Genomic DNA, 112,661 nt, shown 5'->3' with positions numbered 1-112,661 from the left:
CGTCGAAGTCACGGCGGATCGGAATCAACAAACCCCAGAGCGAAACGTGGTCCGGCACGCCCGGCCAGCCGACGGCGCCGAGGAAGATGCTCTCGAATGCCTTGAGCTGCTCCATGCCGTCATCCGGCATCATCTTGCCGGTCTGCAGCAGCCGATCGCATGACCAATCGAAGTCGGTGAACTCGAGCTGGAAGTTGAAACGCCGCGCCGCAGCTTCGAGGACACGCACGCCCTCCGGCAGGACTTCCTTGCCGATTCCGTCACCCGGAATGAGTGCGATCTTATGTTTGGCCATTCAAACCTCCCGAAATTCGCGCGGACCCTAGCAGCGCGACCTTGCCATGCAAGCACGGCATTGCCCCTGCAGAAGACCCACGCCAGTATGAACAACCGTTTACCCCGGAGTGGCCATGACGTACGACCTCAAGATTACCGGCGGCACCATTGTCGACGGCACCGGCAAGCCCGGCTTCGTTGGCGACCTCGGCATCAAGGATGGCAAGGTCGTCGCTCTCGGCAAGGCCGATGGGCCCGCCACCCAAACGATCGACGCCAAAGGCAAGGTCGTCTCGCCAGGCTTCGTCGACGTGCACACGCACTACGATGCCCAGATCCTGTGGGATCGCATGCTCACCATCTCGCCCTGGCACGGCGTCACCACGACGGTGATCGGCAATTGCGGCTTCGGCGTAGCGCCGACCCGGGAAATCCATCGCAAGATCATCATGCAGACGCTCGAGAAGGTCGAAGGCATGAGCCTCGAGGCGCTGGAAGCCGGCCTCGGTACCGCCTGGCCGTTCGAGACCTTCCCGCAATATCTCGACACGCTGGAGAAGGGCGGCTCGGCGATCAACATCGCCGCCCTGTTCGGCCACACTCCACTGCGCCTCTACGTCATGGGCGAGGAATCGACTGAGCGCGCCGCCACGGCCGACGAGATCGGCGCGATGAAGAAGCTGGTCCACGAGGCGATGGAAGCCGGCGCGATCGGCTTCGGCACCTCGGTCTCCGTCAGCCACAGCGGCTATGGCGGCAAGCCGGTGCCCAGCCGCCAGGCCACCGTTGAAGAGATGGATTCGCTGGTCTCGGTCATGGGCGAGATGAAGCGCGGCCTGATGCAGATCACGATCGGCCGCGATTTCTCGACCCGGCACATGGCCGAGGTCAGCCGCAAGTACAACATCCCCGTCACCTGGACCGCCCTGCTCTCCCACCTCTACGGCCCGGGCGGCCATCGCAAGCAGCTCGACCTCGCCGCCGAGCAGCGCAAGTCGGGCGCCATGGTGATCCCGCAGGTGAGTTGCCGGCCGCTGAACTTCGAGGTCACTTTCGCCGAGCCGTTCATCTTCGACGTGATGCCGTTCATGAACGAGCTGGCGAAAGCCGACGCCAAGGAACCCGGCGCCCGCCGCCGCGCCTATGCCGACCCGGCGTGGCGCGAGAAACTCCGCAGCGAGGTGACGCCGCTGTTCCGCAACTGGTGGGACCGCGTCGTCATCGCCTGGTCGCAGTCGCATCGCGAGCTGGAGGAGATGCCGCTCGCCGTGGCCGCCGCCAAGCTCGGCAAGGATCCGGTCGATCTCGCTCTCGACATCTCGCTGGCCGACGACCTGCTGACCCGCTTCCGCATGGCCGTCATGAACTTCGACGAGAAGGAAGTGGCGGAGCTGATCACCGATCCGAACACGATCATCGCGCTCTCGGACGCCGGCGCCCATGCCAGCCAGCTCTGCGACGCCTGCTACTCGACCCACCTGCTCGGCCACTGGGTGCGCGACCGCAAGGTCTTCACGCTCGAGGAAGCCGTGCACAATCTCACGCAGCGCCCGGCCGAGATGTTCGGCATCACCGATCGCGGCGTGCTGGCCGAGGGCCGTCCCGCCGACGTCGTCGTCTTCGATCCGAAGACCGTCAACCCCGGCCCGCTGAAGCGCGTTTACGACATGCCGGCCGGCGCCGACCGCCTCGTATCCGAAGCGAGCGGTATCGAGGCCGTCGTCGTCAACGGCAAGCTCATCCGCCAGAATAACAAGGATACGATCGTTGCCAACGACAAGCTGCCTGGGCGCTTGCTGCGCCATGGTCGCGCGGCTTAAGAGTACATTTCCAGAAAGAGAGACCAATGATCCACGTCATCGCCATCATCACCGCCAAGCCCGGCAAGCGCGCCGAGATCCTGAAGAACTTCAAGGACAACGTCCCGGCCGTGCATGCCGAGAAGGGCTGCATCGAGTACGGCGCGACCGTCGATGTCGAAGGCGGCCCCTTCGCCAAGTTCGGCCCCGACACCTTCGTCGTGGTCGAGAAGTGGGAGACGATGGAAGACCTCAAGGCCCATGGCGCGTCCGAGCACATGAAGGCCTATGGCGCCAAGAACAAGGACCTCGTCGCGAACCGCGCCGTCCACGTTCTTTCGCCCGCTTGATCACCGTCACAGACTCCGACGTCGCCGCGTACGAACGCGACGGCGTCGTTTGCCTGCGGGGTGCCTTCGACGCCGTATGGGTCGGGATCCTGAGCGAGGCCGTCGAACGCGACCTCGCAAAGCCGGGCCCGAACGCGACCAACTTCGCCGAAGGCAGCACCGCCGGAAAGTTCTTCGGCGACATGTTCATGTGGCAGCAGGATAACGACTTCCGGCTGGCCGCTCTCACCTCGCCCGCTGCCGAGATCGCCTCGTGCCTGATGGGCTCGCAGAACGTCGATTTCTTCTACGACCAGCTCTTCGTGAAGGAGCCCGGCACCGCGCACCCCACGCCCTGGCATCAGGACCAACCCTATTGGCCGGTGATCGGCTGGCAAATCACCTCGGTCTGGATTGCGCTCGATGACATCGACCTAAGCAATGGCGCCGTCGAGTTCATCGCGGGCTCGCACCGCTGGGGCATCAATTATCGGCCGACGCCTTTCCGCAAGGGCCACCAAGCTAAATTCACGTCGAGTGACCTTGCCCAGATTCCCGACATCGATGCCGATCGCAGCAAGTATGACATCAGGTCGTGGACCATGGAGCCGGGCGACTGCTTGGTGTTTCACGCCATGATCGTCCACGGCGCACCCGGCAACGACACGCCCGGCAATCGCCGCCGCGGACTGTCGCTGCGCTATACAGGCGACGACGCGCGCTACGATCCGCGGCCCGGCACATTCCAGTTTCCCCACAAGCCCGACCTTCAGACAGGCGCGCCGATGACCTGTGACCTCTTCCCGCGAGTCTGGCCGAGGCGCTAATCTCGGCCGCCCAACGGAGAGCAGTGCATGGCTGGAGAAGACCGCGTCGACCAGGTGACCGACGTCACCACCACGTCGTGGCTCAGTCGCCTGGGTCAGGCGATCGTCGGCGTTCTGGTCGGCATCGCAGTCGTGATCGGATCTGGCGTACTGCTGTTCTGGAACGAAGGCCATGCCATCAAGACGGCGCAGGGCCTCACCGAAGGCGCTGGCATCGTACGCAGCGTCTCAGCCGATCGCGTTGACCCTGGCAACGACCAGCGACTGATCCATGTCAGCGGCATGCTGACTGCTGGCGGCCCGGTCGGTGATGGCGACTTCGCCCTGCGTATCCAGAGCCTCCGCCTCCTGCGTCATGTCGAAATGTATCAATGGCAGGAAGAGACACACACCGAGACCCGGACCAAGTTCGGCGGCGGAGAGGAACGCACGACGACCTACAAGTATGTCCGAGGCTGGGCCGACAAGCCCATCGACTCGACCCGCTTTCGCGAGGTACGCGGCCACACCAATCCCGTAATGACCTATCAATCGCGTGAGGCGGTGGCGTCCGGCACCCACCTTGGCGCGTTTGCGGTGCCTGAATCTCTCGTGAGTGGCTTCGGCGAGCCCAAGCCGCTCGAGGCCACCGAGGCACAGGCCAATGCCCTGCAGATCCGCATCGACAAGCCAGTCAAGGTAATCGACGGCGTCCTGTATGTCGGCCGCGACCCTTCGCAGCCTGCCGTCGGCGACATGCGGATTACCTTTTCCCAGGTGCCGCTTCAGACCGCCAGCGTTGTAGCCCTGCAGGCCGGGGCGGGCCTTGCTCCCTTCACCACCCATACCGGCACGACAGTCGAGCTCATCACAGCGGGAACCGTACCCGCCGCCGCAATGTTCAAGGCGGCCCAGGAAGAAAACGTTACGTTCACCTGGATCCTGCGCGCTGTCGGCGCCTTCGTGATGTTCATCGGCTTCGCTCTGATCCTGCGGCCACTCAGCGTTGCAGCCGATGTCATACCGATCCTGGGCAACATCGTCGGCGCCGGCGCAGGTCTGGTGGCGATGGTCTGCACTGCCGCCTTGGCGCCTTTGGTGATCGCGCTTGGCTGGCTGTGGTACCGCCCGCTGATCGGCATCGCTGTATTGATCGCAGGCGCTGGTGCGACTTACGGACTGATGAAGCTCGCGCGCCAACGCGTTGCCCGGAAGGCGGCAGTGGCCGCAACCTGAGGCGTCAGGTGTCGCGGATGATGCCTTTCAGCACCATGTCGAGCATGCCGTTGATCAGCAGATCGCGATTGGACCAGGGGAACTCCGGCTTCAGGATGAGCGCCGAGGCAAGGCCGTGCATCCCCATCCAGCAAAGCTCGGCGCAGGTGTCGGCCGGGTAATTCAGCTTGAGGCCGGCGGCTTCGGCCTCGACGAGAACCGCAATCAAGCGCTGGAAGACGAGCGAGCCGCCCACTCCCGGCCGCGTCGGATCATCGGTCGGCATGCGATGGCCGACCTTACGCATCGATTCCGGGATATTGCTGCCGAGGAAGATCAGCCGGTACTCGTCGGGATGCTTCAACCCGAACCGAAGATAGGCCTCGCCGAACTGGCGTATCCGCTCGCGTGGGTCTGAGACACTTTTCTCGATCTCGCTGATGCTTTCGAGCAGATGCCCGAAGGTCTGGTCGCAAAGCGCCAGCATCATCTGCTCTTTGTCCTGGAAATAGAGATAGAGCGCGGGCGCCGAGACGCCGACCCGGTCGGCAATCCTGCGGATTGTCGTCGAGTCGTAGCCCTGCTCCAGGAACAGCTCCTTGGCGGCCTGCAGGATCTCCTCACGGCGGGTATGGCCCTCGCCGCGTTTCTTGCGGCCTCCGGTCACGGGGGATGAAAAATCGCTCAAGCGGGTTCTCCTGCCCTTGACTTCTATATTAACGCAGATAACTTATCAATGTTAAGTTAACGGCGTTTAGCGTCTCTTACCCGCATTGTAAACGTCCGAAAGAAGGCCCGCCATGCGTCTCCCGACCTTTCGCTCGCCGAGCAAGTTCGCAACCAGGGTGGTCGCTTTCGCAGCGGCAGGCATTGCGCTGGCAGGCGGCGGCTTCGCCGTCTTTTCCTTCACTGCAAACGCATCGCGAGTCGCCGCCGCCGAACCCACGGTGCGGCCGGCGCGCGTTGCCGAGATCGCCTATCGGCGTCAGGCGCAGTCGCTGACCTTGGCGGGCACCGTGGTGCCGCGCATTGAGAGCACCCTGGGCTTCCGGGTGGCTGGCAAGATCGTCCGGCGCTCTGTCGACGTCGGCGCTGCCGTGAAGCCCGGCGACGTCATCGCCGAACTCGATCCCACCGATTATCGCCTGGCCGTGGACAACGCCCGCGCCGCCTTGGTTTCCGCCGAAGCCGATTATGCGCGCGCTAAGGCCGATCATGAGCGCTATCTCAATCTGCGCGGAAGCTCGGCCTTCATGTTGCAGACGCTCGACCAGCGCCAGTCACTCGCCTCGACCACGCTCGCCCGTGTCGATCAGGCCAAGAGCCAACTCGCAACGGCGGAGAACAATCTCGACTACACAGTGCTGCGCGCTGACGCCGCCGGCGTCGTGACCGCCGTCCAGGCCGAGGTTGGCCAGGTGATGGCGCAAGGACAGGGCGTTGTCCGCGTGGCGCGCCTCGACGAGCTCGAGATTCTGGTTGGTGTGCCGGAGCATCGCCTCAAGACCGTGCGCGAAGCGTCCGTGGCGAGCTTCGAGCTGTGGTCTGATCCCGGCAAGCGTCATGCAGCCCGGTTGCGCGAGCTGTCTCCCAGCGCCGATCCCGTGACCCGTACCTATCCGGCTCGTTTCAGCGTGTTGCAGCCGCCGGAGTTCATCGGCCTCGGCATGACGGCGACGCTTGTTTTCGAACGGCGCGACTCGGTGGCGGTCGCCGAGGTTCCGCTCTCCGCCATCTTCCAGCGCGGCACACAGCCTGCGGTCTGGGTGGTCGACCGCACCGCCGGCACCGTCGAACTGCGGCCGGTAACGATCGCGCGCTGGCGTGACGATACCGCTGCCATTGGCTCCGGCGTCAAGGATGGCGAGCTGATCGCCACGGCCGGCGTGCACAAGCTCGAGCATGGCCAGAAGGTCAGGCTGCTACCGCAGCAACAGGCCGGCCGCTAACCAACCCCGCCCAGCGCCCGCAACCCTCCGCGGAGAGATGGCCATGACCACGCGCACCAACCTGTCGGCGCTGGCGCTGAAGTACAGCACGTTAACGGTCTTCTTCATGATCGCGCTGACGGCGGCCGGCTTCTACGCCTTCTTCAATCTCGGCCGCGGCGAGGATCCGCCCTTCACCATCAAGCAGATGGTCGTGTCGGCCGCCTGGCCGGGCGCCACGTCGCGCGAGGTCGAGCAGCAGGTCACCGAAAAGATCGAGACCAAGCTGCAGGAACTGCCCTACTTCTTCAACGTGACGAGCTACACCAAGCCTGGCGAGACTGTGATCTACGTCTCGCTGCGCGACGATACTCCGCCGTCCAAGGTCTCCGACCTCTGGTACCAGGTGCGCAAGAAGGTCGGCGACATCAGGGCATCCCTGCCACAGGGTGTGATCGGCCCCTTCTTCAATGACGAATACGGCGACACCTACAGCCTGATCTGGGCCTTCGAGTCCGATGGCTTCTCGCCGGCCGAAGTTAAGGAGATCGTAAAAGCCGTACGCCAGCGGCTGCTGCGCGTTCCCGACGTCACCAAGGCCGACCTGATCGGCCTGCAGGACGAAAAGATCTACATCGAGTTCAGTCATGCGCGGCTCGCCATGCTGGGCGTGCCGGTGGACCAGATCCTCGACGTCGTGCGGCGCCAGAACGCGATCGTTGCCAGTGGTACGGTCGAGACCCGCGGCGAAAGGGTCGCCGTACGCGTCGATGGCGCCCCAACCTCGGCCGAGCAGATCCTGGCGCTGCCCTTCACGGCCAACGGCCAAACACTGACATTGGGTGATGTCGCGGAGATCAAGCGCGGCTACCAGGATCCACGGCAGATCGAGATGCGCTTCAAGAGCAAGCCGGTGATCGGGCTCGGCGTGGTGATGGCGCAGGGCGGTAACGTCCAGACCCTGGGTAAGACCCTCGAAAAGACCATGAAGGAGATCGAGGCAACCCTGCCGATCGGCATCACCGTCCATCGCGTTGCCAACCAGCCCGAGGTGGTCGAGAAGTCCTTCGACGAATTCATCTTCTCCCTGCTCGAGGCCCTCGCCATCGTGCTTGTCGTGTCGTTCATCAGCCTCGGCGTGCGCACCGGTGTGATCGTAGCGCTCTCGGTGCCGCTGGTGCTGGCCATCACCTTCGTCGCCATGCTGTTGCTCGGCATCGACTTTCAGCGCATCTCGCTCGGCGCCTTGATCATCGCGCTGGGTCTTCTGGTTGACGACGCCATCATCGCCGTCGAGATGATGATGGTGAAGCTGGAACAAGGTGCGAGCCGACTGGAGGCCGCGACCTTCGCCTATACCTCGACCGCCTTCCCCATGCTGACCGGCACGCTGGTGACGGCGATCGGCTTCGTGCCAGTGGGCTTCGCGCGCTCGAGCGCCGGTGAATACACCAACTCGATCTTCTGGGTCGTCGGCCTTTCGCTCATCATTTCGTGGTTCGTGGCCGTCCTGTTCACGCCCTGGATGGGTTACCACCTGCTGCCGCAGCCCAAGGTGCAACACCACAATCCCTATGGCAGCCGGCTCTATACGATGTTCCGCAAGCTGGTCGTGTGGTGCGTCACCTGGCGCAAGACCACGATTGCCATCACCGCGCTCGCCTTTGTGGCAGCCATGGCGGCGTTCGGTCTGGTCCAGAAGCAGTTCTTCCCCACGGCCAACCGGCCAGAGCTGATCGTCGACATGAAGCTGGCGCAGGGCGCGTCCTGGGCTGCTACCGACAAGGAAGTGCGCAAGCTCGAGAAGTGGCTGGGTGAGGATCCCGACGTCGCCTTCTACACGTCCTATGTCGGTGCCGGCAGCCCGCGCTTCTACCTGCCGACGGTACCGGAACTCGCCAACGCGAATTTCGGCCAGATCATCGTGATGACCAAGAGCCTCGAGGCCCGAGAGCGTGTGGTCGTTGCACTGGACAAGCTCTTTGCCCAGGATTTCGAGGCCGTCCGCGCCCGTGTGCAGCGCCTGCAGAACGGTCCACCCGTCAGCTATCCGGTAATGTTCCGTGTGCTGGGCGACGATCCGCAGCAGGTCCGGTCAGTCGCCGAGCGCGTGCGCCAGGTCTTCAAGGCCGATCCGGCGACGCGCGACATCAACTTCGACTGGAACGAGCTGGCCAAGTCCGTGCGGCTGGAGGTCGACCAGGCCAAGGCGCGCGCGCTGGGTGTCGACTCGCAGGCGCTGGGTAATGCCCTGCAGACGCTGCTGACAGGTGTGACCGTCACACAGTATCGCGACCGTACCGAGTCGATCGACGTGATCGCTCGTGCCGTCGCGCCCGAGCGACTGAGTATCGAGGGACTGGAGGCGATCAACCTGCGCACCGCCAATGGCGGTGTGGTTTCGCTGGCCCAGCTCGCGACGCTGAAGTTCGAGCTCGAAGAGCCGATCCTGTGGCGGCGCAACAAGGAGCTGCTGATGACCGTGCGGGCCGGTGTGGTCGACGGCGTGCAGGGTCCTGACGTTGCCGCCCGCATCGACAAGGCCCTGGCGCCGCTGCGCGCCGACCTGCCGGCCGGCTACCGCGTTGAAGTAGGCGGCGATTCGGAAGAGTCGGCCAAGAGCCAGGGCTCGATCTTCAAGATGATGCCCGTCATGGCCTTCCTGATGGTGCTGGTCCTGATGCTGCAACTCCAGAGCTTCTCCAAGCTCGCCCTGGTCATGCTGACTGCACCGCTGGGCCTGATCGGCGTGTCGCTGTTCCTGCTGCTGTTCAACCAGCCCTTCGGGTTCGTCTCCCTGCTGGGCGTGATCGCGCTTGCCGGCATGATCATGCGCAACTCGGTGATCCTGGTGGACCAGATCGACCAGGATATCCGCGCTGGCCATAGCGACTGGGATGCCGTGATCGACGCCACGGTGCGCCGCGCCCGGCCGATCCTACTGACCGCCGGCACGGCGATCTTCGCCATGATCCCGCTGTCCAGAAGCGTGTTCTGGGGCCCGATGGCCGTCGCCCTGATGGGCGGCCTGCTGGTGGCAACCGCCCTCACCTTGCTCTTCCTGCCTGCGCTCTACGCAGCGTGGTTCAGGGTGAAGAAGCCGTCTGCAACGGAGACGGCTCCGGCGCACCATTCGCCGTCAACACTCGCGATCGCGGCCGAATAGCTCCCGGGATCAGGAGATACGACCCTCTGCCGTATGGAGATCGCTCTCCCGGCTGGCGCTAACTTCGAGGATGATTTCGATACCTCGCACGATGTCACTGACCGACATGGACGGCGCACCGCCGAGCCGAGCCGCCTGCTCCGGCACGTAGGGTATGTGCAGGAAACCACCACGCATCGGGGCAGGATGCGACGCGGCAATGTCCATCAACGCGTAGAAGATGTGGTTGCAGACGAAGGTGCCAGCAGTGTTCGACACCGCAGCCGGTAGGCCAGCCTTGCGCATCGCCGCCACGCAGGCCTTGATCGGCAAGGTCGTGAAATGGGCCGCAGGACCGTCGGCCACCACCGGCTTGTCGATCGGCTGCTTGCCGTCATTGTCGCGGATGCGGGCATCCTGGATGTTGATCGCGACCCGCTCCAGGCAGAGTTCGGTGCGCCCGCCTGCCTGACCGACACAGAGAACGATATCGGGCTTGGCCTTGGCGATCGCCGCGCGCAGCACTTCGGCAGAACGGGCATACGAAGTCGGCAATTCGACCGTATGCACTGCGAGGCTGCCGATACGTTTCTTCAGCTTGCCGACGGCCAGCGACGACGGGTTGACCTCGTCGCCACCGAAGGGGTCGAAGCCTGTGACCAACGCCTTCATGCTGCACTCATCATAGATGCCATTCTAAAACAATAAGGGCGCCCGGTGAGGGCGCCCCTACGCTAGTCCTCCGGCAGAGGGACGACTACTTGTTGGCCGCGTCGACGGCGCGACGAGCCATCACGCCTACGAGATGGGCACGGTACTCCGCACTGCCGTGGATATCGCTGTTGAGATCATCGGCCGGGACCTTGATGTCCTTGATCGCCGCCGAGGTGAAGTTCTTGGCGAGCGCATCTTCCATCGCCTTGACGCGGAACACGCACGGGCCGGCACCCGTCACCGCTACGCGCACGCCGCCGGCCGTCTTGGCGACGAATACGCCCACCATCGCGTAGCGCGACGCCGGGTTGGGGAACTTGATGTAGGCCGCCTTCTCCACCTTCGGAAAGCTGATCGAGGTGATCAGCTCGCCTTCGCTCAGTGCCGTCTCGAACAGGCCCTTGAAGAAGTCGTCGGCCGTATGCTTGCCGGTGTTGGTGGTGATCGTGGCATTGAGCGCCACGACCGCCGCCGGATAGTCGGCTGCCGGATCGTTGTTGGCCACTGAGCCGCCCATGGTGCCACGGTTGCGGACCGCCGGATCACCGATATGACCGGCCAGCGAGGCCAGCGCGGGGATGTTGGCTTTCACGTCGGCCGAGGTCGCGACGTCACCGTGCTTGGTCATGCCGCCGATCACGACGTTGTTGCCCTCGACCTTGATGCCGGCCAGCTCCTTGATGGCGCCGAGATCGACAATGTCGCTCGGCCGGGCCAGGCGCTGCTTCAGCGTCGGGATCAGGGTCATGCCGCCCGACATCGGACGGGCTTCTTCCTTGCCCTTCAGCAGGGCAACGGCATCGGCAACCGACTTCGGACGATGGTAAGCAAAATCGTACATCTCAATCCTCCCGTTACTCGGCCGCTTTGCGCTGCGCACCCTGGATGGTCTGCCAAACGCTGAGCGGCGTGGCAGGCATCGGGACGTGCGTGACGCCGAGTGGCGCCAGTGCGTCGTGGACGGCATTCATCACGGCGGCAGGTGCGGCAATCGCACCGGCCTCGCCGCATCCCTTCACGCCCAGCGGGTTGTGTGGGCAGGGCGTGATCTTGTTGCCGAGCTTGAACGACGGCACGTCGTCGGCGCGCGGCATGGTGTAGTCCATGTAGGAGCCGCTGAGCAGCTGGCCCGTTTCCTTGTCGTAGACGGCGTTCTCCAGCAGCGCCTGGCCGACACCCTGGACGATGCCGCCGTGAACCTGGCCCTCGACGACCATAGGATTAATGATGTTGCCAAAATCGTCGACCGCAGTGTGGTTGACGACCTCGACGACGCCGGTATCGGGGTCGATCTCGACCTCGCAGATCTGCGTGCCGGCCGGATAGACGAAGTTCGACGGATCGTAGAACGCGTTCTCGTCCATACCGGGCTCGAGTTCCTCGAGCGGGTAGTTGTGCGGCACGTAGGCAGCGAACACCGCAGCTCCGAGCGGCACATTCTTGTCGGTGCCGGCGACCTTGAAGTTGCCGTTCTCGAAGACGACGTCGGCGACCGACGCCTCCATGAGATGGGCCGCGATCTTCTTGCCCTTGGCGATGATCTTGTCGGCCGCCTTCATGATTGCCGAACCGCCGACCGCGAGGGAACGCGAACCGTAGCTCCCCATGCCAAACGGCGTCGTCGCCGTGTCACCATGGACGACCTCGACGGTTTCGATCGGAATACCGAGCTTGTCCGACACGAGCTGGGCGAAGGTCGTCTCATGACTCTGGCCGTGGCTGTGCGCACCGGTCAGGACCTGGACATTGCCCGTCGGGTTGAACTTGATCTGGGCCGACTCCCACTGGCCGACACCGCCACCCAACTGACCGATGACCCGTGAGGGGCCAAGGCCGCAGGCTTCGATGTAGGACGAGAAGCCGATGCCGCGCAGCTTGCCACGCGACTTAGCCTCGGCACGACGACCCTCGAAGCCCTTGTAGTCGGCGATCTTGATCGCCTCGTCGATGATCGGCGGGTAGTTGCCCGAATCGTACTGCAGAGCCACCGGCGTCTGGTACGGGAAAGCCTCTGTCGGAATGAAGTTCTTGCGGCGCAGCTCCGCCGTATCGACCTTCAGCTCCGCCGCCGCCTTGCTGACGATCGTCTCAATCACGAAGGTCGCCTCGGGACGGCCGGCGCCGCGATAGGCATCGACCGGCGCGGTATGCGTGAGCGCCGCCTTCACGTTGGCGTAGATAAGCGGCGTCGTGTACTGACCGGCCAGCAGCGTGGCGTAAAGATAAGTCGGCACGGCCGTCGAGAAGGTCGAGAGATAGGCGCCCATGTTGGCGATGGTCTCGACCTTGAGCGCCAGGAACTTGTGGTCCTTGTCGAGGGCGAGCTCGGCATGGGTGACATGGTCGCGCCCGTGCGCATCGGTCATGAACGATTCGGCACGCTCCGCCGTCCATTTGATCGGCCGGCCGACACGGCTGGACGCCCAGCACACCATCGTCTCTTCGTTGTAGCAGAAGATCTTGCTGCCGAAGCCGCCGCCTACGTCGGGGGCAATGACACGCAGCTTGTGCTCGGGGATACCCAGCACAAAGGCCGACAGGATCAGGCGCAGCACATGCGGGTTCTGCGAGGTCGACCAGAGCGTGTAGTTGCCCGTGCCCTTGTCGTATTCGGCCGCCGCTGCGCGTGGCTCCATCGCGTTGGGGATCAGCCGGTTGTTGACGATGTCCATCTTGGTGACGTGCGCCGCCTTGGCGAACGCAGCCTCGACATCGGCCTTCACGCCGATCTCCCAGTCATAGATCAGATTGCCCGGCGCCTCGGCCGCGTGAACCTCCGGCACACCCTTGTCGAATGCGCGCGCAAGATCGACGTTCGCCGGCTTCACGTCGTAGTCGACATGGATTGCTTCGGCGGCGTCCTTGGCCTCGTCGTGGCTGTTGGCCACGACCATCGCCACCGTATCGCCGACATAGCGCACGGTATCGAGCGCCATCACCGGGTGCGGCGGTGACTTGTGCGGCTCGCCGTGCTTGTCCTTGACCACCCAGCCGCAGATCAGTCCGCCGACCTTCGCATCGGCAATGTCCTTGCCGGTGAAGATCTCGACCACGCCGGGCATGGATTTCGCCGCCGAAACGTCGATGCTCTTGATCTTCGCATGGGCATGCGGCGAACGCAGGAAATACGCGTAAGTCGCCCGTGCGAGGGGCAGATCGTCGACATAGCGACCGGTGCCGGTAAGGAAGCGCTGGTCTTCCTTCCGCTTCACCCGGGCGCCGATTCCGGTTTCGGCGGTCATGGCTCTACACCCCTGCTGACTTCATGGCCGGCGCAGCGGCCAGAATTGCCTTCACGATGTTGTGGTAGCCTGTGCAGCGGCAAAGGTTGCCCTCGAGTTCGCGACGCACCGTCGCCTCGTCGAGCTGGTAATTGTGGCGCTTCACCATGTCGATCGCGCTCATCACCATGCCCGGCGTGCAGAAACCGCACTGCAGGGCGTGATTTTCGCGGAAGGCTTCCTGCATCGGATGCAGCTTGTCGGCACTTTCCGCCAGGCCTTCGATCGTGATGACCTTGGCGCCTTCGGCCTGGACGGCCAGCATGGTGCAGGACTTCACCGACTTGCCATCGACATCGACGACGCAGGCGCCGCACTGGCTGGTGTCACAACCGACGTGAGTGCCGGTCATGCCGAGATGCTCGCGCAGGAATTGAACCAATAGCGTGCGCGCCTCGACCTTGCCCGAGACGGCCTTGCCGTTGACGGTCATGGCGACGGAAATGGTCATTACTCTTCTCCCTCAACGTATTGGTTCGCGCGAGCCGCGCCAGAGCAGGCCCGCCGGGCATTGGATGAACTCTCGCAAGCCCGTCACATTGTGGTCAAGTGAATTGGCGGTTTCGCCGGCGAGTCGCAGCCTAAGGCTGCTAACGACTCGCAATAAAGACGAGAATCAGCACAACTGCGCCCGCGCCGATGATCAGCCAGTGCTTGTAGCCGCGCTGCGCTGCAGCGGAAGACGCTGGAGCCGCGACAGGAGCTGGAGCTGCCGTCTCGGCAGGTGCAGCAGCAGCTTCGGCTGGCGGCGGGCTGCCGACCATGGTGGCAAACTTGCTGAAGAATTCGTCAGCCAGTTTCTTCGCTGTGCCGTCGATCAGGCGGGCGCCGACCTGGGCGATCTTGCCGCCGACCTGGGCGTCGACGTTGTAGTTCAGGATGGTATCGCCGCCGTCCTCTTTCAGCGCCACGACGGCGCCCCCCTTGGCGAAACCGGCCGCTCCACCCTGCCCTTCGCCGGAAATCCGGTAGCCATTGGGCGGGTCGAGGTCCGACAAGGTCACCTTGCCCGAGAAGGCCGCACTGACCGGCCCGATGCGCATGCGCACCTTGGCCTTCATTTCGGTGTCGGAGGTCTTTTCCAGCGATTCGCAGCCCGGAATGCAGGCCTGCAGAATGGCCGGATCGTTCAGCGCCGCGAAAACCTTCTCGCGCGGGGCCGCGATCCTGTACTCACCCTTGATTTCCATTCGGTAACTCCCGGCAAAGCGCCTACCACTTGCTGGTATAGGAGTCCGGCGGCGGTTCTGCCAGTGGTTCGCGTATGGAGACGTAGATGGTCGCCAGGTAGGGCACGGCCATGAGCAGTGCCAGGAAGGCAAACCAGTTGGCCTGGGTGTTCCAGAACAGGGTCCGGATCACCCAACGCCCGCCATCCGCCGAGACGAAACCACCGGAGCCGCCATCGTGCAGCTTGATTGCGCCCTCCGTCACCACCATCACGATGGCCCAGAAGATCAGCATGCCCGCCAGGAAGATCTCGGGCAGAACCGGCTCGAAGCGGCTGAACCGACGGTCCATGCGGACGAACCCACGGCTGCCGTCGTAGCCCAGCAGTCGGCCAAACGAGAGGGCCTTGGCGATGCGATGGTCGCGCGACACTGGCTCGCTGCGCAAGATGGTGATGGTCTTCCAGACCATGAGCACGACGCTCGGGATTACGAAGCTCCAGATCGGGAAATCGCGGTAGCGGCCATCGATGGCGATCTGGCGGAACCAGTCGCCGATCCGGATCACCCCGTCGTACCAATCGATGCTGATCACGATCAGGTAGAAGATGCAGAGTACCGTGAGCACGAGATAGAGCATCTGCGCCAGCAGATCGGCGCGTTGCAGGATCCGGTAGCGCGGTAGCTCCCGCCAGCTATGCCAGGCCTCACGCACGCGCGCGCCATAGAGCGACGGGTCGGCCATTTTTCCGGTCAGGCTGTCGGCAATGCCACGCAGCAACGCATAGCTGAACAGGGCCAACAAAAGGGCCCAGAAAACGACCCCGACCGAGCGCTCGAAATAGAAGGCGCGCGACAGGTCGATCCATGTCGCCTGGACGTAACAGGTCGCCACGATCTGAGCAAAAGCGGCGAAAATTATGATGCCTTTCCAGGCCGACGACCGGCGCAGGCTGACATAGGCCAGCAGCAGCAAGGCCCCGACGATCGTCGATACCGCGAACAGGAGCTGCCACTTCGGCTCGGCGCTCACTGGCTTGCCGAGCTCGAATTTGTCATCGCGCTGGGCATCGAGCAGGCCCCAGGCGGCGCCGACCGTGCCCTCCTGCCGCGCTTTCCAATATTGGTCGAAGGCTTCGATGACGTTGTAGTCGAACTTCTCCCGCTCTGCCGCTGACCGGAAGATCGAGAAGAACTTCACCTGCTCGACCCTGCCTGGCCGGGCATCGGACCGCATACGGCCGTCGCTCGGCCAGCCGGTTTCGCCGATCACGATCTTCTTGTCGGGAAAGCGCGCCTGCACCTTTTTGTAGATGTCGACCAGGTGCTTCTCGATGGCGAGCTTGCCGTCGGCTTCCTTACGCTCAAGGCCGATCGGCTCGTCTTCCCAGTAAGGCAGGATATGAATGGTGATGAAGTCGACTTCGTCGGCGAGCTGCGGGTTGCGCAGCCAGAACTCCCAGACATCGGCATAGGTCACCGGCTGGGAGACGCGCTGCTTCACCTGGCGGATGTAGCGCCGGAGCTGGTTGGCGGTCAGGTCCTTGCGCAGCAGGACCTCGTTGCCGACGATCACCCGCTCGACCGTATCTTTGTATTTGTTGGCGTGGTCGATCAGCAGGTTGATCTGCTCGAGATTCTCTTTCTCGTTATTGTTCAACCAGGCGCCGTGCCAGACCTTGAGGCCGTACTTGCCGGCCCGCTGTGGCACTGTCTCCAGATTCTCACCCGCAGAATAGGTCCGGACCGCCCCAACCTTGCCCTGGAGACGCTTCAGGTCACTCTCAATCTGGTCAGGTGTCGGGAAGGTGCGCGTCAGCGGGCTCTGGCCCGGCCGATAAGGCGCGAAGGAAACACTTTGCAGGGGCGCTGTGGTCCAACCGGCGATCTCGACCGGCTTGTTGGGGTACCACCACCAGAGATAATTCAGCGCTGCAACGACCACGAAGGCGAGGAGCGCCACAAGGGCACGCATGAAGAGGCTTTTAGCAGGATCGCCGCCCGGGCGTATGGCTTTTCCGGGGCTTGTCCCCAATAGCTAGAGCGCGCCCCGCTGCAGCCCGGCAATGGCCTGTCGGACGACCTGATGGCCGCGGAACAGCACCGCTTCCTTCCAGTCATCGGTCTCCGGGTAGAATTGCCGGCGCATCGCGGCGCGCACCGCCCCGGCCTCCTTCCCCCACGGGTCGCCATATTTGTGCAACCAGTGATCCGCCCGGAAAGCCCTCTGACCGCTTTCGCGGTCGAAGGTTCCGTATTCCAGTGTGCACATAGTGAGACGGGTCTTAGGCTCCTGCAGCACGCGGTTCAGCCCGTAATGGCCCAGGCCATCGCGCGCCTGGGACGCTGTCTGGCCGCGCTTGGACTCCGTCACCGACTCGCCCCAGAAGGCGCGCACACGGCGCGAGGCCGGCGTGTCGATATCGAAGTGCGTGATCGGTTCGCCATAGCCGTAAGGGCCAAGGCCGGTATGGAAGTCGATGACCGCTACGTCACTGCGGTCCTTGAGGTACTGCTCGACGATGGCATGCAGGGTCCGATTGGACCACGCGGGCCCGCCGCCGCCGAAGAACATGCCGTCGGGATGGCTGTACTGGCCGCCCGAGACTGCACGGAAGAATTCGATATCACCGACCTTCTTGCGATAGGCCGCGAGCCGTGCATCCGCCGCCGCCTTGCCCTGTTCGCTAAAATCCTCCGGCACGAGATCGTCGGCGATCTCAAGATAGCCCTTGTTCACGGGATAGGGCTTGCTGTGGTCGACATAGTTACGGTTGAGGTCGTTGCCCTCCTCCGTCACCCGGCGTGTCCAGGCAAAGCCATAGGGGTTGATGGCGTGGACAAACAGTGCCGCCGTTCCGTCCGGTAGGCCCGCCGCACCCGTCGACGCCAGCCAATCGACCTGAAAGCCGGAGCCACAATAGCCCTCGACGCCATGAGTGGACGAGATGGTGACGACGACCTTCGACGCATCCTGCGGCCCGAGCCAGGCGAGATCGGTCGACAGCGCCTCGCCCTTGGGGCCCTTGGTCGGATTGTCATAGCGATGAGTCCAGGCATCGGCGATGCGCGCCGCCGCCAGAAACTTGTCGCGGGCCTCGTCGTAGCTGGTCGCAAAGGAATGGACGCCGGACATGGGCTCCTCCTCAGGTGCGCAGGGTCAGGCCACCATCGACCACAAGTTCATGGCCGGTAATGAAATCGGCTTCGTCCGAGGCCAGCAACAGGGCACCCCGGGCGATGTCGATGGGCTGGCCGAGCCGGCGCAGCGCCGCCTTCTTCTCCCAGACCTCGCGGATTTCCTGCTTGTCGAAGTTGGTCTGCGTCATGCCGGTATAGATCGCACCGGGACAGACGTAGTTGGCGGTGATGTTGAACTTGCCGAGTTCAAGCGCGAGCGTCCGGGTCAGGCCGCCGACGCCGGCCTTCGATGCGCAATAGGCAGCGAGGCCATAATCGGTGTCGAACGCCATCACCGAGGCGGTGTTGACGATACGCGCTCTGCCCTTTTCCCTGGCCCGCAGCTTCAGGGCCGGGATGGCTTCACGACAGAGCCGGAACATCGCGCGCACGTTGACATTGTTCACGCGATCCCACTGCTCGTCGGTCATTTCCTCGACGAAGGCCCGCCCGCTGACGCCGGCGTTGTTGAACAGGATGTCGATGGCGCCGAACTCGGCAAGGGCCGCCGCCACGATCTTCTTCGGTGCATCGTCGCCCGTGATATCGGCGGCGAAGGCCAAGATCGCATTGCTGCCGGCATGCGCCGTCGCAATGGCCGATTCCGGCCGGTCGACCGCCAGCACCTGGGCGCCTTCGTCGGCGAAGAGCTTGGCGGACGCCGCGCCAATACCCGACGCAGCGCCTGTCACGATAGCGATCTTACCGGCGAGCCTGCCCATCGATTCCTCCCGGTTCAGGCGATGTTGATGATGACCTTGCCAGTCGCCTTGCGCGACAGCAGGGCATTCATGGCCTCGGCGGCCTTCTCCAACGGGAAACGCATGGAGATATGGGGCTTGAGCTTGCCCTCGCCGTACCACTTCAACATCTCATCGAAGTTCTTGCGGGCCTCGGCCGGCTCGCGACCACGCCAGGCACCATAGAACACGCCGCGCACATCGCAGCTCTTCAGCAGGGCCAGATTGGCCGGCAGCGATGGAATGCGACCCGCTGCGAAGCCCACCACCAGCAGGCGCCCGTACCAGGCGATGCAGCGCACCGACTCGTCGAACGCATCGCCACCGACCGCGTCATAGATGATGTCCGCGCCGTTGCCGCCGGTCAGCTCCTTGACCTTGTCGCGCATCTTCTCCTTGGCGTAGTTCACGAACATCGTGGCGCCGTACTTGCGGCAGATCTCCATCTTCTCGTCGGAGCCGACCGCCGCGATCACCTTCAGGCCCATCAATGCGCCCAGCTCGACGGCGGTGAGGCCGACGCCACCCGACGCGCCTGTGACCAGGAGCGTCTCGCCTGGCTTGTAGCTGCTGCGCTGCTTCAATGCGTAGTACGAGGTGCCGTAGGTCATCGTGAAGGCGGCGCCGTCTTCGTAGCTCATGTTCTGTGGCATCGGCAGGAGGCTGCCCTGGTCCACCACGGCCTCGGTGGCATAGCCACCATGGCCGATCATGCCGATGACGCGATCGCCAACTTTGTACCCCGTGATGCCCTCACCCACTTCGGTGATGTCGCCCGCGATCTCGTGGCCCGGCGCGAAGGGGCGCGGCGGCTTGAACTGATACTTGTCGGCGATGATCAGCGTGTCGGGAAAGTTGACGCCCGCCGCCTTGACCGCCACGCGAACCTGGCCCTTGCCCAATGGCTTGGACGGAATCTCGACCAGCTTCAGGCTCTCCGGTCCGCCCGCCGTTTCGCTCAGCATTGCGCGCATCAATTCGCTCCCGTCATCGCTGTTCCGTCCTATGGCGACATTGATACGATGGCGAACCGGGCAGCGTCCATCCATGCTATGACGCAGCACTTTCGCGGGGAGGAAAATGGCAGGTCTGTATTACGAAGAATTCACGGTCGGGCACGTGTTCGAACACGCATGGACACGCACGGTCACTGAAATGGACAATGTCTTGTTCAGCTCGCTCACCATGAACGTGCAGCCACTGCATATCGACGAAGAGTTCGCCTCCAAGACCGAGTTCGGCCAGCGCATCGTCAACAGCCTGTTCACGCTGGGCCTTATGATCGGCATCACCGTCAACGACACGACACTCGGCACGACTGTGGCCAACCTCGGCATGACCGACGTGCGCTTTCCTAAACCCGTATTCCACGGTGACACACTGCGTGTCCGCACGAAGGTGATGAGCCTGCGCGAGAGCAAGTCCCGTCCGGATGCCGGCATCGTCGAATTCTCGCATGAAGCCATCAATCAGCGCGGCGAAATCGTCGCGGAGTGCACCCGCCAGGCGCTGATGCGCAAGAAACCGAAGGGCTGAGAGAAGATGCGTTCATTCCTGTTCGTTCCCGCCGATTCCGAGCGCAAGCTCGCCAAAGGTCCGGCCTCGGGTCCCGATGGATTGATCCTGGACCTGGAGGATTCGGTCGCGACGGATCGCAAGAAGGTCGCGCGCGACATGGCGCTCGCCTATCTGAAGTCGGCCAATCGCACTGGCCCCAAGCTCTATGTCCGCGTCAATGCGCTCGATACCGGCCTGACTTTGGGAGATCTTGCCATCGTCATGCAGGGCAAGCCCGATGGCATCGTGTTCCCGAAATGCGTCGGACAGGCCAATCTCGATCTGCTGGCCACCTACCTCGACGCGTTCGAAGCGCGCGAGGGCATCGAAGCCGGGTCGACTCGAATCCTGACCATCGCCACGGAGAGCGCCGCGGCGATCCTGGCGCTGACGGCGGCGCCTGCGAAACATGCGCGCCTCATGGGCCATTCCTGGGGTGGCGAGGATCTGATGGCCGACCTCGGCGCATTGGCCAAAGGCCCCTCGCCCGGCGTCTACGACGACACATTCCTCATGGCGCGCACGGTCAACCTGATGGCCTCGGTTGCCGCCGGCGTCACCGCCTACGACACGGTCTATCCCGACATCAAGAACATCGAGGGACTGCGCGCCGAAGCGCAGGTCGCGCGGCGTATGGGCTATGGTGGCAAGATCGCCATCCATCCGGACCAGGTTGCTGTCATCCATGAGGTCTTCACGCCTACCGCGAGTGAGATCGACTGGGCCAAGCGTGTCGTGGCGACCTTCGAGAGCAACCCCAATGCAGGCGTCCTGACGATGGATGGCAAGATGCTCGACAAGCCGCACCTCGTGCTGGCCCGCCGCCTGCTGGCGCGAGCGGGCTAAAGCAGCCGACTTGGGGGCCGGATGAAGGACAATTTCGGTCTCTACACGACGCTCGACCGGCTGTTCGGTGGAGACCCGGCGTCTGTCCTGACGCTCGACGAGTTCCTGAAAGGTCTCGAAGGCCGCTCCTATGCCTTCGCGATCATGGCCCTCAACATGCCGAACATCGTGCCGTCGGGTATTCCCTGGCTGTCGACTGTAACCGGCGTGCCCATACTGATCCTGCTCGCGCAGTTCTTCTCCGGCCGCCTCGTGCCGTCGCTGCCGCGCGCGATAGGCTGCCGCGGCCTGTCGCGCGGCAAGCTGCAGACTTTCCTCAAGCGTGCGCATCGCTACATCGACTGGCTCGAGAATGCGGTGCACGCCCGCTACGAATGGTGGGTGAACGGCATGCCGCGGCGCCTGCTGCTGGCGGCCTGGGTGATCAACGCGGTGATCCTCGCCCTGCCGATTCCCTTCGACAACCTCTTCCCGTCGATCGCCATCCTGTTCTTCTGCTTCGCTTTGATCGAGGATGATGGACTGATGGCCATGCTGGGCTGGCTGTTCACGGCGATCACCGCGGTCTGGACGGTTTTTCTCCTGATGGTCGGCCATGCCGCCGTGATTGCTGCCCTCGGAGTGCTTCGCGACTTTATCTTCGGTTGATGCCACATGACTCAGGGCAATGAGACCGCCTCGAACCTGCTTGCCGCCCTCGATCGTGGGGAATCGCTGCCTGCCCGTTGGTACACCGATCCGTCGATCACCGAGCGGGAGGTCGCCCAGGTCTTTCGCAAGAGCTGGAACTACGTCGGCCCGCTGTCGCAACTTGCTGCAATCGGCGATTACGTGACCGGCTATGCCGGCGGCGTACCGGTGGTGGTCGTCCGCAACGAGCACGGATTGGCCGGCTTCGTGAACGTCTGCCGGCATCGCCGGCACGAGGTCATGAAGGGGCGCGGCAACGCCAAGTTAATGCAATGCGGCTACCACGCCTGGACATATGATCTTGCCGGCGGCCTGCGGCAGGTGCCGCGTTCGGCCGCCGAACCGAACTTTCGGGTCGAGGATTATCCGCTGCTGCCGATTCGTGTCGAAGCACTCGGCCCTTTCGTGTTCGTCCATCTCGATGCCAATGCCCGACCAGTCCATGACTACTACGGACCGATCCTCGACATCATCGCCGGCAGCGGTGTCGTCCTCGACACGCTTCAGCCCTACAGCTGCGAGGAATGGCAGTCGCACGCCAACTGGAAGACGATGCTGGAGAATTACCTGGAGTGCTACCATTGCGCGGTCGCTCATCCGGGTTTCAATGCGGCGATTGACGTTCGGCCGGACGCCTATACTCTGACCGCCCATGGATGGTTTTCAAGCCAGAGCGGCCAGGTGCGCCCGTCGGCCCTGCAAGGCAAAAGCAAGATCAAGCTCTACGATGTAGCGGGCGACGTCACCCAGTCGCAGTATCATTTCCTGTGGCCCAACGTGACCATCAACATCAATCCGGGCTTTCCCAACTTGTCGATCGACGTCTGGATACCCGACGGACCCAATGCGACCAAGGGTTTCTCCGAGCAATTCTTCGGTCCTGGGGTCAGCGCGGAGTTTGCCCAATCGCTGGTGGCCTTCAACAAGCAGGTCGCCAAGGAAGACGACACGCTGACCGATTCAGTACAGCGTGGCCTCTTAGGCGGCCTTCCCGATCGCGGCCGTTTCCTCACGAACAGCGAACACCTCGTCATCCATTTCCAGAAGATGGTGGCGAACGCCATCTTCGGCCAGTCGACGGAAGCTCCCTAGCTCCTGCTATCCGGCCTCTCGATCAGTACGAGCGTGGCAGTCCCAGCACGTGCTCGGCCACAAAGTTCAGGATCATGTTGGTCGAGATCGGCGCCACCGTGTAGAGGCGCGCTTCGCGGAACTTGCGCTCGACGTCGTACTCCTCGGCAAAGCCGAAGCCGCCATGCGTCTGGACGCACATCTCGGCCGCCGCCCACGAGGCTTCCGACGCCAGCATCTTGGCCATGTTGGCCTCGGCGCCGGCATTGATGCCCGCCTCGTACATCGCCGCCGCCTTGCGCACCATCAGGTCGGCTGCCTCGATCTGTGTATAGGCGCGCGCGATGGGATACTGGACGCCCTGGTTCTGGCCGATCGCGCGACCGAACAGCTTGCGCTCCTTGGCGTAGTTCACCGCCTTCTCGATGAACCACTTGCCGTCGCCGATGCACTCCGAGGCGATCAGCACGCGCTCGGCGTTCATGCCGGAGAGGATGTAGCGGAAGCCCTGCCCCTCCTCGCCGATCAGGTTTTCGGCGGACACTTCCATGTTGTCGAAGAACACTTCGGTGCTGTTGTGGTTCATCATCGTGCGGATCGGCCGGATGGTGAGGCCCTTGCCCAGTGCCGAGCGCATGTCGACCAGGAACACCGACAGGCCTTCCGTCTTCTTCTTGGTCTGGTCGCGCGGCATGGTGCGGGCGAGCAGAAGCATCAGGTCGGAATGCTCAGCGCGGCTGGTCCACACCTTCTGTCCGTTCACGACGTAGGTGCTGTTGTCCCTCTTCACCGCCGTGGTGCGCAGGCTCAGCGTATCGGTGCCGCTCGACGGCTCGGTGACGCCGAACGCCTGCAAGCGCAGTTCGCCAGTGGCGATCTTCGGCAGGTAGCGCTCCTTCTGCTCCTTGCTGCCGTGCCGTAGCACTGTGCCCATGATGTACATCTGGGCGTGGCAGGCCGCGGCGTTGCAGCCGGCCTTGTGGATCTCCTCCAGCACCGCGCTCGCCGCCGAGATGCCGAGCCCCGCGCCGCCATATTCCTCGGGGATCAGGATCGACAGCCAGCCCGCCTCCGTCAGCGCCTTCACGAAGGCCGTCGGATAGCCGCGCTCGCGGTCCAGCTCCCGCCAGTAGCTGCCGTCAAACTTGAGGCAAAGTTGGCGAACGGCGTCGCGGATCTCGGGGTGCGTCGGGGCGTAAGGATTATCCATGGCGGCGCAAACTAGTCCGCTGCCTGCCCCCAGGCAATGCGACCAAGCTCGTCGACCAGCGGACCATGAACATCGGGGCCAAAGCCGTCCACGGTAGGTTCGCGCAGCGCCGTGACGCCGTCGACAGCACCGGCTTTGTCGACGACAGCGCGCGTGACAGCCAGGTCGCGTTCTGCTGTCAGGAATTTCGCAATCGTCGGCTGCCAGTCAGGTCGCAACACCGCCAGCGCCGCCATCAACCCATAGGCACCCCAGTTCGACACGCCGGCGACGGTCAGGTGATCGCACGAGGTGACGCAGGCGATCTCGGCACCATTGGGAACAGTGCGCGCGATCAGCCCGGCCGGCAGCTGGCCCATGCCGACTTCGTTGCCGCCGTCGCCGACCGCGAGCTTCTTCCAGGGCCCGCCCAGGAAGAGGTCATCCAGTGGCGCCGTCCAGGGCGAGACGTCGACCCCGCGCATGTTGCGCGGCTTGCCGTCGACGGAGCGCCCGCACCGCTCGATGGCAATCGCATGACTGAGCGAGGCAGCCCGCCAGTCGCCGACCAGCCTGTCGAGGGCAGCCCGATCCGAAACGGCAACCTCATCGACCGCGATGGCCACACCGGTCGCGGCAACCGCCGCGCGCACCGCGTCGGCGCACGGTGTGTCCGTCGCGATGCGGGCGGGAACGCCACACGCTGCCAACGCCGCCGCCAGCAAGGCCGTCCCGACGGGACCATCGGTTTCGGGGGCGGCAACATCGCCACGGGGCACGAAGAAACCGGTGATCAGCCCGACGGACGTCGCCTGCGCCAAATCCCGCACTGCGTCGCCGAGCCCGCCGGCATTCGCGGCAATCAGATCTGCCGTCTTGCGGCCGACATCGCGACACACCAAAGCTTCGATGGCGGCGAGGCGCCTCGTCTGCTCACTTAACTTTGTCGACATAAACCTACACGCCCCCTCGCGAACTTCACTTTACGAAAGGATGCGGCGCGAGCCAAATAGCGCACCTTGTCAAATGTTCCCGCGCCGTCGCCGCTGCACGGCATCTACTTCAAGCTGAGCGCACTCGTGTTGTTCTGCACCATGGACGCCATGGTGAAGGCGCTGGGCGGCACCTACGGATCGTTCCAGATGATGCTGTTCCGCAGCGGCATCGCCTTGCTTCCTGTCGCCGTGATGATCTGGCATGCCGGCGGCCTCCGGGCCGTTCGTAGCACCCGGCCGGGCCTGCAAGCGGTTCGCGTCTGCATCGGCATCTGCAGCATGTTCGGTTTCTTCTACGTCTTCCCGCGCATGCCGCTGGTTGACGCCTACGCTATTTCCTTCGCGTCGCCGCTCTTCATGGTTGCGCTCTCCGTGCCGATACTGGGCGAACCGGTCGGCTGGCGGCGCTGGACGGCGGTCGCCGTGGGCTTCATCGGCGTGCTGATCATGCTCGATCCCTGGGGCATCCAGTTCCACGCCATCTCGCTGATCGTCCTGGCGGCAACCTTTTGTTACGCCCTGTCGACGGTGATGGTCCGGCTGCTCAGCCGGCACGACAAGGACGTCGTTACCCTCTTCTGGTTCGCGTTCTGCGCCAGCCTCGTGTCCCTGGTCGGCGCGATCCCCGAGTGGAAATGGCCGCCTTTCCTCGACTGGGTGTGGCTGATCACCCTGGGCCTGCTGGGCGGGTTCGCGCAGATCCTCATCACCCGCGCCTGGCGGTTGGCGCCGGCTGCGGTGCTGGCTCCTTTCGATTACGCCTCGATCGTGCTGGCCGTCGCCTTCGGCTACCTCTGGTTCAGAGAGGAGCCGTCCTGGACGGTCTGGTACGGCCTGCCACTGGTCATCGGCTCCGGCCTGTACATCCTGTACCGCGAGCGCGTGCGGGCCCGGGAACGGGCAAAGGCCGTTTCGTCCTGACCGTTTGGCCCTTTCCCCTAGCCACTCTAAGGGTATGGCTGGGTTCCAATGCGCAGCATTGACGAACCGGCCCGCCAACCACATCTTGTAGGCATGATCGACACCTCTTTCTCTGTGACCCCGAATGCGGCCAAGCGGATCGCCTTCCTGGCCTCCAAGGAAGCCAAGCCCGTGATGATGCGGGTGGCGGTGCTGGGCGGCGGCTGCTCGGGCTTCCAGTACAACTTCTCGTTCGAGGAACAGCGCAACGACGACGATCTCGTCATCGAGCGCGACGGCGCGGCGGTGTTGGTCGACAGCACTTCGCTGGAACTGCTTCAGGGCAGCGAGCTCGACTACGTCGAGGAAATGGTCGGTGCGTCGTTCCAGGTGAAGAACCCGAACGCCACGTCGTCCTGCGGCTGCGGCAACTCCTTCAGCGTGTGATCCTGCCGCGATGAAGATCGCGACTTGTAGAATTGGACACAGATTTAGACTGCCGCTTGCAGGCTCACGAACGACCCGCCCTTCAAGTCAACCGTAGTCGAAGAACTATGGCAGGTCGGATCCATAAGTTAGGGCCATGCAATGCCGTAACTACAGCGTTGCAGATTGTTGCAAAAAGTTTGGTGCTTCTCTTTGAGGTCAACCTTCGTGAGAACTTCACGATAGAGGTTTTCGGCTATTATCTGGATAAGCTTAACGTTGTTTTCCAGTGCCGACCTGTTGCCCGAATGTACGAGTGATGATCTGATATTGTAAAGGCGCTTTAGAACAGAGGCAAATTCAAGGCGCTGCGTGTTGTCAGAAGTCCAAATAGCAGCGGCGTGACGGGCTATCGTTTGAACGACCGGAGCAGATTTATCGTCTGTAGACAATAAAGCCTCAATTGCTGTGAAATGGTGTAGTAGCCGCTCAGACTTGTCGAGAGATTGGCGTCCCCGGGTAAGCCAGCCTAAGCCACGACTTGTCCGCTCCGCGACACTTCCGCTGGGTGGATTGCACAACAAATCCGCTTTGGCCTTGAACGCACTTGCGTTCGCCATCGTTACCGTAGCTGAGTCAATCTCGTACGCAGCAGGCGTATATAGCCCGCCGAATTGTACGCTGTTCCCAGTATACTTGACCCCAATCCTTTGCCCTGAGTCCCAATACCAAGGATGAGGCTCAACGTCGCCCGTGTTGGGATAACGGTGTCCATTTCCTTGATAACTAAGTCTAAGCAAGCCAACCATTACGTCAGCTAACCATTTGGCCTCTTCCTCTGCGAAACCAAGCGCTGCTTCAACTTTTACCACCCAGCAGACGGCTGGCAGATCGACTATCATAGGCGACCCATTCGTAACAGTGAACGCTTGCCCCGCCCGCATTACAACCCTTGGATTGCGGGGGTTGTAAGTGGCAACAACGTCGGCGGTAAACGCTGCCTCTACCACTCCGAGCTGAATTGACCGAACGCCACCCGAGAACAAGGTCAGATAGTTTGGTAGTATGAATTCAAGCGGAACTCCCACATCAGACAAAATCCGCTGTCTTACGTTGAGTGCCGCAGCACTAGGGGCCAGCTTGTTACGTGCTGACATATGTGCGGAGTCGAATGCCACATCTTGAATCGTCTTCGAGTGAGCTGCTTTCGGACCGAGGAGCCGAGAGGCGCGCTCAACTAGTTTTTGCAACGCGTCCCGCAGGGGGGCGGTCAGCTCTACCGTACTTCCGTCGAAGTAGATCCGCCCTCCTCGGCTGATCATTGTTCCGAGGTCAACCGACGCTGTGGTCCAAGATTTGTTATACTCGTCGATGAAATCACTAGCAGCCAGCTCGAAGTCTTTGTCAGAGATTTGGTTTATGTTCTTTGCCAAGTGCAGGCTCGCTCTAGTATCCAAGGACGCATACCATGCAATATTTTGAGCACCATGCACCATCGTCATTACGACGTTGTGGTTAAATTGTGTAGCCGCCGTCGCTGCAGGATTGGGCTGCTCAACAGTAAAAAGCATAGCTGGACGAGTGACTCGGCGGATTGGTTAGTGAATAGAGCTTTAAGAAAGCTAGGACTTTTGCCCAATGAAGATCGCGACCTGGAACGTCAATTCCGTCCGCAAGCGGACCGGAAATCTGGTTTCGTGGCTGGAGCGCGCCAAGCCGGACGTCGTCGTGCTGCAGGAAATCAAGGCACAGGAACCGCAGTTCCCCGTCCTCGAGGTCGAGGCTGCCGGCTACAAGGTGGCGATCGTGGGCCAGAAGGGCTTCAACGGCGTCGCCCTTCTCTCCTTGCATCCGTTCGATGTCACCGCCCGCGCCCTGCCCGGCCATGTCGATGACGAGCCGGCGCGCTATGTCGAGGGACGCATTCATACGCCCCGCGGACCGCTCACCGTAGGCGGTATCTACCTGCCCAACGGCAATCCGATCGGCACCGAGAAATTCACCTACAAGCTCGCCTGGATGGAGCGGCTGTTCAGCCACGCCCGCGAGCTGCTGGCACGCGAGGAGATGTTCGTGCTGGGCGGCGACTACAATGTCTGCCCGACCGAGGTCGACGTCTTCAATCCCATTGCCTTCTCTGGCGACGCTCTCTGCCAGCCGGAGTCGCGCGCGGCGTTGCGCAAGCTGCTCAATCTCGGCCTGACCGATGCCGTCCGCGCCTTCCACCCCGAGGATGCGCACTACACCTTCTGGGATTACCAGGCCGGCGCCTGGCAGAAGGACAATGGCCTCCGGATCGACCATCTGCTGCTCTCGCCGCAGGCGGCCGACCGGCTGACTGCTGTCGGCATCGACAAGGCCGAGCGCGGCATGACCGAACCATCGGACCACGTGCCCGTCTGGTGCGAGCTCGACGCCGCGGCCTGAGGGCCGGCTTTCCAACATGCTGCTGAAGCGCCGCTTTCTCGACGGGATCGTGGACGGATCGATCTCGCTCATCTTCCGGCGTTGGCGCAAGCCGACGGTGAAGGCAGGCGGTACCCTGAAAACGGCGATCGGCGTCCTAGCGATCGAAGAGGTCGACGTCGTGCCCTTGACGACGATCACCGCCCTGAACGCCAAACGAGCTGGCTATTCCTCGCTCGACGAGTTGAAGGCCGAGCTTTCCAAACGTGGCGAGGGCGATGTCTACCGGATCAAGGTCCGGCATGTTGGTGCCGACCCGCGGATAGCCCTGCGGAGCAAGTCGCGGATCGGTAGTGTCGAGTTCGTCGCCCTGCTCGCACGCCTTCAACGATTGGATGGCACCACGCCTTGGGTGAAGCGCACGCTCGCCCTGATCGCACGCCATCCCGGCCGGCGTGCAGCCGAGCTGGCAGCCGAACTCAAGCAGCAGACAGCACCCTTCAAGCTCAATGTCCGTAAGCTGAAGGCGTTTGGTCTGACGGAAAGCCTGGAGGTCGGCTATCGCCTGTCGCCGCGTGGCCGGACCGTGCTGGCCCGGCTCGGCAAATAGCCTACTCGGCGCCGGCGCCGATCACGCCGCCGTCAGCGATGATGCACTGGCCGCAGACGAAATTGCCGGCCTTGGAGGCAAGGAACACGGCCACGCCGCCGATATCGTCGGGCTGGCCGATGCGCTTCAGGGCGGCCTTGTTCTCCTGCGCGGCGCGGATCTGCGGATTGTCCCACAGCGCCTTGGCGAAGTCGGTCTGGATCAGGCCGGGAGCGATCGCGTTGACCCGGATGTTGTGCTTTCCCCACTCCATGGCCAGCGACTTCACCAGCGACAGGTCGGCGGCCTTGCTCATGTTGTAGGCCGCAATATGCGCCGACCCGACCAGCGCGCCGATCGACGAAACGATGATGAAGGCGCCGTCCTTCCGCTCCGCCATCTCCGGTCCGACCATGTTCATCAGCCAGAGATTCGACATCACGTTGTTCTGCATGATCTTCTGGAACACATCCTCCTTCAGGCCGGTCAGCGGGCCGAAGTAAGGATTGGACGCGGCATTGCAGACCATGATGTCGATCTTGCCGTAGGCCTTGCGCGCCGCAGCGACCAGATTCTCGAGCTGGGCCTTGTCGGAGATGCTGGCGGCCACCGCAGTCGCCTCGCCACCCTTTTCCTTGATGCCCTTCACGACCTCCTCGCAGGCCGGCAGCTTGCGGCTGGAAACGACGACCTTGGCACCGTGCGCTGCCATCTGCTCGCAGATCGAGCGGCCAATGCCGCGGCTGCCGCCGGTCACAACGGCCACCTTGCCGGAAAGGTCGAACATCATCGGTCGTCTCCTGAATTCATTTGGTCAGCAGGGCTACGAGCTCAACATGCGCCGACCAGAGGAACTGGTCGATAGGCATGAGTTTCTCCAGTCGGTATCCGGCTTCCTGCAAAGTGCGGACATCACGGGCGAAGCTGCCCGGATCACAGGATCCGTAGACGATCCTTCGCACCTTCGAGCGCGCAAGCTCAGCGCACTGCGCGGCCGCCCCTGCACGCGGCGGATCGAGGATGATGGCGTCGAACCTGTCGAGTTCAGCCGTCGTTAGCGGATTGCGAAAGAGATCGCGCCGCTCGGCCACGACGCGATTGCCGCCGAGCTTGCGTGCCGCCGCGCCGACGGCCGCGACCGCGGGCTTGTCGCTTTCGAACAGGGAGAGCTTACCCGGGCGGCCCAACGACAAGGCACCGATGCCGGTAAACAGGTCAGCGACCCGCGCCGCGTCGCCGATCCAGGCATTGACTGCGGCCCGCATCGTAAGCTCTGCCAGCTTGGTCGCCTGCAGGAAGGCGCCGGGCGGCGGTTCGACCATCGCATCGCCCAGGATCAGCAACGGCATCCGGCGCGTCACCACCGGCTCGGCTGTCGCACGATCGCCCCAACTCAGACGCGCAAAGTCGGCGCGCTCCGCCAGGGTGACCAGCGTCTCACGCATCTGCAGCGAGAGGGTGAGCCGCTTGTGCGGCCGGATCAGTACATCGAGGCCGCTGTCGGTTTCGTTGACGATCGCGTCGGCCGCAGCGCCGTCCGGCAGGATGCTCGCCATGCCTGCTCGCAACGCGTCGAGGGCCGAGCCGATCGCCGGCCGTGCCACGACGCAAGTGCCGACATCGACAATCTTCTGGCTGGCGCGTTCGTGAAACCCCGCCAATACCCGCCGGCCTTGCCGACGCAATACGATATCGGCACGCCGGCGTTCACCCGGTTCACAGGCAAGAGGCCGTTCGAATGCCGGCGCTTTGACGCCGTGCTGGCTGAGCGCCCGGGTGATGAGCTCGACCTTCCAGCCCATGTAGATGTCGCCGCGCCAATGCTGCAGGGCGCAGCCACCGCAGACGCCGAAATGCTGGCACGGCGGCGTCTCGCGGTGGCGCGATGGTGCCAGGATCTCGAGAAGGTCGCAGGCAATGCCCTCGCCCCTCTTGTCACGCGGCTCCGCCTCGACGGTCTCGGCCGGCAACGTGAATGGCACAAAATAGCGCTGACCGCCGACCTCGGCGATGCCGTCGCCCCGTCCGCCGATCTCCAGAATGTCGAGCGTGATGCTCACCGGCTGGGCTCTCAGCCCAGCCAGCTCTTCGCTGGCCTCATCTCGCCGACCAGCAGGCCGACGACGTTCTTCACCGGCGGGTGCAGGATTTCCTCGCGCTGGTTCGCCGGCAGCACGCCGAGATGGTGCAACAGCGCGGCCATCGCGATTTCCGAGGCCCGGCCGGCGCCATCCCACATCTTGATCGCCACGCCCAAGCCCAGGGTCGGCAGCATGCCGCAAAACACGCCCTCGGCACCCGTCTTCACCTGGATGACGCCGGGTGCGGCCTCGTTGATGCGCGTGCAGAAGCGACCACTGCCCGCAACCATGAACGGCTCGGCGTTCATCGCGGCACGGATACGCTGAGCGGCATCGGCGCGCTTGCTCGAAAGTCGTGATGGATCGGCCATGGATGCCATCGCCTGGGCCAGCCGCTTGAGCGGCGTCGCCAGGGTGGGAATGCCACAGCCGTCGGTGCCGTGCGGGAAGGCATTGGCGTCGAGGCCGCAGAGGTCGCTCATCACCTCGCGCAGGCGCTGCTGCACCGGATGGTCGTATTTGATGTAGTCCTTGGTCGGCTCGCCATAGGTCACGGCGGTCGTCAGGAAGCCACTGTGCTTGCCCGAGCAGTTGTTGAAGGCAGCGGTCGGCAACACACCCTCGCGTGCCAGTGCCTCGATGCTCGTCTGCAGGCGCGGCGCATGCGTGCCGCATTCGAGGTCGGCTTCGCTCAGGCCGACCTCCTTCAGCCAGGCCCGCACCGTCTCGACATGCCGCGTCTCACCACTGTGCGAAGCGCAGGAGAGCGCGATATGCTCGTTGCCGAGGCCGAAGCGCTCCACGGCGCCGCTTTCGACGAAGGCCATGGCCTGGATCGGCTTGTTGGCCGAGCGCGGCAGGATCGCCGCATCGATATCGCCCCAGGAGTCCACGATCGTGCCGTCCGCTTTCACGACGGCAGCGATGCCCTCGTGCCGGCTCTCGACGACAGGCCCGCGCGTGACTTCGATGATGACTGGTCCCTTACTCATCGCGCCCGCTCCAGCTTCACGACCGTCACATTGTCCTGATGTTCCTTGGCCGCGGCCAGGACGGCCTCGATGATACCGCCGACCGGACGTCCGATCTGCGCCAGGATCTGCTCCATCTTGAGGCTTTGGATACCATCGCTGCACACCAGCAGGCGCGCATCGGGGCCGAGCCGGCGGCTGCCATTGTCGACCAGGGTCAATGGATCGCCCATCACCGCCTCACGCAATGTATGGCGTCCGGGATGATGCTCGGCTTCCTCTTCCGTCAGCAGGCCGCGCGCCACCATCGCGTCGATCTGCGGCGCCATGGAATGGTCGGCGTTCAGTCGCTCGATCCGGCCCATCTCGACAAGGAAGAATGGCGAATCGCCGACACTGATCCAGCGCACCTCGTCGCCGCGCAAGTGTACCGCCACCAGGGTTGCGCCCATGCCGGCAAGCTGCGGCTTGCCGACCGTGCCCCTGCCCACGGCTGCGTTGGCGCCCTTCAACCCATCGGCCAGACCGCCGCCCTGCTCCACGGCGTTGACGAAAGCGTCGACCGCGAGCTTGCTCGCGATCGCGCCGCCCGCATGACCACCCATGCCGTCAGCCACGACCGCCAGCAGCGAGCCGTCACCTAGCGTCACCTGACGCCAACTATCTTCTTGGTAAGGGCGGGCGCCTTGATGTTGGCCACCCTCGCCCCGCCAGCGCGCCGCCATGTCTAGTGCCACACCGCCGGAAGTTTGCTGAGCCCACGCAGGGTAAAGCTACGCCGCCAGGCGGGTGTATCCCTCTCCGGCAGTTCGAGGGTCGGCATCCGTTCGATCAGTGCGGCGAAGACGAGTTCCGCTTCGAGACGCGCGAGCTGTGCACCCAGGCAGAAATGGATGCCGCCACCAAACGACAGCGGCCGGATATTCGGCCGGCCGACATCGAGCCGATCGGGATCCTGGTATTGCGCTGGATCGCGGTTGGCCGCGCCGAGAAGCATGACCACACTTTCCTGCGGCCCCAGGGTCACGCCACCGACCTCGACCTCGGCATGGGTCACCCGACCGGTGAGCTGCACCGAGGAGTCGAAGCGCAACAGCTCCTCGACGGCGTTGGGGATCAGCGAAGGATCGGCCTTCAGCCGCTCCCACTGATCACGCTGGCGATGGAGCGCCAGCAGGCCGTTGCCGATCAGGTTGGTCGTGGTCTCGTGGCCAGCGCCGAACAGCAGGCCCATGTTGGCCTCAAGCTCCTCGGCCGACAGCTTGTCGCCGGCTTCCTCCGCCCTCACCAACTCAGTCGTCAGATCGTCCTGCGGATCGCGGCGACGCAGGTCGCAGAGCTGCTTGAAATAGAGGCCGGACAATTGGGTGTTGCGATTGGCCTGGTCGAGTTCCTCGCGAGTCATCGGCACCGGTTCGAGGATGCGGCCGTTGACGTTGCTGCCGGCCAGGAACGGCGCGCGATGCTCCTCAGGGATGCCCAGCATGTCACAGATCACGATCACCGGCAGGCGATGCGCCAGGTCGCGCATGACGTCCATCTCGCCCTTGTCGGCCACGCGATCGAGCTGCGCGTCGACCAGCGCTTTGATGCGCGGCCGCATGTCGGCAACACGCCGTGCCGTGAAGGCCTTAGTGACGAGGCTGCGCAACCGCGTATGGTCAGGCGGATCCTGTACCAGCATGGTCCGCGCCAGGCTGGCGACCGCCGGCTCCTCCATGCGGTTCGTGCCGTAGCGGCGCTGCATATTGCCGGCGAAGTCCTTGCCGAAGTGCTTGTCGCGCAGTGCAAAAGCGACATCTTCGTAGCGCGTGAGCAGCCAGAAGCCCTGCTGCGCCTTGAACACCGGCGCCGTTTCGCGCAGATGCCGATAGAACGGGTACGGATCGGCGATGAAAGCTGGATCGAGCGGGTTGAACTCGATCGGTGCGCCCTGTCCGGCTGGCGGGGTCATGTCGTTCATGCCCCTTTCCTTAGCACGAACCCACTTGCGGCGCGAACGAGCAGGCCACTAGCATCGTGGGATGTTTGCACTCACTCAAGGGCTGCGCCGCGCCGCCCAGACACGGCCGGACGGCATCGCCACCAGCTTCGCCGGCCGGCGGCGGACATGGCGGGAGAGCGTAGATCGCGTGAGCAGGGTCGCCGGCGCGCTTTCCGCACTAGGTGTGCGCGGCGGCGACAGGATCGCCATCCTGGCTTTGAACTCCGATCGTTATCTCGAACTGATGTACGCCATCCCCTGGCTGGGGGCAGCGATGGTGCCGCTCAACACACGCCTCGCCACCCCCGAGATCGAGTACATCCTGAATGATTCCGGTGCCGTTGCTCTGTTCATCGATACCGGCATGGCGCATCACCTGCCCGCGCTCGATGGCAAGACGCCGGCACTGCGCGAAGTCCTCTGGCTCGACGACCTGCCGGGCCCCGAAGGCATGCTGCACTACGAGGATCTGACCAACTACGAGGCGATCGACGACGCGGGCGCCTGCAACGACGACCTGGCCGGCCTCTTCTACACCGGCGGCACCACGGGGCGCTCCAAGGGCGTCATGCTCACCCACACGAACCTGGTCGTGAATGCGCTGAACGGTGTGGCCGGCATGGGTTTCACCGCCGACACGACCTACCTCCACTCTGGCGCCATGTTTCACCTGGCCGACGGCGCTTCCACGTTCGGCGTCACCATGTCGGGCGGCCGCCACGCCTTCGTACCGCGCTTCGAGCCGATGGAAGTCCTGCAGACCATCCAGATGGAGAAGGTGACGCACGCGCAGTTCGTGCCGACCATGATCAACATGCTCGTCAACCATCCGAGTTTTTCGGAGTTCGACATCAGGACGCTATCCTTCATTCTCTACGGTGCATCGCCGATGCCCGAGGGCGTCCTGCGCAAGGCCATGCAGGTGATGCCGCATGTCCGCCTGATGCATGGCTATGGCATGACCGAGGCCTCGCCGATCGTCACCCTGCTCGACCCTCGCTACACGGTACTCGATGGCCCTTTTGCCGGCCGGCTGAAGTCGTGCGGCCAGACCGTGCTGGCCTGTGAGGTCAAGGTCGTCGATGCTGAGCGGAAGGAAGTGCCGACTGGCACCGCGGGCGAGCTGGCGATCCGCGGCGCCAACATCATGAAGGGCTATTGGAACAAGCCGGCCGAGACCGCCGCGGTGCTCGAGGATGGCTGGTACTATTCGGGCGATGGCGCCTACATGGACGAGGAAGGCTTCGTCTTCATCGTCGACCGCCTCAAGGACATGATCATCTCTGGCGGCGAGAACGTATATTCGGCGGAAGTCGAGAACGCGATCTCGCTGATGCCGGGCGTCGCCGAGGTCGCCGTAATCGGTGTTCCCGACGAGCGCTGGGGCGAGCGAGTTCACGCCATCGTCGTGGCGAAACCCGGCGTAATGCTTGCTGTCGACGAGATCATGGAGCATTGCCGTGAGCGAATCGCCGGCTACAAATGCCCACGCAGTGTCGATTTTCGTGATCATCCGCTGCCTCTCTCCGGAGCCGGCAAGGTGCTGAAGCGTGAGTTGCGCGAGCCCTACTGGCGGGACTTTACCAAGGCGGTGAACTGACATGCCCACCATCCCCTACTACGACTGGATTACCCATCACGCCGGGCGGCGGCCGAACACGCTTGCCATCCACGACCTGCAGACCGGGCGCAAGCTCACCTATGCCGATCTTGACCGGCGCACGAACCGGCTCGTGGCTGCGCTGGCGGCGTTGGGCATCGCGAAGGGCGACCGAGTGGCGCTGCTCGCGCCCAACTGTCCCGAGTATTTCGAGCTTCAGTTCGCCTGCGGCCGCCTCGGCGCGATCATGCTGCCGCTCAACTGGCGCCTCACCGTGCCGGAGTTGGAGTACATCCTGGGCGACTCGACGCCGAAGCTTCTGGTGCACGATCGCAGTTTCGCCGAGCAAGCCAAGGCACTTTCGAAGAACCGGCTCGAGATCGATCCCGAGCGGCCCGACAGCGACTACGAGCGCGCTCTTGCCGGAGCTGGCGACACGCCTGCGCCCCAAGAACTCACGCACGACGACATCGCTATGGTGATGTACACCTCGGGCACCACGGGGCATCCCAAGGGCGCGATCATCACCCACGGGATGGTCTTCTGGAACTGCGTGAACCTCGGCATCCCTGCCCTGATCACGCCGGAGACTGTCCAGCTCGTGGTCCTGCCGCTGTTCCACACCGGCGGCCTCAACTGTTACGCCAATCCGGTCCTGCACGCCGGCGGCACGATCCTGGTGATGCGAACCTTCGATCCCGGTCAGGCGCTCGACGCCATCTCCGATCCTTCGCTCGGCATCACGCATTTTTTCGCCGTACCTGCGCCCTACCAGTTCATGATGCAGCATCCGAAGTTCCAGAGCGCCGATCTCACGCGGCTCCGGATTGCCGGTGTCGGCGGCGCGCCCTGCGCCCTCTCGATCCTCGAGACCTGGACCGCCCGCGGTGTGCCGCTTGTTCAGGGTTGGGGCATGACCGAGACCAGCCCCGCCGGCACGATGCTCGATGCGGCCGACGCGATCCGTAAATTGGGTTCGGCTGGCAAGGCCATGATGCACACTGCCGTTCGCATCGTCGACGACGAAGGTTGCGATCTGCCGCCGGGCGGCATCGGTGAGCTGCTGATCAAAGGACCCAACATCACGCCGGGCTACTGGAACAAGCCCGAGGCCACCGAGAGTTCCTTCACTGACGGCTGGCTGCATACGGGCGACGCCGCGCGGCAGGACGAAGAAGGGTTCATCTATATCGTCGACCGCTGGAAGGACATGTACATCTCCGGTGGCGAGAACGTGTATCCGGCCGAGGTCGAGAACGTCCTCTTCCAGCTCCCGCAGGTTGCAGATGCCGCCATCATCGGGGTGCCGAATGAACGCTGGGGCGAAGTCGGCATGGCGATCATCGTGCGCAAGGCCGATCAGGATCTGGCCGAAGGCGACGTCATCCAGCACTGCCTCGGACGGCTTGCCAAGTTCAAGGTGCCGCAATCCGTTGCGTTCGTCGACGTGTTGCCACGCAACGCGACCGGCAAGGTGCTGAAGCGCGAGCTGCGCGTTCAGTTCGTCGGTCGCGACGCGCCGCTCATAGCTTAGAGCGGCGCATCGTTCGACCCGACCTCACCAGGTGAAGCGAAACCCTGCCGAGACAGCATGCATGTCGTCGCGGCCCGTGATCTCACCGTCGTAGCGGGCGTAGATCGATGTCCGATCGCCGATCTTCGTGTTGAGACCAAAGCCGATCACCGCCGCGTTGCGCAGTGGCTCCGCCCCGTAGACCGTGAACGGCACTCCCGGCGCGCCCGCGAAGGACGCGGTCATTGGCCGTACCGTCGACGCATATTCATGCGCCCAACCCAGACGCAGCGTCGTATCCAGGGTTCGCTGACTCCCGATCGGCAGATTGGCGGCCAGGTCGACACCCAGCACCGTGCGGACGCTGGTCGTATTCTGGTTGGCAACGACCAGGCTGAGAGAATTTGCGCCGCTCTCGGCAAAGCCACTCTGTGATGCCGCCACCGTCTGGAAGCGCGCAAATGGAGTCAGTGAAACCTGCGTCGGTTCATGGAGGCCAATCCGATAGCCGACCTCGATCTGCCCCAGGAACTGCGAAGCACCCGTGTTGCCGGTGGCAACCAAAGAGGCAAGGCCGGGAATCGAGAGCACGCGCTGCATGCGGTTGTCCGACCAGCCATAGCCGACGAGCCCGTCGGCGTAGAAACCGCCCTGGGTGAAGGACCCGTAAAGCGCCGCGCTGTAGGTATTCGACCAGCCATTACCCAGGAAGCCACCGACCCATTGCTGGCTGCTGCTGAAGCCGATGGCCAACCCCGCTACGAAGCGCGGATCGAAACGATAGTCGACACCGACTGCCGCGCCACCCAGGCTGTAGGTCAGCGTGCCTGCGTTCGTGCTGCCGCCGACGCTGCCGAAACCCGCGAGGCCACTCAGCCAGGCACTCCAATTGGTTGGGGCCATGGCATCGCATGTATTCTCGGCGCAGGCCGCTTCGTCCGCGGTCGCCAACGCCACGCGTGTGCCGCTTCCTCCCCCGGCGCGAGCATCCGCAACCTGACGGCCTACCGTGTTGAGGAAGGTCAAACCCGCAGCGATGTTCATCGCGCCCAAGCCGGTGTAGGGCTGGCCGCTGATCGCATCCAACGCCGCTGGCCCTTGCCCTGTCGTCAGGCCGATCATTGCAGCATGGGCGTCGGCAAAGTCGCCCGCCGCCATCGGCGCCACGAGATCCAGGACCGTGGCCACGGCCAGTTGATTCGGTGTCTGCGCACCGCTGGCAAACGCGTTGGCCGAGCGCGTCAGGGTCAACAGCACATTGTTGGCACCGTAGCTCAGCGAAGGTGTCAGGAACGCCAGGTTGCTCGTCACGCCGCTATAGGTTCCGCTCACCCCTCCGGTCGCGGTCAGGATCGTGTAGGTCGTCGTTTGCCGATAACTGCCAGGCTGGGCGAGCACCTGCACGGTGCCCCCATTGATCGCAGCCGTACCAGGCGCACCCGAGACATTGATCAGGTCGGACTGACCGCCCGCGTTCACCTCGACGGCGTAGGTCGTGCCGTTCTGCGCGAAGCTGCCGTTAACATTCAGGGTACCGATCGAATTGCCCGGCGCCAGGATGCCGCCATTGCTGACGAACGGTCCGCTGATCGTGCCGATGCCGCCGACGGTGCCACCCGCCGCCACGGTGACGCCGCCCGTCAGGCTGCCATTCACAACCAGCAGGCCTCCGTTCACCGTTGTGCCGCCGACTGCATTGGCGCCAGTCAGCGACAGCGTTCCCGTCCCCTGCTTGATGAGGGCTCCCGTGCCTGCGATTGATCCGGCAAATGTCGTCGATGCCGAATTGCCGACTGTCAGGCTGTTGGCGCCCAGAGCCACGACCGAGCCTGCCTGGCCCGTCAGGCTTTGGATCGAGCGCCCGCCAGCGGCCGCCGCAATATCGAAGACCGCCAGGACGCCCGCGAGATTGACCTGACTCGAGGTTGCGATGCTGCCTGCGCCAGTCAAGGCAAGACGCGCTCCGCCCTGCACGGTCGTGGCACCGGTGTAAGCATTGGCCCCACCCAGGCTGGTTGTCGCCCCGGTCACATTGAGCTGGCCCCCTGTGCCACCACCCGAACCACCATCGCGAAGCACGCCGGCGAAAGTGGAATTTTGAGCGATGGACAGCGTCTTGGAGCCAAGATTGACGACACCGCCGCCGACAATGTCGGACAGGACATTGACCGATGCACCCGCGTTCGTACCGGAGATGTCGAAAGCGCCCGTGGAGGCACCGGTGTATTCAAACTGGATTTGGCTTGCCGCGGCGAGCGATGCAGCACCGATCAGTCCGAGTGTGGCGTCGGCACCAATGCCGACGGTCCCTGAGAAACTCGACACGCCGGACAAATGGACAGGCGCGGCGACCGAGATTTGCCCATTGCCGGTGAAGCTGCCCTGGAACGACGTGCCAACTCCTATGCGCAGCGTGTTGCTGCCGACGCTTACTGTACCGCTGCCAGACAGGGCCGCAATCGCCACCGTCGGCGCATTGATCGCAAGCGTCGTCGACGAGGCGACGGTAATCACGGGGATGCGCGAAAAATCTGCAGCCGCCAGCCCAACCGTCCCTTGGCTCACGACCAGGTTGCCGGTGAAGGTCGACGAGTCTTTCAGTGTCATCAGCCCGAGGCCGACCTTGGTCAGATTGCCAGGGCCAGCAACCGGGGCCGCCAGCTCGATTCCCGTACCGACGAGAATCGTATTGTTGCCCCCGCCCATCACGATCTGCCGGGACGTATCGATGCTTGTCAGGGGCTGAAAGGTGCCTCCCATGAGGGTAAGGGCACCACTGACGGTTCCCAGACTGGCATCGGAATCGGCCCACAGCGTGGCGCCGTTCACCAGAGTGCCGCCGCTGTAGCTGTTGTTGGCCTGCAGGTAGAGCGTTCCGGGGCCGTTGATGACTAGCTGATAGCTACCGGCATTGGCGCCCGTTCCACCAGATCCTGTCTGGTCCGCGATAACGTCCGTGATCGTTTGTCCCTCGGTACCCGCCGAGAAGGTGAGTTGGCCGTTGCCCTGCAGAAAGATGCCAGCGCCGAATGCCGATCCTGCCGTTCCGCTGGTGCCGTATTGGCTGGAACCTCCATTCCCGAGCGCCACGCTGTTTCCGCCGACGATGAGCGGTCCAGTCAGCAGAAGGTTCCCGCCCTGCTGGACGAAGATGCCACCACCCGCGCCGAGCCCACCACCGCCGCCGCCGCCATCGTTGCCGCCGGTGCCACCTCCGAAGCCAGCGGACGCCGCAGAGAGGCTTTGGGCTGCGCCGCCGCTGCCGCCACCAAAGCCGCCGTTGCCGCCACCACCAGCGCCACTGCCGCTGCCACCTCCACCGCCGCCCCCAAAACCGCCGTTGCCGCCGGCCAGCTCGGGCAGGTTGCTCAAGCCACCGCCACCGCCACCGAACCCGCCGTTGCCCGCAGTGCTCGCGGTCGCCGTCCCGCCGCCAATACCGCCGCCGCCGCCGCCGCCAGCAGAACTGGTAATCCCACCGCCGCCACCGCCACCGCCGGCAGTTCCGCCGGTTCCAGCGGCGCCCAAAGCACCGGCCCCGCCACCCGGCTGGCCCGCGACGATGCCCGCGGCGCCATTGCTGCTGCTCGCACCGCCACTTGCGACGCGGCCGACGCCTCCGCCACCGCCGGTGCCTTCCGGGTCTTGACCGGATCGCCCACCATCTCCCCCAAGGCCACCGCCGCCACCGCCGCCGAAATTCAGGTTGTACGTTCCGCCCGCCCCGCCAACCGCCTTGCTATCGACGATGCTGAGGTTGAAGCCGGTAACGGACGCTCCAGCCGCAACGAACAAAGCGCCGCCCAGACCGGCACCGCCGCCGCCGGCGCCATTGCCGTCGCCCCCTCTGCCTCCGGTTGCAGTGGCGTTCTGAATGATGAAGTTCTGGATCGCGACCGTGCCCGAATAGACCAACAGGCCGCGGTGGGCATTGGCACCATTGAGCGTCGCGCTGTTGCCGGCAATGCTGACGCTGCTCGTAATCGCCGGCAGGTCGCTGGCTAAGGTGACCGTGCCACTCGTGGCAAAGTTGATGGTGTTGGAGCCGCCTGCGGCGTTCGAATTGATGATGGCCTGCCGCAGCGAGCCGGCTCCGCTGTCGTTGGTGTTGCTGACGGTGAAGTCCGCTGCCGTCGCCGCTGTTGCGAGGAAAGTTCCCGCTCCCCAGATGGCCAGAAGTCCTTGAGTCGCACTTCTCCCCAGTCGCCTGCGTACTGCAGACGAACGCTTGTAACCACGCTTCACGCAACGCCTCCCAACCACTCCCCGTCGACAACATACTGTTTGAAATGTGATGATTGCCATCACTTTCTGCAGCGTCTCTGTAGAGGGTTTCCCTGTTTGGTTTGAGGCTTAGAAACAAGAAAATGCTTACGATTTACGGCGTTTACCGCTCGCGGGCGTCTCGCAACATTTGGCTGGCGGAAGAGCTGGGCATCCCCTTCAAGCATGTGCCGGTGATTCAGCACTATCGTCCCGTGCCTGCCGGCATGTTGCACACCCGTTCGCCGGAATTCCTCAAAGTGAATCCCAATGGCCACATTCCCTCGATCGAGGACGATGGACTGGTTCTGCACGAGTCGCTCGCCATCAATCTCTATCTCGCGCGCAAGCATGGTGGCCCGCTCGCGCCGAAGGATATCGCCGAGGAAGGCCAGATGAGCATGTGGGCGCTGTGGGCAGCGACCGAAGTCGAGTCGAACGCGCTCAACGTGCTCTACAATCGCGTCGGCAATCCCTGGGGAACGAAGGACACCAAGTCTGCAGATGCGTCCGTCGAGGCGCTGAAGGCCCCCTTCTCCGTGCTCGACCGCGCCCTCGCAGACGGCTTCCTGGTTGGCGGCCGCTTCACAGTGGCGGACATCAACGCTGCCGAAGTGCTGCGCTACGCCCTGGCTGCGCCTGAGTTGTTCGACGCGGCGCCCAAGGTGAAAGCCTGGCTCGCGGCCTGCCAGGCGCGACCGGCCTTCAAGAAGATGTGGGCCGCCCGCGACCAGGAGCCAGCCTAGGCGCTACGGCTCCGTCGACCGAAACGGTGGCTCTTCCAACAGTCGACGGGTCAGAGCACGCAGATTCGGCATCGCCGCTTCGGTGTCGATGCCGATACCGCGCGCCAGGCGCTCGGCGACAAAGGTCGTGATATCCGCCTGTGTCAGGCGGCCGAGCAGCAAATATGCCGAGCCGGTCGCTGCCTTGGCATCGACCGCCTTCAGGGCAGTTGCCATCTGCATCAGACAATCGTCGATCCAAGGCTGATGCAGCTTCTCCACCGGCACATGGTTGCGATGGTAAGCCGCCTGCAGGCCCTTGTCGCAGGCGCCCATCATCAGCGCAGAGACTCGTAGGACAGCCCGGCGTCCATCGCCGCGTGCCGGAGTCAGTGGCTGGTCGCCGCCATAGGTTTCGTCGAGATGGTCGACGATGGCGCCGCTGTCGACCAGCGTCTCGCCACTGTCGAGCACGAGCGCAGGAATGCGCCCCAGCGGATTGGCGGCCCGTACCTCCTCGCGATTGCCGAAACCTGAAACATCGCGCTGCTCATATTGTAGGCCATAGGCCTGGAGCGTGATCGCGACGCGGCGGGTATAAGGTGAGCGGTTGATGCCGATCAGGATCATTCCAGGCCGCCCACTATGTCCTCGTGTTGCTAGTCCTTGGTAGCAGGCGCCACGGCCGCAAGTCGTGTCTTGGCAGCAGCAATCGCTTCCGGCGAAAACTGGTCGGGATACTTCAGCACGATCTGCTCGCCCGTCATCTCAACGAAATTGCTCGCGACGAGAAGTTCAAAGCCCTCGGTAGGTTCCTTGCTTCTGACCAAATCCTCGAGGCTGGCAACGACGCCCTTGGCCTTCAGCTTCATGCGCGTCCGGCTGGCCCGCGTCGCGCGACCGTTCTTCTCGCTCAGCAACTGCTCGTATGCGGCCAGCATCTCATGGAAATCGCGATGCAAGGGATCCGTCTGCTCTGCGCCTTCCAGCGAGCAGAGGCGCAGGAACGCTTCCCGCCATATATCGTCGCGGCCCATGCGCTTGGCATTCTGCATCAGGGTACGTAGTGCCGCCGGGTCGGTATAGGCCGAGATCGGCTTGGCCATCTTCTGCTTCAGGACGACCGGCGGCTTCTCCACCGGTGCTCGCTTCGCTGAGTTCTTGCTCATGGCCACTCCTGCACATTTGTCCGGCACCGGATGTGCAAGAATAGCAATCATATCACATCGCCGGGCAATTCCACCTGTCGATTATTCCAGCATCATCAGCCGGTCGAGCGACCATGCAAAACCGAAGCGCTCGTAGAAACGGCGGGCGCCAGCGAAGGTAGATGCCGGGCGCATGAAGAGGACAGCGAGGCCCACGGTGTCGCCCGCCTCTTCCGCCACCAGCACGGTCGAGCCCGGCCCCTCCAGCCATTGCTCGATCTGGCCGAGTGTGCGCGCTGGCCCGTCGAACGGCCGGAAGAAGTCCGGCCGCGCCTGACGGTGGAACTCGTCCAGCTCATCGAACAATGCGCAGAGCGCCGCATGATCTTCGAGCCGCGTGGGGCGAATGGCGATCGTCACGCCGCCAGCACCAGCCGATCATTGGCGACGGCGAAGCCGAAATTCTCATAGAACCGCTTGGCCGCCCCCTCGCCGACAACGGCCTCGACCTGCACGGCGCGGCGCTGGCGCGACCACTCGACGGCAGCGGCAAGCAGGCGCCGGCCGATGCGCCGGCCGCGCTGATCCGCGCGCACCACGAGATTGTCGACTTCGATCACCTTGTGCGCACCGCTGCCTTCCAGCGGTACCAACCGCGTGACCAGCACGGCCACGGCAAGCACGCCGATCTCGCTTTGCGCGACCAACAGGGTGGTGCCCGGCGTCTCCAGCCAGGTTAGGACCAGATCACGCGCATGGGCACGGTCGTCCAGCAGTTCGCATAGTTCTTCGAGGTCACGCGGCCCAGCCAGCCGCACGCGGATCGCCAATGGTGGCGCCGCCGGTTCCAACTCTGCTTCGATGATCGACATCTCGTCCTCCGGTTTGCGGTCCCGCCGCGGCCCGGAGGCCAGGTCTAGAAACGAAGAAGCCGCCGGGAGCGGCGGCTTTTCGTCAGGTCATGACCTTTCGCGCCGCCTATGTAAGCGACGTAAAGTACCAACCCTTGCGGAGCAGGTTCATGATCATGTGCATTTTATACGGGTGCGCACTGATCGCTGTCAAATCGTTCGGCAACACAGCAGCTGCAGTGGCATTGTAGCCTCATGCAGGATGATCGACACAAACAGGCGGCTCCGTTGCTCGAATGGCGCGGTGCTTTTACGAACGACGAGCTGAACGCCCTCCATGCCGAAGGCTTCGGGCACAGGCTTCTGCAGGATGATTGGGTAACGCAGGTTGAACGCTACAGCCTTGGCTGGGTCTGCCTGCGCCTCGCCGGGAGGCTGATCGGCTTCGTCAACGTCGCCTGGGATGGCGGCGTTCATGCTTTCCTGCTCGACACCGTAATAGCCGAACCAATGAGGCGGAAGGGTCTCGCTACGTTGCTGGTTGAGGAAGCCATCAAGCAGGCAAAGGCTACCGGATGCGAATGGCTGCACGTCGATTTCGATCCGCACCTGCGTAGCTTCTACTTCGACGCTTGCGGCTTTCGCCCGACAGATGCCGGGGTGATCCAGCTCCGAGGCTGAACGCCTTCGTCGTTACTCCTTGAGGAAGTCACCCAGCCTGTCGAAGGCCCGCTCCATCGCCGAGCGACGGCGCGAGATCCAGCGCTCGGCCTGATCGAGCGCTGTCGAGTTGATGCGGCAGGTGCGGACACGCCCGGTCTTCGCCGAGCGCACCAGCCCGCTCGCTTCGAGAAGCTGCAGATGCTGCAGCACCGACGGCAACGCCATCTCAAGTGGCTGGGCAAGTTCACTGACGGAGGCCGGCCCGCGGGCGAGACGCTCGACGATGGCGCGCCGGCTGGGATCGGCCAGCGCCTGAAAGACGAGATCGAGCGAAGGCCCGACCTGCCCGCCGGCAACGGCAGCGGCATTCACTTGCTGGCCTCGCTCTCCTTGGGAAAGAAGTGCCAGAAGGGCTTCGCCTCCTCGACGGCACGAGCAAAGGACGGACGCGCCATCAGCCGCTCGAAGTACCGCGCCAGAGCGGCGTGACTGTTGCCGAATGGCTGCACCTCGTTGGCGTAGAACAGTGCCGGCGCAGCGGCACAATCGGCCATGGTGAAGCTCTCGCCCGCTGCCCAGGTCTTGCTGCCCATCTCGCGATCAAGGATGTCGTAAGCCTTATGCAGGTGCGTCTTTGCCGTTGCGAGCCCATGCGGGTCCTTACCGTCGGCCGGCCGCAGCCGCTCCTCGACGATCCTCTGCATCGGCTGAGCCACGTAGAGATCATGAAAGCGATCCCACAAGCGAACCTGCAGCGCTGCCTCAGGTTCGGTGGGAACCAGGACCTGCTTCCCCGGATAGTGCTGCGCCAGATACTCGATGATGATGCTCGTTTCGGGGATCGTGCGGCCGCGGGCATCGTCCTGAAGGACCGGCATCTTGCCTAGAGGCCAGAGCGCCAGGAACTCGGCGCGACCTTTCTCATTGGCGAGATCGACCAGGCAGAACTCGAACGGTGTGTCGTTCTCGTAGAGAGCGATGACCGCTTTCTGGCCAAATGAGGAAAGCGGATGCGAGTGGAATTTCAAAGACACGGAGGCACCTATAGTTAGGTATTTACCTAACTATAGGTGCCTCACTTCAAACAGCAAGAAATAGTTTAGAGATTACCTAAGTGTTCCCTATTCCGCGGCGACGGCCATCGCCTGCTTGAGGCCGGGCATTGTGAAGCCGAGCTTGTCGAGCTTGGCGATCATGTCCTTGCCCGCCTTCTCGTCAGCTTCGACCAGCGGCGGACGGACCGGCGTCCAGGCAGCGTCGCTGCCGTAATGCGCGATGCAGTACTTCAGCGCCGGGATCATCACATAGCCCTGCATGACGCCGCGGACCTCGTTGATCCAGGCCTGCAGCTTCGCGCCTTCCGGCGTCGCGTAGGTCTTGTAGGTCTCGGCGATCTTGCTCGGATTGATGTTGGCCGTGGCGCTGATGCAGCCCGCGCCGCCCGACTTGATGTTCTCGATCAACGGCTTCTCGTTGCCGGAGAAGACATCGAAGCCATCCTTGGCGAAGGCGTCGATCATGCTCTTGGTGTGCGGCCAGTCGTCGGACGAATCCTTCATGCCCGCGATCTGCTTCGGGTACGCCTTCATCAGCCGCTCGACCAGCTTGTGGGTGATCGGCACGGCCGAGACCGGCGGGATGTGATAGAGATAGACGCGCAGGCGGTCGTCACCGACCCGCTGCACGACTTCGGAGAAGAAGCGGAACAGCCCCTCCTCCGGAACGCCCTTGTAGTAGAAGGGCGGCAACATCAGCACGCCGCCGACACCGAGCTTGGTCGCATGCGCGCTCACCTCGGCCGCTTCGTTGATCGAGCAGGCACCCGTGCCCGGCATCATGCGATCGGTCGGCACACCCGCCGCGACGACCGCGTCCAGGAGGCTCATGCGCTCCTGGGCCGACATCGAATTGGCTTCCGAATTGGTGCCGAATACCGCCAGGCCGCAATCCTGGCTGATCAGCCACTTGCAATGTGCGATGAAGCGGCCGACGTCCGGCGACAGGTCACGCTTGAAGGGGGTGACGACCGGCGAAAGAACGCCTTTGATCCGCGCTGCGGCCATGATTTGATTTCTCCCAGGGAGTGGCGCGCCTTTTCTGCAACGAAGCGCCGGAGACGTCCAGTGCCACCATCGCTTAGCGAGATTCTTCCCGACGACGGCACCGCCGGCACCCTGGTGGGGCGGCTCTGGCGCAAGGGAAGACCAGCCGGTCCTGCAGTCGTAGCGGTGCGTGCGGAGGGCGTGTTCGACCTCTCCGCGACGGTGCCGACGATGGCCGACCTCTGCAACGCGCCGGATCCAGCAGGCCTCGCGCGCAATTCGCCAGGGGAGCGGATCGGTGCGCTGCAGGACCTGGTCGGCGACCTTCTGGCCCCGATTGACCTGCAGGCCATCAAGGCCGCGGGCGTCACTTTCGCGGTGAGCCTGCTGGAGCGATTGATCGAGGAGCATGCCAAGGGTGATCCCGGCCGCGCCGAGCAGGTGCGTGGGGAACTGAACACGATCATCGGCGCCGACGTCAGCACCATCAAGCCGGGCTCGCCCGAAGCCGACGCGCTCAAGAAGACATTAATGGCACGCGGTGCCTGGTCGCCCTACCTGGAAGTCGGCATCGGCCCCTACGCCGAAATCTTCACTAAGGCGCCCCCGATGGCGGCCGTCGGCTATGGCGCGGAGATCGGCATTCGCTCCGACTCAGACTGGAACAACCCCGAGCCCGAAGTCACCCTGATCGTAAACGCGAAAGGCAATATTGTCGGCGCCACGCTCGGCAACGATGTAAACCTGCGCGACATCGAAGGCCGCAGCGCATTGCTCCTGGGGATCGCCAAGGATAACAACGCCTCCTGTGCGGTCGGTCCTTTCATCCGGCTTTTCGATTCGACCTTCACGCTCGACGACGTGCGTCAGGCCAAGGTCGAACTGGAAGTGACTGGGCCTGATCAGTTCCGTCTTCGCGGCCAGAGCGATCTTTCCAAGATCAGCCGCGATCCGACCGATCTTGTCCGGCAGGCCATGGGCGGCGCGCATCAGTATCCCGACGGCATGGCCCTGATGACCGGCACGTTGTTCGCGCCGACAGAGCCACGCAAACCAGGTGGCACGGGATTCACGCATATGGTCGGTGACCTGGTCTCGATTCGCTCGCCCAAGCTCGGCACGCTCACCAACAAGGTAAATCATTGCGACAAGATCCCGCCCTGGACCTTCGGTACCACCGCGTTGATGCGGAACCTCGCCGCGAGAGGGTTGCTCCGGTGACCGACCTCACACGCCTGCCCGCGTCCGACCTGCGTACCCGCATCACCGCCAAGGAAATCTCTCCCGTCGAACTCACCGATGCCGTGCTGGCGCGCGCGGAGAAACTGCAGCCTGTCCTGAACTGCTTCGTCACTTTGGTGCCGGAGCAGGCGCGCGCCGCCGCTCGGGAAGCCGAAGCCGCCGTGATGAAGGGCGAAAAGCTCGGCCTGCTGCACGGCATTCCCTTCGCCGCCAAAGATCTGGTGAACACGGCAGGTGTGCGCACCACCTTCGGTTCGCTGTTGCATGAGGACAATGTCCCGAAGGAAGACGCCGTCTGCGCCGCGCGCCTGAAGCAGGCCGGCGCGATTCTGTTTGGCAAGACCACGACACCGGAGTTCGGCCACAAGGCGTTGACCGACGCACCGTTGTTCGGCCGGACGCGCAACGCCTGGAGTGCAGAACATACGTCGGGTGGATCGAGCGGAGGCGCCGCCGTCGCGGTGGCTGCCGGCATCGGCCCGATCGGCATTGCTACCGACGGCGGGGGCTCGACGCGCATTCCCGCCGCCGCCAACGGCATGGTCGGCCTCAAGCAGAGCAACGGCGTCATCCCGCACAGCCAGGTCGCCGATGCCTTCGGCAACTACACCTATGTCACGCCGATGACGTGCACGGTGATGGATACGGCGCTGATGCTCCAGGCCATGGCGGGGCCGCATCCCTCCGATCCCTGGTCGATCGGCGTCGCGCCTCAAGACTATCTTTCGGCGGCCCGTGCCGAGGGCGACCTCAAGGGCAAGCGCATCCTCTACAGCCTGACCTTGGGCAACACGGCCGTTGCCAAGGACGTGCGCGCGGCCTTCGAGCAGGCGCTGGGCCGGTTACGCGAGCTCGGCGCCGAGCTGGTCGAACTCACGGAAACGCTGCCGGACATGGAGCCGGTGTGGAAGGTCATCAACCACACGACCTGGCGGGCGCGTTTCGACGAGATGATCCGCCGCGACGGCAATCGCATGTCGACCTCGCTGGTGCGTCAGGTCGCGATGGCCTCCGACTGGTCGGGCGCCGACTATCAGCGGGCTATGTTCCAGCGCAGCGAACTCTTCCGCATGGTCCAGCGCTGGTTCGAGATGGCCGACTACCTCGTGACGCCCACCCTCTCGCGAACGGCCCTGCCGATCGACCAGGACCTGTTCGATCCGATCGAGATCGACGGCGTCGAGGTGGGCGAACTCCGGCGCAACTGGTTCCCCTACACCATGCCCTTCAACATCACCGGCCACCCTGCCCTGTCGCTCTGCTGCGGCTACGACGCCAAGGGCCTGCCCATCGGGCTGCAATTCGTCGGCCGCTTCCGGGACGAAGCATCGGTGCTGCATGCAGCCGCGCTCTATGAAGCCAGCGAGAGGTGGCTCGATCGATGGCCCGCCCTGGATTGAAGACGGCGCCGGCACGGCGTCGCCCTCCTCCGCTCACAGCCGAGGAAATCCAGGCGAGAGTGTTGCATCGCGATGGACTAATCCTGGTGATCGACAAGCCGGCTGGTCTTGCCGTGCATGCAGGCCCCAGTGGTGCACCCAACCTCGAGGAATGCTTCGACGACCTGCGTTTTGGCCTGCCGCGGCCGCCGGCGCTTGCCCATCGGCTGGATGCCGATACCGCGGGTGTGCTGGTACTGGGTCGGCATCCCAAGGCGCTGGCGAAGCTCGGCCGCCTCTTCTCGGGCCGCGATACCGAGAAGACTTATTGGGCCATCGTCGAAGGTGCCCCGCCGGCCGAAGAAGGCGTGTTCGACATGCCGCTTCTCAAGGTCAACACGCGCAGCGGCTGGTCGGTGAAAGTGTCGCCCAAGGGCCAGCCTTCTTTGACGCGCTATAAAGTGCTGGGGCGTGGCTCGGGCATCACCTGGCTGGAGCTCAAGCCCGAAACCGGTCGCACCCATCAGATCCGCGTGCACTGCGCTGCAGCGGGGTGTCCGGTGATCGCCGATCGGCTCTACGGCAAGGCCGAGCCGAACAAGCAGCTTCACCTGCAGTCCCACGGCATCGTGCTGCCGCTCTCCCAGACCAAACCACCGATCGTCGTCACCGCTCCCCCGCCGCCGCATATGCTGGCCGCGCTCAAGGCTTGCGGCTTCAGTCCCGAGCCGTCACCCACACCCTGAGGGGATCGCCGGCCTCGAAGCCGGCAGCGACCGCCGCTTCGAGTTCCTGCCCCGACTCGTAGCCGACCAGCGGCAACCGCGGAAAAGTCTGGGACGCCAGGAGGATCAGCGAGCGCCACACGGCCGCCGCGTCGGCAGTTTCCGCCACGACGTTGGAAAGCCCGACGACACCCTCGGCGCGATAGAGCATGCCGCCCGCCACGACCCTGTAGCCACGTCGGCCGGCGAACATGGCGAAGTTCGGATCGTCGAAGGGCAACGGCGCCGTTGCCTCGGTTTCACGGCTCCAGACGATATCCGTCGACGGGCCGCCGGCTGGCATGGCGCCACGTATCCATTGCGCCTCGAACAGCACATCGAAACCGCGTCGCGACAGATCGAGCGTGCTGAAGCTGTCCTTTACCGACCAACGCCCGGGCAGATGCGATTTCAGCATGATGTCGATAGCGCTGCGCTGCTCCTCCAGCGCCTCCTCCCCTGCCTGCAATGTCACGGCGTTAGGGTAGAAACGCGGCACTGTCTCGGCATTGACCCAGATCGGCGGCAGGAAGCGGCCCGGCTTACCGTGTGCGCGGCAGACCGCATCGCACCAGCGTGCGTTGTTCAGCGCTGCCGCGAGGGTCCAGTCCTTCAAGCGCGCACTTCCTCGCGCTGGAAGATCACGTAGGCCGCGGCAAAGACCACGATCATGCCGGCGATGAGTCCCGTGACCTGCGGCCAGATCAGCAGCACGCTCTGATCGAAGGGCAGCGGCGCGCCCATGATCGCCCCACGCATCTGGCTGGGCAGCATCGGCCCTAGGGTGCGTGTTTCCGGGCTGAGCAACCCGAGCACGGCTTCGCTGAACAAGGTGCCGGGCGACAGCCGCATCAAGCCGAGCCCCATCGACTGCACAGCGGCATAGTCGTCGATGCTCCTGATTTCGGACGGCGCGAGGCTGATCAGGAGCGCTCCGGCGAGTTGCGGCCACAGGATGAAGAAGAACAGCCAGACACCCAGTGCACAAAGCGCCGATGTCGCCGTCGAGCGGAAGATCACCGAAAAGAGCATGGCGATGGCGAGCCAAACGCCGCCATAGGCAATGGCCACCACGAGGAAGCTAAGTCCTCGCGCCACCTCGACTCCCCGCGGCGGCACCCCCAGCAGCAGGAGCCCGGCGCCCAGCACGATCAGCCACAGCGCCACCAGAGCTACGGCGAGCGTGGCCAGTCCACCCAGGAACTTCCCGAGCAGCAGCGCATCCCGGTAGATCGGCTGCGACAGCACACGGCTCAGTGTACGTCGATTGAACTCACTGTTCACCGCGTCGAAGCCAAGGCCGATCGCCATCAAGGGAATAATGAAGTTGAGCGCGGCCGTGAAGGAGATACCGACCTGCTCCGATTCGAGCGTGAAGATGCGCAGGAAGATGAAGGAATTGGGATCGACGACGGTCCGCAGTGTCTGCAAAGACGTCGCGACGGGAAACGCCCCGAACACGATCACGAACAGCATCAGCACCATCATGCGGGCGCTGGAGAGGTGATCGGCGAACTCCTTCATGAAGACCGGGCCAAGACCGGTGAAGGGCGAGCCTTCGCGGCTACGCGGCACGGCGGGCCTCCTGGAAGTAGCGCGTGTAGACCTCCTCGAGGCTCGGCTGCAGGTCGGCGAGCCGGGTCAGCGCACCACCCGCCGAAACGATGCGTTGAGCCACTGCCGCCCGCACGTCGCGATCGGCCACGATCCGCCACGAGCCGTCGCTTTCCTGCCGCACCGTCTGGACGCCTTCGATGCCGTTGAGGGTTGTCGCTACGTCGATACCCGACGCTTCGACCTGCAGGGGATGGCCGGCCCCCAGCACCTGATTGGCGAGTTCGACGACCGTGCCCATCAAAGCGACATTGCCCTTGTTGAACAGTGCCACGCGATCACACACGCTTTGCACGCGGTCGAGCAGATGCGAGGACAGCAACACGGCGACGCCGGATTTCTTGAGGCCGCGGATCATCTCCAGCAGCTCGAAGGTGGCATGCGGGTCGAGGCCTGAAGTCGGCTCGTCGAGGATGGCGACCTCGGCTTGCTTCATCACGATCTCGGCAATGCCCAGCCGCTGCCGCATGCCGCGTGAGAAGGTCGAAACCCGCTTGTCGATCACGTCGTCCAGCTTGACCGACTTCATCGCTTCGAGGATGCGCCCGTCGATCTGGCGACGCGGGATGTCGAGCAGACGCGCCGTATAGACCAGGTTCTCGCGTGCCGTCAGGTGATCGTAGAAGCCCACTGCATCCGGCAGGTAGCCGACTCGCCGCTTCACTTCGAGCGGCTGGCGCACCGGATCGAAGCCCAGCACGTTCACCGTGCCGCCACTCGTTTCGGTGAGGCCGAGCAGCATCAGGATCGTCGTCGTCTTGCCCGCGCCGTTCGGCCCGAGCAGGCCGAAGATCTCGCCGCGGCGGATATCGAGGTCGATCGCGTTTACTGCGCGCTGGGCGCCGTAGAGCTTCAGGAGCCCACGAACCTCGATGACATTGTCGGCCATTGCCGGCCTCAGCGCCGTCCGAAGCGGGCGACCGCGCCCAGCAGGACCAGGAGTGCGACGGCGATGACTCCGACGCCTACGATCCCCCACAAGGTCGACGTGGTCACCGTAATGCGGAAGTCGGCCGACGCCTGCTCGCCCCGACCATTGGCGCGGAAGGAGGCCACGTAGTCACCGGCGATCGCCTTGTCCGCCGGCGTCACCGCCACCTGCACCTCTTTCTTGTCGTTGGGGGCAATCGACGGGATCGTCTTCGGGTTGAACTCGACCTTCCAGTTGGCCGGCACCGTGCCCGACATCTCGACTTCCTCGACCGGCGCCGTGCCGTCGTTGTTCAGGATCAGCGTGTAGGTCGAGGCCTTGCCGATCTCGGCCTCGCCGGAGAGCCGGCCATCCTTGGTCGAAAGCGCCAGCTTGCCCTGCCCGCTCACCTGCAGGGTCACGCGCATCTCGGCTGTCGCACCTTCGGCGGCGACCTTCACCAGCACGGGATAGTCGCCAGCCTTCACATCGCGCGGTGGCGTCACCTTGAGCTTGATGTCCTTGGTCTGGCCGGCTTCGATCGGGATCGAGCTGATCTCGTTAGAGCCAAAGCCTTCGGTGAAGGTGCTCTGGAAGTTGGCCGGTCCCTGCGCGGAGAGCGCCACGGTCAGGTCCTTGCCGGAATCGTTGCCGACGGTCAGCGTGTATTCGAACGCCGAGCGTGGCGTGCCGCGCAGCGACGGCAGCCGCGACTTCAGGCTGAGCTTGGCCGGCGTCTCGGTACCGACGGTCAAGGTGAGCGGCAGGCTGGCCTGCTGCCCAATCTGTCCTCTGGCGTTTAGCACGAGGTTCTGCGAACCGGGCTTGGCATCCTTGGGCACCTCGACCCGGATCTGTACCGTGACGTCCTGATTGACCCCGGCCATTACGGCGGCAACCGGCTGGCCGCCGCCCAGGATGTCGGCCTTCCAGCCTGCCGGCACGCCCTGCAGCGAGAGCGCCAGTGGCTCCGGCACGAGGCCGGCATTGTTCACCTTCACGCGGATGGTCGTGACCTCGCCCGCGCGCACCGTCTGCGACGGATAGTCGGTCAGCAGGAACAGCCCCTTTACGCCTGGCGGATCGCCCTGAGCGTGCGCCCCGGCAAGAGGCAGAACGAGGAGAACGAGCAGAGCGAGCAGTCGGCGCATCGGGGTGATCCTGCGGCTTGGAAGCGTTGGAGGTCAGGCCGCGGCGCTGGGCCGGGCCTTCATACGGTCAAACCAGGCCGTCAGGTTCTTGCAGTCGGGACTGAGCGGCTGCTTGACCGTGGCCAGGAAGTCGAGGAAGGCGAACAGCACGACATCGGCCAGGGTGATCTTGTCGCCAACGATGAAGGGCTTCGAGCCCATCAGGCCGTCGAGCCAGACCAGCTTCTTGCGCGCCGTCTCCTTGAGATCGTCGGCCGCCTGCGGAATGCAGTGAACCCGGTTCTGGAAAAGCTTGAGGCCCTCGGCGAAGCGGAAGCCGTTGAGGGCAGGCTCGACAATGTTGAGATCGATGCGGCGCACCCACATGCGGGTCTTGGCACGCTCCTCGGCGGTGTCGCCGATCAACGACGGCGTGTCCTTCTTGACCTCGTCGACGTACTCGCAGATCGCCGTGATCTCGGCCAGCACCGAGCCGTCTTTGAGCTCCAGCGCAGGGCACTGGCCGGACGGATTGACCTTCAGATAAGGCTCGCGGCGGTTCTCACCAGCGAGCAGGTCGACTTCGACCTTCGGCACCTCGAAGCCCTTCTCTGCCATGAACATCCGAACCACGCGCGGGTTGGGGCCGATAGAATTGTAGAATTTCATGCTTTCCTCCCAAGGACGTCGACAGCGCTATCAAATCGACCGCCGTCTGGTCAATGGAAGGACCGCCCTAACGCCACGGTTCGACGAGGATCTTGGTGTGCTTCTCGGGGTTGCCGAGTTCCTCGAATGCGCCCTTCACGCCGTCCAGTCCGACCTTGCCGGTGATCAGCGCCTCGGCATCGACCTTCCCCTCGGCCAGCAGCCGAAGCGAACGCGCGAACTCCTCGGGCGTGTAACCCAGCACGAACTGCAGGTTCAGCTCCTTGAAGATCGCGAACAGCGGCTCGATCGTGTCGGGTTCCATGCAGACGCCGACGATGATCACTCGTGCATCGCGTGGGGCCCTCTCGAAGATCTGCTGGATCAGCCCCGGCACACCAACGCACTCGAAGACCGCGGCGCGCTTGTCCGCCGCCAGTTTGCCATAGGGCGACTCCGCTGCCGGATCGACTACGATATCGGCGCCCATGAGGGCGGCGAGTTCACGCCGCTTCGGCGAAAAGTCCGCCGCAACGATCGGACGAATGCCCTTGAGCTTGAGAGCCGCGATCACCGCGAGACCGACCGGTCCGCAGCCCACGACCAGAGGCGCCTCGTCGCCCGTGAGATTGCCCTTCTCGACAGCATGCACACCGACGGCCAACGGTTCGGTGAGCGCGGCATGCTCGGTCGGCAGTCCGTTGGGCACTTCCAGCATCAAAGGTGCCGACAGCACCATGCGCTCGGCATAGCCGCCAACATAGGTGTTGGAGTAGCCCATACCCTTCGGCCCATCAGCCTCCATCATCAGCGGCATGGAGCAAACGCGCGTGCCAGGCTTGATCCTGCGCTCGGTCTTGGGGCCGTAATCGAGTACCTCGCAGCAGAACTCGTGGCCGAAGACGACATCGCGCGCGAGGTCCATCGGCACCCGGCCCGGGATGCGCTTGGTAACCGCGACCATGCGATGCGCATGCTTGGCCGCGTGTAGGTCCGACCCGCAGATGCCGCAGGCCAGCGTCTTCACCAGCACCTGGCCTTGCGCTGGAACCGGCTCGGGGAGCGTGTCGACGACCAGGTCGCCGCCGCGAAAGATCGCTGCCTTCATTTGATGAAATCCTTGGTCAACGCGACGAAATCGTTCAGCCGGTCGTGATGGACCCAGTGGCCGGCATTGTCGAATTCCACGACCTTGGCGGTCTTGAAGTGCTTGATGCGGCCGTCCTTCTCGGGGTTCGAAGCCCAGCTCTCCTTGCCATAGACCAGGAGCGAGGGGCACGAGATCTGCGTCCACAGATGCTCGATATCCTCGTAGCTCATGTCGTAGGGCGGCCATGCCCGGACATAATTGTCGAACTTCCAGCTATAGGTGCCGTCCTCGTTCTGGTTCACCCCCTGCTGCGTGAGGTGCCGCGCCTGCTCGGCACTCAGGTGCTTGTTCTCGTCCTGCATGCGCTTGAAGGCGTCCTCGATCGTGGGATAGCGGCGCGCCAAGCGGCCTGACAGCTTGCGCTGCTCCTCGACCCATTCGCGCATGCGCTCATCCATCGGCTTCTTGCCACGCTCGGCGATGACCTTGGGTGATGGTCCTAGCCCTTCGATGGCCACCAGCTTGCGGACCTTGTCCGGATAGATGCCTGAGAAGCGCAGGCAGATATTGCCGCCCAGCGAATGTGCCACGATCGTCACCGGCGCCAGGGCCTGCTGATGCACGAGCTGTGCGAGGTCGTAGATGTAGGCCGCCATCGAGTAATTACCGTCGGGCGACCACTGGCTGTCACCATGCCCGCGCAGGTCCGGGCAGATGATGTGCCAGTCCTTGCGCAGCGCTTGCGCCACCCAGTCCCAGTTCCGGCAATGGTCGCGCCCGCCATGCACCAGCAGCAGCGGCGGCGCATCGGGGTTGCCCCAGTCGACATAATGGAGTCGCAGACGCTGTGAGAAGAAGACCCGCGAGGTCGGGCCCGGCATGCCATTCAAAGTGTTCATGCGGGCCAATTTACCGGTTGCGGTCACTCCATGGCTAGGGTGTCACTTTTCCCACGTTTTGCACCCTTTCGAATGGCACAATGGAATGGCACGCTTCCAAGGTGGCGGGCATATGACGCTTCCCCTTCCCAAGGCAGCCAGCGCCGATTACCTGACCTAAGTACTGCGCCACTCCGGCCTCCTGGACGGGCGGCCGCGTGGCCTCGGTCACGGTCGTTCCCTACACTGCTGTCGCAGTTCTTCCGGCTGCGCCTCGGCTACGACGGCAGCGCGCCGACCGCGCCCACCTCCGTGATCCTCAAGACCGACCTGGCCAATCCGCCTGGCGCTCAATGGGAAAGTGGGCGCAAGGAGTCGCCTTCTATACTGACGTTGCGAGCGCAACTCCGCCCGGACTGCTTCCCCGGTGTTTCGATGCTCACTGCAATGTATCGACCGGGACCTGGCACCTCCTGCTGGAGGACCTGACCGACTCGCACATGATTGCTACCCAATGGCCGCAGCCGTCCACCATTGCGCAAAGCGAGCGGATCGTCCGCACGCATGCATGGTTTCACGCAGCCTGGTGGGATGATCCGCGCTTCGGCAAGACGATCGGTGCCTGGCCCGAGCCTGATGGCAACCGAACATGGTTCCGGCATCCCACCCGTGATCTGGTGGAGCCATCTGGAGCGCATCCACCTTGCCGTCGACGACCTCGACTGTCACGAGCTGCTGGGTTGATTGGTGCCTAGACGAGCTGTGCTTGAAGCGCGTCGGCTTCCTGCAGAAGCAGCGGAGCATACTCAGCAACCATCGTCCTGGCGGGCACCTGCTCAGGCTGAACGCCTATATTGAGGGCCGCCACCGGCTTGCCATCGAAACGGCGAAGCGGCACGGCGATCGAGCGGATACCGACCTCGGCTTCCTGATCGACGAGCGCATAACCCTTCCTCCGAACATCGAGGATCAGGCGGCGGATTTCCAGTTTCGCGATTACCGTCTGGCGCGTGAAGCGCTCGGGCTGCAGGCGCGCGAGATAGGCCTCGAGGTCTTGGTCGGCCATACCGCTCGCCAGCGCACGGCCAAGGGCGCTGCAGAAGACTGGCAGACGATAACCGACCCCCAACCCCATGGCAGGCGGGCGCGCCGGCACGGCACGAGCGATCATCACGGCCTCATCGCCGTCCAGCACGGCCACCGAACAGGAGGCGCCGACTTGCTGGCTAAGGCGTTCACAAACCGGCTGCAGGATGCTCGATACCGTATTGGACGATAGATACGCAGCCGCCAGCTTCAGGATGCGCGGCGTCAGGCGAAACAGCCGGCCTTCGGCTTCGAGGTATCCCAGGCCGACAAGGGTCGCCAGGGCACGCCGCACTGTCGCGCGCGGCAGATCGACGACGCGGGCGACGTCGCTCAACGTCATGCGCCGGCGCTGGTCGTCGAACGCGGTGATGACGCTCAGCCCACGAGCCAGGGCTTCGGAGAAGTTGGCGCTGTCGGGGCGCTGGGCTCGCCGTTCGGCATCCAGTGGACGCAGTTTGCTCATCGGCTTCTCGGGGGTCTTGCCAGCGAAAGTGGGAATCGCGAATATCAATATAGAACGAATGTTCGTTAATGTAACACTCGGATTTGCCAAAGATCAGGCGCAGGAAGCAAAGCCATGATGAGCCCCGAGCAGAACGAGCTGATCACCCGGATCGGCCCCGGCACCAAATGCGGCGCGCTGATGCGCCATTACTGGCATCCCGTGGCGCTCGCCGACGAACTGCCTGAAGAACGACCAGCCAAGCCGGTGCGCGTGCTGGGCCAGGATTTCGTCCTGTTCCGTGACGAGCGTGGCCGCCACGGCCTGCTCGATCGCGACTGCCCTCATCGCGGCGCCGACCTTGCTTTTGGCCGCCTGGAGGATGGCGGCCTGCGCTGCCTATTCCATGGCTGGCTGTTTGATGTCGATGGCAAGTGCCTTGAAACGCCGGCCGAACCCGAGGGCAGCGTGCTCTGCCAGAAGGTCCGGCAGAAGAGCTACCCGGTGGTCGTGAAGAACGGCATCGTCTTCGCCTATCTCGGCGAGGGTGAAGCCCCCGCCTTCCCCGACTTCGACTGCTTCCTGGCGCCTGGCACGCATGCTTTCGCCTTCAAGGGGTTGATCGAGTGCAATTGGTTGCAGGCGCTGGAAGTCGGCATCGATCCGGCCCACGCCTCCTACCTGCACCGCTTCTACGAGGACGAAGATACCGGCGCGGCCTATGGCAAGCAGTTCCGCTCCGCCTCCTCCGATTCCGACATTCCGATGACGCGCCTGTTGCGCGATTACACACGACCGAAGCTCGACGTCGAGGCGACGGACTATGGCCTACGCCTCTTCGCTCTGCGCAAGCTCAACGAAAAGCACACGCATGTGCGCGTGACCAACCTCGTCTTCCCCTACGCCTTCGTGATCCCGATGAGTTCGGAGATGACGATCACGCAATGGCACGTGCCGATCGACGATACGAGCTGCTACTGGTACGCAATCTTCACCAGTTTCGGTAAGCCCGTAGACCATGCCGCCATGCGTGAGCAACGCCTGAAGCTCTACCAACTTCCCGACTACCGGCCGCTGATCGGTCGCCACAACGACTACGGCTACAACGTTTCGGAACAGAAGAAGCAGACCTTCACGGGCATGGGTTTCGACATCAACGTCCACGATCAGTGGGCCGTCGAAAGCCAGGGCCGCATACAGGACCGTACACGCGAACATCTCGGGACGACCGACAAGGCCATCGTCGCCTATCGTCGAATGCTGCTGTCGGCGATCGGCCAAGTCGCGAACGGCACCAAGCCGCCGATGTGGCTCGACCATCAGCGCGCTGCCGAGATCCGCGGTCCTGTTGCTATCGACGGCATGGGACCGACCGAGGGCTGGGACGCCTATTGGAAGGATGTCGACGTGCGACGACGCCGTGAGTCGAGCTGGGCGGCCGATACCGTCCCGCCGTTGGTGGCGTAGCCCCCATGACCCTGGTGGAACGCGCGGGCCTCTGGAACGAGGACCGCAAATCGGCAACACGCGAGGCGGAGCGCCGCATGAGGGCCGGCGAGATGTCGGTGGTGCGGCTCGCTTTCGCCGATCAGCACGGCATCCTGCGTGGCAAGACGCTGGCCGCTTCCGAAGTCGACGCTGCCCTGAAGAACGGCGTCGGCTTCACCACGACGATGCTGCTGAAGGACACATCGCATCGAACCGTGTTCCCGGTCTGGCAGCCGGGCGGCGGCTTTGACATGAAGGAGCTGGAAGGCGCGGCCGACGTGATCATGCTGCCTGATCCATCGACCTTCCGTGCCCTGCCCTGGGCGCCGCATTCCGGCTGGATGCTGTGCGACATCTATTTCGCCGACGGGCGGCCAATGCCGCTCTGCACGCGCCACATCTACCGTAATGCGCTGAAGACACTGGGCGAGCGCGGCTACGATTTCATGGCCGGCCTCGAAGTCGAGTTCCACCTCTTCAAGGTCGAGAAGGCAAAGCTAGGCGTCAACGACGCCGGCCAGCCGGGCGAGCCGCCCGAGGTGTCGCTGCTGAACCAGGGCTATCAGTACCTGACCGAGCAGCGCTACGACGAGATGGACCCGATCATCGAGATCCTGCGCACCAACCTCGTCGATCTTGGCCTGCCGCTACGTTCCTTCGAGGTCGAGTATGGACCGAGCCAGCTCGAGTTCACCTTCCGCGCCGCGACGGGCCTGGAGCCCGCCGACACGATGGTGCTGTTTCGCAGCGCCACCAAGCAGATCGCCCAGCGCAACGGCTTCCATGCCACCTTCATGTGCCGGCCTAAGCTGCCCAACGTGATGTCGAGTGGCTGGCACCTGCATCAATCACTCAAGGACCGCGCGACCCACGCCAACGCCTTCATGGATGCGAACGAGCCGCTGTCGACGGTAGGCCAGCATTATATGGCCGGCCTCCTGGAGCATGCGCGCGCCGCCACGGCGTTCAGCACGCCGACTCTGAACGGCTACAAGCGCTACCGCCCCTTCTCCCTGGCGCCCGACCGGGCGATCTGGGGTCGCGACAATCGCGGGGTCATGGTGCGCCTGCTGGGTGGGCCTGGCGACTCGACCACCCATCTCGAAAACCGGGTCGGCGAGCCGGCCGCCAATCCCTACCTCTACATGGCGAGCCAGATCGTCTGCGGCCTCGACGGTCTCGACCGCAAGCTCGATCCCGGCCCGTCGGCCGATACGCCCTACGAAGCCAAGGCGCCCTTGCTGCCGCGCAGCCTCGGCGATGCCCTCGCTGCCTTGCACGAGGACAAGGCGCTGCGTGCAGGTCTCGGCGACTTCTTCGTCGACTACTATCTCAAGCTGAAACAGGCCGAGATCGACCGCTTCAATCTCGAGGTCAGCGACTGGGAGCAGCGAGAGTATTTTTCGCTGTTCTAGGGGCATCGTGATCACGCTTTGCTTCCGAGTATTTCAGCAGTCATCCAACGAACCGGAAACCGTCGCGTCGCCTGAATCTGTTGCAGGGAAGTCACTCTGCCAGAAATCTCGATCGTCGCCTTAACTGATCACTGGCCGGAGGCAAGCTTCGAGCGCAATGAATGGCGTTAGAGCAGTGGCCCGTGGGGGACCCTGCCTATGAGGTGATGTTGTGACCGACATTGCTGCAGAGGTGAAGCGTATCATCGTCTTTCACCTCGGAGTTGCCGAAGAGCAGATCACGAACGACGCGCCTTTCGAAGACCTTGGCGCTGACAGCCTCGACGTCGTCGAGGTCGTCATGACCTGCGAGGAAAGGTTCGACCTCGAAATTCCGACCAAAGTCGCGAGCACCTTCGTGAAGGTAAGTGACCTCGTCGGCTATATCGGGTCTCGACTGACCGAGCCCACGATTCCCTCCAAGATGACCGCCGTTCGCCGACCGCGATTGTCCTTCGGATAGAAGCCAGTAGCAGGCACACGGTTAGTCCCTCCGGCGTGACGCCGGATCAGGCACCCTTCTTGGCTGGCGCCAGCACGAAGGTCCCAAGCGCCAGCAACGGGGCAAAGACGAAGCTTATGCTTCCCGCGAACATCAGGATAAACGGCGCCATGGACCCGATTCCTCTTCCTGGATTCGGTAGCCGCCTACGGCCGCCAGCATCCAGCCGATCACGAAAGCAGCAAGGCATCCGACGCCGAAGAACACTTCGGCTAATCCTCGCAGATCGTTCGGCTACCGGAAACTGTATGCACTCCCCATATGGGGACATGTTCGACTTCGATCCCCTTCTCATCGGTGACGAGCGTCCCGGCGCTTCGATACCTGGTACCCATCGCGAAACCACCGTCGACGACCGGCCACTGTTCGATGCCTATTCGCAGGCCGTGGTCGACGTCGTCGACCTGGTCGGTCCGTCCGTCGTGCGTGTCGAGACGCCGGCCGATCCAGAGACCCGGCGACGCGGCGGCACGGGCTCCGGCGTCGTCATCTCACCCGACGGACTGGTGCTGACCAACTCCCACGTCGTGCAGAATGCCTCGACGGTGCGGCTGGCCCTGGCCGATACGCGCACGGTCACCGCGCGCGTGCTGGGCAACGACCCGCATACCGACCTCGCCTTGCTGCGCATCATCGACGACGTCTCCCTGCCGGCGGCACGCCTTGGCAATTCCAAGGGGCTCCGCCGCGGCCAGCTCGTGGTCGCGATCGGCAACCCGCTGGGCTTCGAATCGACGGTGACGGCGGGTGTCGTATCCGCACTCGGCCGATCGCTGCGCGCCCAGACCGGGCGGCTGATCGACGACGTCATCCAGACCGACGCCGCCCTCAACCCTGGCAACTCCGGCGGGCCCCTGGTCTCGTCGCGCGGCGAGGTGATCGGCATCAACACGGCCGTGATTGCCGGCGCCCAGGGCATCTGCTTCGCCGTCGCCAGCAATACGGCGAGCCATGTGGTCAGCGAGGTCGTGCGTCACGGCAGGGTGCGCCGGGCCTTTATCGGCGTCGCTGGCCAGACCGTACCGCTGCCGAGGCGGCTCGCCCTGGCGCTGGGCCTCGCCCAGCCGCGCGGCGTCGCCATCACGAGCCTCGAACCCGATGGGCCAGCGGCACGGGCGGGTCTTCAGACCGGCAACATTGTGATCGCGCTCGCCGGCGAGCCGGTCACCGGTGCCGACGATCTTGTGAGGTTGCTGGGCGGCAAGCGCATCGGCATAGAGACGGTGCTGACGGTGATCGCCGGCAGCGACCTGCGCCGCATCACGGTGATGCCGGCCGAGCGTAACGAGAGACGGGAGAAATGACCGCTATTGCCGTCGTCACAACGGTCGCCAATCGCAAGGAGGCGCGCGCGCTGGCCCGCGCGCTCGTCGAAGCCAAGCTCGCTGCCTGCGCCCAGATCTCGCGCATTGAGAGCATCTACCCCTGGAAGGGTGCCATCGAGCACGGCAAGGAATATCGCGTGCTCTTCAAGACGATCAACGATCACTACCCGGCTGTCGAGCGGGCGATCCGCGAACTGCATTCTTACGAACTGCCGGCGATCCATGCCTTCGCCTTCGAGCATGTCGCCCCGGCCTATGCGGCGTGGATCGAAGAGAACGTGGCCGTATGACCACGTCCTCTTCTCCTCAGGTCTGTTCTAGTTCTTGATCAGCGGGCAGCCGCCGTCCTTCAGCGGGCGGAAGGCCTGCTCGGCCGGCACGGTGGCGAGCAGTTTGTAGATATCGTCCTTGCTCTTGGACTCCGACGGCGCCTTGACCTGGAACAGGTACATGTCGCGCATCAGACGGCCGTCCTCGCGCAGCTTGCCGTTCTTGGTCATGACGTCATTGACCGGCATCTCGCGCATCTTCGCCATGACAGCCTTGGGCTCGTCCGTGCCGGCCGCCTGCACAGCTTTCAGATAGTGCAGCGTGGCGCTGTAGACACCCGCGGTCGTCATGTTCGGCACCTTGTCCTTGCGCTTGCGGAACTTGGCCGTCCATTCCCGGGTCTGGTCGTTGAGATCCCAGTAGAACGATTCAGTAAGCACCAGGCCCTGGGCCGCATTCAGGCCCAGCGCCTGCACGTCGGAGGAGAATATCAGAAGGCCGGCAAGCTTCTGACCGGCCTTGGTAATGCCGAACTCACCCGCCTGCTTGATGGTGTTGATGGTGTCGGCGCCGGCATTGGCCAGCCCGATGATCTTGGCCTTCGATGCCTGGGCCTGCAGCAAATAGGACGAAAAATCCTGCGACGAGATCGGGTGCTTGATGCCGCCCACCACCTTGCCGCCGGCCTTGGTCACAACGGCCGTCACGTCGCGCTCCAGGGCGTGACCGAAGGCGTAGTCGGCCGTGATGAAGTACCATGAGTCGTTGCCGGCCTTGACCAGGGCCGAGCCCGTGACCTGCGCCAGAGCGTAGGTGTCGTAGATCCAGGAGGCGCCGGTTTCCGAGCAGGCCGGCCCGGTGAGGTCCGCCGTCGCAGAGCCGACGTTGAGGTCGATCTTGCCCTTTTCCTGGGCAATCTTGCGCACGGCCAAGCCCACCGACGACGTATCGATGCCGGTGACCATCGACACCCCATCGGTGTCGTACCACTTGCGCACGATCGTAACGCCGACGTCGGCCTTGTTCTGATGGTCCGCCTGCAGGATCTCGATCGGTCGACCCAATACCTTGCCGCCGACTTCATCCGCGGCCATCTGAGCCGCTTCATACTGGCCGGACGTCAGATCGCCATAGACACCGGAGAAACCGGCGATGACACCGATTTTCAGTGGCGCTTGTGCAAGGGCGCTGCCTGCCGAAAACAACACGGCCAGCGCCGCGCCAGTAACGATTTTTTTCAACTTAACCTCCCTAATACGCTTACGCGTCGATGCGACTATAGTCCCTGTCACATCGATACCAAAGGGAGGCGCGCGGGGTGACTACGCCTGCCCGTTCTCGAGCATCTTCGTCCAGCGCTTCTGCATGTCGGCCGGGCTCACGACTTCTTTCGGCTGGGCGAGCGACCAGCGGTAGCCGAAGGGACAGGCGACCATGCCCATGCGGTCGCCGTAGAATTCGTCCTGCACCGGCCGCACCACTGTGGCACCCGCTTTGACCGCACGTTCAACCGCAGCGTCGGCATCCGCCACTTCGATGCGGAAAGCGACCGGTGAACCACCGATCGCCGCCGGGCATCTGGCGCCGAAGTCGGGGTATTCGTCGTTCACCATCAAGAGGCTGTTGCCGATCGTGATCTCGGCGTGGCCAACCCGGCCCGAGGGTTCGACCAGCCGGAACTGCTCCACGGCCCCGAAGGCCTTCACGTAGAAATCAATCGCGGCCTTGGCGTCATGCACGGTCAGATGCGGCTGAACGGTCAGGCCGCCGTTGCGGTCCGCCTTCGTCTGCTTTGCGTCCATGGCATCACCTGTGTTATATTACGTTACGTATCGTAACGTTAATAGATGTCCCGTCAAGCCCCCTCTCAACCTGCGCCGCGCGGCCGTCCGCGCGATCCCCGCACCCGCGCCGCCATCCTTGCCGCGGCCCGTGCCCTGCTCGAACGTGGCGGGCTCACCAGCGTCACCATCGAGGCGATCGCTCAGAAGGCCGAGGTCAGCCGGCCTACGATCTATCGTTACTGGCCCAACGCGCCGGCAGTGGCGATGGCTGCTTTCCTCGAAACGACGGGCGCTGCCGAAGCCGCCAAATCACCGCGTACCCCGCTGGCAGCCTTGCGCGCGCAGCTCCATGCGCTGGCTGACGCTTTCGCCGCCCCAGCGGGCCGCAGCGTCGCGGCGATGGTGGCCGCCGCCCAGTCAGAGACTGAACTCGCCAAGGCGTTCCGCAATGAATTCATCGCGCGCAACCGCGACGCGACGCGCGCACTCCTGGAGCGCTGCATCGCCGACAAGGCAATTGCGCCGCCCGAAGATATGGAACTCTCGCTCGACCTGATCTTCGGGCCGCTCTTCTACCGCCTGCTGATGGGCCACGCGCCGATTACGCGCGGCTTCGTCGATCAGCTCCTTGCGGCGGTCATCCCCGCGCGCGACTGAACGCAGCGCCGGTTTCACGCACCATCGCGGCCACCAGCTCGCCAGCCGGCATCTCGCGCGCCAGGGTCGGCGCCTGCCCGCTCCACAGCGCCGTGAAGTCCGTCGATCCTTTGGCTTCGGCGGGCCCGCGCAGGGGCTGCATCGCCTCGGCGGCCAAGGGGAAGGCTGGCGCATCGGGACTCATGGGGCCGACCTCGCTCACGACGCGGTTCACGATGCCGCGCGCTGGCCGGCCGGTAAACACATTGGTCAGTGTCGTGCTGTTGTCGTTGGCCTTCTTGAGAGCCGCGCGATGCATCGGCGCCGTCTTGGCTTCCGGCGTAAGCATGAAGGCTGTGCCGATCTGAACGCCGGCAGCACCCAGTGCCAGTGCCGCCGCGATGCCTCGGCCGTCGCCGATACCACCGGCGGCGATGACCGGCACCTTCACCGCATCCACCACCTGCGGCACCAGCGCCATCGTGCCGGCCTGGCGTGCGATATCGTCAGTCAGGAACATGCCGCGATGACCGCCGGCTTCGGCGCCCTGGGCAATCACCGCATCGACGCCCTCGCCTTCCAGCCAGCGCGCTTCCTCGGCCGTGGTCGCCGAGCCGATGACCAGGATCTTCGCCCCTTTCAACCGTTGCATCAGCGTGCGATCGGGCAGGCCGAAGTGAAAGCTCGCGACCTTGGGCTTGAACTCCAGCACGAGGTCGCAGGCCGCGCCGTCGAACGCAGCGCGCGACGGGCCCTTGGCGTCGGCGGGCACGCCGAGCTCTTGATAATAAGGCGCCAACCTCTGGCGCCACCGGGCATCGCGCGCAGCATCGACGGCTGGCGGCTTGTGCACGAAGAAATTCACGTTGAAAGATCGGCTGGTGCCCTGCTTCACCACCTGAAATTCCTGGCGCAGCCCATCGAGCGACAGCATGGCACCGGCAATGGACCCCAGAGCGCCTGCTTCCGAAGTCGCGATGGCGAGCTGCGGCGAGGTCACGCCGGCCATAGGCGCCTGCAGGATGGGGTGCTCGATGCCGAAAAGGTCGAGAAGACGACGATCCTGCCAGTTCATGAGTGGACTCCAGTGGCTGTTCTTCGACAGTTTATGGGCTCGCTAACATCACAAAAAGCGATTTAAATTGATCGTATCCATCTGATAAATTGATCCTATGGACGCAAGGGACCTCGCCACCTTCGAAGCTGTTGCACGGCTAGGCGGCATGAGCCGCGCTGCGCGCGAGCTGAACACCGTACAATCCAATGTCACTCAGCGCGTGCGCCGGCTCGAGTCCATCCTTGGCGTCGCGCTATTCGAACGTAGCCGATCGGGCGCACGACTGACGCCGGCCGGTCAAAGACTGATGCCTTATGCAGCTCGCATCGACGCCCTGCTGGACGAGGCCGGCCGGGCCGCACGTGACGACGGCGCCCCACGCGGCACTCTCACCGTCGGCTCCCTCGAGACGACAGCCGCGCTACGTCTCGCGCCGCTGCTCGCCTCCTATGCGCGCGCTCATCCCGGCGTCGATCTCGTGCTGCGCACCGGAACGACGGCGGAAATGGTCGAGCGCGTGCTCGGCCGTGAACTCGAGGGCGCCTTCGTCTGTGGACCGGTCGTGCATCCCCAACTGGTTTCTGCTCCAGCCTTCGAGGAGGAACTGGCCCTTCTCAGCGCACCGATGGCCTTGTCGGTAACGGCTGCGCTGCAACAGCCCGATCTGCGCCTCGTCGTCCTGCGCGCCGGCTGTTCCTACCGGCAGCGTCTCGAAGAGGTGCTGGCACATCGCGGCATCGTCGGTCTGCGCCGCCTGGAGTTTGGAACGTTGGAAGCAATCCTCGGCGCAGTCGCCGCAGGCCTCGGCGTCACCTTGTTGCCGCGCACGCTGATCGGCCCGGCGTGGCGAGGCGCCCGCATACGGGCCCATCGCCTGAAGCCTTCGGAAGCGCTGGTTCAAACTGTCTTCGTACGTCGGCGCGACATGCTGCCGTCGAGTGCTCTCCTTGCCTTCCAAAGCCACGTGACGAAACAACGGCCACGGTGACTTCGGCATTGCGGCTCTGCATGCTCACGTGATCTTCTTCGCCCTCGATCCGTTGACGAGTTGAGCGAGGGTATCATGGAACTTTGGCAGTACGACGCGACCGACCTGGCGCGATTGATCCGGACAGGCCAGGCTTCGGCGCGTGAAGCCGTCGATTCGGTCCTCGGCCGCCTGCACAAGGTCAACCCCGCGATCAACGCCGTGGTCCGCGTCCTCGAAGACGAAGCGCGCGCCCAGGCCGAGACGGCCGATGCAGCACAGGCGCGCGGCCATGCCCTGCCGCCACTGCACGGTGTGCCGGTCACGACCAAGATCAACGTCGACCAGCAAGGTCTGCCGACCGACAACGGTGTCATTCCCCTCAAGGACCTGATTGCCCAGGAAGACAGCCCCGTCGTTGCCAACCTGAAGCATGCCGGTGCAATCATCGTCGGCCGCACCAATGCGCCGGCTTTCTCCATGCGCATCTTTTCCGACAATGCACTGCATGGCCGCACGCTGAACCCGCGCGATCCCTCGGTGACGCCGGGCGGTTCGAGCGGCGGCGCCGGTGCCGCGACCGCGACGGGCATCGGCTGCATCGCCCATGGCAATGATATCGGTGGCTCGGTGCGCATCCCGGCCTATTGCAACGGCGTCGTCGGCCTGCGCACGGGCTTCGCTCGTATTCCATCCTTCAACCCGACCGCAGCAGCGACCGGCCGCCCGATCGGTGCGGTGCTGATGGCCGTGCAGGGTCCACATACCCGCACAGTGCGCGACGCGCGTCTCGCCCTCGAAGTAATGGCGCGCGGCGACCGGCGCGACTGGCGCTGGAACGACGTGCCGATGCAGGGTCCGCCGCCGGCGCGGCCCATCAAGGTTGCGATCGTGCCCGAAGTGCCGGGCGGCAAGAGCCACCCCGCGCAGGTTGCCGCCGTGCGGCTTGCCGGCAAGCATCTTCAGGCAGCAGGCTATGTCGTGGAGGAAGTGCTTCCGCCCGACATCGAGCGCGGCGTCGAGCTGTGGCATCAGATCTGCGTCACCGATGTGCTCGGCGGCCTGTGGCCCACCATGCAGAAGATGGGCGACCCCGACGGCATCGCGGCGATGAAGGCCTGGCTCGAAATCCACAAGCCGGTCGACCTCGCGACCTATGTCGCAGCTCTGACCGAGCGCGAGGCACTGGCCTATCGCTGGATGAGCTTCTTCCAGCAATATCCCCTGATCATCCTGCCGACGCTTTGCGATCTGCCGCCCAAGCAGGTGGCGGACATCACGCCCAGCGGCCAGAAAGAAGTGCTGGAGTCGATGCGCGCCGCCCTGCTCGCGCCGCTCCTGGGATTACCCGGTCTCGCCGTGCCGGTCGGCAGTCACGGTAAGCTGCGCACCGGCGTTCAGATCATGTCTATGCGCAACCGCGAGGATCTCTGCCTCGACGCCGGCGAGGTGATCGAGGCAGCCGAGGGGATCGTGACGCCGATCGATCCGGTCAAGGCTTAGCGAGCGGGGTGTCGCGCGACGGCAGGTCGATCTTGGCGTCGCGCAGCTTGCTCTCCAGCACCGGAATGCCGGCGGCGGTGTTGCCGGCCTTGCACTGCTCAATGGCCACATTGACCTCGACTGTGCCAGCCATCTCCCGTCGGTGCGCTGGCGCAAACTTGAAGTACTTCTTGATCAGTGCCTGGCAGTAAGCCGCATCATCCATCGTCTGGGCAAAAGCCGGTGCCGAGGCAAAGAGTGGGCTGACAAGTAAGCCGCTGACGAGCAGCCCTTTGGTGATCATACTCATGACTACTCGATATCTCCGCCGGCTGACGAACAGCTGACAGACCTTTCATTGCAACGCACGCACCCTGCGCCTACCCAGACTGCGAACCAACCATGACCGAAGCACTATTGCAGACGACCGTTGTCGGCTCCTACCCGCAGCCGGACTGGCTCGTCAACCGACAGATGTTGAGCAAGGTTGTGCCGCGCACGCGTCTCAAGGAACTCTGGCGCGTGCCCGAACCCTATCTCGAACAGGCACAGGACGATGCCACCTTGTTGGCGATCCGCGACATGGAGCGGGCTGGCATCGACATCGTGACGGATGGCGAGATGCGTCGTGAGAGCTATTCCAATCGCTTTGCGACGGCGCTCGAGGGCATCGACGACGATCATCCCGCCGAGATCGTGAACCGCACGGGCAACCGCACACCCGTGCCGCGGGTCGTCGGGAAGATCAGGCGCTCTGGCCCCATCGAGCTGCGTGACATGCAGTTCCTACGAGCCAACACGGACCGGTTGGCCAAGATCACCCTGCCCGGCCCCTTCACCATGGGCCAGCAGGTGAAGGACGAGTTCTACAAAGACGCCGAGGCTATGTGCATGGACTATGCCGCCGCGGTGAACGAGGAGGCGCACGAGCTGGTGGCGGCCGGTGCCGACGTGATCCAGCTCGACGAGCCGTGGCTGCGCAACAATCCCGAGGAAGCGCAGCGCTATGCCGTGAAGGCGATCAACCGCGCACTCCAGGGCCTCACCGTGCCGACAGTGGTACATCTCTGCTTTGGCTATGCAGCCGTCGTCACCGGGCTGAAGCCCACTGGCTACTCCTTCCTGCCGCAACTCTCCGACACGATCGCCCAGCAGATCTCGATCGAATCGGCCCAGCCCAAGATCGACCTCGGTGTGTTGAGGGACCTCGCGCCGAAGAAGGTGATGCTGGGCGTTATCGATCTCAGCGATCCCGAGATCGAGACGCCGCAGAAAGTCGCCGACCGCATCCGCGCCGGCCTGAAGCATATCGGTCCGGACAAGCTCCTGCCCGCGCCCGACTGCGGCATGAAATACCTGCCCCGAGCCACAGCCTTCGGGAAGCTCAAGGCCTTGAGCGAAGGCGCCGCGATCGTCCGAAAGGAACTCGCCTAACGGGCTCTGACGGTCCCGTTAGGGGAGACGGTGACGTTCTTCTGGACACCATTCTGCGTCGCCTTGCCGGTCCATTGGCCGTCAGGACCGCGGCGCAGGTTATGCACATTGCCGTAGTGCAGCGATTGCAGATGCTGCTTCACGCCCGCGCTGCCGGTCGTGCTGGCGGGTGGCGGCGATGGCGTCTGGGCAGCAGCGGCGCCTGCTACCAGAAGGACGAGCAAGACCGCCAACGTCTTCATGACGCGAGCCTGCCCTTCAAGACGGTACCGGCAAAAGCGCCCGTCGCATCGCCATCCTCGAAGGCGATGGCGCCGTTCACCAGTGTTGCCTTGATGCCGTCGGCCTTCTGTACCAGCCGTCGTGCACCACCCGGCAGATCATGCTCGACGGTCGGGAGCTGGGGCCGAATGCCGTTCTCCTCGAACAGCACGAGATCGGCCTGATAGCCTTCACGTACCAAACCACGCCCCTTGAGCTCCCAAGCCACAGCATTGTCGTGCGTGATCTTCTTAACCGCCTGCTCGAGAGTGAAGGCGCCGCGCTTGCGCACCCAATAGCTCAAAAGATGCGTCTGCAACGACGAGCCCATCTCCTGGCAGACATGGGCGCCCGAATCGGAGAAGGTCGCGAGCGTACGCTGGTGCTTCAGGATGCCGAGCACATCGTCGGGCGATTCGTTGACCAGCGGCTGGACATAGACCTGGTTCTCGTCGGCCAGCGACAGGTCGATCATGACCTCGACCGGATGCTGCCCCCGCGCCTTGGCCAGTTGATCCACCGTCGGATCGTCCCAGTCGACGCCCTTCAGCGCGAACAGGTTGGAATAATCGGGCTTGCGCGGATCCGTCGTCGCAGCCCCTCCGCCCTGGAAGACGTTGTCGCGCGGCTTCATCCGGCTTTCTGCCTCTACCAGCTCGCGGCGCACGGCGGGGTCGGCGAGCCTCTTCTTCTGTTCGGCAAGCGGCAGTGCTCGCAGCGGACGCCAGGCCGGCAGTACGTCGAACGGCAGATAAGACTTCAGCGAGAAGATCGCATTGATCGAGCGCGTGGTGCCTTGGCCGAACATGCGGCCGCCCGCCGCCACCGTCTCGTCGATGTAGCGGGTCTGGTATTCCCAGCCGGTCGGATCGTCGCCCTGCTTCGTCGCCAGCACGCCGAACATGATCGGTCGCTTGTACTCCAAGGCGACCTTGCGCAGCCGCTCCAGGAAGCTGCGATGGTGCGCACCGCTCGCGATGTCGGGACCGACCTGAAAGATGCCCGCATCGAGTTCGGCCATGGCCGCAATGATGCGGTCGATTTCCTCCCACTCGGCGATGCGGCTCGCCACGGGCTTGTCTTCCGGCGTCACGTGCGTGGACGCGCGCGAACTCGAGAAGCCCATGGCGCCGGCTTTCAGCGCCTCCTGCACGGCGAGCGCCATGCGCGTCATGTCCTCGTCGGTCGCCTTCTCCGACAGCGCGCGTTTGCCCATGACGTACATGCGCAGCGCCGAATGGCCGATATACATGCCGTAGTTGATGGCCTTGGGCAGACGCTCGACGGTCGCGAGATATTCCGGGAAGGTCTCCCAGGTCCAGTCGATACCGGCGGCCATCGCTTCGGTCGGGATATCCTCGACCGCCGAGAGGCAGCGCGCGTACCAGTCGCGATCCTCGGGCTTGCAGGGCGCCAGGGCGAAACCGCAATTGCTCATCACCACCGAGGTGACGCCGTGCCAGCACGAGCAGCTCCCCAGGGGGTCCCAGGCGACCTGCGCATCCATGTGGGTGTGGCCGTCGATGAAGCCCGGCGAGACGATCAGTCCGTCAGCATCGAGGCTGCGCTTGGCACTGCCGGCGGCGATGCGGCCGATCTCGACGATCTTGCCGTCCTTGATGCCGACATCGGCCGAGAAGCGCTTCTTCCCGGAGCCGTCGACGACAGTGCCGCCGCGGATGACGAGGTCGTGAGCCATTACAGGCGATCCTTCTGCTCGACGATCTTCCAGTAAGTGTCCTTGGCGGCGATCTTGCCGCCGCGGAAAGTATAGATGTCACAGCCCTGGTAGTTCAGGTCCTCCCCGTCGGCGCCCTTGCCCTTGACGGTCCAGATCGAGATCGCGCGGTTGCCGGCGTAGATATATTCCTTGTGGTCCCACCGCATGTCGGGGATCACCTTGAAGCGATCGGCGAGCGTCTTGCGGATCGTCTCCTTGCCGTGGAGCGTGCGGCCGACCGGTTCGGGACCGCGCGCCAACCAGAAAGTGGCGTCGTCGGTGAAGTGGGAAACGATGCGATCGACGTCGCGACTGTTGAAGGCGGCCGAGATCGCCTTCATGAGCTCGGGCGTGGCGATATCGGCGTTTGCGGCTGTGACGTCCGGCATACGAAACCTCCCTCACGAAGCGACGCGAAACGATTGCAGGCTTTGCGAAAGCCGGCAAGGTCGGCGGCCACAACTGCACGCAACCGTGCTAGCGTGCCGCCCACAAGACCAAGACAAAGCCACAATCCAGGGGAAACGCTCGTGTACGATTACATCATCGTCGGCGGAGGCTCGGCCGGATCGGTCATGGCCAACCGGTTGTCCGCCCGCAGCGCCACCAAGGTGCTGCTCTGTGAAGCTGGCCAGGACACACCGCCGGGCCGCGAGCCCAAGGAAATCGCCGACAGCTACTCCGGAACCGCCTACTTCGACCCACGCTTTCACTGGACCGACCTCAAGGTCCACACCCAGGTCGTGAGCCACAACAATCCGCAGGAAAACCGCCCGCCGCTGCGCAAGTATGAGCAGGCGCGCGTGCTCGGCGGCGGCTCCTCGATCAACGGCCAGATGGCCAATCGCGGCGCTCCGACCGACTACGACGAATGGGTCAGCCGTGGCGCCACGGGCTGGGGTTGGAACGATGTCCTGCCCTACTTCAAGAAGGTCGAGCGCGACCTCGATTTCGATGGGCCGCTGCACGGCAAGGATGGCCGCATCCCCGTGCGCCGCATCCCGCGCGCGCATTGGGCGGGTCATGCCGAAGCCGTCGGCAAGGCTTTGGAAACCAAGGGCTTCAAATACCTGCCTGACCAGAACGGCGAGTTCGTCGACGGCTATTTTCCGGTCACCCACTCCAACGCCGAAGAGCGCCGCGTATCGGCGGCGATGGGCTATCTCGACACCGAAACCCGCAAGCGCTCCAACCTCACCATCTCGACCGATACGCAGGTGAAGTCGCTGCTGTTCGAGGGCACACGCTGCATCGGCGTGACTGCAATGGTCGGCGGCAAGGAGCAGGAGTTCCGTGGCCGCGAAATCATCCTGTCGAGCGGCGCCATCCATTCGCCCGCGCACCTGATGCGGGCCGGTATCGGACCGGTCGGGCATCTGAGCGAACTCGGCATCCCGGTGATCTCGGCCCTGCCCGGCGTCGGCCAGCGGCTGATGGACCATCCCTCGATCGCCCTCTCCTCCTTCATCAAGCGCCGCGCCCGCCTCCGCGAACACACGCGCCGTCACATCCATGTCGGCCTGCGCTATTCCTCCAACCTTCCGGGCATACCCAAGGGCGACATGTTCGTGGCGGTCGTCAGCAAGTCGGCCTGGCATGCCGTCGGCGAGCAGATCGCCTCGTTGCTCACCTTCATCAACAAGACCTACTCGGAGACCGGCCAGGTCAAGCTCGCCACACGTGACTGGCGCAACGAGCCTGTCGTCGAGTTCAACTTGCTCTCCGACAAGCGTGACCTAGATCGCTTGATGAGCGGCTTCAAACTGATGGCCGCGGTGCAAATGACCGATGCGCTGAAGGCGGTGACGGATATCCCGTTCCCTGCTTCCTACAGCGACAAGGTGCGCCAGATCGGCGTGGTGAATACCAAGAACAAATGGCTGACCCGCGCCGTGTCGGTCCTGCTCGATGGGCCGTCGGCGCTACGCCGCTACATGATCGAGAACTTCGTCGTCGAAGGCTTCACCTTCGAGCAGGTGATGAGCGACGACGACGCGCTGGAGGCCTTCGTGCGCAAGGCTGCGATCGGCGTCTGGCACGCCTCCTGCACCTGTCGCATGGGACGCGCCGACGACCCGATGGCCGTCGTAGACACTGAAGGCCGCGTAAAGGGCGTTCAGGGATTGCGCGTCGTCGACGCCTCGGTGTTCCCGGTCGTGCCCTGCGCCAATACCAACTTCCCAACCCTGATGACGGCCGAGAAGATCGCCGACACGATGACGAGGGTGGCGTGACGATCGCGCTCGGTCGCCTGCACCTGATCGGCTCGATACCGCTCGACAGCAGCGAAGCGGTGTTCCGCACCCTCGCATCGGAGCTTGGGCCGCACCTCAGCCGCATTCCCGATGGCGAGACCGGGGAGCGTTCGCGCTGGGTCTATTTCCAACGTCAGATGCTGCTCGACCACCCGGCGATGGAAATCGATCCGACCGTGCCGCCCTACAAGTTCGTACAATGGGACGGCAAGCTGGTGCGTGAGATCGAGCAAGTGCGCTTCAAGCCTGGCGTCGATCCGGCAACGGTCGCCTTCGAGACCGGCTACGACAGGGCGGCCCTCGCCTCCTGGGCGATCTTCGAACGCCTGCGCACCGCTGGCGCGATCCCGGCCGGCACACGCTTCCAGGTCTGCCTGCCGACGCCACAGGCCAGCGGCTATCTGTATGTCAGCGGCCCGGCACGCGAGACCTATTTCGAGGTCTACGAGCGGGCCCTGAAGGCGGCCCTGACCAATATCGTGAAGGCAATCCCGGTCCAGGATCTCGCGATCCAATGGGATGTCTGCCAGGAGGTGCTGGCCTTCGAGGGTTACTTCAAGGACCGGCCGCCCCACTACAAGCGACAGATCTTTGACATGCTTGGCAGGCTAGGTAACGCCGTGCCCGCCGATGTAGAGCTGGGCTATCACCTCTGCTACGGATCCCCCAAGGACGAGCATCTGGTCCAGCCCAAGGATGCCGCCATCCTTGTCGAGATGATGGAAGGCATTGCCGAGGCGACGCGCCGGCGCATCGACTTCCTGCACATTCCCGTCCCTCGGGATCGCACCGACGACGCGTACTATGCGCCACTCAAAGGTTGGAAGCGGCCGGCAGGGGCAAGGCTTTATCTCGGGCTGCTGCATCATGACGACGAAGCGGGAGATCGTGCCCGCATCGCGGCGGCGCGGCGGTTCGTCGACGATTTCGGCCTCTCGGCCGAATGCGGCTGGGGCCGCACGGAGCCCGGGCGCCTGCCCGGACTCCTCAAAGGACATCGTGTCGCTGCGGAGGCTTGGTAATGGTCGAGCGTATTCTGGTCGTTGGTCCGAAGGACTGCCTGGCGATGGTCGACGACCTCGCCCCCAAGGGCTTCGAGATCGTCAAGGCTCTGCACAATTCACCGGAGCAGAAGGCCGCCCTGCCCGGCGCCCACTATTTCGTGGGCTTCATCCAGCAATACGTCACTCCTCAGCTCTACAAGGAAGCGCCGCATCTCAGGCTGGTGCAGATGCTGAGCGCAGGTTACGACCGGGCCGACCTCGAGGCCGCCGGCAAAAGCGGTGTACCGCTCTGCGCCAACGGCGGTGCCAATTCAGTCGCCGTCTCCGAGCATGCCATCCTACTAATGCTCTCCGTGTCGCGCCGGCTGATCACCCAGCACAGCAACGTCGTGGCCGGCCGCTGGCACGGCAACGCACCGCCCACCGTCCATGAAGTGCGCAACAAGGTGCTGGGTATCGTGGGTCTCGGCACGATCGGCAAGAAGGTAGCCAAGCTCGCCCAGGCCTTTGGCATGATCGTCCACTACTACGACATCAAGCGGCTGAAGGAAGAAGAAGAGGATGCCCTCGGGGTGCGCTTCCGGCTGCTGCCCGAAATCCTGCGCCATTCCGACGTGTTGTCGCTGCACGTGCCGTTGAATGACTCGACACGCCATATGATCGGCAAAGAAGAACTCGCCGTCATGAAGAAGTCGGCGATCATCGTGAACACGTCGCGCGGACCGGTGATCGACGAGAAGGCCATGACGGCTGCCCTCTCGTCCGGCAACCTGTTCGGCGCCGGCCTCGACGTGTTCGACGAAGAGCCGACGCCGCCCGACAACCCGCTGCTGAAGCTCGACAACGTGATCCTGACGGCGCATCTCGCCGGCCCCACCTTCGAGAGCAACATCACGCGTTTGCGTAATGGCTTCGACAATGTGCAGCGCGTGGCGCGCGGCGAACCGGCTCTATGGGTCGTGCCGGAACTGGCAGGCTGAGATGAAGACCACGCGCCGCACACTGCTTACCGCCGGCTTCGCGGCGCCCTTCATTGCCCGCGAGGGCTTCGCCCAAGGCGACTGGCCAAAGGGGCCGGTTCGCTGGATCGTGGCCTTCGCCGCGGGCGGCGCGGCCGACACCGTGGCCCGCAACGTCGCCGTGAGGGCGAGCGAGATCATTGGCCAGCAAGTGATCATCGACAACCGCACAGGCGGCAACGCGGTCGTCGCCGCCAACGCCGTCCTGCAATCGCCGCGCGACGGTCAAACCTTCCTCATCGACGCCGCGAACCAGATCACCAATCCGCTGCTGATCAAGGATCTTCCGTTCGATTATGTGCAGACATGGGTTCCCGTGTCACAGTTGTCGAGCTTCCCGCAGGTCGTGGCGGTGAAGCACGACTTTCCGGCAAAGACGATCCAAGAATACATCGCTGCCGCCAAGGCCAAGCCCGGTACGATCAGCTATGGCACGCCTCCTGCCGCCGGCATGGGCCATATGGCCGGTGAAGAGCTGCAACGACGCGCCCAAATCAAGCTGATCCACGCACCCTATCGCGGCGGTGCGGACGCGGCGCGCGACATCGGTGCTGGCGCAATCGACTCGGTGATCATCACCACCAGCTCGATCCGTCCGCCAGTTGCGGCCGGTCGTGCTCGCGTCCTGGCCGTCACCAGCCTCAAGCGGAGTTCCACCTATCCTGAGGCACCGACTCTCGCGGAGAGTGGCTATCCCGGCTTCGATCTCAACGACTGGAACGGCCTCTTTGCCGCGACGGGTACGCCGCCAGCCTTGATCGACCGCATGCAGGCCGTTGTCGCCGAAGCGATCAAGGACCCCAAGGTCAAGGAGCGGCTCGATCCGAGCGGCGCCGAGCTGATCGCCAGCACGCCGGCCGAGTTCAAGACCTGGCTAGACGGCCAACGCCGTCTGCTGAGCGGCCTGATCCAAGAGGCCGGCATCAAGCTGCAGTGAGGTCATTCAGGCTGGTTCGAGCTTCACCCGATAGGTCTCGCCGAACTTCAGGATCGCCACGAAGGAGATGGCGGCGGCGGCCATGATCATGAAAGCCGGACTGTAATTGTTTGCGGTCCGGTGAACGAGCCATGTCGCCGCCAGTGGGCTCAAACCGCCGACTATGCCCAAGGTCACATTGTAGCCCAGGGCGATCGCCGTGCAGCGGATCTCCGCGGGTACGGCCTCGACCATCAATGCCGGTTGTGCGCCGATGAAAGTGCCGACCGACAAGACGAAGCCGAGCTGGCCCAGCAGGATGATTTCCGGCGCCGGCTGGTGCATCAGCCAGAAAAACGGCAAGGCGCCCACGAATCCCAGCGCTGCGGCCGCAAGCATGATCGGCCGCCGTCCATAGCGATCCGACAGCCAGCTCATCAGGATCATAACCGGCAGCAGCACGATCATGCTGAAGGAATTGATCTCCAGGGCGCGCGCTGGCGCAATGCCGTCGGCGAACTGCAACCAGCTCACGATGTAGACGAACATCAGGTAGAAGCCGACCGAGTTGAACACCGAGAGAGCGGCAAGCCGGGCAAGAAGCGGTCCGTGATTGCGCACGGTCTCGAGCAGCGGTGAACTCTCTTTCCTCGCAGACTTGGGTGTCTCGTTGACATGACGGCGCAGCACGACGCCGGCGAGACCGACCACCAGCCCCAGGATGAAGGGGATGCGCCAGCCCCAGCTCTCCAACGCCTGCTCCGACATCACCGACGCCAGGAGAGCGCCCGTTGCCGATCCCAACAGAATACCGCCGACAGCCCCGCAGCAACCCATGGCACCGACCAGTGCCCGGCGGTTGGGCGGCGCCTGCTCGATGATGAAGATGATGGAGGTCGTGTACTCGCCGCCGACCGACAGGCCCTGCACCATGCGGAGCAAGGTGAGGATGATGGGCGCGGCGATGCCCAGCACCTGGTAGTCCGGCAGGATGCCGACCAGGAAAGTCGGGATCGCCATGGCCGCGACCGAGACGGTGAGCGCGGTCCGCCGGCCAAACTTGTCGCCGATCGAGCCGATCACGGCCCCGCCCACGGGCCGCATCAGGAAGCCCACGGCAAAGATGCCGAAGGCCGCCAGGACCTGGGCGACGGAGTCTTCCTGGGGAAAGAAGGCGCGGCCGATGGCGGTGGCGAAGTAGCCGTAAACCGCGAAATCGTACCATTCGAGCACGTTGCCGATGGCGCCGGCCGCAACGACCCGGCGCGTGTTACTGACCGCCATCGACACTCCCCCAGACCGTGATCGCCGCGAGCTGGCGATCTTCGCGACCTCGGCCCCAGTGAACCACAACATCGTGAACCACTGCAATTTCCCGAGATTTACAGCCGCCGACAGTGGCGAGTTGCATCGCCCTCGATTAGGGTCGCGTCCGAAAAACGGGGGGAGTTTCAATGTATCGTCTGTCTACCTGCCTGCTGGCAGGTGTCGTTGCTGCGTCAATGGCGATGCCGGCCCATGCCCAGACCCAGGAAGAGATCAAGGACATGGTCGTCGGCCTTTATGTCGTTTCGATCGCCATCGACGCCTGCGATCTCGATCTTACCAAGAACCAGGAAGAGCGCCTCGACTACTGGATCGAGTGGGGAGAGAAGAAGCTCAATATTGCCGACCGCAAGCTCGACAAGGCCTACGCAACCATGGAAGAGGCCGTCGAGAAGGATAAGTCTGCCTTCTGCAAGGAGATGTCGCCCGTCGCCAAGCAGATCCTGAAGGACCTGCCACCGGCAAACTGACTCCTCTTCAGCCGTAGACGAAAGCCGGATCGTCGAGGTCGATTGCGGGGAAGATGTTCTTCTCGCCCCAGTAGTCCTGCGTGTGCTGCCATTCCGGCTTCTCGCCACGCTTGGGCAGGAGGTGCATGCCGCGCATCAGGTAACCGGGATTGAAGTTCTCCGGGTCGATCCACGGCAGGAGCTTCATGTCCTTGTCCTCGGGGCGTAACGACACCCCGACCTTGCGGACGCCCTTCTCCTGCATATGGCCGAGCAGGCGGCAGACGAAATCCGCCACGAGGTCGGCACGCAGGGTCCAGCTCGCGCGGAAATAGCCGAACACCCAGACCATGTTGGGGACGCCGGTGAACATCATGCCGCGATAGGTGACAGTATCGGCGAAATCGAGCGGCTTGCCGTCGACGGCGAAGGCGATGTCGCCCATGACGCTGAGATGGAAGCCGGTCGCCGTCACGATGATATCGGCCTCCAGCACCTTGCCCGATTTCAAGAGGATGCCGTTCTCGACGAACTTCTCGATCTCGTCGGTCACGACCGAGGCCTTGCCGGCACTTACGGCACGGAAGAGGTCGCCGTCGGGCACGTAGGCGATTCGCTGCCGCCACGGACGATAGCTCGGCAGGAAGTGCGGATCGACATTGTGCTCGTGATCGGGGCCGAGATAGGCGCGCACGCCCGCCAGCAGATCCTTCTTCACCTGCTCCGGCTCCTCGAAGGAGCGCTTCGTGAACACCGCCTGATCGTGAAGGATCTTGCGGCGCACGATCTCGTGGATCCACGTCTCGTCGACCTCGAGCTGGCGCAGGGTGTCGGCGAGGTCGTTGGCATTGCGGGCCGGGATGAAATAGGTCGGCGAGCGCTGCAGCATGGTGACATGCTCGCTCTTCTCGGCGATCGCCGGGATCACGGTCGCGGCCGTTGCACCGGAGCCAATGACCACGACCTTCTTGCCCGAGTAATCCAGGTCTCCCGGCCAAGTCTGAGGGTGCACGATCCGGCCCTTGAAGCTCTCCATGCCCGGCCACTCGGGCGTATAGCCCTCGTCGTGCCGGTAGTAGCCCTGGCACATCCACAGGAAGTTGGCGGTGAACCGCACGGTCTCGCCGGTGTCGGTGCGCACGCCCTCGAGCGTCCAGAGATTGTCCCGGCTCGACCAGGAGGCCGAGACGATCTTGTGGCGATAGCGGATATGGCGGGCGAGATCGTTGTCCTCGATCACCTCGTTCATGTAGGTGCGGATCTCGTGGGCCGTGGCGATCGGCTTGCCGGTCCAGGGCTTGAAGCGGTAACCGAAGGTGTAGAGATCGCTGTCGGAGCGGATGCCGGGATACTTGTGCGTCAGCCAGGTGCCGCCGAAGCTCTCCTGCGACTCCAGCACCACAAAGCTCCGGCCTGGGCTCTGCGTGGTGAGATGGTAGGCGCCGCCAATGCCAGAGATGCCGGCGCCAACGATGACGACGTCGAAGTGTTCGGTCCGGGCCGCCGAGGCCTTGTCCGGCTTGGCTTGGGCAAGAGTCGTGGTGTCGGGCATGGCGATGCTCTTTCCTGGATTGGCGGATAGTTTATGGGCTGGAAGCGCCTCTTGTCGCCACCACAACGCCGCGCACAACGATAAGTAGGATCGACCTGCAAAATACCAACGAACAAGATGCACGCCCCATGAACGTCTTTGGCTGCCTTCCGCGTGCACCGCCATCGCGCTGCTGTCGATCTTTGGGTCGGCGACAATCGCTTGATCGAGGATCGCGTGCATCGTCAAATTGTTACCGCGCTCGAACGCCATGGAGCCGACGTCCTCGACATGCGGCCTATCCTGGAAGCGGCAGACAATCCCTCGCCTTCCATTTCGCAACGATGACCACTGGAACGCCAAAGGTCATGCATTGGCTGGCGAGGCGATCACGCGCGGCTGAGCGGCAAATGGCCCCTCGTCGCCTCTTGGCGGCCTCGCTTGCACTCCCAACATAGTATCTTTGCCGAACCCGTTCGGAGGAGGAACCGGTGCAAGCAATCCTCGATATGTTCGCCTTTCTAAATTCCGCCATAGACGGCGGCGTGATGACCCAGAAGGCTTTCTCCATTGCCGTCCTGGGTTTGAGCTGCCGCATCTATTCGGACTGGCATGAGGGCACGATACCGGCGGAGCGGCTGCCGCAATTCTCCCGAGAGCTGCAACAGCTCGACGGCCACTGGAAGTCTCATTGCGAGGCCGCCCGCCGTCCGCGCGTGGCCTACGATGCCAAGCTGCCGCTGCAGGAAATTGCCGCTTCGCAGCCCGTCGTCGTCACCCCCGCCATGAAGCGCGCCGGCGTCGCCGTGATCGAACAAAGCCGTGGCCTAACCGCCGAGGAACTCGCGGCGCGCGTTTTCCGTGCAATGGCAGCCGTAGCCTAACGTCTACCCTCGCTCGCTGGCTCGATCACCGATCTGGTCGAAGCTTCCTTGCAATATATGACTGGTATATGGTTGGGACGGGTTTCACCCTGGGTAGGAAACAGCGAGCGGCAACAGCTTGAAGTCGAAGACATCCCTCAAGCGTCCCGCACCTCACATCCGGCCGGATGACGTCACCCTGACCGATCGTGCCTATGGGGAACTCGAAGAGCTGATCGTCACCTTGCAGCTTCCACCGGGGACCGTGTTGTCCGAGCATACGCTCGCCGAACGACTCGATATCGGGCGCACACCGATCCGCGAAGCGCTGCAGAGACTGGCGCGCGACGGCCTGGTCGTCATCATGCCAAGACGCGGCATTCTGGTTTCAGACATCAATCCGCGGCTCCAGCTCCGCCTGCTTGAGGTTCGTCGCGAACTCGAACGGCTGATGGCGCGCCTGGCGGCCGAGCGTGCAACGGCGGCGGAGCGCCAGCAGTTCGCCGAAGTGGCCCGCGGCATGCTGAAGGCGGCGACGCAAGCCGACGACATGGAGTTCATGCGTCTCGATCAGCATTTCAATGGCCTGATCGCGACGGTCGCGCGCAACGAGTTCGCGCGGCGCTCGATGGGCCTGATGAACGCCCTCTCCCGCCGCTTCTGGTATCAGCACTATCAAGAGGTCGCGGATCTGCCTCTGGCCGCCAAGCTGCATGCCGCCGTCGCCGAGGCCGTGGCCGAAGGAAAGCCCAAGGCCGCCGCCACCGCCTCCGACAGACTGATCGACTATATCGAGGACTTCGCCCGCAAGACCCTCGATACCTGATCAGTCGAAGGTCACGACGCTGCGGATGGTTTCGCCACGTTTCAGGGCCTCGAAGCCGGTGTTGATTTCGTCGAGCCTGATGCGGCGCGAGATCAGCTCGTCCAGCATCAACGATCCGTCGAGATAGGCGCGCGCCAGCATCGGGAAGTCGCGGCGCGGCCGCGCATTGCCATAGCTGACGCGGCGGATGCGTTTCTCCTGCATCAGGGAGCCCCAGCGGAAGGCGACATCCTGCTGTACGTCGACCTTGCCCAGCCAGATGATGTGCCCGCCGGGACGGACCGCCTCGGCTGTGAGCCGAAAGGCTGTCGGGCTGCCAGCCGATTCGAGAACGACATCCGCGCCCCGCCCGTTCGTCGCCGCTTTGGCTGTCGCTACAGGATCGTCCTTCGACGAATCGACCACATGGGTCGCGCCCATGGAGGTGGCGAGCGCCAGCTTGGCCGGGTTCAGATCGACAGCAATGATCGCACCGGCGCCCGCCAGCCTCGCGCCCTGCACGGCCGCGAGGCCGACGGCGCCACAGCCGATCACCATCACCGTGTCGCCGTGAGCGATGGCACCGAGGTTGAGACCGGCACCGACACCGGTCATCACGCCACAGCCGATCAGACAGGCACGATCGAATGGCATGTCGCGCGGGACGACGACCGCCTGCTGGTCGGCAACGATGCAGTATTCCCCGAAGGCCCCCAGGAACATGAGCTGCCGCAGCTCGCGGCCATCGTCGAGCCGCGCCCGACTCTCGCCGTCGAAGGCGCGCGCCTTGGGGCCTTCGCCGAGATAGTCCTCGCACAGAATCGGCAGATCGCGATCGCAATAGAAGCAGTGGCCACAATGCGGGTTCCATGACAGCACGACGTGATCGCCCTTCTTCACCCCGCGCGCCAGTGATCCCACCTCCTCTACAACGCCAGCCGCTTCGTGACCCAGTACGATCGGCATCGGAATGCGCAACGAGCCTTCGATAACTTCCAGATCGGTATGGCAGAGCCCTGCCGCGCGGATGCGCACCAGCACGTCAGTAGGCTTCAGAGGCGCCGCTGTGATGGTTTCGACGACCATCGGCGTCTTGGACGCATGCAGGACGGCCGCGCGATACTGCAGTGCCATCTAGGCCGCGCCTCTCGCCGGTAACGCCGCATCGATATCGGCCGAGGTCATCTCCCATTCGTTACCAAAGTTGGCGACGACGTTGCGCATGAACGGCTCCACGACCCGCTTTGCTGCTTCTGCTTCTCCGAGATGGTCGACCAGCAGAGCCAGTGCCAGCTGCCGTGGCTCCGGCCCTTCATAGCTCCATTCGAAGCCGTTCTTGCTGTACTCCGCCACATCGGTCCGCGGGTTGAGCGGAACCTCATCGACGGTCACCTTGACGCCATCGATCGTCCGGTCGCCGACATATCGTTTCATCTCGCTCTCCACTGGTCGGCAATGCTGGCGCCGGCCAGCTTCGAGAAGGCACGAAGGGTGTGCCGCATCGCATTCCTCCCACTTCGACGAAAGTCTCTGCCGCGCGCACCTGCCATATCATGGATATACAAGGAGCCTCTCAACAAGTGCATTCTGCCCGCAGGAGCGGCATTGCCGCTCTAATAGATTGGTGATATGTCAGACGGACGCAGGCCCTCGCGCCACGGAAAGACGGAGACGATTCCATGGAGATCGCGACCAGCCCGATGACCGACAGGCAGCGGCAGTACCGCGCCACCTACAGGAAGCGCATTGCCGGCTGGTACAATGGCTGGCTACACGTCTTCGTCATCTACGTCATCGGATTGACGGCACTTTTCATCTACGGCGCCAACATAGAGAGCCCGCGCTGGTGGGAGTGGCTGATCGTGCCGATCACTTTCCTGGCGGCCAACTTCTTCGAATGGTGGATCCACCGCTACGTCATGCATCGACCGTCGCAGATCAAGGCGTTCCGCGCGATCTACAACCGCCACACCTTGATGCATCACCAGTTTTTCACCGAGCAGGAGATGCGCTTTGCCAACCACAACGACTGGCGCGTCACCTTCTTCCCACCCTATGCGCTGGTAACTTTCACTCTGATGTCGATCGTGCCGGCGATGATCCTGGGCTGGCTGATCTCCCCCAATGTCGGCTGGCTGCTGATCAGCACGACCACGTCGATGTATCTCATCTACGAGTTCATGCACTTCTGCTGTCACGTCGATGAGAACTGGTTCGTGCGCAACATGCCGTTCGTCAATACGATCCGGCGGCACCACACCGCACATCATAACCAGTCGATCATGATGGAGCGGAACATGAACCTGACCTTCCCGGTCATGGACTGGCTGTTCGGTACCTCCGATCTCAAGCGCGGCCTGCTCGGCCACCTCTTCAACGGCTACAGCACCAGGTTCGTGCGGAAGGACATGCGTCGGACGTCGCGCACGCCGCGACCGGCGGTCCTGACGCAAGCCGGTTCAATCGCACCTGCCGAATAGGCGAGCGGAGGCCTGCGATGCCTGTACGGATCAAACTGGCGCTATCGGTAGTCGTGATACTCGTGGCGATCGCCGCCTTCTTTTTCCAGCGCGCGCTGGGCCACGATCGGATTCAGCATCTCGTGCTCTTTCTCGGTGCCTTCATGGTGTTCGCCATGTGGCTGTTCCCCGAAGTGAAGCGCGAGGAGACAGCAGGCGGCGTGCGTCGCGGCGAGGCTGCCCCGAAGTAAGCTAGCCCGTCGCGCCACCACATTTGTCGGCGCGCTCGCGGGCCGTACGGTCGCTCAGCCCGCTTCCGAACAGGCCGGTAGCCCGCTGCCACGTCACCTGGCTCGATGCCGCATTGATCTGCTTGACCTGGAATTCGGCATCGGCGCCACTGCCGCTCGACAACAGAATGCTTGAGCGTTGGACCGTCGGATAGACTTGCGGGGCGACACGAAGCTCACCGGCATACTGCGAGGCGATGCAGTTCGACAGCGTTTCGTAGGAGCCAGGATAGGTCGCGGTCCATTGGATCGGACTGTTCCGGAAATCGTTGGGCATGCTCAGAGTCGCGGTATCGAAGGCGCACCCCGCCACCAGGGTCGCCATCACCACTACAAGAGCACGCCGCATATGATCTCCCCCTATCCAACCGGAGCATAGAGCGCGATCCTTCACGGGAAGTCCATCGCCGCATTACCAGTGGTGGCGCCACGACGTCGCGTGCGTCACGACACCCATGGCGGGCGCCGGCTAGAGGTCGTGCAGGTTCCTGTAGGTCTGGCGCTGGCGCCGGTTCTCGATCACCTGCAAGACCCACAGTGTAATTGCCGTTCCGCAGATGCCGCCCAACAGGCCGAACAGAATCTGCTCGATCATCGCCAGTACCTGTCCGGCAAGAGCCAAAGCGCCCCGACCAGTAGAAGTGTGGCTGCCGGTCCACCAACAAGCCCGACGACAAAACTCAAAAACACTCCATCCTGCATCTCTCCCCACCCACCCGTTCATTTCAGTCCGATTGAATCTAACGAAATAAAGCGTTGACCTCTAGCCCTGCCAGCAGAGCAAGCCATAGTTAAGTGTTTTCGGAGGTGGGATAAGGGCAAAGAGGAAGGAGTTCCAACCCTCGATACGGGCTTGCCCCATGCGAGAGTTCAACAAACCCGATATTACTGCGGACTGCGGATCGCGATCGCCGTTAAGGGCTAATGTTTGCGGACTTTTATGAAAGCCCGGCCACCGCAGGCCATGCAGCGGGATGCCAATCCGCTTCGGCACAAAGTCGGCGCGGAGGCTCAGATTGGGCCGACGTCTAGAAAGCCTGTGCTGGCAACCCCTGGAAGGGATGGGAATTTGCACACAGGGCGCCGTCGAGGCCACGACGTCTGAATTCAGCGAGGGGCATGTATAACGCCTCCAAACGCTTCCAGCTTTCTTGTCAGAACGGTTAGACCACCTTCACGGCGATGTCGCCCGAGATGTCGAGGTCCGAACTCTCGCCCGAGTCCCGAAGCGTTACCGTTCCCGTGCCGCTGATCTTGCCCAACTTCATCTTGCCCTCGAAGCCGGTGAAGCCCTCGATACGGCAGCCATCCATGATCAGCCCGCCGTTGTTGAAGAAGGCCTTCACCAGATAGGGCTGCAGGCCGTGCGTGCCGCCACGGCAGTCGGTCATGCGGCCTTCGTTCATCAGATTGATGCCACATCCGCCGTTGTTCACGAAGCCGCAGCCCTCGGCCCTGGAGAAGCCGGCGGCCGCATTCAACCCTGGCCCCTTGTTGTCGACGAAGTGGGTCTGCCGGAGATTGAGGTCCCGCGGCTCCTGGTAGGGGATGGCACTTTGAGTCTCGATGCCTGCATTGCCATTCTTCCGCATCTGGCCGCCGAAGATCGCGATGGCGGAGACAATGCCCGTATCTTCTTTCGGACCGTCGTTCCGAAAGGTCATGCCGTTGCGGCCGTTGCTCGCGCAGGTGACGGCGTGCAACTCACCCTCGAACACGCTTCCGGCGAAGAACAGCCCGTCCCGCGCGAACTGTTCGATGTCCAGGTTCATGATCTTCCAGCTGTAGATCCAGCTTTGATTTGTCAGGCATATCAATCCCAAGGCATCCAGCGCCGGGCTCTCGGCTATGATGGTGCCGTTGAAGAACTTCAGGCCGCGCACGGCGACCTTCTTGTGCCCTGGAGGAATGCGTATCGTGATTGCCCGCTGTTTCGCATCGTTGAAATCAGCAATCACTTTGGCGCCGTTCAGATCGACACCGGCTCCGACCATGCTATGCGTCACGTCGATCGTAATCGGACGTTTCAGGCGTACGTTGCCGCCGGTCCAGTTCAGTACGTCGCCCGTCGCGAGCTTTGCACGCAGAGCCGCCTCGAAGCCCGTCGCATCGGCCACAGACGCAACCAGCGAGCAAGCAGCAGGCTTGCTCTGTCCAAAAGCTGCGGATGAACCCGAAGCCAGGGTGAAAGCGGAAGCACCACCTACAAGGTGGCGTCTCTTCATGTTCATGGGATCGCCTCCTTTCAGCGTGCGCTGGTCACTCATTGGGACGCCTACCCCGATTGCATCCATGGCCCGGCTTCACGCTGTCCGCTCGATCAAACGACGCGCATCACCAACTGTCGAATGTTCAAGCTGTGGTGCCACGCCTGACGCGTAGACGCCGTCGGTCGACTCTGTGCCACACGAAGCAGCGGCTCATCATTGCGGTTCTTGCCCAGAGTAAAGAGGCGATCCTGCTCGACCGTCGTCCTCGCCAACCGACGAGTACGAAAGAAGGGCCCACGCGCATGCTTTGCGCCCCTCCTCCGGTCGCGCTTAGCTCAACGCGCTACGGCATCATCGCGCGGTCTCTCAAGACCCTATTGAACCCGTATAGCTAGTGGTTCGACCGCGACGACCTGATGGCGGCCGCGTAGGCGGCGGCGATCTTGCGTTGGCCTGCCTCGGAATAATGGCAGCCGTCGGTACGGTCGTCCGGAGCGAGGAGAGCATCCGCATCGGTCGCGAGGACGACGCGCCGCCCGTCGGCGAGAGCGCGCTGTGCCAAGGCGATGGGATTGCCCGCGGTCCATGTCGCTGCGCAGCGCGTCGACACCGATGTGAAAACCGGCGCCTCGACCCCGGCCTCGCCGAGCGTCCCGATCAAGGATGCGAAGGCCACCTTGTAGGCATCGGCCGTCGTCGCATTGGCGAAGTCCGTTTCTCCTTGGTGCCAGATGACATGGGTGACCCGGTAGTTGGCGGCGAGCTGGCGCAGCCTGGACGACAGGCTGGCATTGAGGTCGCCGTCCCGGGCCCATCGCGAGATCGGACTGGCGCCGACGCCAGACGAAACGATGACGACGGTACGGTAGAGGCCGTCGTCGACCAGCCGGTCCGCCAGCATCGTCAGGAACTCGCCGCCGTCACTGGTGGCGCCCAGCAGGGGCGACGCAGCGATATGGCACTTTCCGTCGAAGTAGCCGACCACGTGGCTTCCGTGACGTGTGGTCTCCCGGCGCGCGCCATGGTTCGCGACGTTCGACTGGCCCATCGCCAGGATCACCGCGGTACGTTCGTCCTGCGGCGGGCAGGCAACCGGGATCTTGCCGGGATAGGCGGTCAGCCGGCCGAAATCGTCACGTGCCCCGGGCTCCCGAACGGTATCGCCCAGCCCACGCAAAGCGCCGATAGGCCACAGTCCGCGTGGATAGCTGTAGACGCCGAAGAGGTATGAAACGATCGCCGCTGCGACGATCGCCAAGCCCATCAGGACGACGCGGAAGGACGCCTGCCGCTTGGCCGGATCGGTTGTGCTCACCCCGGCTGTATACGTCGCGACGCATGACCCAATCCGTGACCAGTTGATGACCCTGAATCGCAGGTGGCCTATGAGGGAGATCGGTCCAAGAATGGCCTTAAGCGCTAGCCGGCCCTTAGCAGGGAAAAGCTCGTCGTTGTCAGGCGTCATCTGAACCGGCGGACGCCAGGAGACAGTTCGCGAGCAACTCGTCGGAATACCTTACCAGCCCCCAGGCGGCTCATCGGTTCGCTAACGGCTGATTGAGCCCGCCACGGTGAGGCCGGCCTCGCGTATCACCTTCTCACATCGGGCATGATCGGCGCGGACGACGACGGCGAACTCGTCGGGCGTATCACCGAGCACGTCGACACCTTGGGCAGCGAACTCAGCTTTCGCGCCGGGGCTGGCAGCCACCGCCCGAGCACTGCCGAAGCGCAGCCAATAGCCCAGCCTTACCCTGAGACAGCGGCTTACCCATTCTCGCCTGATAGGCCATCAACGACTACATCTTCTACGAGAGCTTGTACTGCCTCTGAAAAAACACCGAGTGCTGTCCGCCGGCAGGTGGTCTGGCGGCGATATGCTGTGTGATCTGAGCGTTCTCAGAACTGTTTCCAGCAACCATCAGCATGACATGATTTACGGGAATGGTCTTAAGCGTCTCCCGCTTCAATAGTTCATCAAGAATAGCCTCTGGCTCCCCTTCGGGAACGGCAATCCAGTATCTTAGGGCTTTAAGCATGCTCTGCGTTTCAGGGTCATGCGCCTTATAATCACCGGCAACATAGTGTGTCCCCAGAGTCTCAATTCTGGCTATGCAGATTGGCTCCCCCTCGCAACCCGGATCTTCGGCACTATGGTCGGTGTGAAGGCCGTGCGGCTCGGGAATGGTAAATTTGCCGTATGCGTAATGCTCTTTGCGATAGCGTGCTGAAGGAACGAGCATGCTCATCATCTCATCGACATCTTCGTTATAGAGCCGCACATAGTTTGCCATCGTGTCGGGCATACCGTTGACGAACTTTTCCAAGAGCCAATTGTTATCGACGTATACCGTCTTGACGTCGGTGAAGTGCATCGCATGCTCGTAGATCGCATTCCTCGCAGATTCGCCAAACCGGGCTATTGGCATGGGCAAGTGAGTATGCGCTTCGCGATCGTTAAAATTTGCATGCATGCGTTCAATAAGAGACCAGTGATCGGAAGAGAATTGCACTGGTTCCAGTATCTTTAGTTTGGGCGGTAAGTCCGCCCATGCCTGACGAAGTGATGTCATAGTTCTTTTCCCAATCGACCACTGCTGCATCGACCGACTCCAATTCATTCTCTGGAGGTCACGGTGAGGTCAAATACCGAGGCCACCTCGCGGCTGTGTTCCCGATCGGCGAAGTCGGCCAAGCTACGGGAACACGCGAGCTTGTTTGTCGCTCGATCCCATTGCTGGAGGACTCTTGTTGGGGGACTCGGCATGCACCCTCTCGCCACTCGCATTCCTGCATCGCCAGCCGCTCTCACGGATCGCGCCGGCTGAAGCAGTTGCTGCCCCCCTTTTTATCGGCATGGAGAGTTGGACCAGATGTTTGAGATTCTTTCACGAAACCTGCGCAGAATCTTCTAGACGCACCGACATAGGGGGTTTATCCATGTATGGTTGTAATGTGAATGTATGAAATTCACACCAAGGCACTCCCGTTGACCTGTGGAACTGTGCCTTAGCTGCTGTATCGAGAATGTGCTGCGTTTTACCGAGCTGCATTCCTACTGAGCTGTGTTTTACCGAATTACGCTGAATCCTACCGATGGGCAGCAGGAACGACTCCGTGCGTACGGGATTCGAGTAAATCAAGCCAAAAAGGAGCAACGCCATGTCACCAGCAGACGATCGTGGCTCAACGAAGCTATTGCACGAACTATTCGGCGGCAAAGTTCCAGAGTCTCATGAGGAAGTGGCGCGCGCGCTCGGAGTAAAGGCTGATAGCGTAAAGCTGTTACGCTGGTGGGTTAAGGGAACACCCCGGCCCGACTGGTTCCACGCATCATTCCGAGTACATCCCGACATGGTTGGAGACGTCGTGGGACGGCTCATAAAGGGCGGCTATGTAGTCGACGGGTTTCCATTCGGATTGCCGGCAATTGATGCCGCCATAATTAACGTTAGCAACGTGCCGCACGAAGTCAGGGGCTAGTCGTCCATGGGGCCGACAGGAGACGATTACCGGGTGCTTCAGGTGCACGTCTCCCGTCGATGTAACTTGGAATGCTTACACTGCTATTCGTCGTCTGGTCCCACGTTACACGACGAAACCCCGGCCCACCTGTTTTGTGCAGCAATTTCAGATGCGGCGGCCGAAGGCTACAACGTCGCCAGCTTCTCAGGCGGCGAGCCGCTCATGTATGGGCCACTTCGCGAGCTACTTTTGCATGCTCGTGAACTCAACATGGTGACGACGGTTACTACCAACGGCATGTTGCTGGACCGTCGTCGCATTGAGATGTTACGCGGAGCCGCGAATCTCGTAGCGATAAGCCTGGATGGGACTCCGGAGTCCCACAATCGCATGCGTGGGGACTCGCGCGCATTTGCAACGATGGCGAAACGTTTGCCAGATCTGCGCGCGTCAGGCTTACCCTTTGGGTTCATCTTTACATTGACCCAGCATAACTTGAACGAACTCCTCTGGGTTGCGGACTTCGCGTTGCAGGAAGGGGCGCGACTTCTGCAGCTTCATCCTCTCGAAAGCGTAGGCCGCGCGCGCACCCAGCTCAGCCAGTCCAATCCCGATGCGACGGAGCTTTCATACGCCGTGCTCGCTGTCGCACGGATACAGGAGCTTGCGGGCGAGCGCATGAGGGTTCAACTGGACGTCGCAGGGCGCGAAGCGATCGTAGAAGATCCTGAACGCGTTTTTGCCGGAAACGCCTTACTTCAACATACTCAACCTTTGGCGGAAATTGTCTCGCCTTTGATCATCGAAGCGGACGGTGCCGTTGTTCCCGTCGAGTACTCATTTGGACGAGAGCTTGCGCTAGGTAATCTGCGCGATGCTTCATTGACTGCGCTGGCTGCGCGCTGGAAAACGGAAAAGCAATCGTCGTTCCGAAGGCTTTGTCGCGAAGTCCATGCGACAGCCACCGCAAGCAACCAACCAGCCGTTATCAATTGGTATGGGCTCATTGCGCAGAAAGCGGAAGCCGAAACCGCGCCAATCCACGTTCACGCCTAGACAATGCATCAGGAACTCGCGGAAGCAACAATAGGAGCTGGTCGCTAGTCGTCGTTGAACAAACTAGTCGTAGGCCGCGGTGTTGCTCCTTATCGCATTTCTATCTTCACAACGATCAGAAGTCTTGGTGCTAACGGCGCTCGACACCGTGACCGAGGCAGCCGGGGAAGTGACTGAGACGAGCACCGAGATGGTGCTGGACGTGCTCGATGGCGTACGGGATGCGGCAACTGCCAACTCGCCCGCATTGGGCGCCAACGCCAACGTGGTCCTTGGTGTATTGATTCGCGGGGCGATAGTGGCGGAGGATTGGAAATCCGGATCCAACGCTCTCCACGACAAGCCATGCTGCCGCGAGCACCGATGCGGAAATCTCGCATCCGCAGGTAGCGCAAACGTAGGCGATCAGCTCAATCAGCGGCTTGGCCGGAATAGCCGGATTGGGGAACAGCACATAGTCGCCGACCAACGGCACACTGAAGCGCCCGTCCTGGTGATGCCTATGGCAGCAGAATCAGAGGTCCGATCGTGGTCCGGCCCTCAAGATTGCGATGGGCCTGCGCAGCAGCAGCCAGCGGATAGCGATGCTGGATATCGAGTGTAAGAATGCCCTGGCGCAGCGCCTCAAACGTGCGTGCAGCCATTTCGGTCAAGACGGCGCGTTCGGCACTGTAATGAAACAGCACGGGGCTTGAGAACGTCGCGGACTTCTGCTGCATATCCTCGACTGTCAATTGGCTCACCGGGCCACTCGCCTGACCGTAGCAGACCCAGTGGCCGCACATCGCCAGGGCATCGAAGTTCTCGCGCGCCGCCGCCTGCCCCAGGCCATCGTAGATCACGTCAGCACCTCGGCCGTCCGTTGCATCACGCACTGACGCTGCGAACCGGTAGTCGCCGCCTACAATGACGAAATCACAGCCAGCAGCGCGCGCGGCACGTGCCTTGATATCGGTCGACACCGTGCCGATGACCCGTGCCCCCAACGCCTTCGCCCACTGGCAGAGCAACAGGCCGACGCCACCCGCCGCGGCATGGACCAGGACGGTTTCACCAGCACGTAGCCGATGGGTGCGATGCAGGAGATACTCGGCGGTCATGCCCTTCAGCATCACCGCCGCCGCCGCCTCGTCGTCGATTTCATCGGGCAGCACGACCAAGTGCGAAGCCGGCAAGGTCCGGACACCGACATAGGCACCCGGTGGCGTACAGGCATAGGCGACGCGATCGCCAGGCAGCAAATGGGTCACACCGTCGCCAACGTCGACGACCTCCCCGGCCGCCTCCATGCCGAGCGGCGCCGGCGGCTGGATCAGCGGGTACTCGCCCTTGCGTACATAGACGTCGATGTAGTTGATGCCGATCGCGGTCTGGCGAAGGCGGACTTCACCCGACCCCGGCGGACGCACCTCTAGAGATCGCGGTTCCAGCACGTCAGGCCCCCCGAAACGTACCGCGACCACGCCCTGCGTCGTCATCGACGCCCCTGCGGTAACGATCGAGCGGCTTGTCGGCCCTCCCGGACGGCGGCGTAGATAGGCCCTCACCCCCTCGAAGCCTCCTTCGTAAACACCCTTGCCCACGAGATCGGTAAATTCCTGCTCACGACCTCGCGGCACGTCGAAGGTCGATTGCCAGTGCCAGAAGGTACGATCACCGTCGGTCACGCGCTTGAGCTGCACCGTGGCGACGTACCGGCGCATCGGCAGCGTGGCGTCGAGAATGCAGTAGGTCGAAACATAGTCGGTGTCGGAGAGCGCCAGGAGCTGCTCGCGGATATGGTTGCCGTCCTTCAAGGTGAAGCTTCGCACGCAACCGATCTGATCCGACGACTCATCGTTTTCGATCGTCGAATCGGCGACTATCGGATGCCAGGCAGAGTGGCTATTGAAATCCCGCAGGACTGCCCAGACGCGCTCGATCGGCGCATCGATCACGGCAGATCGGACAACCCGAATCATCGCGGTTTGTGCCTCAGCGACGCATCAGCGTCTTCAGCGAATCGAATGCCGCCTGGAACACGCCCTGCCCGATGTCGCGCGCTAGCTGGTTCTCGCGCTCCGGCGCACAGTCGAACTCGGCCCACCATTCGGCGAAAGTCCGGTTCCCGTCGGTCACGGGCGTGAGCTTGAGCGTGGCAACGTAGTTATCGACGCCCATCGGACTCTCCAGAATCGAATAGGAGCATTGATAGTCGTAGTCCGAGAGCGTGAGCAGCTGCTCGCGGATCAGGCCGCCGTCCTTGAGGCGAAAGTTGCGAACGCAGCCGATCCGGTCGGGCGGCTGGCTTCCCTCGATGCGCGAATCTGCCACAAAGGGTGTCCAACTTGGCAGGCCGTTGAAGTCGCGGATGCGGCCCCACACGGTGTCGGCCGGCGCCTCGATTACGGTCGAGGTATAGACCTTGATCACGGTGCACTACTCGCCGGCTTGCGTTCGAGCGGGGCCCGGAACAGCCGTCGGACCCGTCCCCTGACCGCGATCCAGCAAGCCCTGGGCGACACGGCCGACATCCCCGCCCTCGACACCGATCTCGCGCAGCAGCTGGTCGATCAGCGGCGCCTGGGCGCGGAATCGCAGCGCCGAATTGACGACGCTGTCGGCCAGGCCGCCGCCGATATCGCCCGCCTCGCTACGGCCGCTTCCCGCGCCACCGCCGCCACCCAGACCGTCGACATGCAGGATCTTGATGCCCTCTATGCGCTCCATGGGCTTCACCGACTCGCGAATGATGGCATCGAGCTTCTCGATTAGCCGCATTCGCATGGCCGAGAGGCGGGCGTCCGGGCTCAGGAGATTTTGCGCCTCGTTCATCAGGCGCGCACCTTCGGCATCAACTTCGAACCGGATACGCGACGCCAGCGCCCGAATCTTCTCTGCATCGGCATCGGCTTCGGCCCCGGCGCGCACCGCCGCGCCGCGATCCTCGGCCGCGTTCCGCTCGGCCTCGGCGGCGACCGTGAGCCGCAAGGCCTCGCGCTCGGCTTCCTGTCGGGCCCCGATCAGCTCGATGCTCTTGCGCCGTTGCGCCATCTCGGTCTCGCGTGCCGTAAAGACGCGCTCTTCTTCCGTCACCGCGATCGCCCGGGCACGGTCGGCAGCGGCTTGCGCCTCCGATTGCGCCTTCGATTGCTCGGCGATCGCCACGTTGCGCTCCTGCTCGGCGAGCTCGATCGACTTGCGGCGTGCGATCTCGAGTTCCTCGACTTCGCGTTCCTTGGAGATGCGCTGCTCCTCGAGCGCCCGCTCCGAGGCGATACGGGCCTGCTCGATGGCCTGGCGCGCCGTGATCTGCGCCCGCTCCGCCTCCTGATCCTTGTCCGCACGCTCGCGCGCCACGCTCGCGCGCTGGGCGGCACGCTGGGTCTCGAGGTCCTGCTCCTGCGCCAGCCGCGCATGCTCAAGCGCACGGTCGATCTCCAGCCCCTGCCGCTCGGTGTCGAGATTCTTGTTGCGGATCTCGATCATCGTGTCTTGTTCGATGTCATTTCGGATCTTCTTGCGCCGCTCGATCTGTTCAGTGAGCCGCGTCAGACCCTCGGCGTCGAAAGCGTTGGAAGGATTGAAGAACTCCATGGCCGTCTGATCGAGCTGGGTGAGCGATACCGTCTCTAGCTCCAAGCCGTTCTGCAGCAGGTCTTCGGCCACGACATTACGCACGCGCTTGACGTATTCGCCGCGCTTTTCGTGCATCTCCTCCATGGTCATCTCGGCTGCGATGGTGCGGAGCGCATCGACGAACTTGCCCTCGATCAGTTCGCGTAGCGCGTCGGGTTGCATGGTGCGCTGACCGAGCGTCTGCGCCGCCGCGGCAATCGCCGCATCGGCCGCCTGGACGCGCACATAGAACTCACTCACCACGTCGACCCGCATGCGATCGCGCGTGATCAGCGCCTTGTCGCGGCCACGGCCGACCTCCAGCCGCAGGGTATTCATGTTGACCGGGATGACTTCGTGCACGATCGGCAGGACGAAGGCGCCGCCGTTCATGACCACCTTCTGTCCTCCCAGTCCGGTGCGGACGAAGGCCCGCTCCTTGGAAGACCGTAGGTAGAGCCAGTTGAAAAGCCAGACGATGATCGCCACCACGATGGCGACGACCACCAGGGCCAGGATGAAAGTGCCGAATTGGGTTCCGCTCATAGCGACCTCCCGCTCATCTCCGGATGTTCTTGAATTGACGCGTCGTCTCGGTGAGCGCCTGCTCGGTCGGCAGCCGCTCCATGCTCGACGCTCCATAGAAGCCGTTGCATTCGGGGCACGCTTCCAGGATGAACCGCGCGTCCTCGGGTGTGGCGATGGGCCCACCGTGGCAGAGCACGATGGCATCGCGATTGACCCCCCGGACCGCAGCCGCCCAAGCCCTGATCCGCGGCACGCAGTCGCCGAGTTTCAGCCCCGTCTCGGCGCCGATGCTGCCGCCGGTCGTGAGGCCCATGTGGCAGACCAAGATATCCGCGCCCGCTTCGGTCATAGCGACAGCCTCGTCCTCACCGAAGGCATAGGGCGTCGTCAGCAGCTCGTGGTGGCGTGCGGCACGGATCATCTCGACCTCGTGACGGAAGCCCATGCCGGTCTCCTCGAGGTTCTGACGAAACTGGCCGTCGATGATGCCGACGGTCGGGAAGTTCTGCACGCCCGAGAAGCCGAGCTCGGCCAGCCGGCCCAGGAAATCGTCGAGGATCAGGAACGGATCAGTGCCGTTTACCCCCGCCAGTACCGGCGTGTGTCGGACCACCGGCAGCACTTCGTGCGCCATCTCCATGACGACGTCGTTGGCGTTGCCATAGGCCAGCAGGCCCGCCAGAGAACCGCGGCCGGCCATGCGATAGCGGCCGGAATTGTAGATCACGATCAGGTCGATGCCGCCCGCCTCCTCGCACTTGGCTGAAAGACCGGTACCGGCGCCACCGCCTATGATCGGCTCGCCGCGGGCGATCATGCCGCGGAACCTGTCGAGAATGTCCTTGCGAGCGATACGCGCCATAGCCCTACCGTGGAATCCCTATCGTGAGGCGACGCGGGCGAGCCCGCTGCCGGAGATCTGGTTGAAGTTGTCGACCAGGGCATCGATGAAAGCCGGGTCGTTGATGTTGTGCGGCAGCACGACCAGCCGTCGGTCGACTCCCGTCCTAAAGCCGGAGATCAGCACGTCGAACAACGCCTTGTCGGCCGCCGGATCCCAGAAGGGCTGTCCCGGGGCATCGAGCATCGAGACGCCGCCTTGCGGGACGAGAAAACGCACCGGCCCCTGCAGGCGATTGAGCTTGTCGACCAGGAACTGGCCGATCCGCCGACACTCTTCGGTGGTCGTCCGCATCAACGTGACGTTGGCATTGTGCCGATGGAGGTTGCGGCCGCGATGCTGCGCCGGCACCGTCTCCATCGCCCAGAAATTGATCATGTCGAGTGCGCCGCAGCTTCCGACATAGGGCACTCGGCTGCGCGCGATGGCGTCGAGCCGCGTCGGTCCGGCAGACAGAACACCACCGCCGATCTCGTCGGCGATCTCCGTCGTCGTGACGTCGATCACGCCCGCCAGCAGGCCCGACTCGGCCAGCTTCTCCATCGACTGGCCGCCGGTCCCCGTGGCGTGGAACACCAGGCAGTCGTAGCGATCTTCGAGCTGCTTGGTGATGCCCTGCACGCAGCGCGTCGTGACACCGAACATCGAGAGCCCGATGGCAGGCTTCGCCGCCGACGTCGACGCCGTGCGTCCGGCATGGGCAATCATGCCGGCCAGGGCGTGGGCGGCATTGGACAGAACTTTCTCGGAAACGCTGTTGATGCCCGACACGTCGGTCACCGAGTACATCATGCAGATGTCCGATGGACCGACGTAGGGTTTGACGTCGCCCGAAGCCACGGTCGAAACCATCACCTTGGGAATGCCGATCGGCAGCCGGCGCATCGCCGCCGTCGCCAACGCTGTTCCGCCCGAGCCGCCGGCCGAGATCAGCCCACCGAGATCGCGCCGCGTCATTACGAATCGCTCGAAGGCCGTCGCCATCTCGGTCACTGCCGATCCACGATCGCCGGTGAAGACCGCCCGCTCGCCGCCGGGATGATGGCGCGCCACCTCGCGCGGCGGTACGGAGGCCGGCGACGGTGCACCCGACGTCGAAAGATCGACGGTGACGGTGCGCAGGCCGAGCTTCTCCAGGCAGTTGCGCAGGAATCCGAGTTCGCGGCCCTTGGTATCGAAGGTGCCTGCGACATAGGCTGCTCGTCCAAAAGTCTCCGCTACCGGTAGCTCGACGACGCGTGCCTCGCGCCCGGCCCGCGACAGGTTTGCCGCTGCGACCGCGAGGGACGGCACGGCGGCCGGCGGCTCGGCCCGATCGGCAATTACCCGATCGCGTGGACCTATCTGGGTGTCGGTGGCGTTCCAGCGTGTAAAGCCGCGCACGGTGCGCTCTTCTGCAGCCGGCGCGACGCTCGGCGCTTCTGTGGCCGATGCAGGCTCGTCGATCGCCCGCCGGATGGTGTAGATGCGAGTCTCTTCCGGCGCCAGTTCGTCCTCATTCATCAGCGCTGGGGTCACTTCCTCGGCTTCGGCGCCTGCCGTGACACCCAGCAGCCGCTGTTGCAGGTCGCGATCGGCGGCGAGCTCCGCCGCCGGCAGGGTGCGTGCGATGCGGCCGTTGACCATCACCGCGATCGTGTCGGCGACATCGATCGCCACGCCGAGGTTCTGCTCGACCAGAAGCACCGACAGCGCGTCATCGCCAAGCGACTTCAAGGTCGCCGCCACCTGCTCCACGATCACCGGCGCGAGCCCTTCGGTCGGCTCATCCATCACCAGCAGGCGCGGGTTGAACAGCAGCGCGCGGCCAATCGCCAGCATCTGCTGTTCACCGCCGGAGAGCTGGAAGCCGCCATTGCCGCGCCGCTCGGCAAGGCGCGGAAAAAGATCATAGATGCGCTCGACCGTCCAGACGCCGCGGTGGGCGGTGCTGGCGCCCAGCCGGAGATGCTCGTCGACTGTGAGAGAGGGCCAGACGCGGCGGCCTTGCGGTACGTAGCCGATGCCTAGCCCCGTGATCGCATGTGGTGCCCGGCTGACGATCTCGATGCCGCCGAGTCGGATGCTGCCGGTTGCCGGCACCAGCCCGGTGACGGCATTGCAGAGCGTGGTCTTACCCATGCCGTTGCGCCCGACGACGGCCAGGATGCCGCGATCCAACGTCAGAGAAACATCCTGTAGAGCGTGGGCGCGCCCGTAGTAGACGTTCAGCCGATCGATCTGGAGGATCGGCCCCTTTCCTGTCTCGACGCGGCGGCGGGGGAACCAGCTCATTGGCGGTGTCCACCCATGTAGATGGCGGCAACCTCTGAGTCGCTTTCGATCTCCTGCGGCGTACCGTGCTTGAACACGCGACCGTTGTGCATGACGGTCACCCGCTCGACGACACGCAGGGCGATGTCGAGATCATGCTCGATGATGATGAAACCCATATGCTCCGGCAGCGCCCTCAGCAGCGCCACCAGCTCGCGCCGTTCTGCCGGCGACAGGCCGGCCGCCGGTTCGTCGAACAGGATCAGTCGTGGCGCCCCGGCCAGGGCCATACCGATCTCAAGCTGCCGCTGCTGGCCGTGCGAGAGTGACGATACCGGCCGGTCGGCGACCGATTGCAGCCGCACGCGCTCAAGCAGTTCGTCGGTCGCCGCCTGCGACGGATGCGAGGCGCGCGCCCGGCGGAAATCGAATCGCCCACGCGCCACGCCGCGTACGGCGAGAAAGAGGTTGTCGCGTACCGTCAGATTGCGAAACAGTAGCGACGACTGATAGGTGCGCCGCAGCCCCATGCGGATACGGTCGAAGGCCGGCACCATCGTCACGTCCTCGCCGAAGAAGCGCACACGGCCACTGGTCGCCGGGAAATCACCGGTGATGACGTTGAACAAGGTCGTCTTGCCGGCGCCGTTGGCCCCAATTACCGCGCGCCGCTCGCCCGCCGCCACCGAGAAGGAAACGTCGTCGATGGCGCGCAAGGCGCCGAACGCCCGGGTCACGCCCTCCAGTTCGAGAGCGTTGCCAGTGGCAATCGGCGCCGCGGTCGGCGAAAGATCAGAGCTGACCAGGGTCATCAGTGCATCCAGGCGGGCATTAGCCCGCCCGGCCCTTCTCGCTACGAAGTCGTCAGGTTACGGGCAGTTCGGCACGTCGCGGCTGCCCAGCCCCATCTTTTCGAACTCCTCCTTGCTGAGGTTGAGCTTCTGGTCGACCTTGGGAATGGTCTTGACCACCTTGTTGAAGAAGACGCCGTCCGGACCCTTCGCTACTTCTGTGATGAAGGTGGGACCGATCGCCTGGCGATTCTCGTCGAGCGTGATCTCGCCTACCGGCGTCTTCAGCTTCAGTGCCTTCAGCGCTTCGCGATACTTCTCCTGATTGCCCGAAAGGTCGCCCTTCACCGCTTCGAGAGCATCCAGCGCAGCCTTCATGTTGATGTAGTAGACGAAGGCGAAAAGCGACGGGCTCGGAAAGCCGTCCTTGAAATTCGCCTTGTAGTCGGCGACGAACTTCTTCCATTCGGGCGTATCGATGCTGTCGGCCATCGGGCCTGCCGCCGCAGTGCCGAGCAGTGACTCGCGCCGCTTCCCTTTGAAGTTGAGTACGGTCTGATCGACCGTGATCGAGCCGCCCACCATCGGCTTGTCGCCGCCGGCCTGCTCATACTGGCTGAGGAAGTTCACGGCATCGGAGCCGCCCAGCACCACCAACAGCGCGTCGACGTCCTGGGGCAGCTTGGCGATGACCGAGGAATAGTCCTTGCCGCCGAGCGGCACCCAGGCCTTGTGGGTCACCTTGCCACCAGCCTTGCAGAATTCGGCCATGAAGCCCTGCACCTGCGAGTAAGGGAAGGCATAGTCTTCCGCGACCAGGGCCATCTTCTTGAATTTCTTGGTGTTGTAGGCGTAGTCGCCCAGTCCCACCATCCACTGGCCGCCATCCGTGTTAAAACGGAAGAAGTTGGGCGATGGATTCAAGAGCGTCGTCGCCTGCGCGCCCGACCCGCCGTTGATGAAGGTCACACCGGGCTGGGACTTGGAGTATTCCTTGACGGCGATGCCCTCCGAGCCGGACAGCGGACCGACCATGATCTGGACCTTGTCCTGCTCGACCAGCTTGCGCGTCGAGTTGACGGCCACGTCGGGCTTGGCGTCCGAAGAAGCCTTCACGAGTTCGATCTTCTTGCCCGCGACCGTGCCGCCGCGCTCCTTTACGGCAAGCTCGGCACCACGCATGCCGTCCTGACCGCCGGCCGCAAATGGCCCTTCGAGAGTCGCCAGCAGACCGATCTTGACGGTCTCCTGAGCCTGCGCCGCCGCTGCGAGGACGGTTGCAATAGCCGCTCCTGTCAGTGCACCGAACAACTTCGCCGTACGCTTGGTCATTGGTTTCCTCCTTGTCGCTATTGGCGGCCGACCGGCCGCACCTGTGGAACACCTACCGAACGCCACTCGTTGCTTCGTCCCGCGCTGCGCCGACCTCCGGTCCGCCGCAGCGCCCATTCCTTCACCTTGTCCCACCACCCCAGCAGACCGTCAGGCGAGAACAACACGATCACTAGGAAGCCGAGTCCGATCACCAGGTTGAAGCGTTCGCGATCGATGAGATCGATGGCGAAGTTCTGCAGCAACACGAACACGATCGCGCCGATGAATGAACCGACCGGATGGCGCAGGCCGCCGATCACGGCGATGATCAGGATATTGATCAGCCAGGAGGTCCCGACGGAGCCCGGCGAAATGAGGCCGTTGTACCAGACCAGCAGCACGCCCCCGATGCCGGCGATCGCTCCGGCCACGGCATAGGCGGCCACCCGATGCGCCACCGGACTGAAACCCAATGCACGCATGCGCCTGGCATTGTCGCGCACGCCTTGCAAGGCGATGCCGAACGGTGCGCGGGTCAGGTACTTCACGAAGAAGTAGCCCGCGAGCGCCCAGAACAGGGCGAGATAGTAGAAAGGCACGGGCCCGCGCCAGTCGATGCCTAGCACGACGGGCGGCACGACCTTCTGGAAGCCCTGGAAGCCGTTGAAGATCGCGTAGTTCTGCTGCGCCAGGTAGAAGAACGCCATCCCGATCGCGAGCGTGATCATGATGGTGTAGATGCCTTCGGTGCGCACCGACAGCCAGCCGATGAAGGTGGCCGCAAGTGTCGCGCCGGCGACCGCGAGGATCACCACCAGCCACCAGGGCCAGCCGAGGCTGATTTCCGGCGTGCCACTCACGCCCAGGATGGCCACGATGTATCCGGCGATGCCGGCTACGGTCATCTGCGCCAGTGAGAGCATGCCGCCATAGCCGGCCAGGAACGTGAGCGACAGTGCGATCAGGCCGAGCGCGAGCGCCTGCGCGCCGATCTGATAAGTGAAGAACGGAGAGGCGATCCAGGGATAGACGAGCACGGCGGCCAGCACGATGACGTGGCGCCATCGGATATGGCTCCACAGGCGGCCGAGGCTGACGCCGGCCTGTGCAGCAGGTGCGCTTCGCGTTGCAGATCTCGCGTCCGAGGGCGTGGCGGCGACCGGACGCCCACCGGACCAGTTGCGACCGGCATCCGAGAAGTTCATCGCCTTACGCCATTGGGCGGCGCTCATGTGCGCCTCCCAAGGATGCCCTGCGGTCTGAAGGCCAGCACCAGTGCCATGATGACGAAGGTGAAGACGATGCCGTAGGTCGGCGCATAGGCCAGGCCGAACTGTTCGGCCACGCCGATCAGCACGGCGCCCAGCGCGGCGCCGGCGACGCTGCCCATGCCGCCGACGATGACCACGACCAGCGAGGCCAGCAGATAGCGTGTATCTTCACCGGGTGCGATCGAGAGCGCCGTGCCGCCGACCACGCCGGCAAAACCTGCGAGGCCCGCGCCAATCGCGAAGGTGATGGCGAACACCATCTGCACGTTGACGCCGGAGGCCGACAGCATGCCCCGGTCGTCGACGCCGGCGCGGATCATCATGCCGACCCGCGTGTAGGCGAGAAACGCCCACAGGCCGATGCCGATGACCACGGCCGTGGCCAGCAAAACCAGCCGATAGGTCGAGAACTTGCCGACGAGCGGCAGGGCGGTCGTGCCAGTGATCCAGCTCGGCGGATCGAACTGGTAGATTTGGCCGCCCCAGATCCAGAGCGCGACATCGGCTGCGATGATCGAGAGGCCGATCGTCGCCATGGTCTGGCGTAGGTCGTCGCCCTGCATGAAGCGGAACACGCCGACTTGCAGGACAAGTCCCATCAGGGCCGCGAACAGGAATCCCGCCGCTACCGCCACGAACCACGAACCGGTGAGCTCGCCCACCACCCAGCCGACATAGGCACCGAGCAGATAGAGCGATCCGTGCGCCAGGTTGACATTGCGCAACAGCCCGAACACCAGGGTGAAGCCACTGGCGACCAGGAAGTAGAGCGCCGCCAGGGTCAGACCATTGAGCGTGGTGACCAAGAACAGCCGCTGATTGTCGACGATTCCCCAGACGGCGAGGGCTGCGATAATCAAGCCGCCGATCCAGGCCCAGTACCAGCGCCGCACTATGGTCATTCAGCCCCTCCTCCGACCTGTCCGGGGATCATGCGACGGACTGCGCCCAGCGCGTGCGTGCCGAGGCGATCTCGGGTTTCTTGTAGAAGACGCCGTCCTTCATCACGGCCAGCATCTTCCTGGGATCACGCAGGATGGCGAGGTTGCTGAGCGGATCGCCGTCGACCAGCAGGATGTCGGCCAGGCACCCTTCCCTGATCTGACCGAGTTCCTCGCCCTTCATCATGATGGCAGCGCCGAGCCTGGTGGCTGACAGGATGGCTTCCATCGGGGTGAAGCCGAGATACTTCACGAAATACTCGAGGTCGCGTGCGTTCTGGCAGTGCGGCGTGAAGGCAAAGCCGTAGTCGCCGCCCGGCAGCACGCGGATGCCGCGCTTGTGCATCTTCTTCAGCGATTCGGCGGCAGCCGCGAGCTCGATCTCGTAGCCCATCTCGATCGCCTTCTCGCGCGTGATCCCATGCGGCGCGGCATGTTCCAGCATGGCGATCAGGATGCCGATGCCGGGAGCCACGAAGATGCGATCCTTCTTCGCCTCCAGCATGTCGAGTGCTTCCTCGTCAGTGAAGCTCGCGTGATAGATGATCTCCACCCCATGCCGCATGGCCTGCTTGATCGACTCACAGGATCGGGCGTGCGCCGACACGCGCTTGCCCCGCATCTTCGCTTCGGCGACGGCGACGGCCACCTCCTCGTCGGCCATCCAGGTCGTCTCGGCCGGCGCGCTTGGCATGAAATTGTCGCCCGACAGGTTGAGCTTGATGGTGTCGACTCCATACTTCAGGAACATCCGGACCGCGCGACGCATCTCCTCCGGCCCACTGACGACGACGCCGAAGCTGAACTCGGGGAACGGTAGATGCGGCAAGGTTTCGTCGCCCAGGGCGCCGGCGACGGTGATCTCCTGACTGGCCGCGAGATAGCGCGGCCCCGGGATCATGCCCTCGTTGATCGCATTGCGCGTCACCACGTCGAGCCGCGGCTTGGCGCAGGCGGCGCCGACGCAGGAGGTGAAGCCTGCTTCGAGGTAGCGTCGCGCCACATCGGCCGACCAAAGCACATGCTCTTCGAGCGGCATGCGCTGGATACCTTCGAGCGTGGCCGAGTCGTTCCAAGAGAAATGCGTATGCGCCTCGACCATGCCCGGCATCAGCGTGGCGCCGGCACCGTCGATGACGGCCGCGCCGACGGCCGGAATGGCACGCGTGCCACGACCGACCCGCAGGATGCGGTTGCCCTGGACCAGAACATCCCCGGCAAAGGGCGGTGCGCCCGTGCCGTCAATGATCCGTACGTTGGTGAAGAGCATGTTCGTCATCGGTCGCTCCCTTCACTTGGTCGTTTCAAAGGTGCCGGGCGTAGAACCGCCGCAACGCGTCGTTGCACTCGCTAGGTCTTTCAAGAGTGGTCCAGTGCCCGCAGCGCGACAGGATCTCGACTCGTGCATCGGCCAGGCGCTCGCCGATCTGGCGCACCGCCTGCGGTGGCGCGATCGCATCCTCGTCACCGGTCACCATCAATGTCGGGCAGGTAATGACGGCCGGATCGGCGGGCTGCGCATTTGCCAGCGCCTCGCAGGATCGCGCGTAGCCGCCGGGTGTCTGGCGCATCACCGACTCGCGCACCATCGCCACTGCCGCCGGCTGGCGAGTACGGGTGTCGGCCGACGTGGCCGCCTCGACGATCGCATCGGCGATCACCTGCATGCCGGCCTCGCCTTCGCCACGCGCCTTCTCGGCCCGCGCCTTGATGCCGGGTCGCGCTGCGTCGGGCGGCGACAAGAGCGGCCCGAACAGCGCCAGGCTGCGCACGAGCTGCGGCGCAACGGCGGCGAGATGGAAGGCCACGATAGTCCCCATCGAATGGCCGACGACATGCGTCCGTTCGATGTTGAGAGCGGCGCAGACCCGCAGCATCGCCTGCACGAACCGGTCGATCGACAGGGACTCCTCGATGCGGCCCGACCGGCCCGAGCCGGGAAGATCCGGCCGCACGGTGCGGTGGCGCATCAAGGCCGGCATCACCGGCATCCAGACGTTGGAGGTGCCGCCCAAACCATGGATCAGCAGTACGTCGTCGCCCGATCCGTTGGTCTCAACCGCGATCCGATCGACGAACTGCGTGGTCATGGACGCCTCATGCCACCGAGAGACGCCGGCCGGCGGAGCCTGCAAACTCGGGCTCCTTCACGAACCGGCCATCCTTCATTACGGCCAGCAGACGTTTGGCGTCCTGCAGGATCCTGATGTCAGCCACTGGATCGCCGTCGACCAGTAGCAGATCGGCGAGATACCCCTCCTTCACCTGCCCCAGCTCGCGGCCGCGCATCATGATCTCGCCGCCGTAGCGCGTTGCGGCAACCAGCGCTTCCATGGGCGTGAAGCCAAGATACTTCACGAAATATTCCAGGTCCTTGGCGTTGGTGCCGTGCTTGATCCAGGCAAAGCCGTAGTCGCCGCCCGGCAGGATGCGGATGCCGCGACGGTGCATCTTCTTCAGCGTCTCGCAGGCGACCTCAAGCTCGCGATGATAGCCCATGGTTGCCGCCGCCTCGGGGGTGATACCCCACTCGGCGGCGTGATAGGAGGTGTTGATCAGCCAAGCAATTCCCGGCGCCACGAAGTGCCGATCCTTGGCGGCTTCGAGCAGGTCGAGCGCCTCCTCGTCGGCAAAGCTCGCATGGAAGATGATCTCGATGCCGTGGCGCACGCACTGCTTCACCGACTCGGCGGATCGGGCGTGGGCGGCGACGCGCTTGCCGCGCCGATGCGCCTCGGCGACCGCCATGGCGATCTCGGCATCGGTCATGGGCGTGAACTCTGCCGGAATGCCCGCGATGTACTCACCAGACAGGTTGAGCTTAATTGTATCGACGCCATATTTCAGAAACTGGCGCACCGTGCGCCGCATCCCCTCTGGACCGTTGACGATTGCGCCGAAGCTGAACTCGGGAAACGGCAGGTGCGGCAGCGTCTCGTCGCCGAGGCCGCCGGGCACGGTGATCTCCTGGCTGGCCGCGAGATAGCGCGGCCCTGGGATCATCCCGGAGTCGATGGCATTGCGGATCACGACGTCGAGCCGCGGCTTGGCGGTCGCGGCGCCGATGCATGATGTCCAGCCCATGTCGAGGTAGCGCTTGGCAATGTGAGCGCACCAAAGGATGTGCTCCTCGGTCGGCATGCGCTGGATGTCACCGAGGCCAGGCTGGTCATTCCACGAGAAGTGCGTGTGCGCCTCGACCATGCCAGGCATCAGCGTCGCGCCTCGGCCATCGACAACGGTGACACCAGTCAACGGTAGAGCTCGGTTGCCGCGCGCCAGCCGGGAGATGCGGTCGCCCTGTATCAGGACCTCGCCGGCGTAAGCCGGGCTTCCGGAACCATCGAGGATGCGCACGTTGGTGAACAGCACGTTGGCCATGCGGCACCTATCCGGCTTCGACGCGTGCCACTGCACGCGCGGTCCGGGCGCAGGCTTGGAGCGCAAGCGGGTTTACAGTACGCGCGTCAGCCCTCAGTCGGCCGACATGCCGCCTCGCCCACCTGTCGGCGGCGATCGTCACGTTTCTACCCATTGCTCGGCCTCGGCGGTGGCCAAGACCATTTCTTGCTGCTATTTGGCGAGTCGCGCGCTTCGACAGGAGCACGCATGAGACGCGCGTCTCACGATGACTGCAAAGCTAGGGCCGCAGTTCTACCCTGTCAAGGAATGCCATGCCTGTACGGTCGCGCCGGAAACTGACTTTGCCGCCGAGCGGCGATGATGCGCGAGCGCGCACCCAGCGCAGTCTGCTCGCCTCGGCGATGCAACTGGTGCGGCGCGGCCGCACTCCATCCGTCGCCGAAGTTGCGCTCGCTGCGGGCGTGTCACGTGCGACCGCCTATCGTTACTTTCCCAACCGCAGCACCGTCATTGCAGCCGTGGTCGCCGAGAGCCTTGGTCCTGTACGGCGCTATGAACCGCGCGCCGGCGATGGCAGGCAGCGTGTGCGCGAGCTGTTCAGTCAGACCTTCCCACGCTTCAAGGAATTCGAGCCCCATATGCGCGCCGCACTGCAGCTATCGCTGGAGCACGAGTCGCTGGAGCGGGTCGGGCTTTTAGAGGAGCCGCGCTACCGGCGTGGCTTTCGCCGTGACTTGCTGCGGAGAGCGGCGGCGCCTCTACGCGACAAGCTCGGTCGCCGCCGGTTCGACCGACTTCTTAAGGCGCTCTCCATCGTCTACGGAATCGAACCTTACGTCGTGCTCAGGGACATCTGGAGCTCGGGCGATCGCGAGGTCGAAGAGATCGCGCGTTGGATGCTCGACGCTCTGATCGACGCGGCGCTGCGTGAATCCTCCGGAAGCGTCGCGAGGGAAAAGCGCAGATGCTCCTCCCAGCGGTCGCGCAGCCATGTTTGAATCCCTCACGTATTGGGAGATTCAAGGCGCCAGCGATGCATTCGTTGCTGCTGTGACGGATGCCGATGACGATTCCAGTTCTTAGGGTCACATTCCTGTTCCAACCTCCAAGGGCTAGACGCGCCTCTATCCGCAAAACTCCAAAGGACGGCGTAGCAGCGAATCCACGAACGACCGTATCTGCCTTTCCCCCTTCTGCGGCGCGCAGGCGGCACCTGCTCCTTCTTGGTCTCATCCTTGCGGGAGTCGTCGTCGGCGTCGTCTGGCGTTGGTGATCCGGCCTGCTGCCGGCCGCCGCGGGCGAGCCCGCACCGAGATTTCGCGGTACCGCCTTCGAAGCCCGCGCCCTGCTGTTTGCCTTCGCCGCCGCGCTCGTCGCGATCCTGACCTGTCTTGCCAACGCCTACGGCCGTTAGTGCTTGCCGTCCGTGCCAGACCGCGATGGCGCGAACAAAGCGATTGCTGGTTTCCTCGCATCCGAGCCATTCGAGCAAGGGTCGCGACGGTGCCGAGAATTGGCCTTCTCTTGGTCGTCGCCGTTCTTGCTGCCGGCTGCGACAAATTCGAGAGCATGTCGACCGGCCAGAAAGGTGCCTCACCGGCGCGGCCCTGGGCACAGGCATCGGAATGGTCGCCGGAGGTAGCTTTGGCCAGGTGGTCGGAGCCGGCCTTATTGGCGGCGCCGTAGGCTACATTGGCGGTAGTGCGATCGACGGCAAGAAATAGAGAATGCAAATGCTCTTGCGGCCCGTTCCGCTTACCTTTGTCCTCTCGATGCCGGTGTCCCGCGCAAGTTGACAGGTACCGCCCGCGACAGCTGTGCCTACATCGTCGTCGCCACCCTCACCTCTCTCGAACCGGCAGCTTGGCAGAAGGTCAGCGTACCAATGGTCGTACGACCGTTCTTGCTGGCAGCGAGCTGGATCGGACGGCAAGTGCTGCCGTCGGGACCACTGGTCCGAGGGCCAGCGGGAGATGCGGAAACCGTCGTCGGCTCTGCATCGATGTTCTCGGGCACGACGGTGTACGAGGTTGTTACGTCGGTACTGGCATCAAAGGCCTGCCGCGCTGCTTCCAGGAGCCGGCGCCGCTCCAGAGTGCTCAGGCCGAGTTGAGCGGAGCTGCCAGGAGGGTAACCACCTTCCGGACCAGCAGTAAGGCCGGCGTCTACTCGTCCGACGGCGGTACTGACTTCCGAAGCCGTCCGAGACGGCCCCGTACAGGCCGCCACCACACAACATCCGCCAAGGAAAGCCAGACGTGCGAGAAAAGGCGTTACCTGACGCCACGCCCGCCGCGGCAAGCTCGTACGTGGATCATCCATGATCACATTCAGCGCCCCTTGCCGCCAAATTTCCACTCGTAGTTCGCGATCACCCGGAAATCCCGGATGCTGCTGTAGCCGCCGTTCTGGAACTGGTCGAGCATGCCGATGCGCCCGCGTATCCACAGCGGCCGCAGCCAGTCCGGCCAATCAAGCCGGCTGTTGGCGAAAAGATAATCGATCGTGAAGTCGTACTCGTTGTTGGTCGAGAGCGGCACCCCCGTCCCGGCAGTGATCGCCCCATTGCCGAAGGCAAAATTGGTGCTGAGCGCAAATCCCGGCAAACTGATGGCTGCCAGGTCGAACTTCGTGCCGACCAAAAACGCTCCCTCGTTGGCGCGGTTGAAATCGCGCAGGAGCATCATGGTGTAGCCGGCCCACGATCCATAGGGTGAGCGATAGGCGGCTGCGCTGCCGGTCTGGGTATAGACGCCGGTCAGAGTAAGGGGTCCCCAGATGAGATCGACATTGATCCCACCCGCCCAGGTACTGAAGGCCTGCCCGGTCAACAGGTGGCCGCCCGTACTGCCTTGCACCATGAACTGCCCGCTGATCCGCAGATTGATGTCGTCCGTGAGAGTAAAGAGCTTAGCAGCGTCGACGTAGCCCGAGGTAAGGATGTTCGGCACGTGGTAAGTTGAAAATCGCGCCTTGAAGCTGTCGTCGGGCGCGAAGGTTACACCGGCCAATATCATGCCTTCGCTGACGCCCTCTGGTGCGCCCGCCACAGTCGCCATGTTGAGGAACTCGATCGAGTTGCGCATCTTCTCCTTGGCAACATACCCGGCGAAGTAGCTGAAGGCGCCGAAACTACCCGCCAGCGTATAGGCTTCGAAAGTGTTCGGCGTCATACGATTATCCTGCGGATTGACCTCAGGCTGGTTGATGAGCTGGCGGAAGCCGGTGAACTCCTGGCCCCAGAGCTTGAGCTTTCCATATGCCTGCCCGAGCACCGCGTAGCCTTTCGGACCAGGCAGGAAGAGCAAGGTGCCGTCGGTGTCGGCCGACCCCACGAGAGGCAGCGACGTATAGCCGACGATGCCGAGGCGAACGGCACCGAACAGCCAGCCAGTTTCGTAGCCAACCCAACCGCCGCCTGCCCAGCCGACATTGTTGGGCGGAGCGGGATTGGTGCGGTCCAGATAGTAGCTGCGGAGGTGAACGGTTACCTCGGCATCGTCATAGAGAAAACGTTTGAGCGCGTTACCAGTATCTTGGGCTCGAACCAACGTGGACGACACAGTCGCAAACGCTGCGGTAACCGCCACGAGAGCCACACTGAAGGCGACTCTCGATAGATACTGTGTCTTCCCCATACTCTGCCTCCGATCATTGCGAGCGAGTAACACTCGGGAACAAGCAACAACCTACCGGCGTGTCACAAGAGAGCCGGCACAATGTCTACGAATAGAATCTTCACGATCGTCATTCCTGGAAAGATCATGGCGTATCCGATGTCTGGCCGCTCTGTGGGCGCCAGCTTGTTGGCGTAGGCCAAAATTGCCGGATTGCCACAGGCGCCAGAGACAATGCCGGTCACTTCGTCGTAAGGCATGCGGTAGACTAGAAGGCCAAGAATCAAGATGGGCAGGACCAAGGCCAGCAGCACAATGGCACCCAGCCCAAGCATCAGCAGGCCGGACTCCGCAACTGTCGCGGCAAATTTCGGCCCCGACGACATTCCGACTTGTGCCAAAAAGAGAGTGAGACCCAGGTTGCGCAATACGAGGTTGGCCGAGAGCGGAATGGTCCAGTTCATGCTGCCGGTGCGCCGTAGATTGCCGAGGATCAGCGCCACGATCAGCACGCCAGAGAGCCCGATGGCGAGCTTGCCGATACCGGGGATGGGCAACTGAATAGCGCCAATCAGGAAGCCGATCGCCATACCGAGACCGATGGAGATGTAGCTGAATTCGGCAGTACCCTTGATCGAATCGCCGAAGAACTTTCGCAAACCTGCGAAGTCGCCACGATTGGCGAGCAGCCCCACTCGATCGCCGAACTCGAGCACCAGATCAGGACGTGGCATGATATCGGTATCGCCGCGACGCACATGAGCGATTATTGCGGCCTTATTGCTGGGCAGTTCGAGATCGCCGATTGAACGCCCTACCACCACGGTGCGAGACGCAAATACGCGCACATAATCGAGATCGCTGCGGTCCTTGACCAAACGACCATGTGCAAGTTGGCCAAGATGGCGACTTGCCTCGACCAATATCTCTTTGGTCGGTGCGACAACGAGCACGACGTCGTCTTCCGCCACGATCAAACCAGGCGACGCTGGCTCGTTGTGGTGCGACCTGCGAAGGGCGACTATTTGCGCTCCGGCAGGAAGTCCACCCATCACCTCACCAATAGTTCTGCCGTAAAGATCGGAATTGCGCAGTACAACTTCCAGAAGCTCCATCCCACTGCCAGTGCCGGCGTCGACCTTTGGCTTGAGGAACATGTAGGTGAGATAGAGAAGTAGAATTGGTCCGGCGACACCGAACGGGTAGGACACCGAGTAGCCGACCGCCGGATCGTCGTTACCGAGCGTTGCGATCGCGGCCTGCAAGGTCGGCGTGCTTGTCCCCGAGCCAGCGAACAGGCCGAGGCCATAGCCGAGATTGATGCCCATCGTTTTCACGATGAGCAGGCTCACCAGGCCGGACAGCAGCACACCGATCAGCGCCATGACGTTGGCCCTTCGACCGGCGGCGCTCGTCAGGCCGAGGAAGAACTGCTTGCCGTACTGGACGCCCACTGCGTAGAGGAACAGCGCAAGGCCGATTGTGCCGACCATAGGCGCCGGGGCCGATTTGGGGGCGAACCAACCCACGGCGAGGGCCACAAACAAAACAGCGCCGACGCCCAACGAGAAGCCTTTGATATTGATCTCGCCGATGAGGTATCCGATGGCGATGGTGAGGAACAGCGCCACAAGCGGCTGCTGCTCCAGAAGCATCCTAATGTAATCCACGCTCTCCCCCCTTTTTGTTTTGGCGCTTCCGGAGCCCTAGTAGACGGTAAGGCCGCGGCTGCGGAACTGGGCACGCACTCGTTCGCTCAGTTCAGCCGTCGGTGGATCA

Annotated in this window: 109 protein-coding genes (2 of these 109 only partly in view); 41 read left to right on the top strand and 68 right to left on the bottom strand. The window is 63.6% G+C overall.

The window, feature by feature from the left end; genetic code table 11:
- Window positions 1-295: the start of a tartrate dehydrogenase gene (locus EPO50_RS04060; protein WP_296341375.1), read on the bottom strand. The gene continues 770 nt to the left of window position 1, outside the view; 295 of the gene's 1,065 nt are visible here — the first part of the coding sequence; its start codon is at window positions 293-295; the stop codon falls past the left edge of the window.
- A gap of 115 nt (window positions 296-410) precedes the next feature.
- Here EPO50_RS04060 and EPO50_RS04055 point away from each other — a divergent pair, with 115 nt between their 5' ends.
- The 4 genes from EPO50_RS04055 to EPO50_RS04040 are packed head-to-tail and all read left to right on the top strand — an operon-like array spanning window position 411 to window position 4,446.
- Window positions 411-2,096: an amidohydrolase family protein gene (locus EPO50_RS04055; protein WP_296341374.1), complete on the top strand. Its 1,686-nt coding sequence runs from the start codon at window positions 411-413 to the stop codon at window positions 2,094-2,096.
- Between the two features lie 26 nt (window positions 2,097-2,122).
- Window positions 2,123-2,425 carry a putative quinol monooxygenase gene (locus EPO50_RS04050; RefSeq protein ID WP_296341373.1) on the top strand — a complete coding sequence of 101 codons (303 nt, stop codon included), beginning with the start codon at window positions 2,123-2,125 and terminating at the stop codon, window positions 2,423-2,425.
- Window positions 2,422-3,231, top strand: coding sequence for a phytanoyl-CoA dioxygenase family protein (locus EPO50_RS04045; RefSeq protein ID WP_296341372.1), 810 nt, complete (start codon window positions 2,422-2,424; stop codon window positions 3,229-3,231). The genes EPO50_RS04050 and EPO50_RS04045 overlap by 4 nt, the downstream gene beginning before the upstream one ends.
- Window positions 3,232-3,258: 27 nt before the next feature.
- The gene (locus tag EPO50_RS04040) at window positions 3,259-4,446 is read left to right on the top strand and encodes a TMEM43 family protein (protein ID WP_296341371.1); all 1,188 of its coding nucleotides are present in this window, start codon (window positions 3,259-3,261) and stop codon (window positions 4,444-4,446) included.
- A 4-nt stretch (window positions 4,447-4,450) separates the two neighbouring features.
- Here the strand turns inward: EPO50_RS04040 and EPO50_RS04035 are convergent, their stop codons facing one another.
- Window positions 4,451-5,113 carry a TetR/AcrR family transcriptional regulator gene (locus EPO50_RS04035; protein ID WP_296341370.1) on the bottom strand — a complete coding sequence of 221 codons (663 nt, stop codon included), beginning with the start codon at window positions 5,111-5,113 and terminating at the stop codon, window positions 4,451-4,453.
- A gap of 112 nt (window positions 5,114-5,225) precedes the next feature.
- On the opposite strand from EPO50_RS04035, the gene EPO50_RS04030 reads away from it, so the two are divergent.
- On the top strand, window positions 5,226-6,374 hold the full coding sequence (locus EPO50_RS04030) for an efflux RND transporter periplasmic adaptor subunit (protein WP_296341369.1): 1,149 nt from the start codon (window positions 5,226-5,228) through the stop codon (window positions 6,372-6,374).
- A gap of 43 nt (window positions 6,375-6,417) precedes the next feature.
- A complete protein-coding gene (locus EPO50_RS04025; protein ID WP_296341368.1) occupies window positions 6,418-9,519 on the top strand; it encodes an efflux RND transporter permease subunit in 3,102 nt (1,033 codons plus the stop codon).
- Window positions 9,520-9,528: 9 nt separating this feature from the next.
- Here EPO50_RS04025 and pcp read toward each other — a convergent pair whose 3' ends face one another.
- From pcp to EPO50_RS03980, 9 genes are all read right to left on the bottom strand, one after another.
- Window positions 9,529-10,170, bottom strand: coding sequence for a pyroglutamyl-peptidase I (gene pcp / locus EPO50_RS04020; RefSeq protein ID WP_296341367.1), 642 nt, complete (start codon window positions 10,168-10,170; stop codon window positions 9,529-9,531).
- 85 nt (window positions 10,171-10,255) lie between these two features.
- A complete protein-coding gene (locus tag EPO50_RS04015) occupies window positions 10,256-11,053 on the bottom strand; it encodes a xanthine dehydrogenase family protein subunit M (protein ID WP_296341366.1) in 798 nt (265 codons plus the stop codon).
- Window positions 11,054-11,066: 13 nt separating this feature from the next.
- Window positions 11,067-13,454 (bottom strand): xanthine dehydrogenase family protein molybdopterin-binding subunit, encoded by a 2,388-nt coding sequence (locus tag EPO50_RS04010; protein WP_296341365.1) that lies wholly within the window; start codon window positions 13,452-13,454, stop codon window positions 11,067-11,069.
- Window positions 13,455-13,458: 4 nt separating this feature from the next.
- Window positions 13,459-13,944: a (2Fe-2S)-binding protein gene (locus EPO50_RS04005; RefSeq protein ID WP_296341364.1), complete on the bottom strand. Its 486-nt coding sequence runs from the start codon at window positions 13,942-13,944 to the stop codon at window positions 13,459-13,461.
- A 139-nt stretch (window positions 13,945-14,083) separates the two neighbouring features.
- Window positions 14,084-14,683 (bottom strand): carbon monoxide dehydrogenase subunit G, encoded by a 600-nt coding sequence (locus tag EPO50_RS04000; RefSeq protein WP_296341363.1) that lies wholly within the window; start codon window positions 14,681-14,683, stop codon window positions 14,084-14,086.
- A 22-nt stretch (window positions 14,684-14,705) separates the two neighbouring features.
- Window positions 14,706-16,637, bottom strand: a complete 1,932-nt coding sequence (locus tag EPO50_RS03995) for a hypothetical protein (RefSeq protein ID WP_296341362.1) — start codon at window positions 16,635-16,637, stop codon at window positions 14,706-14,708.
- A gap of 63 nt (window positions 16,638-16,700) precedes the next feature.
- Entirely contained in the window at window positions 16,701-17,798 is a 1,098-nt protein-coding gene (locus EPO50_RS03990) for a M14 family metallopeptidase (protein WP_296341361.1), read from the bottom strand.
- Window positions 17,799-17,808: 10 nt separating this feature from the next.
- Window positions 17,809-18,564 carry an SDR family NAD(P)-dependent oxidoreductase gene (locus EPO50_RS03985; protein WP_296341360.1) on the bottom strand — a complete coding sequence of 252 codons (756 nt, stop codon included), beginning with the start codon at window positions 18,562-18,564 and terminating at the stop codon, window positions 17,809-17,811.
- 14 nt (window positions 18,565-18,578) lie between these two features.
- Window positions 18,579-19,556 carry an NADPH:quinone oxidoreductase family protein gene (locus EPO50_RS03980; RefSeq protein WP_296341359.1) on the bottom strand — a complete coding sequence of 326 codons (978 nt, stop codon included), beginning with the start codon at window positions 19,554-19,556 and terminating at the stop codon, window positions 18,579-18,581.
- A 106-nt stretch (window positions 19,557-19,662) separates the two neighbouring features.
- Here EPO50_RS03980 and EPO50_RS03975 point away from each other — a divergent pair, with 106 nt between their 5' ends.
- From EPO50_RS03975 to EPO50_RS03960, 4 genes are read left to right on the top strand one after another with little or no spacing between them, the layout of a single operon-like run.
- Window positions 19,663-20,118 carry a MaoC family dehydratase gene (locus EPO50_RS03975; RefSeq protein ID WP_296341358.1) on the top strand — a complete coding sequence of 152 codons (456 nt, stop codon included), beginning with the start codon at window positions 19,663-19,665 and terminating at the stop codon, window positions 20,116-20,118.
- 6 nt (window positions 20,119-20,124) lie between these two features.
- Entirely contained in the window at window positions 20,125-20,985 is an 861-nt protein-coding gene (locus tag EPO50_RS03970; RefSeq protein WP_296341357.1) for a CoA ester lyase, read from the top strand.
- Between the two features lie 21 nt (window positions 20,986-21,006).
- Window positions 21,007-21,633: an exopolysaccharide biosynthesis protein gene (locus EPO50_RS03965; RefSeq protein ID WP_296341356.1), complete on the top strand. Its 627-nt coding sequence runs from the start codon at window positions 21,007-21,009 to the stop codon at window positions 21,631-21,633.
- A gap of 6 nt (window positions 21,634-21,639) precedes the next feature.
- A complete protein-coding gene (locus EPO50_RS03960) occupies window positions 21,640-22,767 on the top strand; it encodes an aromatic ring-hydroxylating dioxygenase subunit alpha (RefSeq protein WP_296341355.1) in 1,128 nt (375 codons plus the stop codon).
- Between the two features lie 22 nt (window positions 22,768-22,789).
- Here EPO50_RS03960 and EPO50_RS03955 read toward each other — a convergent pair whose 3' ends face one another.
- A complete protein-coding gene (locus tag EPO50_RS03955; protein ID WP_296341354.1) occupies window positions 22,790-23,956 on the bottom strand; it encodes an acyl-CoA dehydrogenase family protein in 1,167 nt (388 codons plus the stop codon).
- An 11-nt stretch (window positions 23,957-23,967) separates the two neighbouring features.
- A complete protein-coding gene (locus EPO50_RS03950) occupies window positions 23,968-24,888 on the bottom strand; it encodes a glutamate cyclase domain-containing protein (protein ID WP_296341353.1) in 921 nt (306 codons plus the stop codon).
- 66 nt (window positions 24,889-24,954) lie between these two features.
- Here EPO50_RS03950 and EPO50_RS03945 point away from each other — a divergent pair, with 66 nt between their 5' ends.
- Both EPO50_RS03945 and erpA read left to right on the top strand, forming a co-directional pair.
- Complete coding sequence (locus EPO50_RS03945) at window positions 24,955-25,851, top strand: DMT family transporter (protein ID WP_296341352.1); 897 nt, start codon at window positions 24,955-24,957, stop codon at window positions 25,849-25,851.
- Window positions 25,852-25,944: 93 nt separating this feature from the next.
- On the top strand, window positions 25,945-26,277 hold the full coding sequence (erpA, locus tag EPO50_RS03940) for an iron-sulfur cluster insertion protein ErpA (protein WP_296341351.1): 333 nt from the start codon (window positions 25,945-25,947) through the stop codon (window positions 26,275-26,277).
- A 128-nt stretch (window positions 26,278-26,405) separates the two neighbouring features.
- On the opposite strand, the gene EPO50_RS03935 is transcribed toward erpA, so the two are convergent.
- On the bottom strand, window positions 26,406-27,827 hold the full coding sequence (locus tag EPO50_RS03935) for a HEPN domain-containing protein (RefSeq protein WP_296341350.1): 1,422 nt from the start codon (window positions 27,825-27,827) through the stop codon (window positions 26,406-26,408).
- 67 nt (window positions 27,828-27,894) lie between these two features.
- Between EPO50_RS03935 and xth the strand changes: the two genes are divergently transcribed.
- Both xth and EPO50_RS03925 read left to right on the top strand, forming a co-directional pair.
- Window positions 27,895-28,683, top strand: coding sequence for an exodeoxyribonuclease III (gene xth, locus EPO50_RS03930; protein ID WP_296341349.1), 789 nt, complete (start codon window positions 27,895-27,897; stop codon window positions 28,681-28,683).
- A gap of 16 nt (window positions 28,684-28,699) precedes the next feature.
- Complete coding sequence (locus EPO50_RS03925; protein WP_296341348.1) at window positions 28,700-29,272, top strand: hypothetical protein; 573 nt, start codon at window positions 28,700-28,702, stop codon at window positions 29,270-29,272.
- A gap of 1 nt (window position 29,273) precedes the next feature.
- Here EPO50_RS03925 and EPO50_RS03920 read toward each other — a convergent pair whose 3' ends face one another.
- The 5 genes from EPO50_RS03920 to EPO50_RS03900 are packed head-to-tail and all read right to left on the bottom strand — an operon-like array spanning window position 29,274 to window position 34,266.
- Window positions 29,274-30,041 (bottom strand): SDR family NAD(P)-dependent oxidoreductase, encoded by a 768-nt coding sequence (locus EPO50_RS03920; RefSeq protein ID WP_296341347.1) that lies wholly within the window; start codon window positions 30,039-30,041, stop codon window positions 29,274-29,276.
- 16 nt (window positions 30,042-30,057) lie between these two features.
- Window positions 30,058-31,311, bottom strand: coding sequence for a hypothetical protein (locus EPO50_RS03915; RefSeq protein WP_296341346.1), 1,254 nt, complete (start codon window positions 31,309-31,311; stop codon window positions 30,058-30,060).
- Window positions 31,312-31,322: 11 nt separating this feature from the next.
- Complete coding sequence (locus EPO50_RS03910; RefSeq protein WP_296341345.1) at window positions 31,323-32,324, bottom strand: asparaginase; 1,002 nt, start codon at window positions 32,322-32,324, stop codon at window positions 31,323-31,325.
- A complete protein-coding gene (locus tag EPO50_RS03905; protein ID WP_296342322.1) occupies window positions 32,321-33,028 on the bottom strand; it encodes a protein phosphatase 2C domain-containing protein in 708 nt (235 codons plus the stop codon). The genes EPO50_RS03910 and EPO50_RS03905 overlap by 4 nt, the downstream gene beginning before the upstream one ends.
- Window positions 33,029-33,030: 2 nt before the next feature.
- Window positions 33,031-34,266, bottom strand: coding sequence for a cytochrome P450 (locus tag EPO50_RS03900; RefSeq protein WP_296341344.1), 1,236 nt, complete (start codon window positions 34,264-34,266; stop codon window positions 33,031-33,033).
- Between the two features lie 61 nt (window positions 34,267-34,327).
- On the opposite strand from EPO50_RS03900, the gene EPO50_RS03895 reads away from it, so the two are divergent.
- A complete protein-coding gene (locus EPO50_RS03895) occupies window positions 34,328-35,887 on the top strand; it encodes a long-chain fatty acid--CoA ligase (protein WP_296341343.1) in 1,560 nt (519 codons plus the stop codon).
- 1 nt (window position 35,888) lies between these two features.
- Window positions 35,889-37,421, top strand: a complete 1,533-nt coding sequence (locus EPO50_RS03890) for a long-chain fatty acid--CoA ligase (protein ID WP_296341342.1) — start codon at window positions 35,889-35,891, stop codon at window positions 37,419-37,421.
- Between the two features lie 24 nt (window positions 37,422-37,445).
- Here EPO50_RS03890 and EPO50_RS03885 read toward each other — a convergent pair whose 3' ends face one another.
- Complete coding sequence (locus EPO50_RS03885) at window positions 37,446-41,645, bottom strand: autotransporter domain-containing protein (RefSeq protein ID WP_296341341.1); 4,200 nt, start codon at window positions 41,643-41,645, stop codon at window positions 37,446-37,448.
- A gap of 122 nt (window positions 41,646-41,767) precedes the next feature.
- Between EPO50_RS03885 and EPO50_RS03880 the strand changes: the two genes are divergently transcribed.
- Window positions 41,768-42,409, top strand: coding sequence for a glutathione S-transferase family protein (locus EPO50_RS03880; protein WP_296341340.1), 642 nt, complete (start codon window positions 41,768-41,770; stop codon window positions 42,407-42,409).
- Window positions 42,410-42,412: 3 nt separating this feature from the next.
- Here EPO50_RS03880 and EPO50_RS03875 read toward each other — a convergent pair whose 3' ends face one another.
- The 4 genes from EPO50_RS03875 to EPO50_RS03860 form a co-directional block, all read right to left on the bottom strand.
- Window positions 42,413-43,018: a glutathione S-transferase family protein gene (locus EPO50_RS03875; protein ID WP_296341339.1), complete on the bottom strand. Its 606-nt coding sequence runs from the start codon at window positions 43,016-43,018 to the stop codon at window positions 42,413-42,415.
- A gap of 29 nt (window positions 43,019-43,047) precedes the next feature.
- On the bottom strand, window positions 43,048-43,557 hold the full coding sequence (locus EPO50_RS03870) for a hypothetical protein (RefSeq protein ID WP_296341338.1): 510 nt from the start codon (window positions 43,555-43,557) through the stop codon (window positions 43,048-43,050).
- An 81-nt stretch (window positions 43,558-43,638) separates the two neighbouring features.
- Window positions 43,639-43,956 (bottom strand): hypothetical protein, encoded by a 318-nt coding sequence (locus EPO50_RS03865; RefSeq protein ID WP_296341337.1) that lies wholly within the window; start codon window positions 43,954-43,956, stop codon window positions 43,639-43,641.
- Complete coding sequence (locus EPO50_RS03860; RefSeq protein WP_296341336.1) at window positions 43,953-44,408, bottom strand: GNAT family N-acetyltransferase; 456 nt, start codon at window positions 44,406-44,408, stop codon at window positions 43,953-43,955. The genes EPO50_RS03865 and EPO50_RS03860 overlap by 4 nt, the downstream gene beginning before the upstream one ends.
- 234 nt (window positions 44,409-44,642) lie before the next feature.
- Here EPO50_RS03860 and EPO50_RS03855 point away from each other — a divergent pair, with 234 nt between their 5' ends.
- On the top strand, window positions 44,643-45,068 hold the full coding sequence (locus tag EPO50_RS03855; protein ID WP_296341335.1) for a GNAT family N-acetyltransferase: 426 nt from the start codon (window positions 44,643-44,645) through the stop codon (window positions 45,066-45,068).
- Window positions 45,069-45,080: 12 nt separating this feature from the next.
- Here EPO50_RS03855 and EPO50_RS03850 read toward each other — a convergent pair whose 3' ends face one another.
- The 3 genes from EPO50_RS03850 to EPO50_RS03840 form a co-directional block, all read right to left on the bottom strand.
- Window positions 45,081-45,422, bottom strand: coding sequence for a helix-turn-helix transcriptional regulator (locus EPO50_RS03850; RefSeq protein WP_296341334.1), 342 nt, complete (start codon window positions 45,420-45,422; stop codon window positions 45,081-45,083).
- The gene (locus EPO50_RS03845; protein WP_296341333.1) at window positions 45,419-46,084 is read right to left on the bottom strand and encodes a glutathione S-transferase family protein; all 666 of its coding nucleotides are present in this window, start codon (window positions 46,082-46,084) and stop codon (window positions 45,419-45,421) included. Before EPO50_RS03845 ends, EPO50_RS03850 begins: the two co-directional genes overlap by 4 nt.
- An 87-nt stretch (window positions 46,085-46,171) precedes the next feature.
- Entirely contained in the window at window positions 46,172-47,113 is a 942-nt protein-coding gene (locus EPO50_RS03840) for a dihydrodipicolinate synthase family protein (protein WP_296341332.1), read from the bottom strand.
- 60 nt (window positions 47,114-47,173) lie between these two features.
- Between EPO50_RS03840 and EPO50_RS03835 the strand changes: the two genes are divergently transcribed.
- From EPO50_RS03835 to EPO50_RS03825, 3 genes are read left to right on the top strand one after another with little or no spacing between them, the layout of a single operon-like run.
- A complete protein-coding gene (locus EPO50_RS03835; RefSeq protein WP_296341331.1) occupies window positions 47,174-48,313 on the top strand; it encodes a fumarylacetoacetate hydrolase family protein in 1,140 nt (379 codons plus the stop codon).
- Window positions 48,310-49,734: an amidase gene (locus tag EPO50_RS03830; protein ID WP_296341330.1), complete on the top strand. Its 1,425-nt coding sequence runs from the start codon at window positions 48,310-48,312 to the stop codon at window positions 49,732-49,734. Before EPO50_RS03835 ends, EPO50_RS03830 begins: the two co-directional genes overlap by 4 nt.
- Window positions 49,716-50,459, top strand: a complete 744-nt coding sequence (locus tag EPO50_RS03825; protein WP_296341329.1) for an RluA family pseudouridine synthase — start codon at window positions 49,716-49,718, stop codon at window positions 50,457-50,459. The genes EPO50_RS03830 and EPO50_RS03825 overlap by 19 nt, the downstream gene beginning before the upstream one ends.
- Here EPO50_RS03825 and EPO50_RS03820 read toward each other — a convergent pair.
- From EPO50_RS03820 to EPO50_RS03785, 8 genes are all read right to left on the bottom strand, one after another.
- Window positions 50,431-51,093 (bottom strand): hypothetical protein, encoded by a 663-nt coding sequence (locus EPO50_RS03820; protein WP_296341328.1) that lies wholly within the window; start codon window positions 51,091-51,093, stop codon window positions 50,431-50,433. The two genes, EPO50_RS03825 and EPO50_RS03820, sit on opposite strands and share 29 nt — an antisense overlap.
- A complete protein-coding gene (locus EPO50_RS03815; RefSeq protein WP_296341327.1) occupies window positions 51,090-52,052 on the bottom strand; it encodes an ABC transporter permease subunit in 963 nt (320 codons plus the stop codon). Before EPO50_RS03815 ends, EPO50_RS03820 begins: the two co-directional genes overlap by 4 nt.
- Complete coding sequence (locus EPO50_RS03810; RefSeq protein WP_296341326.1) at window positions 52,042-52,980, bottom strand: ABC transporter ATP-binding protein; 939 nt, start codon at window positions 52,978-52,980, stop codon at window positions 52,042-52,044. Before EPO50_RS03810 ends, EPO50_RS03815 begins: the two co-directional genes overlap by 11 nt.
- An 8-nt stretch (window positions 52,981-52,988) precedes the next feature.
- Window positions 52,989-54,152, bottom strand: coding sequence for an NEW3 domain-containing protein (locus tag EPO50_RS03805; RefSeq protein ID WP_296341325.1), 1,164 nt, complete (start codon window positions 54,150-54,152; stop codon window positions 52,989-52,991).
- Between the two features lie 33 nt (window positions 54,153-54,185).
- On the bottom strand, window positions 54,186-54,800 hold the full coding sequence (locus EPO50_RS03800) for a glutathione S-transferase family protein (RefSeq protein ID WP_296341324.1): 615 nt from the start codon (window positions 54,798-54,800) through the stop codon (window positions 54,186-54,188).
- Window positions 54,801-54,867: 67 nt separating this feature from the next.
- On the bottom strand, window positions 54,868-55,887 hold the full coding sequence (locus EPO50_RS03795) for a zinc-binding dehydrogenase (RefSeq protein WP_296341323.1): 1,020 nt from the start codon (window positions 55,885-55,887) through the stop codon (window positions 54,868-54,870).
- Window positions 55,884-56,768 carry an alpha/beta hydrolase gene (locus EPO50_RS03790; RefSeq protein WP_296341322.1) on the bottom strand — a complete coding sequence of 295 codons (885 nt, stop codon included), beginning with the start codon at window positions 56,766-56,768 and terminating at the stop codon, window positions 55,884-55,886. Before EPO50_RS03790 ends, EPO50_RS03795 begins: the two co-directional genes overlap by 4 nt.
- Before the next feature lie 730 nt (window positions 56,769-57,498).
- A complete protein-coding gene (locus EPO50_RS03785) occupies window positions 57,499-58,299 on the bottom strand; it encodes an IclR family transcriptional regulator C-terminal domain-containing protein (protein ID WP_296341321.1) in 801 nt (266 codons plus the stop codon).
- A gap of 114 nt (window positions 58,300-58,413) precedes the next feature.
- Here EPO50_RS03785 and EPO50_RS03780 point away from each other — a divergent pair, with 114 nt between their 5' ends.
- From EPO50_RS03780 to cutA, 5 genes are all read left to right on the top strand, one after another.
- Window positions 58,414-59,745: an aromatic ring-hydroxylating dioxygenase subunit alpha gene (locus EPO50_RS03780; RefSeq protein ID WP_296341320.1), complete on the top strand. Its 1,332-nt coding sequence runs from the start codon at window positions 58,414-58,416 to the stop codon at window positions 59,743-59,745.
- 5 nt (window positions 59,746-59,750) lie between these two features.
- Entirely contained in the window at window positions 59,751-61,181 is a 1,431-nt protein-coding gene (locus EPO50_RS03775) for a glutamine synthetase family protein (RefSeq protein WP_296341319.1), read from the top strand.
- Window positions 61,182-61,392: 211 nt separating this feature from the next.
- Window positions 61,393-61,683, top strand: coding sequence for an acyl carrier protein (acpP, locus tag EPO50_RS03770; protein WP_296341318.1), 291 nt, complete (start codon window positions 61,393-61,395; stop codon window positions 61,681-61,683).
- A gap of 287 nt (window positions 61,684-61,970) precedes the next feature.
- The gene (locus EPO50_RS03765) at window positions 61,971-63,026 is read left to right on the top strand and encodes a trypsin-like peptidase domain-containing protein (RefSeq protein WP_296341317.1); all 1,056 of its coding nucleotides are present in this window, start codon (window positions 61,971-61,973) and stop codon (window positions 63,024-63,026) included.
- Complete coding sequence (cutA, locus tag EPO50_RS03760; protein WP_296341316.1) at window positions 63,023-63,337, top strand: divalent-cation tolerance protein CutA; 315 nt, start codon at window positions 63,023-63,025, stop codon at window positions 63,335-63,337. The genes EPO50_RS03765 and cutA overlap by 4 nt, the downstream gene beginning before the upstream one ends.
- A gap of 27 nt (window positions 63,338-63,364) precedes the next feature.
- Here the strand turns inward: cutA and EPO50_RS03755 are convergent, their stop codons facing one another.
- Together EPO50_RS03755 and EPO50_RS03750 are read right to left on the bottom strand one after the other, a co-directional pair.
- Entirely contained in the window at window positions 63,365-64,558 is a 1,194-nt protein-coding gene (locus EPO50_RS03755; protein WP_296341315.1) for an ABC transporter substrate-binding protein, read from the bottom strand.
- An 81-nt stretch (window positions 64,559-64,639) separates the two neighbouring features.
- A complete protein-coding gene (locus tag EPO50_RS03750; protein ID WP_296341314.1) occupies window positions 64,640-65,119 on the bottom strand; it encodes a VOC family protein in 480 nt (159 codons plus the stop codon).
- A 45-nt stretch (window positions 65,120-65,164) separates the two neighbouring features.
- On the opposite strand from EPO50_RS03750, the gene EPO50_RS03745 reads away from it, so the two are divergent.
- Window positions 65,165-65,758: a TetR/AcrR family transcriptional regulator gene (locus EPO50_RS03745; RefSeq protein ID WP_296341313.1), complete on the top strand. Its 594-nt coding sequence runs from the start codon at window positions 65,165-65,167 to the stop codon at window positions 65,756-65,758.
- Here EPO50_RS03745 and EPO50_RS03740 read toward each other — a convergent pair.
- On the bottom strand, window positions 65,739-66,812 hold the full coding sequence (locus EPO50_RS03740; protein ID WP_296341312.1) for a DUF561 domain-containing protein: 1,074 nt from the start codon (window positions 66,810-66,812) through the stop codon (window positions 65,739-65,741). The genes EPO50_RS03745 and EPO50_RS03740 overlap by 20 nt on opposite strands.
- A 97-nt stretch (window positions 66,813-66,909) precedes the next feature.
- Between EPO50_RS03740 and EPO50_RS03735 the strand changes: the two genes are divergently transcribed.
- Window positions 66,910-67,782 (top strand): LysR family transcriptional regulator, encoded by an 873-nt coding sequence (locus tag EPO50_RS03735; protein ID WP_296341311.1) that lies wholly within the window; start codon window positions 66,910-66,912, stop codon window positions 67,780-67,782.
- A gap of 75 nt (window positions 67,783-67,857) precedes the next feature.
- Window positions 67,858-69,264 (top strand): amidase, encoded by a 1,407-nt coding sequence (locus EPO50_RS03730; RefSeq protein ID WP_296341310.1) that lies wholly within the window; start codon window positions 67,858-67,860, stop codon window positions 69,262-69,264.
- Here EPO50_RS03730 and EPO50_RS03725 read toward each other — a convergent pair.
- Window positions 69,254-69,553, bottom strand: a complete 300-nt coding sequence (locus tag EPO50_RS03725) for a hypothetical protein (protein ID WP_296341309.1) — start codon at window positions 69,551-69,553, stop codon at window positions 69,254-69,256. The genes EPO50_RS03730 and EPO50_RS03725 overlap by 11 nt on opposite strands.
- A 92-nt stretch (window positions 69,554-69,645) precedes the next feature.
- Here EPO50_RS03725 and EPO50_RS03720 point away from each other — a divergent pair, with 92 nt between their 5' ends.
- Complete coding sequence (locus EPO50_RS03720) at window positions 69,646-70,677, top strand: 5-methyltetrahydropteroyltriglutamate--homocysteine methyltransferase (RefSeq protein WP_296341308.1); 1,032 nt, start codon at window positions 69,646-69,648, stop codon at window positions 70,675-70,677.
- Here EPO50_RS03720 and EPO50_RS03715 read toward each other — a convergent pair.
- From EPO50_RS03715 to EPO50_RS03705, 3 genes are read right to left on the bottom strand one after another with little or no spacing between them, the layout of a single operon-like run.
- The gene (locus tag EPO50_RS03715; RefSeq protein ID WP_296341307.1) at window positions 70,674-70,919 is read right to left on the bottom strand and encodes a hypothetical protein; all 246 of its coding nucleotides are present in this window, start codon (window positions 70,917-70,919) and stop codon (window positions 70,674-70,676) included. The genes EPO50_RS03720 and EPO50_RS03715 overlap by 4 nt on opposite strands.
- Window positions 70,916-72,637: an amidohydrolase family protein gene (locus EPO50_RS03710; protein ID WP_296341306.1), complete on the bottom strand. Its 1,722-nt coding sequence runs from the start codon at window positions 72,635-72,637 to the stop codon at window positions 70,916-70,918. The genes EPO50_RS03715 and EPO50_RS03710 overlap by 4 nt, the downstream gene beginning before the upstream one ends.
- On the bottom strand, window positions 72,637-73,047 hold the full coding sequence (locus tag EPO50_RS03705) for a nuclear transport factor 2 family protein (protein WP_296341305.1): 411 nt from the start codon (window positions 73,045-73,047) through the stop codon (window positions 72,637-72,639). Before EPO50_RS03705 ends, EPO50_RS03710 begins: the two co-directional genes overlap by 1 nt.
- A 141-nt stretch (window positions 73,048-73,188) precedes the next feature.
- On the opposite strand from EPO50_RS03705, the gene EPO50_RS03700 reads away from it, so the two are divergent.
- From EPO50_RS03700 to EPO50_RS03685, 4 genes are read left to right on the top strand one after another with little or no spacing between them, the layout of a single operon-like run.
- On the top strand, window positions 73,189-74,892 hold the full coding sequence (locus tag EPO50_RS03700) for a GMC oxidoreductase (RefSeq protein ID WP_296341304.1): 1,704 nt from the start codon (window positions 73,189-73,191) through the stop codon (window positions 74,890-74,892).
- Window positions 74,889-75,935, top strand: coding sequence for a hypothetical protein (locus tag EPO50_RS03695; protein ID WP_296341303.1), 1,047 nt, complete (start codon window positions 74,889-74,891; stop codon window positions 75,933-75,935). Before EPO50_RS03700 ends, EPO50_RS03695 begins: the two co-directional genes overlap by 4 nt.
- Window positions 75,935-76,897, top strand: a complete 963-nt coding sequence (locus EPO50_RS03690; RefSeq protein ID WP_296341302.1) for a D-isomer specific 2-hydroxyacid dehydrogenase family protein — start codon at window positions 75,935-75,937, stop codon at window positions 76,895-76,897. The genes EPO50_RS03695 and EPO50_RS03690 overlap by 1 nt, the downstream gene beginning before the upstream one ends.
- Window position 76,898: 1 nt before the next feature.
- On the top strand, window positions 76,899-77,873 hold the full coding sequence (locus tag EPO50_RS03685; protein ID WP_296341301.1) for a tripartite tricarboxylate transporter substrate binding protein: 975 nt from the start codon (window positions 76,899-76,901) through the stop codon (window positions 77,871-77,873).
- A gap of 6 nt (window positions 77,874-77,879) precedes the next feature.
- Here the strand turns inward: EPO50_RS03685 and EPO50_RS03680 are convergent, their stop codons facing one another.
- On the bottom strand, window positions 77,880-79,136 hold the full coding sequence (locus tag EPO50_RS03680) for an MFS transporter (protein ID WP_296341300.1): 1,257 nt from the start codon (window positions 79,134-79,136) through the stop codon (window positions 77,880-77,882).
- 170 nt (window positions 79,137-79,306) lie between these two features.
- Between EPO50_RS03680 and EPO50_RS03675 the strand changes: the two genes are divergently transcribed.
- Window positions 79,307-79,648 carry a hypothetical protein gene (locus EPO50_RS03675; protein ID WP_296341299.1) on the top strand — a complete coding sequence of 114 codons (342 nt, stop codon included), beginning with the start codon at window positions 79,307-79,309 and terminating at the stop codon, window positions 79,646-79,648.
- 7 nt (window positions 79,649-79,655) lie between these two features.
- Here the strand turns inward: EPO50_RS03675 and EPO50_RS03670 are convergent, their stop codons facing one another.
- Window positions 79,656-81,179, bottom strand: a complete 1,524-nt coding sequence (locus EPO50_RS03670) for an NAD(P)/FAD-dependent oxidoreductase (RefSeq protein ID WP_296341298.1) — start codon at window positions 81,177-81,179, stop codon at window positions 79,656-79,658.
- Between the two features lie 470 nt (window positions 81,180-81,649).
- Here EPO50_RS03670 and EPO50_RS03665 point away from each other — a divergent pair, with 470 nt between their 5' ends.
- Together EPO50_RS03665 and EPO50_RS03660 are read left to right on the top strand one after the other, a co-directional pair.
- On the top strand, window positions 81,650-82,042 hold the full coding sequence (locus EPO50_RS03665; RefSeq protein WP_296341297.1) for a hypothetical protein: 393 nt from the start codon (window positions 81,650-81,652) through the stop codon (window positions 82,040-82,042).
- Between the two features lie 118 nt (window positions 82,043-82,160).
- Entirely contained in the window at window positions 82,161-82,847 is a 687-nt protein-coding gene (locus EPO50_RS03660) for a GntR family transcriptional regulator (protein WP_296341296.1), read from the top strand.
- Here EPO50_RS03660 and EPO50_RS03655 read toward each other — a convergent pair whose 3' ends face one another.
- Entirely contained in the window at window positions 82,848-83,960 is a 1,113-nt protein-coding gene (locus tag EPO50_RS03655; protein ID WP_296341295.1) for a Zn-dependent alcohol dehydrogenase, read from the bottom strand.
- Window positions 83,961-84,260 carry a DUF6166 domain-containing protein gene (locus tag EPO50_RS03650; RefSeq protein WP_296341294.1) on the bottom strand — a complete coding sequence of 100 codons (300 nt, stop codon included), beginning with the start codon at window positions 84,258-84,260 and terminating at the stop codon, window positions 83,961-83,963.
- Between the two features lie 245 nt (window positions 84,261-84,505).
- Here EPO50_RS03650 and EPO50_RS03645 point away from each other — a divergent pair, with 245 nt between their 5' ends.
- Window positions 84,506-85,306 (top strand): sterol desaturase family protein, encoded by an 801-nt coding sequence (locus EPO50_RS03645; protein ID WP_296341293.1) that lies wholly within the window; start codon window positions 84,506-84,508, stop codon window positions 85,304-85,306.
- Window positions 85,307-85,323: 17 nt separating this feature from the next.
- A complete protein-coding gene (locus EPO50_RS03640; RefSeq protein ID WP_296341292.1) occupies window positions 85,324-85,536 on the top strand; it encodes a hypothetical protein in 213 nt (70 codons plus the stop codon).
- A 1-nt stretch (window position 85,537) separates the two neighbouring features.
- Here the strand turns inward: EPO50_RS03640 and EPO50_RS03635 are convergent, their stop codons facing one another.
- The 6 genes from EPO50_RS03635 to EPO50_RS03610 all read right to left on the bottom strand — a co-directional run bounded on the left by EPO50_RS03635 (window position 85,538) and on the right by EPO50_RS03610 (window position 90,388).
- On the bottom strand, window positions 85,538-85,924 hold the full coding sequence (locus EPO50_RS03635; protein ID WP_296341291.1) for a hypothetical protein: 387 nt from the start codon (window positions 85,922-85,924) through the stop codon (window positions 85,538-85,540).
- A 120-nt stretch (window positions 85,925-86,044) separates the two neighbouring features.
- A complete protein-coding gene (locus EPO50_RS03630; RefSeq protein WP_296341290.1) occupies window positions 86,045-86,170 on the bottom strand; it encodes a hypothetical protein in 126 nt (41 codons plus the stop codon).
- A 568-nt stretch (window positions 86,171-86,738) separates the two neighbouring features.
- Window positions 86,739-87,806: a hypothetical protein gene (locus EPO50_RS03625; RefSeq protein ID WP_296341289.1), complete on the bottom strand. Its 1,068-nt coding sequence runs from the start codon at window positions 87,804-87,806 to the stop codon at window positions 86,739-86,741.
- A 370-nt stretch (window positions 87,807-88,176) separates the two neighbouring features.
- A complete protein-coding gene (locus EPO50_RS03620; protein WP_296341288.1) occupies window positions 88,177-89,100 on the bottom strand; it encodes a sialate O-acetylesterase in 924 nt (307 codons plus the stop codon).
- A 231-nt stretch (window positions 89,101-89,331) separates the two neighbouring features.
- Window positions 89,332-89,496, bottom strand: a complete 165-nt coding sequence (locus EPO50_RS03615) for a hypothetical protein (protein ID WP_296341287.1) — start codon at window positions 89,494-89,496, stop codon at window positions 89,332-89,334.
- A gap of 97 nt (window positions 89,497-89,593) precedes the next feature.
- Entirely contained in the window at window positions 89,594-90,388 is a 795-nt protein-coding gene (locus EPO50_RS03610) for a hypothetical protein (protein WP_296341286.1), read from the bottom strand.
- Window positions 90,389-91,301: 913 nt separating this feature from the next.
- Here EPO50_RS03610 and EPO50_RS03605 point away from each other — a divergent pair.
- Window positions 91,302-92,306, top strand: a complete 1,005-nt coding sequence (locus tag EPO50_RS03605) for a radical SAM protein (RefSeq protein ID WP_296341285.1) — start codon at window positions 91,302-91,304, stop codon at window positions 92,304-92,306.
- A 130-nt stretch (window positions 92,307-92,436) separates the two neighbouring features.
- Here EPO50_RS03605 and EPO50_RS03600 read toward each other — a convergent pair whose 3' ends face one another.
- Genes EPO50_RS03600 through EPO50_RS03540 form a run of 13 tightly spaced genes read right to left on the bottom strand, consistent with a single transcriptional unit; the run spans window position 92,437 to window position 107,283 of the window.
- Window positions 92,437-92,775, bottom strand: a complete 339-nt coding sequence (locus EPO50_RS03600) for a hypothetical protein (RefSeq protein ID WP_296341284.1) — start codon at window positions 92,773-92,775, stop codon at window positions 92,437-92,439.
- Window positions 92,776-92,806: 31 nt separating this feature from the next.
- On the bottom strand, window positions 92,807-94,267 hold the full coding sequence (locus EPO50_RS03595) for an SRPBCC family protein (RefSeq protein ID WP_296341283.1): 1,461 nt from the start codon (window positions 94,265-94,267) through the stop codon (window positions 92,807-92,809).
- 13 nt (window positions 94,268-94,280) lie between these two features.
- Complete coding sequence (locus EPO50_RS03590; RefSeq protein WP_296341282.1) at window positions 94,281-94,718, bottom strand: SRPBCC family protein; 438 nt, start codon at window positions 94,716-94,718, stop codon at window positions 94,281-94,283.
- A 6-nt stretch (window positions 94,719-94,724) separates the two neighbouring features.
- Window positions 94,725-96,449 (bottom strand): flotillin domain-containing protein, encoded by a 1,725-nt coding sequence (locus tag EPO50_RS03585; RefSeq protein ID WP_296341281.1) that lies wholly within the window; start codon window positions 96,447-96,449, stop codon window positions 94,725-94,727.
- Between the two features lie 13 nt (window positions 96,450-96,462).
- Window positions 96,463-97,293 (bottom strand): phosphoenolpyruvate hydrolase family protein, encoded by an 831-nt coding sequence (locus tag EPO50_RS03580; RefSeq protein WP_296341280.1) that lies wholly within the window; start codon window positions 97,291-97,293, stop codon window positions 96,463-96,465.
- A gap of 18 nt (window positions 97,294-97,311) precedes the next feature.
- Window positions 97,312-99,606: an ABC transporter permease gene (locus tag EPO50_RS03575; protein ID WP_296341279.1), complete on the bottom strand. Its 2,295-nt coding sequence runs from the start codon at window positions 99,604-99,606 to the stop codon at window positions 97,312-97,314.
- Window positions 99,603-100,397 (bottom strand): ABC transporter ATP-binding protein, encoded by a 795-nt coding sequence (locus tag EPO50_RS03570; RefSeq protein WP_296341278.1) that lies wholly within the window; start codon window positions 100,395-100,397, stop codon window positions 99,603-99,605. Before EPO50_RS03570 ends, EPO50_RS03575 begins: the two co-directional genes overlap by 4 nt.
- 57 nt (window positions 100,398-100,454) lie before the next feature.
- Window positions 100,455-101,708, bottom strand: coding sequence for an ABC transporter substrate-binding protein (locus EPO50_RS03565; protein WP_296341277.1), 1,254 nt, complete (start codon window positions 101,706-101,708; stop codon window positions 100,455-100,457).
- A 17-nt stretch (window positions 101,709-101,725) separates the two neighbouring features.
- Window positions 101,726-102,922, bottom strand: coding sequence for a branched-chain amino acid ABC transporter permease (locus EPO50_RS03560; RefSeq protein ID WP_296341276.1), 1,197 nt, complete (start codon window positions 102,920-102,922; stop codon window positions 101,726-101,728).
- Complete coding sequence (locus EPO50_RS03555) at window positions 102,919-103,863, bottom strand: branched-chain amino acid ABC transporter permease (RefSeq protein ID WP_296341275.1); 945 nt, start codon at window positions 103,861-103,863, stop codon at window positions 102,919-102,921. The genes EPO50_RS03560 and EPO50_RS03555 overlap by 4 nt, the downstream gene beginning before the upstream one ends.
- A gap of 28 nt (window positions 103,864-103,891) precedes the next feature.
- A complete protein-coding gene (locus tag EPO50_RS03550) occupies window positions 103,892-105,181 on the bottom strand; it encodes an amidohydrolase family protein (RefSeq protein ID WP_296341274.1) in 1,290 nt (429 codons plus the stop codon).
- A gap of 25 nt (window positions 105,182-105,206) precedes the next feature.
- Window positions 105,207-105,992, bottom strand: coding sequence for an alpha/beta fold hydrolase (locus EPO50_RS03545; RefSeq protein WP_296341273.1), 786 nt, complete (start codon window positions 105,990-105,992; stop codon window positions 105,207-105,209).
- A 7-nt stretch (window positions 105,993-105,999) separates the two neighbouring features.
- Window positions 106,000-107,283 (bottom strand): amidohydrolase family protein, encoded by a 1,284-nt coding sequence (locus EPO50_RS03540; RefSeq protein WP_296341272.1) that lies wholly within the window; start codon window positions 107,281-107,283, stop codon window positions 106,000-106,002.
- A gap of 293 nt (window positions 107,284-107,576) precedes the next feature.
- Between EPO50_RS03540 and EPO50_RS03535 the strand changes: the two genes are divergently transcribed.
- Complete coding sequence (locus tag EPO50_RS03535) at window positions 107,577-108,263, top strand: TetR/AcrR family transcriptional regulator (protein ID WP_296341271.1); 687 nt, start codon at window positions 107,577-107,579, stop codon at window positions 108,261-108,263.
- 1,332 nt (window positions 108,264-109,595) lie between these two features.
- Here EPO50_RS03535 and EPO50_RS03530 read toward each other — a convergent pair.
- From EPO50_RS03530 to pflA, 3 genes are all read right to left on the bottom strand, one after another.
- Window positions 109,596-110,855 (bottom strand): OprD family outer membrane porin, encoded by a 1,260-nt coding sequence (locus EPO50_RS03530; protein ID WP_296341270.1) that lies wholly within the window; start codon window positions 110,853-110,855, stop codon window positions 109,596-109,598.
- 110 nt (window positions 110,856-110,965) lie between these two features.
- A complete protein-coding gene (locus EPO50_RS03525; RefSeq protein WP_296341269.1) occupies window positions 110,966-112,537 on the bottom strand; it encodes an aspartate:alanine exchanger family transporter in 1,572 nt (523 codons plus the stop codon).
- 51 nt (window positions 112,538-112,588) lie between these two features.
- A protein-coding gene (gene pflA / locus EPO50_RS03520; protein WP_296341268.1) for a pyruvate formate-lyase-activating protein crosses the window boundary here: on the bottom strand, window positions 112,589-112,661 show its end. The gene runs 785 nt beyond the window's last position; only the last 73 of its 858 coding nucleotides appear in the window; its start codon lies beyond the right edge, outside the window; it ends in the stop codon at window positions 112,589-112,591.

Source organism: Reyranella sp. (genome assembly GCF_004297405.1).
Taxonomy (GTDB): Bacteria; Pseudomonadota; Alphaproteobacteria; order Reyranellales; family Reyranellaceae; genus Reyranella.
The sequence above is the reverse complement of the archived record's forward strand: the minus strand, read 5'-3'. Positions and strand labels throughout refer to the sequence as shown.

What these genes read in the sequence shown, in the direction of transcription:
- EPO50_RS04055 (WP_296341374.1), top strand. Translation starts at nt 411, where the DNA reads ATGACGTACGACCTCAAGATTACCGGCGGCACCATTGTCGACGGCACC.
- EPO50_RS04050 (WP_296341373.1), top strand. Translation starts at nt 2,123, where the DNA reads ATGATCCACGTCATCGCCATCATCACCGCCAAGCCCGGCAAGCGCGCC.
- EPO50_RS04040 (WP_296341371.1), top strand. Translation starts at nt 3,259, where the DNA reads ATGGCTGGAGAAGACCGCGTCGACCAGGTGACCGACGTCACCACCACG.
- EPO50_RS04030 (WP_296341369.1), top strand. Translation starts at nt 5,226, where the DNA reads ATGCGTCTCCCGACCTTTCGCTCGCCGAGCAAGTTCGCAACCAGGGTG.
- EPO50_RS04025 (WP_296341368.1), top strand. Translation starts at nt 6,418, where the DNA reads ATGACCACGCGCACCAACCTGTCGGCGCTGGCGCTGAAGTACAGCACG.
- pcp (WP_296341367.1), bottom strand. Translation starts at nt 10,170, where the DNA reads ATGAAGGCGTTGGTCACAGGCTTCGACCCCTTCGGTGGCGACGAGGTC.
- EPO50_RS04015 (WP_296341366.1), bottom strand. Translation starts at nt 11,053, where the DNA reads ATGTACGATTTTGCTTACCATCGTCCGAAGTCGGTTGCCGATGCCGTT.
- EPO50_RS04010 (WP_296341365.1), bottom strand. Translation starts at nt 13,454, where the DNA reads ATGACCGCCGAAACCGGAATCGGCGCCCGGGTGAAGCGGAAGGAAGAC.
- EPO50_RS04005 (WP_296341364.1), bottom strand. Translation starts at nt 13,944, where the DNA reads ATGACCATTTCCGTCGCCATGACCGTCAACGGCAAGGCCGTCTCGGGC.
- EPO50_RS04000 (WP_296341363.1), bottom strand. Translation starts at nt 14,683, where the DNA reads ATGGAAATCAAGGGTGAGTACAGGATCGCGGCCCCGCGCGAGAAGGTT.
- EPO50_RS03995 (WP_296341362.1), bottom strand. Translation starts at nt 16,637, where the DNA reads ATGCGTGCCCTTGTGGCGCTCCTCGCCTTCGTGGTCGTTGCAGCGCTG.
- EPO50_RS03990 (WP_296341361.1), bottom strand. Translation starts at nt 17,798, where the DNA reads ATGTCCGGCGTCCATTCCTTTGCGACCAGCTACGACGAGGCCCGCGAC.
- EPO50_RS03985 (WP_296341360.1), bottom strand. Translation starts at nt 18,564, where the DNA reads ATGGGCAGGCTCGCCGGTAAGATCGCTATCGTGACAGGCGCTGCGTCG.
- EPO50_RS03980 (WP_296341359.1), bottom strand. Translation starts at nt 19,556, where the DNA reads ATGCGCGCAATGCTGAGCGAAACGGCGGGCGGACCGGAGAGCCTGAAG.
- EPO50_RS03975 (WP_296341358.1), top strand. Translation starts at nt 19,663, where the DNA reads ATGGCAGGTCTGTATTACGAAGAATTCACGGTCGGGCACGTGTTCGAA.
- EPO50_RS03970 (WP_296341357.1), top strand. Translation starts at nt 20,125, where the DNA reads ATGCGTTCATTCCTGTTCGTTCCCGCCGATTCCGAGCGCAAGCTCGCC.
- EPO50_RS03965 (WP_296341356.1), top strand. Translation starts at nt 21,007, where the DNA reads ATGAAGGACAATTTCGGTCTCTACACGACGCTCGACCGGCTGTTCGGT.
- EPO50_RS03960 (WP_296341355.1), top strand. Translation starts at nt 21,640, where the DNA reads ATGACTCAGGGCAATGAGACCGCCTCGAACCTGCTTGCCGCCCTCGAT.
- EPO50_RS03955 (WP_296341354.1), bottom strand. Translation starts at nt 23,956, where the DNA reads ATGGATAATCCTTACGCCCCGACGCACCCCGAGATCCGCGACGCCGTT.
- EPO50_RS03950 (WP_296341353.1), bottom strand. Translation starts at nt 24,888, where the DNA reads ATGTCGACAAAGTTAAGTGAGCAGACGAGGCGCCTCGCCGCCATCGAA.
- erpA (WP_296341351.1), top strand. Translation starts at nt 25,945, where the DNA reads ATGATCGACACCTCTTTCTCTGTGACCCCGAATGCGGCCAAGCGGATC.
- EPO50_RS03935 (WP_296341350.1), bottom strand. Translation starts at nt 27,827, where the DNA reads ATGCTTTTTACTGTTGAGCAGCCCAATCCTGCAGCGACGGCGGCTACA.
- xth (WP_296341349.1), top strand. Translation starts at nt 27,895, where the DNA reads ATGAAGATCGCGACCTGGAACGTCAATTCCGTCCGCAAGCGGACCGGA.
- EPO50_RS03925 (WP_296341348.1), top strand. Translation starts at nt 28,700, where the DNA reads ATGCTGCTGAAGCGCCGCTTTCTCGACGGGATCGTGGACGGATCGATC.
- EPO50_RS03920 (WP_296341347.1), bottom strand. Translation starts at nt 30,041, where the DNA reads ATGATGTTCGACCTTTCCGGCAAGGTGGCCGTTGTGACCGGCGGCAGC.
- EPO50_RS03910 (WP_296341345.1), bottom strand. Translation starts at nt 32,324, where the DNA reads ATGAGTAAGGGACCAGTCATCATCGAAGTCACGCGCGGGCCTGTCGTC.
- EPO50_RS03905 (WP_296342322.1), bottom strand. Translation starts at nt 33,028, where the DNA reads ATGGCGGCGCGCTGGCGGGGCGAGGGTGGCCAACATCAAGGCGCCCGC.
- EPO50_RS03900 (WP_296341344.1), bottom strand. Translation starts at nt 34,266, where the DNA reads ATGAACGACATGACCCCGCCAGCCGGACAGGGCGCACCGATCGAGTTC.
- EPO50_RS03895 (WP_296341343.1), top strand. Translation starts at nt 34,328, where the DNA reads ATGTTTGCACTCACTCAAGGGCTGCGCCGCGCCGCCCAGACACGGCCG.
- EPO50_RS03890 (WP_296341342.1), top strand. Translation starts at nt 35,889, where the DNA reads ATGCCCACCATCCCCTACTACGACTGGATTACCCATCACGCCGGGCGG.
- EPO50_RS03880 (WP_296341340.1), top strand. Translation starts at nt 41,768, where the DNA reads ATGCTTACGATTTACGGCGTTTACCGCTCGCGGGCGTCTCGCAACATT.
- EPO50_RS03875 (WP_296341339.1), bottom strand. Translation starts at nt 43,018, where the DNA reads ATGATCCTGATCGGCATCAACCGCTCACCTTATACCCGCCGCGTCGCG.
- EPO50_RS03870 (WP_296341338.1), bottom strand. Translation starts at nt 43,557, where the DNA reads ATGAGCAAGAACTCAGCGAAGCGAGCACCGGTGGAGAAGCCGCCGGTC.
- EPO50_RS03860 (WP_296341336.1), bottom strand. Translation starts at nt 44,408, where the DNA reads ATGTCGATCATCGAAGCAGAGTTGGAACCGGCGGCGCCACCATTGGCG.
- EPO50_RS03855 (WP_296341335.1), top strand. Translation starts at nt 44,643, where the DNA reads ATGCAGGATGATCGACACAAACAGGCGGCTCCGTTGCTCGAATGGCGC.
- EPO50_RS03840 (WP_296341332.1), bottom strand. Translation starts at nt 47,113, where the DNA reads ATGGCCGCAGCGCGGATCAAAGGCGTTCTTTCGCCGGTCGTCACCCCC.
- EPO50_RS03825 (WP_296341329.1), top strand. Translation starts at nt 49,716, where the DNA reads ATGGCCCGCCCTGGATTGAAGACGGCGCCGGCACGGCGTCGCCCTCCT.
- EPO50_RS03810 (WP_296341326.1), bottom strand. Translation starts at nt 52,980, where the DNA reads ATGGCCGACAATGTCATCGAGGTTCGTGGGCTCCTGAAGCTCTACGGC.
- EPO50_RS03805 (WP_296341325.1), bottom strand. Translation starts at nt 54,152, where the DNA reads ATGCGCCGACTGCTCGCTCTGCTCGTTCTCCTCGTTCTGCCTCTTGCC.
- EPO50_RS03800 (WP_296341324.1), bottom strand. Translation starts at nt 54,800, where the DNA reads ATGAAATTCTACAATTCTATCGGCCCCAACCCGCGCGTGGTTCGGATG.
- EPO50_RS03795 (WP_296341323.1), bottom strand. Translation starts at nt 55,887, where the DNA reads ATGAAGGCAGCGATCTTTCGCGGCGGCGACCTGGTCGTCGACACGCTC.
- EPO50_RS03790 (WP_296341322.1), bottom strand. Translation starts at nt 56,768, where the DNA reads ATGAACACTTTGAATGGCATGCCGGGCCCGACCTCGCGGGTCTTCTTC.
- EPO50_RS03785 (WP_296341321.1), bottom strand. Translation starts at nt 58,299, where the DNA reads ATGAGCAAACTGCGTCCACTGGATGCCGAACGGCGAGCCCAGCGCCCC.
- EPO50_RS03780 (WP_296341320.1), top strand. Translation starts at nt 58,414, where the DNA reads ATGATGAGCCCCGAGCAGAACGAGCTGATCACCCGGATCGGCCCCGGC.
- EPO50_RS03775 (WP_296341319.1), top strand. Translation starts at nt 59,751, where the DNA reads ATGACCCTGGTGGAACGCGCGGGCCTCTGGAACGAGGACCGCAAATCG.
- EPO50_RS03765 (WP_296341317.1), top strand. Translation starts at nt 61,971, where the DNA reads ATGCACTCCCCATATGGGGACATGTTCGACTTCGATCCCCTTCTCATC.
- cutA (WP_296341316.1), top strand. Translation starts at nt 63,023, where the DNA reads ATGACCGCTATTGCCGTCGTCACAACGGTCGCCAATCGCAAGGAGGCG.
- EPO50_RS03750 (WP_296341314.1), bottom strand. Translation starts at nt 65,119, where the DNA reads ATGGACGCAAAGCAGACGAAGGCGGACCGCAACGGCGGCCTGACCGTT.
- EPO50_RS03745 (WP_296341313.1), top strand. Translation starts at nt 65,165, where the DNA reads ATGTCCCGTCAAGCCCCCTCTCAACCTGCGCCGCGCGGCCGTCCGCGC.
- EPO50_RS03740 (WP_296341312.1), bottom strand. Translation starts at nt 66,812, where the DNA reads ATGAACTGGCAGGATCGTCGTCTTCTCGACCTTTTCGGCATCGAGCAC.
- EPO50_RS03735 (WP_296341311.1), top strand. Translation starts at nt 66,910, where the DNA reads ATGGACGCAAGGGACCTCGCCACCTTCGAAGCTGTTGCACGGCTAGGC.
- EPO50_RS03730 (WP_296341310.1), top strand. Translation starts at nt 67,858, where the DNA reads ATGGAACTTTGGCAGTACGACGCGACCGACCTGGCGCGATTGATCCGG.
- EPO50_RS03725 (WP_296341309.1), bottom strand. Translation starts at nt 69,553, where the DNA reads ATGAGTATGATCACCAAAGGGCTGCTCGTCAGCGGCTTACTTGTCAGC.
- EPO50_RS03720 (WP_296341308.1), top strand. Translation starts at nt 69,646, where the DNA reads ATGACCGAAGCACTATTGCAGACGACCGTTGTCGGCTCCTACCCGCAG.
- EPO50_RS03715 (WP_296341307.1), bottom strand. Translation starts at nt 70,919, where the DNA reads ATGAAGACGTTGGCGGTCTTGCTCGTCCTTCTGGTAGCAGGCGCCGCT.
- EPO50_RS03710 (WP_296341306.1), bottom strand. Translation starts at nt 72,637, where the DNA reads ATGGCTCACGACCTCGTCATCCGCGGCGGCACTGTCGTCGACGGCTCC.
- EPO50_RS03705 (WP_296341305.1), bottom strand. Translation starts at nt 73,047, where the DNA reads ATGCCGGACGTCACAGCCGCAAACGCCGATATCGCCACGCCCGAGCTC.
- EPO50_RS03690 (WP_296341302.1), top strand. Translation starts at nt 75,935, where the DNA reads ATGGTCGAGCGTATTCTGGTCGTTGGTCCGAAGGACTGCCTGGCGATG.
- EPO50_RS03685 (WP_296341301.1), top strand. Translation starts at nt 76,899, where the DNA reads ATGAAGACCACGCGCCGCACACTGCTTACCGCCGGCTTCGCGGCGCCC.
- EPO50_RS03680 (WP_296341300.1), bottom strand. Translation starts at nt 79,136, where the DNA reads ATGGCGGTCAGTAACACGCGCCGGGTCGTTGCGGCCGGCGCCATCGGC.
- EPO50_RS03675 (WP_296341299.1), top strand. Translation starts at nt 79,307, where the DNA reads ATGTATCGTCTGTCTACCTGCCTGCTGGCAGGTGTCGTTGCTGCGTCA.
- EPO50_RS03670 (WP_296341298.1), bottom strand. Translation starts at nt 81,179, where the DNA reads ATGCCCGACACCACGACTCTTGCCCAAGCCAAGCCGGACAAGGCCTCG.
- EPO50_RS03655 (WP_296341295.1), bottom strand. Translation starts at nt 83,960, where the DNA reads ATGGCACTGCAGTATCGCGCGGCCGTCCTGCATGCGTCCAAGACGCCG.
- EPO50_RS03650 (WP_296341294.1), bottom strand. Translation starts at nt 84,260, where the DNA reads ATGAAACGATATGTCGGCGACCGGACGATCGATGGCGTCAAGGTGACC.
- EPO50_RS03645 (WP_296341293.1), top strand. Translation starts at nt 84,506, where the DNA reads ATGGAGATCGCGACCAGCCCGATGACCGACAGGCAGCGGCAGTACCGC.
- EPO50_RS03640 (WP_296341292.1), top strand. Translation starts at nt 85,324, where the DNA reads ATGCCTGTACGGATCAAACTGGCGCTATCGGTAGTCGTGATACTCGTG.
- EPO50_RS03635 (WP_296341291.1), bottom strand. Translation starts at nt 85,924, where the DNA reads ATGCGGCGTGCTCTTGTAGTGGTGATGGCGACCCTGGTGGCGGGGTGC.
- EPO50_RS03630 (WP_296341290.1), bottom strand. Translation starts at nt 86,170, where the DNA reads ATGATCGAGCAGATTCTGTTCGGCCTGTTGGGCGGCATCTGCGGAACG.
- EPO50_RS03625 (WP_296341289.1), bottom strand. Translation starts at nt 87,806, where the DNA reads ATGAACATGAAGAGACGCCACCTTGTAGGTGGTGCTTCCGCTTTCACC.
- EPO50_RS03610 (WP_296341286.1), bottom strand. Translation starts at nt 90,388, where the DNA reads ATGCAGCAGTGGTCGATTGGGAAAAGAACTATGACATCACTTCGTCAG.
- EPO50_RS03595 (WP_296341283.1), bottom strand. Translation starts at nt 94,267, where the DNA reads ATGATTCGGGTTGTCCGATCTGCCGTGATCGATGCGCCGATCGAGCGC.
- EPO50_RS03585 (WP_296341281.1), bottom strand. Translation starts at nt 96,449, where the DNA reads ATGAGCGGAACCCAATTCGGCACTTTCATCCTGGCCCTGGTGGTCGTC.
- EPO50_RS03580 (WP_296341280.1), bottom strand. Translation starts at nt 97,293, where the DNA reads ATGGCGCGTATCGCTCGCAAGGACATTCTCGACAGGTTCCGCGGCATG.
- EPO50_RS03575 (WP_296341279.1), bottom strand. Translation starts at nt 99,606, where the DNA reads ATGAGCTGGTTCCCCCGCCGCCGCGTCGAGACAGGAAAGGGGCCGATC.
- EPO50_RS03570 (WP_296341278.1), bottom strand. Translation starts at nt 100,397, where the DNA reads ATGACCCTGGTCAGCTCTGATCTTTCGCCGACCGCGGCGCCGATTGCC.
- EPO50_RS03565 (WP_296341277.1), bottom strand. Translation starts at nt 101,708, where the DNA reads ATGACCAAGCGTACGGCGAAGTTGTTCGGTGCACTGACAGGAGCGGCT.
- EPO50_RS03560 (WP_296341276.1), bottom strand. Translation starts at nt 102,922, where the DNA reads ATGAGCGCCGCCCAATGGCGTAAGGCGATGAACTTCTCGGATGCCGGT.
- EPO50_RS03555 (WP_296341275.1), bottom strand. Translation starts at nt 103,863, where the DNA reads ATGACCATAGTGCGGCGCTGGTACTGGGCCTGGATCGGCGGCTTGATT.
- EPO50_RS03550 (WP_296341274.1), bottom strand. Translation starts at nt 105,181, where the DNA reads ATGACGAACATGCTCTTCACCAACGTACGGATCATTGACGGCACGGGC.
- EPO50_RS03545 (WP_296341273.1), bottom strand. Translation starts at nt 105,992, where the DNA reads ATGACCACGCAGTTCGTCGATCGGATCGCGGTTGAGACCAACGGATCG.
- EPO50_RS03540 (WP_296341272.1), bottom strand. Translation starts at nt 107,283, where the DNA reads ATGGCCAACGTGCTGTTCACCAACGTGCGCATCCTCGATGGTTCCGGA.
- EPO50_RS03535 (WP_296341271.1), top strand. Translation starts at nt 107,577, where the DNA reads ATGCCTGTACGGTCGCGCCGGAAACTGACTTTGCCGCCGAGCGGCGAT.
- EPO50_RS03525 (WP_296341269.1), bottom strand. Translation starts at nt 112,537, where the DNA reads ATGCTTCTGGAGCAGCAGCCGCTTGTGGCGCTGTTCCTCACCATCGCC.